Here is a 115,343-nt window from a genome sequence, read left to right on the forward strand (position 1 = left end):
ATTACTTTCTGTAATGGTGGCAGCAGCTTCAGCAGGGTCGCCGCCAAATAAAGTAAATTGACCACTACCCGCTACTTTGACTTCTTTTTTTGCAGTTGGTGTACTGCTGATTTGAGTGCCCGCATCTGCTTCACCAGCATATAATTTTAAGAACTGGTCTTTTAGGCGTCTAAATTCCAATTCTTCAAACAACTCTTGTACTTTCTCAGCATCTGGCGGACAAATTTCATAATCATCTGCATCAAATGTTACCTCGCAATCAGTCTTGATTTCAGCAAGTTGGCGGGATAGTCTACCTAATTCCGCATTTGCTTCAACCTTTTCTTTCATTTTACCTTTTAACTGGTCCGTATTGGCCAGTAGGCCTTCCATAGTGCCAAATTGCTCTAAAAACTTTTTAGCAGTTTTATCTCCAACCCCAGGTAATCCAGGAATGTTATCGCTCGCATCCCCCATCATGCCTAAATAATCTATGACTTGTTCTGGGCGTTCTACTCCAAATCTTTTTTGCACCTCTGGAATTCCCCAAATCTCTATACCATTACCCATACGGGCAGGGCGGTACATAAAGATGTTTTCACTTACTAATTGCCCAAAATCTTTATCTGGAGTCACCATAAACACCTTGTAGCCTTCTTTTTCGGCCTGCTTGGATAGCGTTCCTATTAAATCATCCGCCTCATAACCCTCTAGTTCTACAACAGGTATCTTCATTGCCTTTAAAATGCTTTGTATATAGGGTACGGCAATTTTGATAGCCTCTGGTGTTTCGTCTCTATTCGCTTTATATTCTTCAAACAATTCTGTACGTTCCACACTCCCTCCTTTATCAAAGGCTACGGCCAAATGGTCTGGTTGCTCCCTTCGCATCACATCAAAAAGAGAATTCATAAATCCCATAATGGCACTGGTATCCATGCCTTTGCTATTGATTCTTGGGTTTTTGATTAATGCATAGTAACCACGGAAGATAAGTGCGTAAGCATCTAAAAGAAATAGTCTTTTTTGTTCGGACATCAGAATAGTGTTAAAAGCACGAATTTAAAAATTACTACTGAGATTTAAGTGCTGTCGACTGCTAAAGCATGGAATGGTTGGTGTTAAGCTTTGTAACTAAAGCTTTAAAGTTTGTTAACTGTAAAAACTATTGACCTGTATGTTGTCATGACCGCTTGCATCGTACTTGCGGTACGTGAATCCTGGATGTACGCAATACCCACCTGTTTCTCCATTTTTATTGATAGCCAAGAAACCGATTTGGAAATCTTTACGGTCCTTGTTTTTAGCCATAATTCGTTTTACGCCTTCTTCGCAGGCTTCTTGCGGACTTTTACCTTGCCTCATGAGTTCTACAATTAAAAAACTACCAACAGTCCGTATCACTTCTTCTCCTACACCAGTGGCTGTGGCTCCGCCAACTTCATTGTCTACAAATAAACCAGCACCGATAATTGGACTATCCCCAACTCTTCCGGCCACTTTATAGGCCATTCCACTAGTGGTGCAAGCGCCGGCAATGTCGCCCTTCTTATCAATGGCGAGCATGCCAATGGTGTCATGGTTTTCTATGTTAATTATGGTTTCGTACTTAGAATTTTTCTTCCATTCTTCGTACTGTTTTCGCGTGCTTTCGGTGAGTAGGTCTTCTTTTTTAAATCCTTTTTCGTAAGCGAATTGTTCAGCTCCTTTTCCTGCTAAAATGATATGGGGCGTTTCTTCCATCACCTTGCGAGCAACACTTATAGGATGAGCAATATTTTGTAAGTATACTACGGCTCCGCAATTACTGTCTTTGTCCATAATGCAGGCGTCTAAGGTTACGTTTCCATCGCGGTCTGGTCTTCCGCCTTTGCCTACGGTTTCATTAGTGGGGTCTGCTTCTTCTACCATGACCCCTAGTTCAACAGCGTCTAATGCAGAAGCGTCTGTTTGTAAAACTTCCCACGCTTTAGCCGTGGCATTTTTGAAATTCCAAGTACATATCACGATTGGTTTTACTGGATTTGATACGGTGCTGGATGTTTCTTTTTTTGTTTTTGTATTGTTGCAAGAGGCTAGTAATGGCGCAGAAAGTGCTCCTGCAGTGGTTAGACTGGAATTTTTTAAGAATTTTCTTCGTTTCATGGTGGTTGATTAAATTTAGCTTTCTAAAGATAGAAATATGCTAGTAGAAGTCTGTGCAAATTCGCTTACCTCCGCTCAGAGAGCGATGAATGCAGGAGCAGATAGGATAGAGTTGTGTTCGGAATTAGGGGTAGGAGGTATTACACCATCTTTTGGCTTATTAAAATTGGTAAAGAAATCACTTCAAATACCAGTGCATGTACTTGTTCGTCCAAGAAGTGGTCATTTTACTTATAGTAAAGATGAGTTTAAGGTGTTGCTGGCGGATGTAGAGGTATGTTTGGAATACGGTGCAGATGCAATTGTGATAGGAGTGTTGTCGGCAGATGGTGCAATTGACGTTACTAGGATGAAGCAAATAAAAAAAATATGTGGTGCCAAATCTTTAGTTTTTCATAGAGCGTTTGATTGGGTTCCAAATCCCCAAAAAGCTTTAAAGGTTTTAGAGGATTTGGGGGTTTATGCGGTGTTGACCTCTGGTCAACAAGTTAGCGCAGAAAAAGGCATACCAGTCTTGCAGGAGTGGCAGCAACAATCTAATGTCCAAATTATGGCGGGCGGGGGTATTACAGCAGCAAATGCTACACGTTTTAAAGCTGCAAACTTGGCTGCTATACATTTATCAGGAACAAGCTTTGAACAACAATTAGATATAAGGGGTAAAATTAGCATGAATTCCCTCAAACATTTAGTAGAAAGTCAGGTGTCGGTAACACAAAGCGGTGCTATACAATCGGTGATAAAGGCCGTTAAATAATGTATAAATGATAGAGCTAGCCTATATTAACCAATATATTTGTTAAAAAAGCTATGACACGCTGGATTATATTTTCTATACTTTATTTGGTAATGGGGTTCTATGCATTGCAGGGTATCCGCACTGCCGCTAGACAGCCTTGGGTGCATTACACATTTATAGTAATATCCCTTTTGGTGTTAGGTAATTTTATCTATCAATTTTCAATAGCAGATTCTGGAAGGGTGCTAAGTAGGCCTAAGAGTTATGCATTCGGTTTTCTTTTAGCTATGCTATCTTTTCAATTAATTACCATCATTTTTTTGTTTGGGGAAGATGTATTTAGATTATTAGTAGGTACTTATAATAAGTGGTTTAACGCGAATAAAGCATTTACCATACCAGAAAGGAGAAGATTTTTAAGTCTATTAGGACTTGGTTTGGCTGCCTTACCATTTGGGGCCTTGTTGTATGGAATGTATAAGGGTAAATATAATTACAAGGTACTTTCTTATGATTTGGAGTTCGATGATTTGCCAGAAGCATTTCATAATTATCAAATCACTCAAATTTCGGATATACATAGCGGTAGTTTTGATAATTATGATAAAATTAAATACGGCATAGATTTAATAAATAAGCAACAAAGCGATGTTATTCTTTTTACTGGTGATATGGTAAATAACATGGCAACAGAAATGCTTCCTTGGAAAGATTTGTTTGGAAGTTTAGAGGCAAAAGACGGGAAATTTTCGGTTTTAGGGAACCACGATTATGGTGATTATGTGGAATGGGAGAGTAAGGCAGCTAAGGCAAAGAATTTAGAGGATTTAAAGGGGTTGCAAAAAGAAATGGGCTTTAATCTCTTACTCAATGAAGCCAATTATTTAGAAAAAGACGGCCAGCGTATTGCGCTAATTGGTGTGGAAAATTGGGGAGCTGGTGGTTTTATAAAAATGGGTGACTTGCAGAAGGCTGTAGCGGGTGTTCAAGAGAAAGATTTTAAAATAGTAATGAGTCATGACCCCTCTCACTGGGAGCAAGAAATAATACATGACGACCATCATTACCATTTAACATTAAGTGGGCATACCCATGGAATGCAATTTGGAATAGAAATTCCAGGTTGGTTTAAATGGAGTCCTGTAAAGTGGCGGTATAAGCATTGGGCTGGTATTTACGAAGAAATGGGGCAGTTTATAAATGTGAATAGAGGTTTTGGTTTTCTTGGTTATCCGGGAAGGGTAGGTATATGGCCAGAGATTACAGTTATTCGTTTAAAGAAGAAAGGTTTAACTTGAATTTAACGGTGTTCAAGGCTCAGGGAGATGTACTTAATGTATTACTTTAACAATTTTTCTTACTTTTGATTACAACAAAATCATTTTCCATGTCCAAATTTGGTGAACTTATAGATTTAAATGTACCGGTTCTATTGGATTTTTATGCCGATTGGAATGAGCAGTCTACTTCTATGCATCCAGTGTTGAAGGATGTTGCTGCCGCCTTGGGTGATAAAGGTAAAGTGATTAAGATAGATGTTGAAAAGAATAAAGAACTTTCACAGGCACTTCGTATAAAGGGGTTGCCTACATTAATGATATACAAAAAAGGGGAAATGGTCTGGCGCCAAAGTGGTGAGCAAGATGCAAACACTCTGATAGGAATTCTTAACGAGTATATCTAATTTTCTAAACGTTTTAAAAGTTTTTCGCTTTTTTATGGTAGCTAGATAAACTATCGGTTTTTCTTATGCCCTTTTTAAGCCTACATAAATATATTTAGAGTAATGACTCCACTGCAGCATTAATTTGCTACAGTGGTGCCATCTTCTAATATAAGCGTTGTGTCTACAGGTATGGTGTCTAGTGGCATAGAGTCCATCGGGGTGTCTAAGGTAGTGCTTGATGGCATCTGTGGCTCGCTGTCATCTATAAAATTATCAAACAGTCCAATATATTCCCTTAAAATCAACGACTCTTTTTCTGCAAACTCAGTATCATTGTTGTCTTGTGTAATGAAAACAATTCGTTGATAGCTTTCTAGATTATTTAAGATATCTTCAATTTTCTCGTATTGCTGGTCTTGAGGAATGTTTGCTAGATATTCTAAACGTTCCTGATAAATCTTTTTAAGTTTTTCAAAAGTAGCTCTAGCCTTTTGTTGCTCTCCAACTTTATAATACCCATCCATGAAGGGTTCTACAAATGCGTAAAAGCCAAAATATTCTACGGGCATGTTGGTCATGGTAATATCAATAACCTCTCTGGCACGGTCTATCTTGTTTTCAGCTATAAGTTGTTCGGTTAGCTTGGCAAGATTACTTCTAAAAGAAAGCCCTTGAGATCTAGTCTGTGGATCATGATAAATATCCGAGCTGCCAGAATTGCCCCAATCCCACTTTTTAACAATGTTGTACATCAAATCAGTATCTATTCGCCCTAATTCAAAAGAATTTGGATTTTCCGTTTTAATAGGAACCAATTTGTACACTAAGCCGTCTAATTGTAGATATTCTTTCATCCAAATATATTCAGAAGAATCAAAGCTTCCACCAGAAAAGTATATTGGGCGTTTCCAATCGTTGTTTGCAATAATATCTAACATAAGAATGCGGTTTTTAGGCAATGCACTCTTAGGAAGGTCTATATCTATATAATCAACTATTAGGGCAGAGTCTTTTTCTTTAACAAGACCACTTTCTATAACGTTCTTTTTGTTTACAGGTACTCTGATTTTATTTGTAGGATAATAAACAATATCTAAGTTGCTTTCTGAGAAACCTGTTAAATCTCTACCTTCTTTTTCTAAAAGATATCTAAATTTAGTTTGGGGTTTGTCACTGCCCACCCAATTCATAAAATCTTTAATGCTCCAACGATTTTCTGTAATCCCTTGATAATAAATTGCCTCTCTATTACCAAAACTATATTTGTCATGCGTTAGTTGAGAAGGAATAGGGTCGCTTTCATAAGCTTTCCGCTTCATTTGGTCAATGTACCAATCTGTAGCAAATAAGCTAGTGTTTACTATACGGACATCCGTACGGTACTCCTCAATTTCTTGCGCATACCACAATGGAAAGGTGTCATTATCCCCGATAGTAAATAAAATTGCACCAGCATCTTCTTGGCAAGAGTCTAAGTACGCCTTTGCACTAGATCTGGCAGTGTACCTTCCACTACGGTCATGATCATCCCAGTTTTGATAGGCCATAAGTAATGGTACAGCTGCTAAACATAGCAGGCTAACTAGTGGAGCTGTAATCTTAGGTTGTAGTAACTTTTTTAATTCATCATACAAGCCATATACACCAAAACCTATCCAAATGCAAAAAACAAAGAATGAGCCTACTAAGGAATAATCGCGCTCTCTAGGTTGAAAAATATATGGATTTGTATAAAACTGAATAGCCAATCCTGTAAACAAAAAGAATACAAACAGTGCCCAGAAACTTTTAGGGTCTCTGCTGATTTGGAAAACCATACCTATAATTCCTAACAATAGAGGTAGAAAGAAATAGGTGTTTCTAGCCTTATTATCCAATACCTCGGAAGGTAAATTGTCTTGGCTTCCTAAACGGATACTATCTATAAAGCTAATTCCACTAAGCCACTGTCCATTGTCGTCATACCTGCCTTGCACATCATTTTGTCTACCGACAAAATTCCACATAAAATAGCGCATGTACATGTAGCTCCACTGAAATTCCAAAAGATACGTTAGGTTTTGTCCTAGAGTAGGTGGTTGTACGTCTATGTAATCTGCAAAACTATTTAGAAACTTAATGTATTGCTCGGTATCTATTTCTCCTTCCGCATCTAATTGTTTAAATTGTTTTACGGCATCTCTAAGTTGAATGTCTGCAATGTATTCTGGCTTTATTTTAAAATCTAACCTGCCAAAATAGCGCATATAGTTTTCTGCATTTTGCTCGCTCCATAAACGCGGTAAGAATCCTATATGCTTTTTATTTGGACCAGGAATTGCATCCTTGTAGTGGTTTACAATAATGTATTTGCCAGACTTTTCGTCCTTTTCATATTTAGGTTGGTCGTCTAATTCTTCCCCTGCTGCGGCATAAGCATTAGAATAATAAGAACCATAAAAAGGGCTTTCTGGACTTGGATATTGCTCTCTGTTATAGTATGCTAGTAAGGAACGTGCATCTTCTGGATTGTTCTCATTTACTACTGTTTTGGCATTGGCACGGATAGGAAGCATTAGCCAAGAAGAAAATCCTAAAATCAAAAACATAAAACAAAGAACAATTAAATTGCCTGTGTAATAATTGTTTTTACGGGTATAAGAAAGTCCAAAATAGAATACCGCTATAAAAATGAGTCCCATTATTATGGTGCCAGAATTAAATGGTAGTCCTACCTGATTTACAAAGAAAATTTCGCTCCAGCCAAAAAGTTTTAAAACGTAGGTTAAACTAAATTTATAAACCAACATTAAAATGGCAACCACAGCAATATTCGCAAGTAAAAAGTTCTTAATGGTGGTGTCTTTGTACTTTTTAAAATAATAAAGTAGGCCTATGGAGGGTATGGCTAAAAAGCCCATAAACTGTATTCCAAAAACTAGGCCAACTACAAAACATATTAGCAATAACCATTTGTTGCCACGTGGGTCATCTAAGCGGTCTGTCCATTTAAGCCCTAGCCATAACAACAATGCCATTATTAAACTAGCCATAGCATACACCTCAGTTTCTACAGCATTAAACCAAAAACTATCAGAAAAAGTAAAAGCCAAGGCGCCTACAAATCCGCTACCAAAAATTGCAATTGCTTTATTATTGCTAATTACGGTCTTTTGGCTGCTCATTTTACGAGCCATATTGGTAATAATCCAGAAGGTAAATAATACAGCAAAGGCACTAGAGACCACAGAAACTAAATTTACCATTAAAGCAATTTTAGAATTGTCTCCAAAAGCAAACATAGAGAAGAAAGCTCCAATCATTTGTAATAAAGGAGCTCCTGGCGGGTGGCCAACTTGTAATTTAGCAGAGGTGGTTATGTATTCTCCAGCATCCCAAAAACTACCCGTGGGTTCTACAGTTAAAACATAGGTTATTAAGGCAATAGAAAATGCGGTCCACCCAAAAATGGTGTTCCACTTGTCAAAATTTTTTGCAAACATGTGGTGTGTTCTTTACCAATTGGGGCGAATTTACCAAATTAATAAAACATCTAACTGTATTTTTCTAAAAGCTTTAACAGGCTATTTCAGCAAGAATTAAAATTAATATTTAAAAAAAATGTTTGCTATCCTAAAAGTTTGTATTAAATTTGCACGCTCAAAATGGTACTGGCCTATGGTGTAATTGGCAACACTACTGATTTTGGTTCAGTCATTCTAGGTTCGAGTCCTAGTAGGCCAACAAGAAAATCCCGACCTTTGAGTTGGGATTTTGTTTTTACGCCCCTTTTTGATTACTGTGGAATAATCGTATATTTGCAGGGTTGAAAGGATAAAAAATACATGAGGGGACTAAGGGTCCCCTCTTCTTTTACTTGTAGATTATGTTTAAGGAAAAAGTTAAAGGGTTGTTAGATAGTGCTTTGGAGCAAAGAAAGGACCTTTTCTTATTATCTTTAACTGTTGGTGCAAATAACCACATTAGGGTGGTTTTGGATGGTGATGATGGGGTAAATCTTAAAGATTGCATGGATGTTAGTCGTGCTATTGAGCATAATTTGGACAGGGAAGAAGAAGATTTTTCTTTAGAAGTTACTTCTGCTGGCGCAACTGCACCCTTAACGTTGCCAAGGCAGTATACTAAGAATATTGGTCGTAGTTTAGAGATTAGACAAGGCGATTATAGAATAGAGGGAAAGCTGATAGCAGCAGACTCGGATACCATAACCTTAGCTTGGAAGGCTAGAGAGCCTAAACCGGTGGGTAAAGGAAAGCATACCGTTCAGAAAGAAGAACAGTTTTCAATTTCTGAAATAGACGAAGCAAAAGTTGTTTTAAAATTTTAATTGTAGACCGCAATGGAAAACATGGCGCTTATTGAATCCTTTAGTGAATTTAAGGATGATAAGTTTATAGATAGGGTGACCCTTATGGCAATTTTGGAAGATGTATTCCGTAATGCCTTAAAGAAAAAATTCGGTTCTGATGATAATTTTGATATCATTATAAACCCGGATAAGGGTGACTTGGAGATTTGGAGAAATCGTGTGGTTGTAGAAGACGATGAGGTAGAGGATCCTAATGAAGAAATCTCCTTGACAGAGGCAAGAAAAATCGAGCCAGATTTTGAAGTGGGTGAGGATGTTTCTGAGGAAGTGAAGTTGATGGATTTGGGTAGAAGGGCTATTTTGGCATTGCGTCAAAATCTAATTTCAAAAATTCATGAGCATGATAATACCACCATCTATAAGCAGTTTAAAGATTTAGAAGGTGAGATTTATACGGCAGAAGTGCACCATATTCGTCACAAAGCAATCATTTTGTTAGATGATGAAGGTAATGAGATTATTTTGCCTAAAGACAAACAAATACCTTCAGATTTCTTTAGAAAAGGAGATAACGTACGTGGTGTTATAGATAGTGTAGAGCTTAAGGGTAATAAACCAGCTATTATAATGTCTAGAACAGCACCTAAGTTTTTAGAGCAATTATTTTTTCAAGAGATACCAGAGGTTTTTGATGGTTTAATCACAATTAAAAAAGCGGTACGCATTCCTGGGGAAAAAGCTAAGGTAGCAGTTGATTCCTATGATGATAGGATTGACCCTGTGGGAGCTTGTGTGGGGATGAAGGGTTCTAGAATCCATGGCATTGTAAGAGAGTTAGGTAATGAGAATATTGATGTAATCAATTGGACAAATAATACTCAACTTTTAGTAACAAGAGCTTTAAGCCCAGCAAGAGTTTCTTCTGTTAAATTAAATGAAGAAAAGAAAACAGCTCAAGTTTACCTAAAGCCAGAAGAAGTTTCTAAGGCAATTGGTAGGGGAGGTCATAACATTAGGTTGGCGGGTCAACTTACAGGTTATGAGATAGATGTTTTCCGTGAAGGAGTAGAGGAAGATGTAGAATTGACAGAGTTCTCTGATGAAATTGATACTTGGATTATAGAAGAATTCAAGAAAATTGGTCTAGATACAGCGAGGAGTGTATTGGAGCAAGAAGTTGGCGATTTAGTAAAGCGTACAGATTTAGAAGAAGAGACTGTTGCAGAAGTGGTGCGTATACTAAGGGCTGAGTTTGAAGATTAAAGTATATATTAGCAGCTAATTTTAAGGGAGTATAAAGATTTTTATGGCAGGAAACCCAACAATACGATTAAATAAAGTTCTAAGGGAATTGAACATTTCATTGGATAGGGCCGTTGATTACCTTTCATCTAAAGGGCATGATATAGAGGCGAGACCAACGACCAAGATATCTAGTGAGGTGTATCAAGTGCTGTTGGATGAGTTCCAGACCGATAAGAGCAAGAAGGTGGCTTCTAAAGAAGTTGCTGAAGAAAAGCAAAAGGAAAAAGAGGAGCTTAGAATGCAAATTGAGCGCGAACAGGAAGAGCGCAGAATTGCAAGAGAAAAAAGACAGTCGCAACGCGAGGTTATTAAGGGGCGTGTTGAGCTTTCGGGTCCAAAAACTGTTGGTAAAATAGATTTGGATAAAAAGCCTGGCGCACCTGTGGAGCCTAAAGAAGAGCCTACAAAAGAGGTGGAGCAGCCAAAGCAGGAAGAGGTGGTTAAAACGGAACCTAAAAAGGATGTGGAGCAACCAAAAGTTGAAGTTAAAACTCCAGAGCAACCTAGAAAAGAAGAGCTGCCTAAACCGCAAAAACCAGTAGCTGAAAAAGAAGCCTCAAAACCAGAGGTTAAGCCCGAGCCTAAAAAAGAGGAGCCAAAGGTAGAAGCGGCTAAAACAGAAGAAACTCCTACTCCAGGTTCAGATACCATTAAGACAAAATATCAGAAACTTTCTGGTCCTAAGCTTACGGGTGCTAAAATCGACTTAAGTAAGTTTGAAAAACCTAAGAAGAAAAAGGACGATAAGAAAGACGACAAAAAAGATAACAATAACAATCGCAGAAAGCGTAAGCGTATTGTAAGTAATAAACCTGGCGGTGGTCCTGGTGGTAACAACAATAATAACCGAGGTAGGAATAATAACCGTAAAGGTGGGCAGCGTAACAACAATGCTCCTAAAGTGGAGCCTACAGAGGAAGAAATCCAAAAGCAAGTAAGGGAAACCTTAGAAAAGCTTCAAGGTAAATCTTCTAAAGGTAAAGGCGCTAAATATCGTAGGGAGAAAAGGGATCAGCACCGTCAGCAAACAGAGAAAGATTTACAACAGCAAGAAAAAGAAAGCAAAGTATTAAAGGTAACGGAATTCGTTACTGTTAATGAAGTAGCTACCATGATGGAGGTTTCTCCTATGGAAATAATTTCTGCGTGTATGTCTCTTGGGATGATGGTGACCATGAATCAGCGTTTGGATGCAGAAACCTTAAGTATTGTTGCGGATGAGTTTGGATATGAGGTAGAATTTGTTACGGCGGAGATTGAAGAGGCTATTGAAGAGGTGCAAGATGCAGAAGAGGATTTACAGCCTAGAGCTCCTATTGTAACGGTAATGGGTCACGTAGACCACGGTAAAACTTCTTTGTTAGATTATATTCGTGAAGAGAACGTAATTGCCGGAGAAAGTGGAGGTATTACTCAGCACATTGGGGCGTATGGAGTTACTTTAGAGAGTGGTCAAAAAATAACTTTCCTAGATACTCCAGGTCACGAAGCGTTTACTGCGATGCGTGCTCGTGGAGCTCAGGTTACGGATATTGCTATAATTGTTATTGCTGCGGATGATAGTATCATGCCGCAAACTAAAGAGGCAATAAGCCATGCGCAAGCAGCAGGAGTGCCTATAGTATTCGCAATAAATAAAGTGGATAAGCCTACAGCGAATCCTGATAAAATAAAAGAAGGTCTTGCGCAAATGAACTTGTTGGTAGAAGATTGGGGTGGTAAAATCCAATCTCATGATATTTCTGCCAAAACGGGTCAAGGTGTTAAAGAGCTTTTAGAAAAAGTTTTATTAGAAGCGGAACTGCTAGAATTAAAAGCAAACCCAGATAGGTTAGCTGGTGGTACGGTAGTAGAAGCTTTCTTAGATAAAGGTAGGGGGTACGTTTCTACGATTTTGGTTCAAAATGGTACGCTTTCTATTGGGGACTATGTGCTAGCGGGTACTTGTAGCGGTAAGATTAAAGCAATGCAAGATGAGCGCGGTAAAAACATTAAAAAAGCAGGACCGGCAACTCCAATTTCAATCTTAGGTTTGGATGGAGCGCCACAGGCTGGTGATAAGTTTAATGTTCTTGAGGATGAAAGAGAAGCTAAGCAAATAGCAGCCAAACGTTCGCAATTGCAGCGAGAACAATCGGTTCGTACGCAACGTCATATCACTCTAGATGAAATTGGTAGACGTATAGCGCTAGGAGACTTTAAAGAGTTGAATATAATTCTTAAGGGTGATGTGGATGGTTCTGTTGAGGCATTAACGGATTCCTTCCAAAAACTGTCTACAGATGAGATTCAGGTAAATATCATTCACAAAGGTGTTGGGGCTATAACAGAGTCTGATGTTTTATTAGCGAGTGCTTCTGACGCTATTATTATTGGCTTTAACGTTAGGCCAATGGGTAATGCTAGAATGGTGGCAGATAAAGAAGAGATAGATATTAGAACCTATTCTATTATTTATGATGCTATTAATGACCTTAAAGATGCAATGGAGGGGATGTTATCTCCTGTAATGAAAGAAGAGGTTACGGGTACAGCAGAGATTAGAGAAACGTTCAAAATTTCTAAAGTGGGTACAATTGCAGGTTGTATGGTAACTAGCGGTAAAATCTTTAGAAACTCTCAAATCCGATTAATACGAGATGGAGTTGTGGTGTATACGGGTGAGCTGTCTAGTCTTAAGCGATTTAAAGACGATGTCAAAGAAGTTTCAAAAGGATATGACTGTGGTCTTCAGGTGAAGAATTATAATGATGTTAGAATTGATGATGTCTTAGAAGCTTTCCAAGAAGTGGCAGTTAAAAAGAAATTGTAATTAAGTTTACAACAGTGATAAAAAAAAGGATTAAGCTTAGCTTAATCCTTTTCTATTTTTAAAAGCATTGCATTGGGATATTTTTTGCGTACTTCTAAGAATTTTCTTTCTGCTTCTAATTTGTCTCTATACTTACCTACCCTAACTCGGTAAGTGGGCTCTTGAAATTCAATTTTGGTATACCAGTCTGGGAAGTCGGCATCAACTTCTTGCTTTAGTGCAAAAGCGGCATTTCTATTGCCAAAACCTACTTGTATTTGATAGTAGCCACTATTACTATTGGCTTCTTTATAGGCGTCAATTAATTTGTTGATTTTTGGATCTTGTTCAATGTTTATGGTTCCTATTTGCGTTTGTGAAAAAGAAGAGGTGATGCCAAAAAGGGCTGCTAATACAGAGAAATAAATGTGTTTCTTGCTCATCATTAAAAACTTAGAAGGCAAAAGTAAATGAATCTGGTTAAACATCGTGGCTTTCATTTATTTAGAATTATTATAAATTAGTTATTATAAATACCTTAACATTTAAAAAAACCTGCCTGTGTCGTATTTTTGTCAGCAATTTGGAACACGGTAGACGTAAAGATTTGATCGTCAAATGAAAACATCGTGCCAAATAATTGACAGCAATAAGGTTAATATGAAAAAGGTGTTCAACCGCATTCAATTTTCAAAGGTTTTTAGTTTAGGTTTACTACTGTTGACTCAGTTTGTATCGGTGTCGTTGTCGGCACAAGATGCGCCTGCAGAAGGCAATCTTGGTGGGGATCCAGTGAAAGGTAAGCAATTGTTTAATCAGAATTGTGCGGCATGTCACGCATTGGACCGTAAAATGACGGGACCTGCGTTAGGTAATGTAGAGACAAGATTGGCAGAGGAAGAGGGGCTCGATAAGGAGTGGTTGTATTCATGGATTAAAAATAGTCCAGGGATGATTGCTTCTGGTGATGCGTATGCTAATAAAGTATACAACGAGTATAATAAAGCTGCGATGACGGCTTTCCCAACGTTATCTAATGAGGATATTGATAATATTTTAGCATATACTGCGGCGCCTCCCAAAAAGGCTGATGTACCTGCGGCAAGTGGTGATGCTGTTGCTGCTCCTGCTGCTTCTGGTGGGGTTTCTAATGAGGTGATACTCGGGGCGCTTGCATTGGTGTTTGGTCTGTTGGTGGTGATGTTGTTCTTGGTGAATAAAACATTGCGCAGAATAGCGGAAGCAAATGGTGTGGTGTTGTCTTCTGAAGCTGGAGAAAAGCGTATGCCTATATGGAAGGCTTTTGCTAAAAATCAATTTTTGGTTTTGGTAACGGTTGTTGTGTTGTTGTTAAGTGCAGCTTATTTTGCATATGCATATATGTCTCAGGTGGGTGTTGATCAAGGGTATGCGCCAGTACAGCCAATTCACTACTCGCATAAGATACACGCCGGTGATAATAAAATTGAGTGTAAATATTGTCACTCTTCTGCAAGAGTTTCTAAGCACTCTGGTATCCCTTCGCTTAATGTTTGTATGAACTGTCATAAATCAATATACGAGTATAAGGGTAATCCTGAAGGACCTTCTGCGGAAGATATTGCTAATGGTTATACCAACGAGTTTTATACTGGTGAGATAAAGAAATTGTATAAAGCTGTAGGTTGGGATGAGGAGAATCAGAAATATACAGGTGAGAGTCAGCCGGTAGAATGGGTGAGGATTCACAATTTGCCAGACTTCGCTTATTTTAATCACTCGCAACACGTAGAGGTTGGGAAAATTGAGTGTCAGACATGTCACGGTCCTGTAGAGGAAATGGAGATTATGTATCAGTATTCACCACTTACTATGGGTTGGTGTATTAACTGTCACAGAGAAACTGAAGTTCAGTTGAAGGACAACGGCTATTATGCTAAAATACACGAAGAGTTGTCTAAGAAGTATGGAGTTGAGAAGTTAACGGCTGCTCAAATGGGTGGTCTTGAGTGTGGTAAGTGCCACTATTAATCATAAGAAGTTATTTCGAAATATAAATATGGCATCAAACAAGAAATATTGGAAAAGTGAGGCGGAATTAGATCCGAACAATTCCATTGTTGGGACGCTAAAGCAAAATGAGTTTGCGCAACCTATTCCCGTAGATGATTTTCTTGGGAATAAGGAAACTCTGGAAGAGTCTAGTACTACAAGGAGAGACTTTTTAAAGTATGTTGGTTTTAGTACTGCGGCTGCCACTATGGCTGCTTGCGAGGGTCCGGTGAATAAATCTGTTCCTTATGTGGTATTGCCAGAAAATATTGTACCTGGAGTTCCTAGTTACTATGCGACAACAATTGCTGATGGTTTTGATTTTGCAAGTGTTTTAGTTAAAACTAGAGAAGGTCGTCCAATTAAAATAGCTAATCATGATAAGGCTTCTGTTTTAGGGAGTGCTAATGCTAGGGTTAATGCTTCTGTGTTGAATCTTTACGACAGTAAGCGTATTCAAGGTCCGATGGCAAATGGTGATACTATTTCTTGGGAAGTTTTAGATGCTACAGTTAAAGCCAAATTGAATTCTTTAAAGGGTTCGGGCAAGCAAGTTGCTCTATTGTCGCAAACATATGCTAGTCCTTCTACAGAAAAATTAATTGCGGAATTTTCTGAGCAGTTTGGTGGTGTAAACCATGTTGTTTATGATGCTATAACTGAGGAGGCTGCGCTTGTTGCATTTGATAAAATGTACGGGGAGCGTGCTTTGGCTGATTACGATTTCGAAAAAGCAGATTTGATTGTATCATTTGCTGCTGATTTCTTAGGGGATTGGCAAGGTGGTGGTTATGACGCTGGTTATGCTAAGGGTAGAGTTCCTAAGAATGGAAAAATGTCTAGGCATGTTCAGTTGGAGTCTAATATGACTTTATCAGGGGCTAATGCTGATAAGCGAATAGCTTTAAAGCCTTCGGATGTGAAAGTGGTTTTGGCTAAATTGTATGGAAAGTTAAGTGGTAACAATGTCAGTGGCGGGAATTCTAATGTAGATGGAATTGTTGCTTCTATCGCCTCAGAAATAAATAAAAAAGGAAAGCAAAATACGGTAGTTGTTTGCGGATTAAATGATGTTAATGCTCAATTAATTACGCTTGTAATTAATAAGTTGTTGGCTAGTAAAGCTTTTGATGCTGCTGCGCCTAGATATGTGCGTCAAGGTAATGTATCTAAAGTAAATAAGCTGGTGGCGGACATGAAAGCTGGTAAGGTAGGTATGTTGTTGATAGACGGCGTAAATCCTGCTTACTCTTTGCCTAATGCTCAAGATTTCTTAGATGGTTTAGCAAAAGTGGATGTTTCTGTTGCTTTTGCTTTGAATAATGATGAAACCGCACAGGCTGTAACACATGTTGCTGCTGCTTCTCATTATTTGGAGTCTTGGGGTGACGTGCAGCTTAAGAAAGGTTTTTACAGCTTAACTCAGCCTGTTATAAGAGAATTGTTTGATACGCGTCAGTTGCAAACGAGTCTTTTAAAATGGATGGGCAGAGAAGATAGCTTTTATGATTATATTAAAACGAATTGGTCATCATCAATTTTAGGTGGGGCAAGTTTCAATGCTGCATTGCAAGATGGTGTTTTTGAAATGCCGGTGACGGTGGTTGAAACTCAGAGTGATGCTTCTGTCGTAGATATGTCTGATGATGCCGAGGTTGAGCAAACCTCTGAAAAGGCTAATATTTCTGCTGCCTTGCGTGCTTTAGCTGCTAGTAAGGCAGAAGGGTTGGAGTTGATACTATATCCTAAGACGGGTATGGGTGATGGTAAAATGGCAAACAATCCGTGGTTGCAAGAATTTCCGGATCCAATTTCTAGGGTTAGTTGGGATAATTATGTTACCGTTTCTAAGGCTGATGCTGCTGAATTAGGATTTGAAAATTATAACGTGGCCAACGGTGGTTTAGATGGTAGTTATGCCAATATAACTGTTGATGGTGTTACTGTTAGCAACGTGCCAGTTTTAATTCAGCCAGGACAGGCAAGGGGGACTATAGGACTTTCCTTTGGTTATGGTAGAAAAGCTGGTATGCAAGAGGAAATGATAACGGGTGTTAATGTGTATCCGTTGTATAAAGGTTTCTCAAATGTGCAATCGGCCAGTATTGCTAAAGCTGCAGGTACGCATGAGTTTGCTTGTATTCAGTTGCACAATACATTAATGGGTAGGGGAGATATTATAAAAGAAACTACCTTAAATGAATTCAATACAAAAGAAGCTAGTGAATGGAATCCTATTCCGCACGTTTCTTTAGATCATCAAGAAACATTGGTAACTTCTCCAGAAGTTGACCTTTGGGAAAGTTTTGATCGTTCTGTGGGTCATCACTTTAAGTTATCTATAGACTTAAATGCATGTACGGGTTGTGGTGCATGTGTGATTGCTTGCCATGCGGAAAACAATGTTCCTGTGGTGGGTAAAAAAGAGATGCGTTTATCTAGAGATATGCATTGGTTGCGCATTGATAGATACTATTCTTCTGAAGAAACCTTTGAGGGCGATAATGAGAAGAAAGAAGGCATGGATGGTTTATTCGGAGACAATGGTTCTCTAGGTGGATTTGGGCAGATGGAAGATCCTTCAGCAAATCCTCAAGTAGCATTCCAGCCAGTAATGTGTCAACATTGTAACCACGCGCCTTGTGAAACTGTTTGTCCAGTTGCTGCAACTTCTCATGGTAGACAGGGACAAAACCATATGGCATACAACCGTTGTGTGGGTACAAGATATTGTGCGAATAACTGTCCTTATAAAGTGCGTAGATTTAACTGGTTCTTGTACAATAATAATGATGAGTTTAATTTCCACATGAATAACGATTTGGGTAAAATGGTATTAAACCCAGATGTTGTTGTTCGTTCTAGAGGTGTAATGGAAAAATGTTCTTTCTGTATTCAGCAAACCCAAGCGGTTATTTTGAATGCGAAGAAAGAAGGTAGGCCGGTAGCCAAAGGAGAGTTTAATGATGCTGTAGCTTGCTCTGCTGCATGTAGTAGTGGCGCTATAAAGTTCGGTGATGTAAACGAAGAAGGAAGCTTAATCGCATCGTTGGAAAAAGATAAAAGAGCGTATCATTTGTTAGAACACGTAGGTACTAAACCTAATGTATTCTATCATGTGAAAGTTAGAAATACCAACGAAGCATAACCAAAGAATATAAAACTAAGAAGTAGTTAATATGGCGTCGCATTACGAAGCACCTATTAGAAGACCCTTGGTACTTGGGGATAAGACTTACCACGATGTGTCCGTGGATATCGCCAAGCCAGTAGAAGGTAAGGCCAACAAACAATGGTGGATTGTTTTTTCCATTGCATTAGTGGCTTTTTTGTGGGGTCTTGGATGTATTTTATATACGGTATCTACCGGTATTGGGGTTTGGGGATTAAACAGGACCGTTAACTGGGCTTGGGATATCACTAATTTTGTATGGTGGGTAGGTATTGGTCACGCAGGAACCTTAATTTCTGCAGTACTTTTATTATTTAGACAAAAATGGAGGATGGCGATTAACCGTTCTGCAGAGGCGATGACAATCTTCTCGGTGGTGCAAGCTGGTCTTTTTCCAATTATACACATGGGTAGGCCTTGGTTGGCTTACTGGGTACTCCCTATTCCTAATCAATTTGGTTCATTGTGGGTGAATTTTAATTCTCCTTTATTATGGGATGTATTCGCAATTTCTACCTATTTATCAGTTTCGTTAGTATTCTGGTGGACGGGATTATTGCCAGATTTCGCCATGATTAGGGATAGAGCTGTGAAACCTTTCCAGAAAAAGATTTATGGTTTGTTAAGTTTTGGGTGGACTGGTAGAGCAAAAGATTGGCAACGTTTTGAAGAGGTGTCATTGGTACTTGCTGGTTTGGCAACGCCTCTTGTACTTTCCGTGCACACCATTGTATCTTTTGACTTTGCAACGTCAGTAATACCTGGGTGGCACACTACTATATTTCCGCCTTACTTTGTGGCTGGTGCTATCTTTTCTGGATTTGCAATGGTAAATACACTTCTAATCATTATGCGTAAAGTTTGTAATCTAGAAGCTTATATTACAGTTCAGCATATAGAGTTGATGAATATAGTTATCATGATTACTGGGTCCATTGTAGGTTGTGCATATATTACGGAGCTCTTCATTGCTTGGTATTCTGGTGTAGAATATGAGCAGTATGCCTTCTTGAACAGAGCAACGGGACCTTACGCTTGGGCATACTGGTGTATGATGACTTGTAATGTTTTTTCTCCGCAATTTATGTGGTCTAAAAAACTGCGTACAAGTATCATGTTCTCTTTCTTTATTTCAATTGTGGTAAATATAGGGATGTGGTTCGAGCGTTTTGTGATTATCGTTACTTCATTACATAGGGATTACTTGCCATCTTCTTGGACTATGTTCTCTCCTTCCTTTGTTGATATAGGTATTTTCATAGGGACAATAGGTTTCTTCTTTGTATTGTTCTTGTTGTATTCTAGAACATTTCCAGTAATCGCACAGGCAGAGGTGAAGTCTATCTTAAAAGCTTCTGGTGAGCGTTATAAAAGATTGAGAGAAGAAGGTAAGCCAGCATACGAAATGCCTACAAGAGGAACTGTCATTGCAGAAGAGCCGATAACTGATGATGTTCTTATGGGAGAAGTAGTGCCTGCAGTAGGGGATAAAGTAGGAGTAAATGAGCTGTTAAGCACGATAGGTACTTTTGACCCAACTACGGATACGGCGGACGACTTAAAGAATATTAAAGGTGTAGGTCCAGAGATGGAGCGTTCTTTGAATGAAATAGGTATCTATACTTTTGTTCAAGTGGCAAGAATGACAGAAAGAGAATATGAGTTGCTAGACAGTATCACAGGAAGTTTTCCGGGCAGAGCGCTTAGAGACGATTGGGCTGGACAAGCAAAATTGTTAAACGATAAAAAGCAATAATGGCATCTAAAGTTATACATGCAGTCTACACGGATGATGACATTCTAATGAATGCCGTAAAAAAGGTACGTGCAGAGCATCATCATATAGAGGAAATATATACTCCTTTTCCAGTGCACGGATTAGACAAAGCAATGGGTTTATCCGATACTAGATTAGCTATTACAGCTTTTTTATATGGGTGTTTAGGTTTAACGGTCGCTATCACTATGATGAATTTTATAATGATAGAAGATTGGCCACAAGATATTGGTGGTAAACCTAGTTTTAGTTTCTTAGACAATATGCCGGCTTTTGTGCCAATTATGTTTGAGTTGACAGTATTTTTTGCGGCCCACTTAATGGTAATTACTTTCTATTTAAGAAGCAGAATGTGGCCATTTAAAGAGGCTGAGAATCCAGACAAGAGAACTACCGATGATCATTTCTTAATGGAAATTGGTATACATGGTAACGAGGACGAGTTAAAGGAGTTGTTATTAGATACGGGTGCAATAGAGGTATCTGTGAAAGAAAAGGACGCATAACATGAAGCAGTTAGTAAAAATTATTTTAGGACTAGGTCTTGTAATTAGTGCCTCTTCTTGTTTTGATAAGAATAGCCCCAACTACCAATACATGCCTAATATGTATGAATCAGTTGGTTATGAAACGTATGAGGGGGTGGACAATGGTTTGTTTAAAGATGGTACAGAGGCCTTAACACCGCCAGAGAACACGGTAAATAGAGAGTGGTTGCCATATCAATTTGATAATACTCCAGAAGGTAAAGAGTTAGCTCGCTTACAAGCGAGTCCATTAGATTCTTTGCAGTATGAAGATAATATGGTTAAAGGTGCGGAATTGTATGCTATATATTGCGCCATTTGCCACGGGGTTAAGGGTGATGGTCAAGGTACCTTAGTTAAAAGAGAGAAAATTTTGGGTGTGCCTTCTTATGCAGATGCTGCTAGAAATATTACCGTAGGTAGTACGTATCACACCATGTACTATGGTCTTAATTCCATGGGTTCTTATGCTTCTCAAATGAGTAGTGAAAAAGAACTTTGGCAAGTAGCAGAGTACGTAATAAAATTAAAGGGAGACTTATCTAAATAAGGAAACTAGCATGAGATACACGTTTTCAAATAAGTTAAAAATAGGTTCTATCATCCTAATGGTAGTTGGAGCACTTTGTTTAGGCATTGGCTTTGTTTCTGCCCCTAGTACGGTAGACGAGGCAAAAGAAATGGTAGCTTCGGCCCATGGCGATGGTCATGGAAGTGCACATGGTTCAGCAGCGGAACATACTAATGATACGCACGGTAACGATCACGATGCTGTTAATGCACATGCTAATACAGAAGCGCATGGTGAAGACCATGGAGCAGCTCATGATGAGCATGTTTTTCATCAATTGCAAAATAGACCTTGGTCAGCTTTATATGTGGCAGCATTCTTCTTTTTTATGATTTCTTTAGGAGTGTTGGCTTTTTATGCAATACAAAGAGCAGCTCAAGCAGGCTGGTCACCTATATTGTTTAGAGTCATGGAAGGGATAACTGCATATTTAGCGCCAGGAGGTATCATTGTTTTTGTTATACTAGCAATGTCAGTGATGCATTTTAATCATTTATTTACTTGGGCGGATGAAGAGGTCGTTGCTCATGATGCTTTGATTCAAGGAAAAAGCGGTTATTTAAATCCTACTTTCTTTTTAATAAGGGCTGCAATATTTCTTGCAGGTTGGATTGCGTACCGTTTTTATTCAAAGAAGCTTTCTTTGGCACAGGATGAGGCGGATGATAACAGCAATTTTGTGAAAAATTTCAGATTATCAGCAGGTTTCTTGGTCTTTTATTTGGTCACCGAATCTATGATGTCTTGGGACTGGATAATGAGTTTTGATCCACACTGGTTTAGTACATTATTTGGCTGGTATGTTTTTGCTAGTATGTTTGTTTCTGGTATTACAACAATTGCCTTAATTACTATTTACCTTAAGTCTAAAGGATTATTGGAGCAGGTTAATAATAGTCACATACATGATTTAGCCAAGTTTATGTTTGGTATATCAATTTTCTGGACTTATTTATGGTTTAGTCAATTTATGTTGATTTGGTATGCAAACATTCCGGAAGAGGCTGTTTATTATATTTCTAGGATTGAGCATTACAAATTGCCTTTCTTTGGTATGCTTGCCCTTAATTTTATCTTCCCATTATTAGTATTGATGAATAGTGATTACAAGCGCGTTAACTGGTTTGTAGTTATGGTAGGAATTGTAATTCTATTTGGTCACTATTTAGATGTATTTAATATGGTGATGCCGGCAACCGTTGGCGAGAATTGGCATTTTGGTGTTCCGGAAATAGGTGGTATTCTTTTCTTTGCAGGGTTATTCATATTTATTGTGTTTAATGCTTTAACTAAAGAAGAATTGATGCCTAAACGTAACCCGTTTATAGAAGAGAGTAGACAGTTCCATTATTAATATTGAGAAAGCGAAAGTAGTTTAGAAATGACAACATTATTGATATTGACAGTTTTGGTTTTGGTGGCAATTGCCATTTGGCAGATGACCAAAATCTTTGAATTGTCTCAACTAAGAGCAGATAGTTTAAACGGACAGATAGCTACTGATGAGGATAATAAAAATAACGGATACATGTTATTCGCTTTTTTAATCTTTATCTATGGTATAACTATTTTTAGTTTTGCTAAATATTACAAGATGTTATTACCAGAAGCCGCTTCTGCGCATGGTGGTAATTATGACACGCTAATGTGGGTTTCTTTTGCTATAATCTTTTTCGTTCAAACCATAACACAGGCTTTATTGCACTATTTTGGTTACAAGTATCGTGGACAGAAAGGAAGAAAAGCATTGTTTTTCGCGGACAATGATAAATTAGAATTTATCTGGACAATAATCCCAGTTATTGTGTTGGCAGGACTAATCATTTGGGGTCTGTATTCGTGGACAACAATTATGGATGTTAACGATGAGGATGATCCTTTGGTTGTAGAGTTGTATGCTCAGCAGTTTAATTGGACTGCTAGGTACGCTGGTGATGACAATGTACTTGGAGATGCTAGTGTTAGATTGATAGATATTGATAGAGCAAATGTTTTAGGGATTGATGAAGCGGATCCAAACGGGCAGGATGATATTATTGTTAAAGAATTGCATTTGCCTGTAGGTAGAAAAGTCAATTTTTATATGCGATCCCAAGATGTATTGCATTCGGCTTATATGCCACACTTTAGAGCACAAATGAACTGTGTTCCTGGTATGATTACTAAGTTTTCTTTTACTCCTACTATAACAACAGAAGAGATGAGACAGAATCCAGATGTGGTAGAAAAAGTTAAAAGAACGAATAAGCTTAGAGCAGAGTGGGCTGCTGAAGGTAAACCAAATACAGACCCTTGGGAGTTCGACTATGTTTTGTTGTGTAACAAAATATGTGGTAAATCTCACTACAATATGCAGATGAAAATTATTGTGGAGAGTGAAGAAGATTACAACAAGTGGTTAGCAGAGCAGAAAACCTTTGGTGCGTCCATGGCTCCTGCAGCAGAATAGATTAGGCTATAAAAAGAAAATTATAATAAAATTATCGATTATGTCAGATACAGGACACGGACACGATGATCACGGTCACCATCACAAGGAGACCTTTATAACAAAGTACATATTTAGTATGGACCATAAGATGATTGCTAAGCAATATCTTATCACAGGTCTTATAATGGGGTTCATTGGTATTGCAATGTCTTTATTATTTAGAATGCAGTTGGCTTGGCCTGGAGAATCGTTTCCAGTTTTTGAGGCGGTTCTTGGTAAATGGGCACCGGAAGGAGTTATGGATGCAGACATTTATCTGGCACTAGTAACTATTCATGGTACCATAATGGTATTCTTTGTTTTAACGGCTGGTTTAAGTGGTACTTTTAGTAACCTTCTTATTCCATTGCAAATTGGTGCAAGAGATATGGCTTCTGGATTTTTGAACATGGTTTCTTACTGGTTGTTCTTTTTATCTTCAGTAATCATGGTTATCTCTTTATTTGTTGAGGCAGGACCTGCAGCAGCAGGTTGGACTATTTATCCTCCATTAAGTGCGGTGCCAATGGCACAGCCTGGTTCTGGTATGGGAATGACGCTTTGGTTAGTTTCTATGGCTATCTTTATAGCTTCATCTTTACTGGGTTCTCTTAATTATGTGGTAACGGTAATAAACTTAAGAACAAAGGGTATGTCTATGACTAGATTACCTTTAACCATTTGGGCGTTCTTTGTAACAGCAATCATAGGTATTATTTCATTCCCTGTATTATTATCAGCAGCCTTGTTGTTAATTATGGATAGAAGTTTTGGCACTTCTTTCTTCTTGTCAGACATATTTATTCAGGGAGAAGTTTTGCATTACCAAGGGGGTTCTCCAGTATTGTATGAGCATTTATTTTGGTTCTTGGGTCACCCAGAAGTATACATTGTATTGTTGCCTGCATTGGGTATTACTTCAGAAGTAATGTCTACAAATGCCAGAAAACCAATTTTTGGTTATAGAGCTATGGTAGCTTCAATATTAGCAATAGCCTTTTTGTCTACTATTGTTTGGGGTCACCATATGTTTATCTCTGGTATGAATCCATTCTTAGGCTCTGTATTTACTTTTACAACATTATTGATTGCCATTCCTTCTGCGGTAAAGGCATTTAACTATATAACTACCTTGTGGAAAGGTAACTTGCAAATGAATCCGGGAATGTTGTTTTCAATAGGTTTGGTTTCTACGTTTATTACAGGTGGATTAACAGGAATAATACTAGGGGATAGTACATTAGATATTAATGTTCATGATACCTACTTTGTAGTGGCACACTTTCACCTGGTAATGGGTATTTCTGCACTCTATGGATTATTTGCTGGTGTTTATCACTGGTTCCCAAAAATGTTTCATGGTAGAATGATGAATAAGAACTTAGGCTATGCTCACTTCTGGATTACTGCCGTTTGTGCTTATGGGGTGTTCTTCCCAATGCACTTTGTTGGTATGGCTGGGGTTCCTAGAAGATATTATCAAAATACTGCGTTTCCTATGTTTGATGAGTTAACAAACGTTCAGGTCTTAATGACGGTGTTTGCAATCGTTGCAGCTTTTGCACAACTTATTTTTGTTTACAATTTTATTAGTAGCATATTTTATGGTAAAAAAGGTTCTCAAAATCCTTGGAAATCTAACACTTTAGAATGGACTACTCCTTTAGAGCATATCCATGGTAACTGGCCAGGAGAGATTCCTCATGTATATCGTTGGGCTTATGATTATAGTAAGACGTACGAAAATGGTGAATATATAATTCCTGGACAGGATTTTGTTCCACAAACAATTCCTTTACAGGAAAATGAAGAGGAAATGCACCATTGATCTTAGTTATATTAGATATAAAAAAGCCCGTCAATTAGTTTGACGGGTTTTTTGTTTGGTACAATTTTAGATTCATTGTTACTGTGCGCTTTATTTTGTAATATGCATAGAACTATACACATTAACCATAGAATAGTATGAAAAATTTAAGAGCCTACTCGGTCTGTTTGTTGCTACTAACAAGTTATAGCCTTCTTGCACAAAAGAAGCCAAAAATTAAAGGGAATAGAGTGGTAACAGAGGTTTCAGGCGATTTAGAAGCATTTAATACAATTGAATTGAGAGACGACCTGGAAATCATTTTGAAGAAATCATTTTCCGAAGGGTATAAAATTACCGCAGATGATAATCTAGTCGATATTATAGAAATTGAAGTGCAAGACAGTTCGTTAGTGATATCGTCTTATTACGATATAAAATCAAGTAAAAAATTGGAGATTGAAATCGGTTTTAAAACGTTGAAATCCATTAGTCAAAAGTCTGGCAACATAAAGGTGGTAGATAGGGTAAAAACAGATATCATGTACATCAATTTGTTGGGTAATTCTAAATTAGAATTAAATACCTCTGCTATACAATTGAATACTACTATGGAGGAAAATAGTTTTGCAAAACTAAATGCAGATGTAGACTCTTTAAATGTATTTTTAAGAGGAAAAGCAGATTTGGAATTAGTGACTAATGCTGATGGGGCAAGTGTATCGGTTGCAGATTCTTCAGATTTAGACATAGATGGTAGTGCTTCAGAAGTTAGCTTAACGGTTGTAGGTAATGGTAAATATAAGGGTGAGATGATGGCTATTGCTAATCTAGACTTTGTAGCTAAAGATGATGCGTTTAGTAGAATACATTGCAATACCTTAGTAAATCTAGATTTGAGTGGTAAGTCTAAAACATTTTTGTATGCTAATCCAGAAATAAGTCTCAATAATTTTATGGACACGGCACAACTACTCAAAAAAGACAATTAAAGTATCTTTGTTTTAATGAACGAACATTTAGATCCAACGGCAGAACACTTTTCAAATGAAGAGTTTGATATTGAAAGAGCTTTACGACCGGTAAGCTTTCAGGATTTTACTGGACAGGCTCAGGTATTGGAAAATCTAGAGATTTTTGTTAGAGCAGCTAACCAAAGAGGAGAGGCATTGGATCATACGTTATTTCATGGTCCTCCGGGTCTTGGTAAAACTACTTTAGCGCATATATTGGCTAACGAATTGGGTGTTGGGATTAAGGTAACTTCTGGTCCAGTTTTGGATAAACCAGGAGATTTAGCAGGCTTGTTAACCAATTTAGATGAGCGTGATGTTTTGTTTATAGATGAAATACATAGGTTAAGTCCCATTGTGGAAGAGTATCTATACTCTGCCATGGAAGACTATAAAATAGATATCATGCTAGAGACTGGGCCTAATGCAAGAACGGTTCAGATTAATTTAAGTCCGTTTACCTTAGTTGGAGCTACTACTCGTTCCGGCCTGCTAACGGCTCCCATGCGTGCCCGCTTTGGTATTTCTAGTAGGTTAGAATATTATGATACAGAGTTACTTTCTACTATAGTGGAACGTAGTGCTCATATATTAAATGTGCCAATAACTAATGAGGCAGCTATTGAAATTGCTGGTAGGAGTAGAGGAACTCCAAGAATTTGTAATGCATTATTACGCAGGGTTAGGGATTTTGCTCAAATAAAGGGGAACGGTAAGATAGATATAGAAATTTCTAAATTCAGTTTAAAGGCATTAAATGTAGATGCTTTTGGTTTAGATGAGATGGATAATAAAATTTTATCTACCATTATAGATAAATTTAAAGGAGGGCCAGTAGGGATAACAACCTTAGCTACAGCTGTGGCGGAAAGTGCTGAGACGATTGAAGAGGTTTATGAGCCTTTTTTAATTCAGCAAGGGTTTATTATGAGAACGCCTAGAGGTAGAGAGGTGACTGAGAAGGCTTACCAACATTTAGGAAGAATAAAAGGTGGTGTCCAAGGGGGATTATTCTAGTGGCAAGTAAAGAAAAATATACGCAATTAATAAAAGCCGAAGCTAATCGCCTCGGTTTTTTGTCTTGTGGGATTTCTAAAGCTGGTTTTTTAGAAGAAGAAGCTCCTAGATTAGAAAAATGGCTAAATGCTAATCGGAATGGGCAAATGGGGTATATGGCTAATAATTTTGATAAACGCTTGGATCCAACCAAGCTGGTAGATGGAGCTAAGTCGGTCATCAGTTTATTACTTAATTACTATCCAGAGGAAAAACAGCGTGCAGACACTTACAAGATTTCAAAATATGCCTATGGTCAAGATTATCATTTTGTAATTAAAGACAAGTTAAAATCCTTATTACAATATATTCAAGAAGAAATAGGAGAAGTACAGGGACGAGCTTTTGTAGATTCTGCTCCAGTATTAGACAAAGCCTGGGCGGCAAAAAGTGGTTTAGGGTGGATTGGGAAAAATAGCAATCTAATTACCCAAAAAGTAGGTAGTTTTTATTTTGTTGCAGAACTAATAATAGATTTGGATTTGGTTTATGACGGTCCTACAACGGACCATTGTGGTAGTTGTACAGCTTGTATAGATGCTTGTCCTACCAAGGCTATTATAGAACCATATGTGGTAGATGGCAGCAAATGTATATCTTATCTCACTATAGAACTCAAAGAAAGCATTCCTACAGAATTTCAAAATAGTATGGATAACTGGATGTTTGGTTGTGATGTATGTCAAGACGTCTGTCCATGGAATAGATTTGCTACACCGCATAAAGAAGCTGCTTTTCAGCCAAATGATAAATTGCTTTCTCTATCTGAAGAAGAGTGGAAAGAACTAACTCAAGACGTTTTTCAAGAAGTGTTTAGAAAATCTGCTGTTAAGCGAACTAAATACCAAGGTTTGCTTAGAAACATTAAGTTTCTAGAGGGGTCTGGTAGACTTTCTAATGATTAGCTCTGTGGGCAAATAAATAGTCTCATGCGCTATTGCCACATTGTTACGTTTGTTAGTCAACTCTGATAACAACATGTTAAACGCAATTTTTCCCATACTTAAACTAGGCTGTGCAACTGTAGTTAAAGTAGGGGAAGTTACAGAGGATAGAAACCAATTGCTAAACCCTACAATGCTTATGTCTTCTGGTATTCTAATGCCTTGGTCTCTTAATTCTGCCATGGCACCTACAGCAATCAAATCGGTATTAATAAATATACCATCTATACCTTTTGTAGTATTTAGTAGTTTTTTAATATTCTCTATACCTACTTCAAAAGACATTTCATGGCACGGAAAAACATGTTCTTCTTTAAACTCTAAATTGTTTTCCAACAGGGCTTTTTTATACCCTTCAAATCGGTCAATTGCGTTTTGTGAATGCTGCGGTCCTCTAAAATGCGCAATTTTTTTACATCCTGTTTTAATTAGATGATTGGTAGCTTCAAAAGCTGCTTCTACATCATTAATTAACACTTTAGAGCATTCTACGTTTTTAGATATTTTATCGAACATCACCACAGGTATATCCAACTTCTGCGCAGCTAGCAAATGTTCTACCTCAATAGTCTCATCAGCTAAAGCAATCAAAATACCATCTACTTGTTTATCTATTAAGAACTCAGTTACTTGCTTTTCCTTATTGTATTTTTGGTTGGTATGAAGGGTAATTACCACGTATCCGTGTTTCTCCGCTTCATCTATAATGCCTTTAACTACATTAGAAAAAAACTGATGAACAATTTCTGGTACCACCAAGCCAATGGTCATAGATTGTTGCTTTCTAAGGTTTACCGCAAAAGAATTGGGTTTGTAATTAAGTCTTTCTGCAGCCGCCTTAACTTTTTCAATGGTTTTTTTACTTACATCTGGGTATCCATTTAAAGCTTTAGATACCGTGGTCACTGAGATATCTAAGCTAAGCGCTATCTGTTGTAATGTGGTTCTGCTCATAAGTATTTTATGTTAAAAAAAATATAACGTTATAAAGATACAAATCAGTTTGTACAAAAACGAAAACGTTTTAGTGTTAAATTTTATTAAAATTAAAAAATCATGTTCTATTTTAGCCCTGCGTTGTTTAAAAAATGGCACATATATGTATTGGTCACATAGCCATTTTTTTGCAGTGGTTTAAGTATTTATGAGTCTGTTTTAAAGAGTGGGAGTATTGGTCAAGTCTCCCACTCTTTGTTTTTAGACGTTTCCTCCAGAATAACTTTATATAATTATCAAAAATATTATTTGTCCATGAAAAATAAGGTGCAACTTATTACTTATGTAGATAGATTAGGTGTTAAAAACATCAATGGGTTAGATGAATTACTAAATACTGAGTTAAAGGGTATGTTTGGCGGAGTGCATATTTTACCCTTTTTTAACCCGATAGATGGTGAAGATGCAGGTTTTGATCCAATTAATCATAAACAAATAGACCCTAGATTAGGAGATTGGTCAGATATAAAGCAATTGAGCTCCTCTGTAGAAGTAATGGCAGATTTAATTGTGAATCATATGTCTGCAGATTCTATAGAGTTTCAAGATTACTTAGAAAAAGGAGACGAATCTGAATATGCTTCCCTGTTTTTAACCTATAACTCCGTTTTTCCTAACGGTGCTGCTGAGCAAGAATTAGTATCAATTTATAGACCAAGGCCAGGCTTTCCTTTTAATAAAATGAAATTTAAGGACGGAAGTGAGAAATTGATATGGACAACGTTTACTCCTAAACAAATAGATATAGATGTGTATTCTGAAAAGGGAGAGGCATATTTAGAAGATATATTAACCATATATGAGGAGTCTAATATTAAGATGATTCGCTTAGATGCGGCAGGATATGCCATTAAAAAAGCAGGAACTTCTTGTTTTATGATTCCAGAAACCTTTGCCTTTATTGCAGAACTTACAGAAAAAGCTCATAGAAGAGGTATAGAGGTGCTGGTAGAAATACATTCTTATTTCAAAACACAAATAGAAATAGCTAAAAAGGTAGATTATGTATACGATTTTGCACTGCCTGTTTTAGTTCTAGATACTATCTATAATAAAGATGCGGGAAATTTAAAAAAGTGGTTAGCTATTGCGCCAAGGAATGTTATTACTGTATTAGACACTCACGATGGTATTGGCATTGTAGATGTAGCATCTGAGAATGGTGAGCCTGGTTTGATTCCCGACACCGTGCTAGATGAGATTGTAAAAACGATGCATAAAAAAAGTGAAGGTCGTAGTCTTAAGGCAACTGGAGCAGCAGCATCTAATTTAGATTTATATCAAGTCAATTGTACATATTACGAAGCCTTAGGAAAAGATGATGAAGCCTATCTTTTAGCAAGGGCTATTCAGTTTTTTGTACCAGGAGTACCACAAGTATATTATGTAGGTGTATTTGGCGATGAAAATGATATGGAACTTTTAGCCCAAACTAATGTAGGTAGAGATATCAATAGGCATTACTATACTTTAAAAGAAATTGCGAAGAAAAAAGAAACTAGCCTGTTTAAATCCTTAAGCGCATTGATGAAGCTTAGAAATAGAGTAGAAGCATTTAATGGGGACTTTGCAGTTTTAGATTCTCCCGCAGAAAATTTAAAATTAAAATGGACTAGCGGGGATAACTATATTCAACTAAATGCCAATTTGTCTGCTACAACGTTTGAGATTGAAGGAATTGAAAATGGTAAGACTATAAATTTTAAAATTTAGCGCTCGTTTTAGGTAAAATAGTATATTGTGAAGCTAACTTAGAGTAAACTTCAACTAAACTATTTATATCGATGCTGAAAAATATTAAACCAAGACTGAGTTTCTGGCAAATATTTAACATGAATGTTGGATTTTTGGGAATTCAGTACAGCTTTGGACTTCAACAAAGTGCGATAAACCCTATTTTCTTATTTTTAGGAGCTACAGAAGAACAACTACCAATTTTAAATTTAGCAGGCCCTATTACGGGTCTCATAGTACAGCCAATTATCGGCGCAATTTCTGATAAAACTTGGTCGCCACGTTTTGGTAGAAGAAAACCATTTTTTCTAATAGGAGCTATTTTGGGCAGTATTTGTTTGTTTTTCTTTCCGTTAAGTCCAGCGCTTTGGTTCGCTGTTGGTTTATTGTGGATTTTGGATGTAGGGAACAATATGGCTATGGAGCCTTACCGAGCTTTTGTTGGGGATAAATTGCCAGAGAAACAATTTAGTGTTGGTTATCAAATGCAAAGTCTATTTGTTGGTGCTGGTATCTTGTTGGCAAACGCTTCCATATTTCTATTTCAAGATTGGTTTGGTGGTGGAGAGGAAGTGGCAGGTGAAGTTCCAAAATGGTTGTATTATTCTTTTTTTATTGGGGCATTTTTATCTATAGCTACTATTTTGTGGTCTGTCTTTACAACGCCAGAAATACCTCCTACAGAAGAAGAGATGGTGGAAATAGAAAAACACAGAGCATTGCCTTTTGAAGAGCGTTTATTTGCTCCTTTCAGAGAGATTTGGAAGGCAATTGTGCAAATGCCAAAGTTTCTATGGAAGTTGGCTATAGTATACCTTTTTCAATGGTATGCATTGTTCGTATACTGGCAATTCATCACACCTTTGTTTAGGAAAACAATGGGTATGGATACATCAGAAGCTGCAGCACAAGCTGCTAAGATGAGCACAACGTATAATGTAACAACTGCTTTGGTGGCTCTGGTTTTGGTTCCATTAGCGCTAAAATTTGGCAATAAAAAGGTCTATGCTTTAAGTTTATTAGGCTCCGCTTTAGCATTATTTGCAATCCCTTATATTACAGATTCTTTTTATGTGTTAGCGCCTATGGTATTGTTTGGTATCGGTTGGGCAGCTATGATGGGGATTCCATACAGCATGGTTTCCAAGATTGTGCCACAGGACCGAAGAGGAGTTTATATGGGTATTCTAAATATGATGATTGTAATTCCTATGGGGATACAGACTGTTTCTTTTGGAGCTATATACAAAAATATATTAGGGGGGAGTCCAATAAATGCAATGCTATTTGCAGGCGTTCTTTTTACACTAGCCTTCGTATTTGCTTTACGACTTAAAATGCCCAAAGAAAAACAAGAAGCAAATTTGCAAAACACTTAACATTTAGGTGTTCTAAATTCAACAGATATTAACCAAAAGCGCATAGTTCTCTATTCTAAGAGTTCTTACCTTTACCCACGAAAATCCTAATAAAGGTATGAGTAAAGAAAAACAAAGAAGAGAGGCCTTGGTTTATCATGCCAAGCCGCAACCAGGTAAAATAAAAGTAGTACCAACTAAGCCTTACGCTACGCAAAGAGATTTGGCACTGGCATATTCTCCTGGAGTTGCAGAGCCTTGCTTAGAAATACATAAGAATACGGAAGATGTATATAAGTACACTTCTAAAGGTAATACCGTTGCTGTAATTTCTAACGGTACGGCTGTACTTGGCTTAGGGAATATAGGTCCGGAAGCTTCCAAGCCTGTAATGGAAGGTAAAAGCTTATTATTTAAGATTTTTGCAGATATAGATGGTATAGATATAGAATTAGATACAGAAGATGTAGATAAGTTTATTGAAACCGTAAAAACAATTGCGCCCACTTTTGGAGGCATCAACCTTGAAGATATAAAAGCGCCAGAAGCGTTTGAAATAGAAAGAAGGTTAAAAGAAGAGTTAGACATTCCTGTGATGCATGATGATCAACATGGAACTGCGATAATTTCTGCTGCCGCACTCTTAAATGCCTTAGAGCTTGCGGATAAAAAGTTAGAAGATGTAAAAATTGTGGTTAGTGGAGCTGGTGCAGCAGCTATTTCTTGTACCCGGTTGTACCAAGCATTCGGTGCAAAACTAGAAAATATTGTAATGCTAGATAGTAAGGGTGTTATTCGCAAAGACAGGGATAATCTTACTAGTCAAAAAGCGGAATTTGCTACGAATCGCAAGATAGATACTTTGGATGAAGCTATGGTAGATGCAGATGTGTTTATCGGGCTTTCCATGGCTGGGGTGGTTTCACCAGACATGTTAAAAACCATGGCGGCTAATCCTATTGTTTTTGCCATGGCTAATCCAGACCCAGAAATTGCGTATGACGTAGCTTTGGCCACTAGAGAGGATATTATCATGGCTACAGGTAGGTCTGATCATCCTAACCAAGTAAACAATGTATTGGGTTTTCCGTTTATTTTTAGAGGAGCTTTAGATGTTAGGGCGACAAAAATAAATGAGGAAATGAAAATGGCAGCGGTTGTAGCTTTGGCAGAATTAACCAAAGAGGCAGTGCCAGAGCAAGTAAATATAACCTATGATACTACTAGGCTAACGTTTGGTAAAGAATACATTATCCCTAAACCTTTTGATCCACGGCTAATAGCAAAAATTCCGCCTGCTGTGGCAAAAGCCGCAATGGAAAGTGGGGTGGCACGTTCACCAATTAAAGATTGGGATAAATATGAAGAGGAATTGCTGCAACGTTCTGGCAATGATAATAAAGTGGTGCGTATGCTGCATAACCGTGCTAAAGTAAATCCTAAAAAAATAGTGTTTGCAGAGGCGGAGTTGTTGGATGTTTTAAAGGCGGCTCAAATTGTTTATGAAGAAGGAATAGCGACTCCAATATTATTAGGAAATAGAGAGCGAATTCTAGAATTGAAAGAAGAGCTGGAATTTGATGCAGATGTAAAAATTATCGACCCGCGTGAAGAAGGAGCTAAGCAATTGCGCCAAAAATATGCCCGTAGGTTGTATGAGTTAAGACAACGAAAAGGTGAAACTGAATATAGTGCCAATGTAAACATGGGTAAGCGTAACTATTTTGGTGCTATGATGGTTTTGGAGGGCGAAGCAGATGGTATGTTGTCCGGATATTCCCGAGCGTATCCAAAGGTTTTAAAGCCTGTTTTTGAGGTTATAGGTAGGGCTAGTGGGGTGCAAAAAGCATCTACCGTTAATATTATGATTACTGATAGAGGACCTATGTTTTTGGCAGATACTTCTATCAATATAGATCCATCTGCAGAAGAATTAGCAGAGATTACTAAGATGACAGCTAACGTAGCTTCTACATTTGGGTTTGACCCTGTAATTGCTATGCTATCTTATTCTAACTATGGTAGTAGTAGTCATCCAAAGGCAAAAAAGGTGAACGATGCAGTTAGAATTTTACATGAGAAATATCCAGATTTGGTGGTAGACGGCGAGGTGCAAACAGATTTTGCTTTAAGTAGGGAATTAGGCGATAGTACTTTCCCTTTTTCTAAAATTAGCACCAAAAAGGTAAATACTTTTATTTTTCCTAATCTTGATTCTGCAAACATCACTTACAAACTCCTTAAGCAGTTAAATAATGCTAGCTCTATTGGGCCAATAATGGTCGGTCTTAGAAAAGCAGTTCATATTTTGCAATTAGGAGCAAGCGTGGATGAAATTGTAAATATGACGGCTGTTGCAGTTATAGATGCACAAGAAAGGGAGAAGCGTAAAATGGCAAAAAGCCAAAAATAATCTACTACCTTTACGGCAATACTAACCCAACATTGCTATGTACGCATACTTAAAAGGTAAACTTGTAGAAAAAAATCCAACCTACGCTATCATAGATTGTAATGGCGTAGGTTATTTTTTAAATATATCCTTACATACTTATGGCCTGCTTCCATCAGATGAAAACGTAATGCTATATACGCATTTGCAAGTAAAGGAAGATTCCCATACTTTATTTGGTTTTGCACAAAAGGCAGAGAGGGAAATCTTTTTGCTGTTACTATCTGTAAATGGTATTGGAGCGAGTACGGCAAGGACTATGTTATCATCTCTAGACCCCACACAAGTCAGAGATGCAATTGCTAGCGGTGATGTTGCCACCATACAAGGAGTAAAGGGTATTGGAGCAAAAACCGCCCAACGTGTAATCATAGACCTGAAAGATAAAATCTTAAAGGTGTATGATATGGATGAAGTTTCACTAAAATCAAACAATACAAATAAAGAAGAAGCGTTATCTGCATTAGAGGTTCTTGGATACACAAGAAGACAATCAGAAAAGGTTGTAGAAAAAGTGCTTTCCACAGATGCCTCCCTGAGCGTAGAGGACATTATTAAAAAGGCGCTTAAAAATTTGTAAATAGTTTGAAAAGAGGGGTGTTTCTAGTGCTTAATTCCATTGGTGTTAAGCATTTACTGGTATTGGTGTTTTTGGTGCTTATGGCAACTTCTGCTACAGCTCAAGAACAAGAGCAAGTACAAGATTCTGTGCAAACGGGAGTTGCGCTTGGCAAGATTTTGCTAGAAAATCCAGATAGCATAATTTCTAAATATACCTTTGACCCCAAAATAAATAGGTACGTTTACACGGTAAGTGTAGGCGATTTTAATGTTAATCACCCTATATTTTTAACCCCAGAGCAGTATTACGAGTTGGTCCGCAAGGAAAGCATGAAATCTTATTTTAAAGAGAAGATTGATGCGTATACGGGAAAAAAGGAGGGCTCAGAAGAAGCTAGAAAAAATTTACTGCCTAACTTTTATGTAAATAACAACTTTTTCGAATCCATCTTTGGGGGTAACACTATAGAGGTTATTCCTCAAGGTTCCGTAGCAATGGATTTGGGTGTTATTTGGCAGAAAAACGATAATCCTGCACTTTCTCCCAGAAATAGAACTAATCTTTCGTTTGATTTTGACCAGCGTATTAGTTTGAGTCTTTTAGGAAAGGTTGGGGAGCGTTTGCAGGTGACTGCAAACTATGATACCGAAGCAACATTCGATTTTCAGAATCTTATCAAACTAGATTATACGCCTACAGAAGACGATATTCTAAGAAAAATTGAAATTGGTAATGTTAACATGCCCTTAAATAGCTCCTTAATCACGGGAGCTCAAAGCTTATTCGGGGTCAAAACACAACTGCAGTTTGGGAAAACTACGGTAACGGCTGTTTTTTCTGAACAACGTTCTCAAAACAGTACTGTAGTTGCCCAAGGTGGTGGAACTTTAAATGAATTTGCCTTAACGGCCTTGGATTATGATGAAGATAAACACTTTTTCTTAGCACAATACTTTAGAGATAATTATGACAAGGCGCTATCCAATTACCCTTTCATACAAAGCCAAGTACAGATTACCAGATTAGAAGTATGGGTAACGAATCGTACGCAACAAACTATTAATGTTAGGAATATTGTTGCCTTACAAGATTTAGGTGAGGGGAGAATGGGGCCAGAAGGGCAGGAACGTACTAAAATAGGTAAAGAAGGTACGCCGCCAGCAGGTTTTTTTAATGAAATGGGTAACGGTATTCTACCAGAAAATGGTAATAACGATTTTAACCCTGGTTTGATTAATGAAGGTGGCGCGCTAAATACCGCAATAAGAGATATTGCTACCGTTGAGCAAGGTTTTAATGCGGGAGCACTTGGTGGATACCAGATGTCTCAGGGTGCAGATTATGCCATTTTAGAAAATGCTAGAAAGTTAGAAGTAAATCGTGACTATGTTTTTGACAGTCAATTGGGGTATATCTCCCTTAATCAAAGACTTAGTAATGATGAGGTTTTAGGGGTTGCGTTTCAGTATACCTATCAGGGTGAAGTGTATCAAGTGGGGGAGTTTGCCAATGGCGGGGTAGATGCTACAAGTGTAAGCACTGGGGCTAACCCGATAATTGAAAACAACACCCTTATATTGAAGCTTTTAAAAAGTAATATTACCAATGTAGAGGACCCTATTTGGGATTTAATGATGAAGAACATCTACTCTACAGGTGCTTATCAGTTAAGTGAAGAAGATTTTAAATTAAACATTCTTTATACAGACCCTACTCCTAGAAACTATATAACTCCCGTAGATGCATCCACAGGTTGGCCTAGTGGATTGGAAGACCGTATTTTAATTAACGTCTTTAACTTAGATCGCTTAAATGTTTATAATGACGTGCAGCCCGGTGGTGATGGTTTCTTTGACTATATTCCAGGTATCACTGTAGATACGCAAACGGGCCGTATCATTTTTACTAAAGTAGAACCGTTTGGGGAGTACCTATTTAATCTTTTAGAATCAGGTGTAGAAGATTATGCTAACACCAATACCTATAATGCCAATCAACAGAAGTACGTATTCCGTAATATGTACGCCCAGACAAAAGCGGCGTCCTTGCAAGAGGCAGAGAAAAATAGATTTCAATTAAAAGGTAGGTATAAGTCGCAAGGTAATAATGGTATTCCAATAGGTGCTTTTAATGTGCCACGTGGTTCAGTTAGAGTTACAGCAGGGGGCAGACAATTGCAAGAAGGTATAGATTATACCGTGAATTATGCAGCAGGTACCGTGCAAATTTTAGATCCAAGTTTAGAGGCCTCTAATACACCAATTAATATTTCAGTTGAAAATAATGCCGTATTTGGGCAGCAGACAAGAAGATTCACAGGGGTAAATGTGGAACATAAATTCAATGAGAATTTTGTTTTAGGTGGTACTCTATTAAATCTTAATGAGCGGCCACTTACACAAAAATCTAATTACGGAGTAGAACCTGTAAATAACACTATATACGGATTTAACGGTAATTTTAGTACAGAGGTTCCGTTCCTTACACGCTTGGCTAATAAATTACCTAACATAGATACCGATGTGCCTTCTAATGTCTCGTTGCGAGGTGAAGTTGCTTTCTTAAAGCCTAATTCTCCTAAAAATGCAGACTTTCAAGGAGAAACAACTACGTATTTAGATGATTTTGAAGGAGCACAAGCCCTGATAGATATACGTTCTTCTTTAGGGTGGAGCTTAGCCAGTCCGCCAGTACAATTTACACAAGGCGTTCAAGATTTAGAAACGGGTTTTCAGCGTGCTAAAATGTCTTGGTACACTATTGACCCAATTTTTTATACCAATCAGCGCCCTGCGGGTATTTCTGATAGCGATATATCTTCTAATGCTACTAGACGGGTATTTATTACAGAGGTTTTTCCGGAGTCAGATATCGCACAAGGGCAGACAACCGTTCAAGGAACTTTAGATTTGGTGTACTATCCTAATCAAAAAGGACCTTATAACGCAAATACAGCCTTTGAAGCAGAAGCAGCAGAAGACAAATGGGCAGGTATTATGCGTTCTTTAAGTAGTACTAATTTTGAGCAATCCAACGTGGAATTTGTTCAATTTTGGGTGTTAGATCCTTATGTAGACGGAGAAACCGTGAATGGAAATCAAGGGGAATTAGTATTTAACTTGGGAAACATTTCTGAGGATATTTTAAAGGACGGTAGAAAGCAGTATGAAAACGGATTACCAGGCACTACCAATACAGAAATACCAAGACAAACTGCTTGGGGGCAAGTGCCTTCTACACAAGCTTTAGTTTATGCTTTTGATGCTGATGAAGCGAATAGAACATTACAGGATTTAGGGTACGATGGTTTAACAGATGCTGATGAAGCTGCAATCTATAACGGTCCGGCAAATGACCCTGCTTTGGATAATTATACGTATTACCTAAATAAAGAGGGTGATATTTTAGAGCGATATATCGATTTTAATAATCCTCAAGGAAACTCGCCTGTAGCGGTTTCTAACACTAACAGAGGGTCTACTACTTTGCCAGACGTAGAAGATGTAGATAGAGACTTAACTATGAATACGATTAATAGTTATTTTGAATATCGTATTCCTATTAAACCAAATACCACTATTGATGACCAATACGTAACGGATATTAGAGAAGGGCAAGCTACAGGTACGCGCGTGCCAGATGGTACGCCAAGAAATTACCGTTGGATTCAGTATAAAATTCCATTGAGCGAGTTTACGGATGCCGTAGGCGGAATATCAGATTTCCGTTCCATCAGTTTTATGCGTATGTACCTTACCGGTTTTCAGGACGATGTAGTGCTTCGTTTTGCTACCTTGGATTTGGTAAGAGGCGATTGGCGCTCGTATACCAATACATTACAACCAGGTGTGGATGATATCCCAGCAGATGATGGCACTATTGTAGATGTGAACACCGTAAATATTCAGGAAAACGAAACAAGAGACCCAATTCCATATCGTTTACCGCCTGGGGTTGTACGTGAGCAATTGAATAATAACAATACTATTATTCGTCAAAATGAGCAGTCATTATCCTTCACGGTAGAGAATTTGGAGCCTCAGGACTCCCGTGGGGTATTTAAAAATATCAACATAGATGTTAGGCAGTATGAGCGCATAAAAATGTTCATGCATGCAGAGAAATTATTTAATACGGATTATTCGGATGCTGCTACACCATTGGTGGGCTTTATCAGAATAGGAACAGATTTTTCAGAAAACTTCTATCAAATAGAAAGAGCGTTACAGTTTACACCTTTTGGTACTACAGATGCAGATGGTGTATGGCCAGAAGTAAATGAGATTGATGTAGCCTTGGACGACTTAAATAAAGTTAAATCCCTAAGAATAGCACAACGTGCAGATGGTGTGGCGTTAAATGAACTTCGTTTTTACGAGGTGGTAGACGGAAACGTGGTAGAGGTTGCAGAGTTTTCGCCTAGAACACCCGGCGTTAATAGAATAGGTATTCGTGGTAATCCTTCTTTTGGAAGCATCCGTAGTATGATGGTCGGGGTTAAAAATATAGATGATATCCCAGCTAGAGGAGAAGTTTGGTTTAACGAGCTGCGTTTAGCAGGTCTAGATAATAATGGTGGTTGGGCAGCAATTGCTGCATTAGACGCTAATATGGCAGATTTTGCTAATGTAAGTGCTACAGCAAGTACTAGTACTTCCGGGTTTGGTTCTATAGATCAAATGCCTAATGAGCGTGCTAGAGAAGATGCCATTTCTTATGATGTGGTTACCAATGTAAATGTTGGGCAATTGTTTCCTAAAAAATGGAACTTACAATTACCTGTGAATTTTGGCGTGTCAGAGACCTTGATTACGCCAGAGTTTGATCCTGTTTTTGACGATTTAAAACTAGATGATTTAATAGATGCTGCAGATAGCCCAGAATTGGCGGAGCAAACCAGAGAGCAGGCAGAAGAATACACCAAGCGTAGAAGTATAAACCTAATTGGTGTTCGCAAAAATAGAAGCGAAGAAGCGGATGCTAACTTTTATGATATAGAAAACTTTACTTTTAATTATTCTTACAATAAAACCAATCATCGAGATTTTGAAATAGCAGACTTGCAAGATGAAAATGTTACCACGGGTTTTGTGTACAATCATAACTTTAAGCCTGCGACTATAGCGCCATTGGCTAAAAAGGATTCCATATTAAACGGTAAGTATTGGCAGTGGTTAAAAGAAATGAACTTCAATTTCTTGCCTACTAGTGTTTCTTTAAATGCTAATTACAACAGGTCTTTTAATCAGCAAAGATTTAGAGATGTGTTAGAGCCCGGAGTAGAAGCCTTAGATTTACCGCTGCTACAACAACGTAATTATCTTTTTAATTGGCAGTACGCATTAAATTATAGCATATCTAAATCACTTCGTTTAAACCTAACCGCATCTAACAATAATATTGTTCGTAATTACTTTAATGTAGACGGTGATACGGAATCTGGAGTTAATGAACTCTTAGATTTATGGGATGGCTTTTTTGATATTGGAGAACCCAATAGGCACGCACAACAGATGCAGCTTAATTATGAATTGCCTTTAGATAAAATTCCGTTTCTAGATTTTGTCAATGCTTCGTATACCTATACCAGTAATTTTGATTGGCAACGTGGTGGTGATGCCTTGGCAGAAGTGGCAAGAGAATCTTTAGGGGACCCTAATGCTCAAATTAACACCGTACAAAATGCCAACACCCATAATTTAACTGCCAATTTAACTATGCAACGTTTTTATGACTTCTTAGGATTAAAAAAGCGTGATGGAAAATTGCCCACTGCTATAGCGGTCAGAGGAGAAAAAGGAAAACAGGCTAAGGACTTAAAGCCTAAAAGTAAGACGGGTAAAGGTATGAATGCGCTTATAGATTTTGTAACTATGGTAAAGCGTGTTAATGTAAGTTACAATGAAAATAATGGTAAAGTTTTACCGGGTTATACCCAATCTATTGGTTTTGTAGGAACCGCAAGGCCAAGTTTAGGATTTGTCTTTGGTAGTCAGAGCAATGTTAGATTTGAAGCTGCTCGTAAAGGTTGGCTAACTAATTTTACAGAGTTTAACTCTCAGTATATGCAAAACAGTACCAAGAGTTTAAATATTACAGCTACCGCTAATCCAATGCCAGACCTAACTATAGATTTAACAGCAGACAGGCAAATGACCAATAGTTTGCAAGAGAACTACGTTCCGGATTTATGGAGTCAGGGTCTTAACGGTCTAGTAAACAACATTGGGAATTTTAGTATTTCTACAGTAATGATAGGAACTGCTTTTGGTAAGAGCGATGAATTTGATTCTGAAACGTTTGAAGAGTTTAAGGCTAACAGAAGGGTGATTGCAGACCGTATTGTTAGTGACCGTGGTGCCAATATCAACACGGTGGATGAGGATGGTTTCCCTACCGGATATGGTAAAACCAGTCAAGATGTATTATTGCCTGCATTTTTTGCAGCATATACAGGTCAAGATGCAGAACGTGTTAATTTAGATGCGTTTAGGGAAATTCCAATTCCGAATTGGAATTTAAAGTATACCGGTTTAATGAAAAACAGGTGGTTCAAGAAAAAATTCAAAAGATTTTCGTTGCAACACGGCTATAGAGCAGCATATAGTGTAAATAATTTTCAAACTAATTTAGAGCGTGTACAATTATTAACCGATAATGCACCTACCGTAAATGGCGAAACAGGTAATATATTGCCAGAAAATTTAATTGGTAATGTGGTTTTGACAGATGAGTTTAATCCGTTAATGCGGGTAGATTTTGAAATGAAAAATTCCTTAAGTGTACTTGCAGAGGTGCGCACAGATAGAACACTTTCTTTGAGTTTTGATAATAGTTTGCTTACAGAAATTAATGGTAAAGAATACACCGTTGGTTTAGGGTATCGTTTTAAAGACGTTCAATTTGTAACCAACATTGGGGGCGAGCGTACCCGTCTAAAAGGCGATTTAAATCTTAAAGCAGACCTTTCTGTAAGGGATAACATCACTATAATACGTAATCTAGATATCGATAACAATCAAATTACCTCAGGTCAAGATTTATGGAGTATAAAGTTTACTGCAGATTATGCGCTAAGTAAAAATCTCAATGCCTTATTCTTTTATGACCATTCTTTCTCACAGTTCAAGGTGTCTACCGCATTCCCGCAAACTACCATAAATGCAGGCTTTACCATCAGGTATAACTTTGGTAATTAGAACGATGTGAAAAATAGCATTTAGAATAACTATAAAATTACTTTGTATAGCTACGGAAAACTTTAAATTTGTGTCGACTCTAAAATGGATAAAATGAATATTCCTTCAGAATTAAAGTACACAAAAGACCACGAGTGGGTCAAGATTGATGGTGACACTGCAACCGTAGGTATTACAGATTTTGCGCAAGGCGAATTAGGTGATATTGTTTATGTTGAGGTAGAGACCCTAGACGAGACTTTAGATAAAGATGAAGTCTTTGGAACTGTAGAAGCTGTAAAAACAGTTTCTGACTTGTTTTTGCCACTTTCTGGTGAAATAGTTGCGTTCAACGAAAGCCTTGAAGACGAGCCAGAAAAGGTAAATTCTGATCCATATGGAGAGGGTTGGATGATTAAAGTAAAATTTAACAACCCAGATGAGGTTACACAATTAATGAGTGATGCAGATTACAAGGAACTTGTAGGTGCTTAAGAATAACAAATACACAATTTTAGGAATAAGCTGGTTGGTGTTGGTAACATCTCTCAGCTTATTTTCGTTTTCAACAGATGTAAATACAGGGATAGATATACCCCATTTAGACAAGTTGGTTCACTTTTCTTTCTATTTTGGAGTAGTGCTGCTAGGTTGTCTTAGTTTGTTAGAACAGGGAGCTCAGAATTTAAGTAGAATAGTTAAATATTTAATCATCTTCGCAATTGCATACGGCCTTTTCATAGAAATTTTGCAATATGTAATGCCTTATCATAGGGAGGCAGATATTTTTGACTTTTTGGCTAATAGTTTTGGGGCAATAGTGGCCGGTTTGCTCATTAAAAAGTACCGTTCACTCATTTACCGCATAAAATGAGCCATGAATTTGCCAATATTTTAAATATTTGGTTAAATTAGCCCGTAGGAAAAATCAAAAGAGAATTATGGAACCGAAAAAGAACCCAAAAGCAGATGTAGGTAGGAATAGTGGCCTATACTTTGTCATTGGTCTTGCCCTAGTGATGGCCTTAGTGTATACTGGACTAGAGTGGAAGAAATACGAAGAGACCAACGATTACGATATATCCATGAACGTGGAGGACGATTTGGATGAAGAAGTTCCGATGACGGAGCAGATAAAAACACCACCACCGCCACCACCGCCAGCTGCGCCAGAGGTAATAGAGGTTGTAGAAGATGAAGAAGAGGTAGAAGAAACTGTAATAGAATCTACAGAAACTAGCCAGGAAGAAGAAATCATGGAAGTAGAAGAAGTAGAGGTAGAAGAGGTAGAAGAAGATATTTCTGTTCCTTTTGCGGTAATTGAAGATGTTCCTGTTTTTCCAGGTTGTGAGGGTGCTAGTGATAAAAAAGCTTGTTTTCAAGAGCAAATGCAAAAGCATATCCGTAAAAATTTCCGTTATCCAGAGATTGCTCAAGAAATGGGGATACAAGGTAGAGTTGCGGTAATGTTTACTATACAAAAAGATGGTAGCATCGGTAACATTAGAATGCGTGGGCCAGACAAAAATTTAGAAGCAGAGGCGTTAAGGATTATCAATAAATTACCTAAAATGACACCAGGTAAACAAAGAGGACGCCCTGTAAAAGTACCTTTTAGTATTCCAATTACTTTTAAGTTACAATAACAAACCAACAATAATTTACAAAAACCCTAGCCTATAAGCTAGGGTTTTTTGTTTCTCTTCTTCTTCAGTTAAATTCCTAGCAGTCATAATTTTTATACTAAGATTGCAAAGAAGGCAACTCCACCGTATCTTTGCAGGCCAATTAGAATAATAAGATGAAGTCTGCCGTAGGCACATTGCAAAATATGAACTGGTCCTTGGTTTTTGCTGATTTTAAAGAGATTACCAAGGTAAGGCTTGCGGTGAGTGTTGTTTTTTCTTCCATTGCAGGCTACTTTTTAGGTGCAGAAACAATTAATTTCTTTCATTTGTTATACCTAGCAACAGGAGGTTATTGTATGGTGGGTGCCTCCAACGCTTATAATCAGGTCATAGAAAGAGATTTAGATGCGCTAATGAAGCGTACTAAAAACAGGCCGTTACCTGCAGGGCGTATGTCTGTGAATGTTGCAATGACGATTGCCATTACCCTTACAATTTTGGGTGTTTTCTTATTGTATCAGCTGAATCCTAAGACAGCCTTGTTTGGTGCAATATCTATCTTTTTATATACTAGTGTATACACTCCTTTAAAAACGATTACCCCACTAGCGGTGTTTGTAGGGGCAATACCTGGGGCAATACCATTTATGCTTGGATGGGTTGCCGCTACAAATGAATTTGGAATTGAACCAGGTACTTTATTTATGATACAATTCTTTTGGCAATTTCCACACTTTTGGGCATTGGGTTGGATGCTAGATGAAGATTATAGCAAAGGCGGATTTAAAATGTTGCCAACGGGTAAAAAAGATGCTAGTACCGCATTGCAAATTATACTATATACCATTTGGATGATTGTAATTTCTGTAATTCCTGTATTTGGTTTTACTGGGAGATTATTGTTATCTGTGCCAGCTGCAATTGTTGTTTTCTTAATGGGATTGGTTATGTTGATTTTTGCCTTTAAGCTATACGAGAAAAAAGATAATGTGTCTGCAAGAAAACTAATGCTAGCAAGTGTAAGTTATATTACGTTGATGCAGCTAGTTTATGTTGCAGATAAATTTTTGCAATAAAAAGAAAATTATGGATTTAACACAAGGAACCAATAAGGAGAAGAATGCAAGAGCAAAGAAAATGATGCTTTGGTTTGGTATTGTTAGTCTTATTATGGGTTTTGCAGGTTGGACAAGTGCTTACATAGTTAGTAGTAAGCGTAAAGATTGGTTACAAACTGTAGAGCTGCCGCAATTGTTTTTGGTAAGTACTACTGTAATTGTATTGAGTAGTTTAACTTTTGTATTGGCTAGAATGGCAATGAAGAAGGGGGCAACAAAAATGGTTACAGCATGGCTGTTAGTTACTTTTGGGTTGGGTATTGCCTTTATTGTTTTGCAATTTTTAGGCTTTAATGAAATGATTATGGAGTACGGTTACCGTTTTACGGGACCTACTAGTAATATTAAAATGTCTTACGTATACTTAATAGCTGCTGTGCACATTGTGCACGTGGTGGCTGGTTTGTTAGTGCTCTTGGGGGTTACAATCAATCACTTAAGGGCTAAGTATACACCAGAAGACCATTTAGGTTTAGAGTTGGGTGCTATGTTTTGGCACTTCTTAGATTTTTTGTGGGTTTACTTGGTACTCTTTATGTACTTTGTAAAATAAAAGCCAAAACTTAAAGTTTTACCTATCGGAGACTTTTAGAAAAGTGTAAAAGGTGTATTTTTGCTAAAGTTTTATTAAAACGGAAATTTTATATGGAAACAACGGTAACGACCGGAACGGAAGATAGTGTTTGGGGAGGCGGTAATAAGCCACTAGGTGCTAGCTACGGTAAAATGATGATGTGGTTCTTTATTGTTTCAGATGCGCTTACGTTCTCTGGATTCTTGGCCGCATACGGATTCTCTAGATTTAAATTCATTGAAACCTGGCCTATAGCCGATGAGGTTTTTACGCACGTGCCGTTCTTTCATGGAAATTATCCCATGATTTATGTTGCATTTATGACCTTTATTTTAATCATGTCTTCCGTAACCATGGTGTTAGCGGTAGATGCGGGTCATAAAATGAAGCAAAACAAAGTAATCGTTTACATGTTCTTAACCATCATAGGCGGTGCAATCTTTGTTGGTTCACAGGCGTGGGAATGGGCTACTTTTATTAAAGGAGATTACGGAGCGTTGGAAACTAAAGGGGGTAGAATTCTTCAGTTTGTAGACGCTACCAATGATAATAAGAGAATTGCAATAGGTGATTTTGCTAAAGCGATTCCTGGGGAGCGTGTAACCCATACCAATGATAAAGGTGTTTGGTACGAAGGCGAATCAGAGCTAACTACCTTTTCTTTAACAGAAGTTGTAGAAGGTTTAAAAGCCAATCCTAATGTTTTAATCCGTACGGAGCAAATTAATGAAGAAGGTGAAAAAACCATCTTAAATAGAACAGAGACCTTAGAAAAGGTAAACCAGGCAGTACGCGTTGTAGAGGGTGCTAATCTAATTCGTAACGAATACGGTAGCCGCCTATTTGCAGACTTTTTCTTTTTTATCACTGGTTTTCACGGTTTCCACGTATTCTCCGGTGTAGTACTGAATGTAATTATTTTCTTGAATGTAGTTATCGGTACGTACGAGAGAAGAGGACATTATGAGATGGTAGAGAAAGTAGGTCTTTATTGGCACTTTGTAGATTTAGTTTGGGTATTTGTATTTACCTTCTTCTACTTAGTATAATTAAAATAGAGTTTAAGCAAAGCGATAAAAGCATATTTAATGGGTCACGAACATAAATTAGAAATATTTAGAGGAGCTTTAAAATTTAAGTCTAACGTTCAGAAAATTTGGGGCGTACTTATTTTCCTTTCCATTGTAACAGCAGTAGAAGTAGTTTTAGGTATTTACAAGCCAGACTTTTTAATGGATACCTATGTGCTAGATATGAAATTATTAAATTGGATTTTCATCATCTTAACAATTGTAAAAGCATATTATATTGCTTGGGATTTTATGCACTTAAGAGATGAAAAAAGTGCCTTGCGTAGAGCTATTGTATGGACACCAATTTTCCTAATTTCTTATTTGGTGTTTATTTTGTTGTTTGAGGCGACATATATCTATGATGTATTTAAAAACGGATTCCTGTCTTGGAACTTCTAGTTTTAGGATATTAATAATATAATAAGGGCGGTTTTAAGACCGCCTTTTTTTATTTTTGTACTCTAGTTTTTAACCAGTTTTATGGTGATATAAGATTGGTAATTTGCTGCTTGTTATGAAAAAGACTTTTGTACTTATTGTTTTATTTGTACTGCCTTTAGTGGCGTATTTATTCTTTGCTTCTGGAGTCAATAATTTTGGGCGTTTACCAGTATTACAAGAGAATGTAGAGGATGTTGCTGTAATCGGTGATAGTATTGAATTTAAAAGTAAGATAACTATCCTTGGATTTTTGGGCGTTGATGTTGCTTCTAAAAGCGCAAATGCTTTCAATTTAAATCAAAAAATTTACAAACGGTTTTCAGAGTTTAAGGATTTTCAGTTTGTAATGCTAGTTCCAAAAGGGCAAGAGGCAGCGGTAAATTCCTTAAAAGAAGAGCTTGGTAAGCTTTCTGAGATTGATAAATGGAACTTTGTCTTTGCGGATGCTAAAGAAGTCAAATCAATCTTTAATAGTTTAAATAGCAATTTGAAGTTAGATGAGGATTTAGGGTCCAATTACGTATTTATAGTAGACAAAGATGCTAATCTACGAGGTAGAAAAGACGATGAGGATGAAGGAACTAAATATGGGTATAACGCTACTTCTGTCGCGGAGTTGAATAATAAAATGGAGGATGATGTAAAGATTATCCTTGCAGAATATAGATTAGCACTAAAAAAGAACAATGCCACAAGGAGCAAGTAATAAGAAGAAATACACTTATGTCTGGGTTTCTACCATTGTATTGGTGTTTGGAATCTTTGCTGTGTGCGAGATTACAAAAAGAATAAAAGACGGTACCATTGTAGAAAACGATAGAATGGCGGGTACTGCGATTGAAGAGCCATTAAGTTTCATAGTAAACAACGGCACAAAACGTAAGGTGCCTCCTTTTGCTTTCTATAACCAAGATAGTGTTCTAGTGACAAACAAGGATTATCTAGGTAAAGTGTATGTGGTAGATTTCTTTTTTACTACCTGCCCAACAATTTGCCCCGTAATGACTTCTAATTTGGTGGAAATACAAGATAAATTTGGAGGTCAAGATAATTTTGGAATTGCTTCCTTTAGTATAAATCCAAGATACGATACTCCAGAACGTTTAAGGGCGTATGCAGAAAAGTATGGGATAACAGATAAGGATTGGAATTTTATGACGGGGCAACAAGAGCAGATACATCAATTAGCATCAGAAGGTTTTTATATTATGGCTAATGAAGTGGAAGATGCACCTGGTGGTTTTGAACATAGTGGCATGTTTGCTTTGGTAGATAAAAACGGATACTTGCGCTCTAGAGTAGATGCATTTGGGAATCCTATTATTTACTATCGTGGAACCATTACAGAAAAGCAGGGCGTTAATAAGGAAGGTGAAACCCAGCAAATAACAATGCTAAAAGAAGATATTAATAAATTATTATTAGAGTAATGGAGGATGTAGCAGTTAAGGAAAAGAGAATTAAATTGTGGATTACCATTTTATCCATAGTAATTCCTGTTGTAGTTGCCGTGCTATTTAGGTATCGTATACCTAACGTAGCACCTTTATCCTTTTTACCGCCTATTTATGCAAGTATTAATGGTCTTACAGCAATATTTCTAGTGTGGGCTGTTATAGCTATAAAAAAAGGAAACCAAAAGTTACACCAGAATTTAATGACAAGCTGTATTGTATTTTCATTATTGTTCTTGGTAATGTATGTAGCGTATCATATGACATCAGATTCAACCCCTTTTGGCGGAGTAGGAGCAATCAAATACATTTATCTATTCATACTAGCTACTCATATAATTTTATCCATAGCAATTATTCCACTGGTTTTAATTACATACAGTAAGGCTTACCTACAAGACTTTAGAGCGCATAGGAAATGGGCCAAAATAACATTTCCTATTTGGTTGTATGTAGCAGTAACGGGTGTAGTAGTATATATAATGATAGCTCCTTATTACGTGTAGATGAAGTGGAAAGTTATCATCATATTAGGATTCATATTGCTCTTTGTGCCAGAAGTGGCAGAAGCACAATGTGCCATGTGTAGAGCTGCCTTGGAGAGCGAAACTGATAATAGTCAAGCAGAAGGTATTAACAACGGTATTGTTTACTTAATGGCTATTCCCTACATCTTGGTAGGAGGACTGTTTTTCTTTATTTACAGAAAAATACGCGGAAAATCTGCATAAATTACTACGGAACTGTAACAATTTGGTTGGATTGTAGTCCTATAGAAGTACGGAAACGTATTTCATCAATCAAAAAACCAATCAAATGTTCGATATCGAAAGGTGGCAAGAAATCTTCGATACCCTAAGAAAGAATAAACTTCGTTCTTTCTTAACCGGGATATCCGTGGCCTCTGGCATTTTCATTTTAGTCATTTTATTAGGTTTTGGTCAAGGCATGCGTAATGGCATTGAGCAAGAGTTTAAGCAAGATGCTGCTACCAGTATTTGGGTTTGGCCAGGAACCACCAGCAAAGAGTTTAAAGGAATGAATCCTGGTAGGCGTATTCGTTTGAACAATGAAAATTACGCCAATTCAGTTGCGTTATTTCAAAACGATTTAGAATTTAATAGCCCTCGAATTTTTGTCAATGACGTTGCTGTAAACTACGGCAAAGAATCCCTAGTGTATGGAATTCAGGGAGTAAGTGCTAATTTTCAGTTCATAGAAAACGCCAAAATGGTAGAGGGCCGGTTTATAAATCCGCAAGACGAATCGGAAACCGCTAAGGTGGCGGTAATCGGCAGAAAGATTAGAACAGACGTATTTACAGAAGTACCTTCTCCTCTAGGAGAATATATTGAGCTTTCAGGCATCCCTTTTAAGATTATTGGCGTCTATAAAGAATATGAAGATAGGGAAGAGGAACGGATTTATATTCCTATTTCTGCTGCTCAGAAAGTGTTTAATGGTGGGGACATTGTAAATAATATGGCGTTTACCTTGCCGCCGCAAGAAGATTTTGAAACGGCAGTTAGTGAAGCGATAAGGTTTAAAGCAGGTTTAAAAACGTATCTACAACAAGTACATACCATAGCTCCAGACGATACCAGTGGTATTGATGTTTGGAGCGCGATGGAAGAAGCCAAACGTTATTATGGTTTAACCAATAACATTAAAATATTTTTCTGGTTTGTAGGCGTTTGCACCATCATAGCGGGTGTAGTAGGGGTGAGTAACATAATGCTTATTGTGGTTAAAGAAAGAACCAAAGAAATTGGCATACGTAAAGCACTTGGTGCAAAACCGTGGTCTATAGTTGGTATGATTTTACACGAGGCCATTTTTGTGACGGCAATCTCTGGTTTTGGAGGATTAATTTTTAGCATGGCTTTATTAGAAATAGTTGGCCCACATATAGAGATAGATTACGTTTTAAACCCTTCTGTAAATTTTAACGTAGCCTTTACTACAGTAATTGTTCTTGTATTGGCAGGAACTATTGCAGGCTTTTTTCCTGCGTGGAAAGCTGCCAAAGTACACACTATAGAAGCACTTAGAGACGAATAGCTATGTTGAACAGAGACCGTTGGAAAGAAATTTTAGAGGTTCTAACCAGTAATTGGTTTAGAACACTGCTTACCGCTTTTGGAGTGTTTTGGGGTATTTTTATTTTGATAGTGTTGCTAGCCGCTGGCAAAGGGTTAGAGAATGGTATTAGGAGTGATTTTGGAGATATTGCCACCAATACCATGTTTATGTGGACCAGAAGAACCACCAAGCCTTTTGAAGGTTTGCCAAAAGATAGAAGGTTTGAGTTTAAACGTAGCGATGTTCAAGCCATAAGGGACAATGTGCCTCATCTTCGTTTTATATCACCGCGTAATCAATTAGGTGGTTTTAATGGGGGTGGTAATAATGTGGTTCGTGGATTACAAGCCGGTGCTTATAATGTTTATGGCGATTATCCAGAGATTATAAATCAGGACCCAATGACTGTAACTTCAGGTAGATTTATTAATTATAACGACCTAGAAGAAAATAGAAAGGTGGCTGTAATTGGTCTTGGCGTTAAAAATGATTTGTACAGCAAGGACGAAGAGGTTTTAGGAACCTACATAAAAATTCAGGGCGTGAATTTTATGGTCGTTGGTACGTACAAGAAAAACTCTAGCAATGGAGGGGAAGAAGCACAAAAGGAAATTTTTGTTCCTTTTACCGCTTTTTCTCAGGCATTTAATATGGGCGAGACTGTTGGCTGGATGGCGATTACAGCAGAAGACGGTCATTCTATTTCCGTATTAAAGGAAGACATTATCAGCTTAATGAAGCAAAACCACAAAGTGCATCCAGAAGATAATAGGGCGGTTGGGTATTTTGATTTATACCAACAATATAACCGAGTAGAAAGTCTGTTTGCGGGCATCCGTTGGATAGCGATAATAGTTGGGACATTCGTTTTGCTTTCTGGTATAATTGGCGTGAGCAACATTATGTTAATTGTGGTTAAAGAAAGAACAAAAGAAATTGGTATTCGCCGTGCACTAGGAGAATCGCCTATATCTATAAAAAAGCAAATCTTAATGGAATCTATTTTCTTAACGCTCATTTCTGGGATGACGGGTATCATTTTTGGAGCGTTGGCAATTTACGGCATTAATACACTATTAGACAGCGTGGGCCCAGTAGATATGTTTTTAAATCCAAGTGTCAGCTTACAAGTGGTTACTGGTGCTTTAACGGTATTAGTCGTAGCAGGTTTATTGGCAGGATTTTTACCAGCTAACGCTGCTATAAAAGTAAGACCTATAGAGGCGCTAAGAACAGAATAAATAACAAAAGCAACAATCAAAAAGAAGAATAAAAATGAAAAAATCAGTAACTATAATCATACTAGCGGCCATAGTTTTAGGTTTTTCTGGCGCTATGTATTATTTGTATTCTAAGAATGCGGAAGACCCTGTGGTGTATCAAACAGAGGAGCCTACCAAGCAAACTATTGTCAAAAAAACGGTGGCAACGGGTAGTATTTTGCCCTTAGAAGAAGTGCTTATAAAACCCAATATTTCTGGGGTGATAGAAGAAGTATTTGTAGAAGGAGGTGATTATGTAAAAACGGGCGATTTGCTAGCAAAAATAAAAGTGGTTCCTAATTTAAGTGCAGTAAATGATGCTAGAGATGCAATAGACCGAGCAAAAATAGACTTGGATGACCAAAAAAGAAATTGGGAACGCCAACAGACCCTATTTGATAAAGGAGTTATTTCTAAAACAGATTTAGAACGGGCAGAGGTAAGCTACCATCAAGCTAAACAATCGTATAACGCCGCTACTAAAAGATATGATATTGTAAGAACAGGTACGGCAAGTGGTTATGGTAACCAAGCGAATACCTTAATAAGGTCTACCGTAAACGGAATGGTCTTAGATGTGCCGGTAGAGAAAGGAAACCAAGTGATAGAAAGTAATAATTTTAATGAAGGGACAACCATCGCTGCCATCGCAGATGTAGAAAAAATGATTTTTGAAGGGAAGGTAGATGAGTCAGAAGTTGGTAAAATAAAGGAGAACTTACCTTTAGAAATTACTGTTGGTGCCATAGAAGACCAGGTTTTTAATGCCGTCTTAGATTATATAGCTCCAAAAGGCGTGGAAGAAAATGGAGCGATACAGTTTGAAATTAAAGGGACCTTAACCAAACAAGACACCACATTTATTAGGGCAGGGTTAAGTGCAAATGCCTCTATTATTTTAGCTAAAGCAGATAGTGTGTTGGCGGTTAAGGAAGCGTTAGTGCAATTTGATCAAAAAACCAAGAAACCTTATGTAGAGGTAGCCACAGGCGCGCAGCAATTTGAGCGTAGAGATGTAGAATTAGGTATTAGTGATGGTATACATGTAGAGGTAAAATCTGGTATCCATAAGGGAGATAAGGTAAAGGTGTGGAACAACGTAGAAGATGATATGGGAGCAATGTAAGCTTTAACATAATTTTCACCTTTACCGTGTAACAAAAGATATAATCAGTAGTCAAATAGCATATAGCGAGCCAAATAGCAAATTAACCAATCATGATAGAAATCAAGGACCTTCATAAATCTTACCGTATGGGGAGCAATTCCCTTCACGTTTTAAAAGGAATTAATTTTAATGTTGAAGAGGGGGAGCTCGTTGCCATAATGGGTTCGTCGGGTTCTGGTAAATCCACACTATTGAATATTCTAGGGATGCTAGATGGTGCAGATAGTGGAGAATATCATTTAGATGGTGTGCCTATTAAAGATTTAAATGAAACCAAAGCAGCACAATACCGTAATAAATTCTTGGGCTTCATTTTTCAATCTTTTAACCTTATCAATTATAAAACTGCCGCAGAGAATGTAGCCTTGCCTTTATACTATCAAAAAGTTGCTCGTAAAGAAAGACAACAAAAATCTATTTCTTATTTAGAAAAAGTGGGATTAAAAAACTGGGCGCATCACTTGCCTAGTGAACTTTCTGGAGGGCAAAAACAGCGTGTGGCTATTGCCAGAGCGTTAGCAGCCGAACCCAAGGTGTTATTAGCAGATGAGCCAACGGGAGCTTTGGATAGTAAAACGTCTTATGAAGTGATGGATTTAATCCAAAAAATTAATGACGAAGGCAATACTATACTAGTAGTAACCCATGAGCCAGACATTGCAGAAATGTGCAAACGTGTAGTGCATTTAAAAGATGGTGTTATTGTAGAGGATAAAAAAGTAGAACAAGTTAGAGCCGCGCAGTATGTTTGATAGAGACGTTTGGCAAGAAATTTTTAATACCATTAAAAAGAATAAACTTCGTACTTTTTTAACAGGGTTTTCTGTGGGGTGGGCCATTTTTATTTTGGTGATGCTGTTAGCTTCGGTAAACGGTATGCAAAACGGTTTCTACACGCAATTTAATGATGATGCTAATAACTCAATTTTTGTGCGGTCTGGTACAACAACAAAAGCTTATGGCGGATTTGAAGCTGGAAGACGCATTCAATTTAAGAATGATGATTTAGAGTATATCAAACAAAGTTTTCCTAAAGATATAGAGTATTTAAGTGCAAGGTATTACACCAATGTTACGGCTAGATTCAAAAGTGAAACAGGTTCTTACAGTGTACAAGCAGTGCACCCAGACCATCAGATGATAGAGAAAACCTTAGTGATGTCTGGCCGATATATAAATGAAGCCGATTTTGTAAATAAAGCCAAGGTAGCGGTAATTGGTAGAAAGGTGGCAGAGGATTTGTTTGATAAGGAAGAACCATTAGGGCAATTTGTAGAATTTAATGGACTACCTTTTAGAGTTATTGGTGTGTTTACCGACGAAGGAGATGATAATGCAGAACGAAATATTTACGCTCCCGTAAGTACTTTTCAGCGTATTTATGGTAATACTAATGTCATTAACTCCATTGCACTTACCTACAATCCCAATTACGATATAACAGAAGCCTTAGAGTTTTCTGAACGATTAGAGATTTTATTGAAGCGAAGGTTTAAAATTGCTCCAGAAGACCAAGCGGCTCTTGGAGTTTGGAATTACGCCGAAGCCTTTGATAACGTAAGCAAGTTTACTGCGGTTTTAAGATTTATTGGGATTGGAGTTGGCGTTTTAATTTTAATTGCGGGTATCGTAGGTATTGGTAATATTATGGTATTTACCATAAAAGAACGTACTAAAGAAATAGGAATCCGTAAAGCATTGGGCGCAAGACCTAGTCAGATAGTGAATCTTGTAATTTTAGAATCCGTTTTTATCACTACTATTTCTGGTTTTGTAGGCTTATTGTTTGCATCACTTATTCTTGCATTAGTTGGGCCTAATATACAGTCGCCAGCATTTACCAACCCAAGTGTAAGCACAGGAACGGTGGTTACGGCTACTATCATCTTGATTATTGCTGGCGTATTAGCGGGTCTTTTGCCTGCTATGAAAGCAGCCAAAGTAAAACCAATTGTAGCATTAACAGATAAGTAATATGTGGTTGTTCGATAGAGATTTATGGTCAGAGATTTTCCATACCTTAGGAAAGAACATGTTTCGCACGTTCTTAACTATGTTGGGTGTCATCTTCGCAATGATAATTCTTATCTTATTACTAGGGTCTGCCAATGGTATGAGTAATGGTTTTGATAAGATTTTTGCTGGTACAGCTTCAAACAGTTTGTTTGTTTGGGGGCAATCTACCTCTGAGCCTTATAAAGGATTTGAGCGTGGTAGGCGAATACGATTTAAAATTGAAGATGCAGAGATTTTAAAGAAAAACATTCCAGCCATAGAAACCCTAGCACCTAGAATTGAATTAGGTAGTCATAGGGGTATAGTTACCGTATATAGAAATGGTAGAACAAGTGGCTCTGCTGTCTATGGAGATTATCCGCAGATAGATGAGATTACCAAAAAGAAATTGGTAGCGGGCCGTTTCTTAAATAACAATGATATCAAACAGTCCAAAAAAGTATGTGTCATAGGAGAAGAAACATACGAGCTACTTTTTGATAAAGGAGAAGAAGCTATCGGCCAGGAGCTGCGTATCAACGGAGTATTCTTTTCTATAGTTGGTATTTACAAACCTAATGATAACATCAATATAGATGGTGAGAATACTGTTTTTATTCCGTTTACCACGTTCCAAAAAGCGTTTGGTTCTGGGGATAGAATGGGTTGGATGGCCATATCTGTAGAACCCAATACCAAAGTTTCTTTTGTTGAAAGTCAGATAAAAACCTTGCTAAAAAACAAGTACGATATTTCTCCTGAAGATGAGCGTGCCATTGGTAGTTTTGATATGTCAGAAATATTTAACAACATAACTGCTTTTACAATGGTACTGCAAGGATTTTCATTTTTTGTGGGAATATTTACCTTACTAGCGGGGGTTATAGCAATTAGTAACATTTTGCTTATTACCATTAAAGAGCGTACTAAAGAAATTGGTGTCCGTAGGGCTATGGGAGCTACTCCTAAGATAGTAAAGAGACAAATACTTTTAGAAGCAATTGTATTAACAGCCTTTGCGGGCCTTATTGGCTTTTCTATTTCTATAGGTATTTTATCTGGTTTAGATGCCGCATTTGGCTCTGGAGAGGAGTTTCCGTTTGTAAATCCCATGATAAGCATACCTCAATTTTTAGTTTCATTTTTCCTACTGGTAGGTCTTAGTGTATTAATAGGTTTAATACCAGCAAATAGAGCGCTTAAAATAAGACCAATAGAGGCTTTAAGAGAAGAATAATCAAATAACAAAATAACTAATCAAATACAAATCATAGCACAATGAACAAATATTTAAAATACGGACTAATTGCAATTGGCGTTTTAGTCATTTTAGGTGCAATAACTGTTTTCTTAAAAAAGAACAGCAAGCCGTCGCAATTATTTAAAACGGAGACCGTAGAAAAGCAAGATATTGTTAATAAGGTCATTGTAACAGGTAAAGTAATACCAGAAGATGAAATAGAGATTAAACCACAGATTTCTGGTATTATAGAAAAAGTGTATTTGGAAGAAGGCGTGAAAGTAAAAGCAGGAGAACTTATTGCTGTAATTAAAGTGGTTCCAAATGAACAATCTGTAAATCAAGCAAGGGGTAGGGTTAACAATGCAAAAGTAGCATTAACCAATGCGCAAACAGATTTTAATAGAAACAAAGCACTTTTTGATAAAGGAGTGGTATCTGCCCAAGATTTTCAGAATATTCAGTTAGCTTTTGATCAAGCTAAATTGGAATTAGAAAATGCACAGAACGATTATCAAATTATATTAAGAGGTTCCGCTGGCGGCTCTTCTAGTGCAAACACCAATATCCGCGCAACGGTAGATGGTACTATTCTAGAAATTCCTGTAGAAGAAGGAGACCAAGTGATACAGAGTAACAATTTTAATGACGGTACTACTATTGCCACTATCGCAGATATGAACAAAATGATTTTTGAGGGCGAAGTGGACGAAGCTGAAGTAGGCAAATTACACGTTGGTATGCCCTTAGAAATTAGTTTGGGAGCCCTAGAATCTTCTAAGTTTACAGCCAAATTAAAGTTCATTGCACCCAAAGGAGTAGAAGAAGAAGGAGCCGTACAATTTAAAATTGAAGGCGATTTAGAAGTTAGTGATAGCACCCAAGTACGTGCAGGTTACAGTGCAAATGCCTCTATAGTTTTAGATCAAAAGAAAGATGTATTGGCAATTAAAGAAGCCTTACTTCAATTTGATAAAGAAACCGAAAAACCATACGTAGAAGTAGAAACTGGTGAAAACCAATACGAACGTAAAGAGATAGAAATTGGTGTGAGTGATGGTATTCATGTAGAAGTGGTTTCGGGTCTGGAAGAAGGTGATAAAGTGAAGGTTTGGAATAAGCTAGAAAAGAAATCTGACGATAAATAATAGGCATCAATCAACCTTTATAATCAAACAAAATCAAAAAACGAATGAAATTTAAAATAGCAATATTCACATTAATCAGCGCTATTAGTTTGTGCAATGCGCAGGTAAAAAAATGGACCTTAGAAGAATGCGTTACCTACGCAGTAGAGCATAACATAAGTGTTGCACAGTTTAATCTAGATTTGGAAAGTGTAAAATTAGACAAATCAGATGCGTTAGGTGCTTTTATACCAAGCTTAAACGGGCAAGCTTCTGTTTCTGGTAATACGGGTTTAATATTAGATCCAACCACTAATAATTTAGTTTCCGGTACTATTATGTCTTCTAGTATGAATTTGACCTCTTCAGTAACGTTGTTTGATGGGTTGAGAAACTTTAAAAACCTACAGCGAGCTAAATTAAATGCCATTGCGGGGCAATATCGTCTAGATGATTTGGTAGATGATATTAGACTTAATGTAGCTAATGCCTATTTGCAAATATTATCTAATAAAGAGGCCTTAAAAGTTGCCAAAGCACAATTAGCGGTCACAGAGCAAGATTTGAATAGGACTAAAGAGTTGGTAGACGCAGGCGTTGTGCCAAAAGGCGATTTGCTAGAATTGGAAGCTACCGTTGCCTCCCAACAACAACAAATAGTTAATAATGAAGGATTGGTATTGATATCTAAAATTAATTTGGCGCAATTTTTACAAATTACAGATTATGATAGCTTTGATATTGCAGACGATTCTTTTGAGGTGCCGCCAACGAGTATTTTAGATAATTCTGCTAAAACTATTTTTGATAAGGCATTAACCTTTAGGAATGACATACAACTTTCTCAGGCTAATGTGGATTTAGCAGCAAAGGATGTTGAGATTGCTAAAGGAGCTTATATGCCAACCCTAGGGGCTTTCTTTAACTACAATACAAGATATTCTGATCAAAATAGAAATCCATTCACAGGAGAAGATTTAAATTTTATTGATCAGTTGTGGTTGAATGATGGTATTTCTTACGGAGCACAATTAAACGTTCCCATATTTAATGGCTGGAGTACTAGAAATAACGTAACCAGAGCAAAAATTGCTTTAGATAGAACTAAGTTGCAGTACGAGGCTGATAAACTAGCTCTAGAAGCAACAATACAACAGAGTTATGTTGACGTTAAAACTTTTGGTAAAGCATATGAAGCCGCACAGAAAACATTAGAAGCTAGGCGTATAGCTTATGATTATGCTAAAGATAGATTTGAAGTAGGCTTAATGAATAGTTTTGACTTTAGCCAAGCACAGTCTCGTGTGGATGATGCAGAAGCTAACGTAATTAGAACCAAATATGATTACATATTTAGAATTAAAATACTAGAATTCTATTTTGGTTTACCAATACAATTGAACTAGGTATCTTTGTAGCCATTATGGCTAGGATACTAAATTTAGAAACAGCAACAACCAATTGTTCCGTAAGTATTGGGGTAAACGGAGAATTAGTTTCTTTGGTAGAAGAAAATACAGCTAATTATTCCCACGCAGAACAATTGCATCTTTTTATAAAAGAAGCCTTAAAAAAGGCTTCTTTGTCATTTTTAGATATAGATGCCATTGCGGTGAGTAAAGGGCCAGGTTCTTATACTGGTTTGCGTATTGGAGTGTCTGCAGCTAAGGGTTTAAGCTTTTCCTTGGATAAACCGCTTATTGCTGTGCCTACCTTAGAAAGTTTAGCTCATCAAATAGAAATTCCTACTGGGGATTTCATCGTACCTGTTTTAGACGCTAGGCGTATGGAAGTTTATTCCTGTGTTTTTGATGTAAATTATAAAGAGATACGCGCTACGGATGCAGAAATAATTACAGAAGAATCGTTTGCCGATTATGCAACTAAAGGAAATGTGCATTTGGTGGGTAATGGTGCAGAAAAATGCATGGAGCAGCTCGGTACTGATAAATTTAGCTATCACACAGAAAAAGTGCCATCTGCAGCACAAATGGCACACTTATCTTTTATTAAATACAAACAACAACAGTTTGAAGATGTTGCGTATTTTGAACCTTACTATCTTAAGGATTTTGTGTTACAAACCAAAAAGAAAAAAGCTTAATCTTCTATTTCCTGACTGTGAATGACACGTTGCGGAAAAGGTATCTCTATACCAGCCTCATCAAACTTAAGTTTAGATTGTTCTATAAGATTAAATTTGGCGCCCCAGAAATTTTCATTCTTAGCCCACCAGCGTAAAGAAAGATTTACAGAGCTATCTGCTAATTCTGCTACGTAAACCTCTGGTTTAGGTTCTTTAAGAATTCGTTCGTCATCCGCACAAAGTTCTAGTAAAATATCCTTTGCTTTTTTAATATTGGAACCATAGCCAATCCCAACCGTATAATTGTCCCTACGAATAGGTTCTGCGCTGTAGTTTACAATATTTCCGTTTGCCAATTGACCATTAGGTACAATTGCCAATTGATTACCAAAGGTATTGAGCTTAGTATTGAAAATAGAAATTTCTTTCACGGAACCATCTACGCCTTGTGCAGAAATCCAATCACCTATCTTAAAGGGTTTAAAAAGCAAGATGAGTACACCGCCAGCAAAATTGGAAAGTGAGCCTTGTAATGCCAAACCAATGGCCAAACCTGCTGCTCCAATTATAGCAATTAGGGAAGAAGTTTTTACTCCTAACTGAGTCACTACAAGTACAAATAGCAGAACTTTTAAGACAATGCTTATGAAGCTCTGCAAAAAGCTTTCTAAAGTAGGGTCGTAATCCTTTTTATCAAAGAATTTGCGCACCATTTTATTGATAAGGCGTACAAACCATAAGCCTACAACTAAAAGTAGTATTGCGAGTATTATATTCGGAACGAGTTTCCATACCCAATCTATAGCTTTAGATATGTGTTCCTCATAATTTTGAAATTGTTCTAACATAGCTTTCATTTTAGAGCACAACCTAACTAATAAGCATAAACATTTCAAATATTAACAATTAAAACTGGGTTAAAGTTTAGTCCCCTTTTAAAGTTGTTTTAACACTGCCGAAGCTGTGTTTACAGGTAATTTACAGCTTCCTTCTATACAAACATAGGCCATGGTTTCTCCTGGAACATATCTGTTTTCTAATAAGGGCAATTTGCTGTTTCCATTTGCAGCGCCAACTAAAATACTATTTGGGATGTAATGGCTGGCTAGTTCTGCTCCTATGCTTTTGTAATTTTCTCCTAGTAAGGCAATTTCATAAAAATTATGATTGTTGTACTGCACCAAATGAAGCCAATTCGCAAAGGTTTGAGCATCTGTCATAAAATTATCTTGTACTTGTGCTACCATGCGTTCTACAATTTCTCCATAAGGCTCATCCGGATAAATTTTGTGTAGTTTGATGAGGTTGTTAGCCATGATAGAATTAGAAGACGATATCACATTGTCATTTATTTCTATTGAGCGTCTTATCAATTTTTGGTCATTGTCTGATGTGTAAAAGAACAACCCACTCTTATCATCTATAAAATGAAGTAAAGTATAACCCATCAGTTTTTGAGCGTGCTTTAGCCATTTTTCATCAAAAGTAACCTCATACAATCCAATAAAACCTTCTATTACGGTAGCATAATCTTCTAAAAATGCATTGATGTTGCTTTTCCCAGCTTTATGATTTCTATACAAAGAACCATCATCATTCATCATTTCTGCGGTAATAAAATCCGCATTGGCCAGTGCTAATTTAAGATAGGATTCGTCTTGTAAATAGCGATAGGCATCGGTAAGACCTTTTAGCATTAAGCCGTTCCAAGAGGTAAGAATTTTATCGTCCAATCTTGGTTTTTCTCGCTTATCTCGCTCTTGTTTTAAAATAACAATACTTTCAGAAATAGTTTGATGTAAATCCTCCTGCGTAATACCCAACTCTTTTGCAACTTCATCATCTTTTTTATCCCGTATCAACACGTAATTTTCGTCTTCCCACAATCCATAAGAATTGATATTGTAGTATTGTTTAAATGTTTCAAATTTATCGCCCAATAATTGCTTTAATTCAGTTTCTGTCCACACATAAAATGCGCCTTCTTCTAATTCTCCGTCCTTATTATGGCTGTCTGCGTCTAAAGAAGAATAGAAACCACCATTAGAATCACTTAATTCACTCCTAACAAATGCTATAGACTTCTCTACAGTTTCTTTGTACAGCGGATTTTTAGTGACTGCGTAAGCTTTGCTGTAAAGGCTTATTAATTGTCCGTTGTCATAAAGCATTTTCTCAAAGTGGGGTACATGCCACTTAGTATCTACGGCATAGCGAGAAAAACCACCATCAATTGGGTCAAATATTCCCCCATAGGCCATTCTGGTTAATGTGGTATTTACATATTCTAAAATGCTGTCATTTTTTTGTTGCACACCATAATGCAATAAAAAATCTAAATTATTGGGCATCATAAATTTAGGAGCGCGTTTGTAGCCACCTAAAAAAGTGTCAAAATAGGTGCTCCATTTTTGTACGGCCAATTGTAGTTCATCGTCTTTAAAACTAACTTCGCTATTTTTACTTTCCACCAGATTAATAGCTTTAATCCCTTTTTCTAAATTGGTTGCAAACTCCTCTACTTTAGCAGGTTCATTTTTGTATAATTCTACTAGACTTTCCAAGGACTTGGTCCAATTTTCTTTTGGTAGGTAAGTAGCGCCCCAAAACGGACGGCCATCTGGCAGTGCAACGATATTCAATGGCCACCCACCATTACCCGTCATCATTTGTAGGGCATCCATGTATATCTGGTCTACATCTGGGCGTTCTTCACGGTCTATTTTTATATTAACAAAGTTCTGGTTCATGTAGGCTGCAATAGAATCGTTTTCAAAAACTTCATCTTCCATTACATGACACCAATGGCAAGCCGCATAGCCAATACTAATTAACAATGGTTTATTTTCTTTTTGAGCTCGTTCTAAAACCTCTGGTTTCCAAGCTTCCCAATTTACTGGATTATGAGCGTGTTGCAATAAATACGGACTAGTTTCTTCTATTAGAGCATTGGTGTATTTATGTTTCATAGCTTCTTGGTTGTTTTTGCACCCTATTAGCAAGATTATGGTTAGTAGTGCAAGCTGTAGTTTTTTCATTCAGTTTCGGTTTAAAACAAAAAAAGCGCCGTAATAGGCGCTAATTTATTCGGTAAATTTAATTAATTCACTTCAAAAGTGATTTTAACATTCACACGGAATTCATCTATTTTTCCATCTTTTACCGTCGCATTCTGTTCATTTACGTAAACAGAACGTATGTTTTTTACGGATTTAGAAGCCTGCTCCACGGCATTTTTGGTGGCATCCTCCCAACTTTTGTTAGAGTTTGCCAATACTTCAATTACTTTTAAAACTGCCATAATAGTTACTGTTTTTAAATTTCTTTAAGATAAGAAATTCTTTACAAAATATGGGGAATTTTAAAGTTAACCGTTAAGCGCAACTACCTCTTCCACACGGTCACCAAGCATATTTTTAAGCATGGTTTCTATGCCATTTTTAAGTGTAAAGGTAGAAGATGGGCATCCGCTACAAGCACCTTGTAAAATAACATTAACCTTTTTAGTGTCTGGTTCGTAAGATTGAAAGAGAATATTACCGCCGTCACTTGCTACAGCTGGCTTTACATATTCTTCCAAGATATCTATAATTGCCTTGGAGGTATCATCATACTCCACCTCTGGTTGCGATTCTACTTTGTTAGAAGCTTTGGTTTGTGAAAGAGCATTTTCTGAAACTGCTGCTTTGCCCTCAGTAAAATAAGTTCGGATAAACTCACGCAATTCCATAGTAACATCATTCCATTCAGCTACATCAAACTTTGTAATCGAAACATAATTTTGATCCAAAAACACCTCTTTTACAAACGGAAAATGAAACAATTGTGTAGCCAGTTCAGATTCTTTGGCTTCATCAATATTTTTGAATTCAAAAATAGAAGGGACAATAGGTTTGTTTAGGACAAACTTCATCACAGCCGGATTAGGAGTTACCTCTGCATACACAGAAACAGGAGTGGTATCTTTTGTTTCTTCCATTACAATTGGCTCGCCCGCGTTTAAGTATTCTACTAGGTTCTGAGCTACTTCGTCCTTAACATCATTCCATTGTACAATATCAAAACGTTCTAGTGCAATGAAATTACCAGAAACATATACCGTTTTAATAAACGGAAGATGAAAAAGCTGTTGTGCTAAGGGGCTAGATTTAGCCTCGTCTATATTTTTAAATTCGTAATTGTTCTTTACTAAAAAATGATTTGCCTCAAACTTTAAAATGGCAGGATTGTTAGTCTCTACCACCGTGATATTATATTCTTTCATGGCTAAAATTTTGACAAAAATACAAAGTATTTATGGGGAACAACGCATATAATAATACTACTTTTGATGCGTTATAGTAGTTGTTTTTAGTTAACATAGAGCAACACATAGCCCCATACCAATGAAAAAGCTCCTTTTACTTATTCTTTTGATTGCACTTGTGCCTACAAGTAAGGCCCAAGAGGGTATTCCGGTTTATTTTGATTATTTAGCAGATAACTATTATCTAGTCTACCCTTCAATGGTAGGGATTGGAGAGGGGGGTAAGATAAGGTTAACTGCCCGCAAACAGTGGTTTAATGTGGATGAAGCACCAAGTTTGCAAACCCTTAATGCAAATTTTAGAGTAGGTAACAGAAGTGGTGTAGGGTTTATACTTTTTAATGATGCCAATGGGTATCACTCTCAAACAGGATTTAAAGGTACTTATGCGCATCATTTGCAATTAGCAGGTGATTTTAGAACATTAAATCAATTGTCTTTTGGTTTAAGTGCCGGAGCTATTTTAAGTAGCTTAGATGAAACTGAATTTAGATCTGTTGTTCCAGATCCAGAAGTGAGTGGTGTTAAGAATACAGTAAGCTATTTTAATGTAGATTTAGGTGTTTCTTATAACTATTTAGAATTTTATGCCCATGCAGCAATACTAAACCTTTTGGGTTCTGGTAGGGATTTGTATACGTTAGCAGAGTTTGATAATCTTAGAAGATATCTAATCTCTGCGGGGTATGTTTTTGGTAAAGGTGAGTTTAGAATAGAACCATCTGTCTTATTTCAACTAACAGATTTTACCAAGGAAAAAACTGTTGATATTAATGCGAAGGTGTATAAAGATTTGAATCCGACCACGACACTTTGGGCCGGTCTTTCTTATAGGAGAAGTTTTGATGGAGCACAATTTCAACAAGATGGTACGTTTGGAGAACAACGGTTGCAGTTGTTCACCCCTATAGTTGGGGTGAATCTTAACCGATTTATGTTTTCTTATAATTATTCTTACCAATCGGGTGATATCCGTTTTGATAATGGTGGATTTCATCAAATTACCTTAGGCTACGATTTTGGTGAGCAGCGTAAAGACAGATACGATTGCCATTGCCCTGCGGCTAATTAAAAAAGAAGACAGCATTACTGCTGCCTTTCTTTTTGCTGAACACTTATTTTTCCCACCTAAAATGCTTTTTAGCGGCTTGTTTTTTAATGGCGTTAAGCATGGCATTTTCTAGTTCACCACCTTTATTGGCCTGTTTGGCTATGTAGATTTCTCGTTTCCCATTCAATTTTTGTATTTCGGATTGCAATTTTTCTCGTTCTGCCTTTCGTTTTTTTAAAATAGTGTTAATCTCTTCGTCAGTTTTACCTCTTAATTCATTAGGTAAGGCGTCTTCTTCCAGCTCAGATACCGACACAGCTTTATCTTCTACAGCATCCACTAAGTCCCAAGAAGAATTCTTATACATTTTACTGCTTTTGCTAACAGCTCTATTTACAGCTACCTCTGCCTCTACCTCATAGGCATTGCTGTCTTGTTCTCGTTGCTTTTGTAGTTTGGCATTGCCTAGACTACCGTATGCTACATACGTTTGGTTAAGCTTACTATTTAACCTCATTATTTGGTTATCATAGGGAGTGTGTACATAAATCTGTTCTGCGTTATGGTCAATTGCCATGTAGTCGCCTCCAGTACGTATAGCACCGTCTTTCCACTGTGTAGCAATTCCTTGTGCATAGTTACCGCAGAAAATGGTGTTTACTACCACGTCTTTTTCTTTGGCTTGGCTTGCCGCATCTTTGTAATTTAAGCCGCCTTGGGTAAAAGGTTCATTACCTGCAATAAAAATAAGTTTTAAATCATCTTGATTTTTACCCCAATCTAACTGTTTTAAAGATGTGTTGATTACCGTTCCGCAATATTCTTCACCACTATTGGTGCTTAGTGAGAATAATTTTTCTGAAATATCATCTAAATCAGAACTAAAAGGTAAAACCTGCCTTAAATAGCCTTCCCTAGAAGAAAGATTGTCATTACCGTACTCGTAAAGCGCTATCTGTAATTCTGGCCGCTGGTCATTGCCACACTTAGCATAAGAGAATTCGTTTACAATATCCCATAACTGTGCTTTGGCTTGGTTAATGAGCCCGTCCATACTATTACTTGTATCTAAAAGCAACGCAATTTTTACAAACTGCTTTTCAGGTTCAGGGTGTACAAGTACACCTGCTTGGGCGGTTTCTAATGCTTCATTGGTAGGAGTGTTAAAATTGCAACTATAAACATTTAATAAGCAAAAGCTAGCCATGGTAGTGCTTAATAAAAATCGTGTTTTTCTCATGATGATTTCTTTTTTAGTTGCTCCAAAACTATAGGGAGTTTTATTTTAGAAAAATCGATAATTAGGTTCTGGTGTTGCGGAATGAGTGTCTAGGCTTTTTAATTGAGTAAAGTGGTTGTAACTAAGTTAAATGGGGCCGTTTATTGCTAAAAGTCATTTTTTATATCACCCTAAATAGCCTAAGTTTACTGGGATAATTATGTTATGCAGTATCGTTATTACATTGTGTCGTTTTTACTTTTTGTGGTTGCTAATTCTTTTAGTCAAAGTACACAATTGGATTCCGGTTTGTTTAAGCTGAGCGGGGAAGTACGAGCAGGGAACACTGGTAAACCTATAGCAGGTGTAAATGTGAGTACGGATGCAGGAGCTTATACGACCACAAATGCTTTCGGGACTTTTGTTATCAACGCTAGAATAGGAGAGGAGCTTATTTTTAGTGGTGCTGATATTGTCACCGTAAGGCATAGAATTACCTCTAAAGAAGAAGTAATTTTAGAAGTAGTGGATTATGATGAAGACAGGAGTGGCCGTGGAATGTCTAGTCAAGAAGAATACCAACGTTATTTGGATTCTGCACAATACTACAAAAAGAAGGATATAGAAAAGAGTTTAGATTTTATTGCTAAATCTATTGCTAGTCCAACGATTAGCCCTACCAAATCACAATTAAACACAAGTCTTACGTTGTTGGGAGAAGTATATTTATACCACCAACAGTATGATTTGGCTGTGGCCAACCTACAAGATGCCTTAAAAGCCAAAAAAACTATTAAATCTGCACTGTTGTTGTCAGAGGCTTTAGTGCTTGCTACAGATTATAAAGCTGCACTTACAGAGCTTAAAAAATTAGAAAAAATTAAGCGGATGGTACCCTACCAGCACATAGCGTATCTGGAGTTGCAGGCAGATGCACATAAAGGATTGGGAGATACGCGCAAAGCTTTAGAGTTTTATGAAGAAAGTTTACGGGTTGCAGAGCAAAACCAAGTAAGTCCTAAAGTAACGGACCTTACCAGTAAAATTGCGGATGCTTATGCTGCAAAGGATAGAAAAATAGAAGCCGAAGGATATTATAATAATTCGCTAAAGCTTTCCAAACAACAAGCGCCACAACGAGCAATTCAAGAGAACGAGAAGGTGGCAGATTTTTACAATAAAAGCAACAGGTTTACAGACGAGATTCAGCTTAGAAAAGAAAGCTTAAATCAGCTAAATGCCTTACCTAAAAAGCGGGTAGCTAAAGAAAAAAATGCAGCGGCGTCAGATTCCATTACTAGGCAGCGAATTAATTACAAAATAGCAAATGCCTATATAGCTCAAGATAAGCTAGAAGAGGCCATACCTTATTTGCAGAAAAGTATTGTTGAGGCGGATTCTGAGGACGATTTAATTGTACAAAAAGATGCTACACGTAAACTATCAGAAGTGTATGAATACAAAGGCGATTTCAGCAAGGCGTACCAGACCTATCAATCTTACGTAACCTTAGTAGATACTTTATATATTAGAAAAGAACAAGAACTGTCTAGATTGTCCAGATTAAATAGGGATATTGTAAACAAGCAGAATAGAATCTCTTCTTTAGAGCAAGAGCGAGAATTAGCACAGAGTAAATACAATTTAGCCTTGACGGAGCAGCAGTTGTTCCAAACAAGAACCAATTGGCAAAAATGGCTCATTTACTCCTTAGTGGCGGGCTTAGCCTTATTGGGCTTAATTGCATTTTTATACTATCGTAGTAACGAAAAACAAAAACTAGCCAACAACCTATTAGCTTTAAAATCGCTAAGAACTCAAATGAACCCTCATTTTATTTTTAATGCCCTAAATTCTGTCAACAATTATATTGCTAAGAGTGATGAGCGTAGTGCTAATAGATATTTGAGCGATTTTTCTAAGTTGATGCGTACCGTATTAGAAAATTCTGAAGAAGATTTTATTCCATTTGCAAAAGAGTTAGAACTGCTGCAACTGTATGTTAAGTTGGAGCATGCACGTTTCCCAGATAAGTTCGATTATGATATCGTAATTGGGGAAGAAGTAGTGATAAATCAATTCGAAATTCCTCCAATGTTAATACAACCCTATGTGGAGAATGCGGTTTGGCATGGATTAAGATATAAAAAGGAAAAAGGCTTTTTAAGAATTGAAATTCAGCAACCAAGCCAAGACGAATTAGAGGTAACCATTTTGGACAATGGTATTGGTAGAAAGCAATCTGCCATGCTCAAGACGCAGCATCAGAAAAAACAAAAATCTAAGGGCATGGGTAACATTAAAAAACGTGTAGCGATTTTAAATGATATGTATAAAAATAAAGTAGATGTTACTGTGGCCAATTTGTATGATGATGAAACAGGTACAAAGGTAATTTTACGTTTAAAAAAGGATTAATGAAATTAACAGCCATACTAGTAGAAGACGAAGCCAATAGTAGAGAAATATTAGGCAATTATTTAGCAAAATATTGTCCAGATGTTGCCTTGGTAGGAGAGGCGGCTACCATCAAAGAAGGAGTCGCTATTATTAAAGAAAAGCAACCGGACTTAGTGTTCTTAGATGTAGAAATGCCCTTTGGTAATGCGTTCGATTTGTTGGAGCAGTTGCCAGACCGCAATTTTGAGACAGTTTTTGTCACTGCCTACAATCATTATGCATTAGATGCTTTGAACAATCATGCTGCATATTATTTAATGAAGCCTATAGATATAGACGAATTGGTTAAAGCCGTAGAGTATGTGGTTGCAATAAAAACTAAAGAAAATGCTTTGGATGGTCAATTGCTGCAAGGCGGTTTTGCTAAAACAGAAGGTAAAATTACTATTCCGCAACAAGATGGTTTTCAGGTACTAGAGGTGTCAGATATATATTTTTGCAAGGCAGACGATAATTACACAGAAATTTATCTAGAAGAACGGAAGATAGTGGTCAGTAAAACGCTTAAGTATTTTGAAGAAGCATTGAGCGAATTTCCGTTTGTGAGAATTCATAAATCGTTTTTGGTGCACTTAAATCAAATTGTAAAATATAAGAAGGGTAAGGGGGGCAGTGTTGTTTTAACAAATGGTAAAGAACTTTCTGTTTCGGCCTCTAAAAAATCAGAACTATTAGCACACTTTAAATAATCTTTTATGTTGATAAAAACCGTAAACGGACATACGCCAGAATGGGGAGCAGATTGCTTTATTGCAGAAAATGCAACCATTGTAGGGCAAGTAACCATGGGTAACCAATGTAGCGTATGGTTTAATGCAGTGCTGCGTGGTGATGTTCATTTTATTAAACTAGGCAACAAGGTTAATATACAAGATGGCGCCGTTGTGCATTGTACCTACCAAAAATCTCCCACAACAATTGGTAATAATGTATCTATTGGGCATAATGCCATAGTACATGGCTGTACCATAAAGGATAATGTTTTGGTTGGTATGGGGGCTATAATTATGGACGATTGTGTTATTGAAAGTAACAGTATTATAGCAGCAGGTGCAGTGGTTACCAAGGGTACACATGTTGCCTCTGGTACTGTTTATGCTGGTATGCCTGCTAAAAAGATTAAAGAGGTAAGTCCGGAACTAAGTGCGGGAGAAATAGATAGGATAGCAAATAACTATGTAACCTACAGCAGTTGGTTTAAGTAAGTTACCTTGGCTATAAGGTTGGATTTCCTATTTTTGCGCAACTTAAAACCGTAAAGCAATGAACGCATATATATTTCCAGGACAAGGAGCACAATTTGTGGGTATGGGGTTAGACCTGTATGAAAAGTATCCTGTAGCACAAGAAATGTTCGAGAAAGCCAATTCTATTCTTGGTTTTTCTATGACAGATATTATGTTCCAAGGAACAGCAGAAGAACTCAAAGAAACTAAAGTTACGCAACCGGCTATCTTTTTGCATTCTGTAATTCTTTCCAAAGTAATGGGAGAGAGTTTTAAGCCAGATATGGTAGCAGGTCACTCTTTAGGAGAATTTTCTGCTCTTGTCGCTAATGGAACATTGCATTTTGAAGATGCACTTAAGCTAGTTTCTCAACGCGCAATGGCGATGCAAAAAGCATGCGAATTGCAGCCAAGTACTATGGCTGCCGTTTTAGGGTTAGAAGACAAAGTGGTAGAAGATATCTGTAGCGAAATGGAAGGTATAGTAGTGCCAGCCAACTACAACTGTCCTGGGCAATTGGTCATCTCTGGAGAAATAAAGGCTATAGAAGCTACCTGCGAAAAAATGAAAGAAGCAGGCGCACGTAGAGCGTTGGTTTTACCTGTTGGTGGGGCCTTTCATTCTCCTTTAATGGAACCGGCAAGAGAAGAACTTGCAGCAGCCATAGAGCAAACACAATTTAACGAGCCAGTGTGTCCGGTATACCAAAATGTAACTACTACAGCAGTAACGGATTCTAAAGAAATAAAAGAGAATTTAATAGCACAATTAACGGCACCAGTAAAATGGACGCAAAGTGTGGAGCAAATGCTAGCAGATGGGGCAACTAAATTTACAGAAGTAGGCCCTGGAAAGGTGTTGCAAGGCTTGGTGAAAAAGATTAATAGAGAGGTAGTTGCAGAAGGGGTAATACTTACATAAAAACCGCTATAAAAAGCAGTTTATCTAAGAAACATAGATTTTAGCTGTCTTTTAACTTAAGTCTATGTTTTTTTGGTAATATTGGGTCCCCCAAAAGAAATACGAAACACTATTATATTCTTGATATTCAGAATGAAAATGAAATCATGTAAAGCAGTATGCAATTATATGTCTTTTAGCTTAGGGGTAGCAAAACAAATTAAATCTCTTTTTTTGTTTTTATTGATGAGTGGAATTGCTTTAGGGCAAGTGCAAGTATCTATTGATGCTACAATTCCTAATGCGTTTGAAAATGGATCGGGTAATGGTGAGTTTACCATTGTATTAGAAAATGCTTCGCCACCAATACTTTTACCTAGTGTTTATCAAGTCAATTTAAATATATCAGGTACTGCTGATAATGACGTTGATTATGAAGAAATTCAAACTTTTGTCAACATCATTGTCCCAATTTTGCAGACAAGGGGTGAAGCGACCATTGTCATAGAGCCAAAAGAAGATTTCTTTTATGAAGATACTGAAAATGTAATTTTAGAAATTCTAGAATCGCCTCAATATGATATTGTGCCAGGAAAAGAAAGTGCTTCCGTTGCAATATTAGATGATGATTTTCCAGGTATTTTAGTGAACGGTATCAATGCTAGTGCCGGCCCTGTTCTTGGAACTACTACAGAAGACGGAAGTCAGGACGTAACTTTTTTAGTTACATTAGACAGTGAACCTACTGATGATGTAATCATCCAATTTGATGATTATTTGGATGGAGAAATTAGTGGTGAAAATAGTATTGTAATAACACCGTTAGAGTGGCAAACCGGAGTACCATTTACTGTAGAAGGAGTAGACGATAATATTGATGATGGGGATGTAATAACTACTATAATTGCTAATAATGTCACCTCTTTAGATGCAAACTATAATGCATTTACGGGGACTGATGTGCCGCAATTGGAAATTACAAACATAGACAATGATACTGCTGGTTTTACATTGTCACCTTTAAGTAATGATACGGAAGAAGATGGTACTGAAGCTAGGTTTACTATTGTTTTAAATACTGAACCTATAAATAATGATGTGGTTTTTGAGTTGACAACTATATCAGACGAAATCGAGATTTTTAATGAAGCTCCTGTTTTCACCTCAATGAACTGGAACACGCCTCAGACAATTATTTTGACAGGTCAGGATGATGATATTGTAGATGGTAATCAAATTTTTACTATTGTAGTTGCAGTAGAGTCAACTACTAATGATGTCAATTATTTAGCATTACCAGATCAACAGGTACAAGGTTTAAATATTGATAATGATTTTGCTGGATACACAGTGACTCCAACAATTTTAAGTACAGAAGAATCTGGGACTCAAGATAGTTTTACCATAGTTTTAGACGCAAGACCGGAGAATGAAGTGGCGTTTTCTTTGAATGTTACTTCTAATGAAGATGAAATTTCATTAAGTGATTCTAGTGTAGTTTTTAATAACACAAATTGGAATCAACCTAGAACTATCAATGTAACCGGGTTAGATGATACTGTTGTAGACGGTAATCAAAGTTTTGAAGTTAGTATTGACATAGATGCCGCAAATACTGATCCGCAATTTTTAGGTTTGTCAGAGACAGTTGTAATCGGTGAAAATTTGGACAACGATGTTGCTGGTTTTGTAGTTAATCCTAATGCTGTTAGTACCTCGGAAACTGGTTCCACTGCCGTTATTAGTGTTGTACTGACAGCTCAGCCCTTAACAGATGTTATATTTACCGTGAACTCGTCTGATGAGGATGAAGCCTCAGTGTCCCCTGGAAGTTTAATTTTTACTGATTTAAATTGGGATGAAGAGCAAGAAATTATAGTAAAAGGTGAGGATGATGAGGCTATAGATGGTAACCAGAACTTTCAAATAAGAATTGCTATAGATGATGCAAGTTCTGATGTAGAGTTTAGAAGTTTAAATGATTTTCTTGTTAATGGAATTAATAATGATAATGATGTAGATTGTGCTGAAGGTATAGAGCCTCCTGTGGTAGATAATAACCTTTCTACTGTTATATGCGATGAGGAATCATTCGATTTGGATAATTTTATTTCCAATTCTGCACCAAGCGGGTTCAATTTAACATGGAGTAATGATAGCAATCCATATAATACAGGTGCACATATAAGTAGTGTAGTAGAAGAGTCTGCCGTATATTATGGTTTTTATTACAATAATGGAGGTACGCCCATAATTACTGATGATGACTGTGCTACAGCTGCGATAGTAATCAATTTAGATTTTAGAGATGCTCCGGAAATAGAGAGCATAAATGGAGTTACGGTTTGTGAAGGTGAAAGTGATGTTGCTATTTCAGTTACGGCAACAACAGGAGCCCAAATTAATTGGTATCAGAACCTTAATGACAATTCTCCGCTTGCACAAGGAACCAGCTTTTCTGTCCCTGCAATAAACCAAACTACGAGCTTTTATGCAGAAGCTGCTCTTTCTGGTTGTGTTTCAGAAAGGGTAGAAGTTGTTGTAGAGGTAATTCCTGCGCCCATGCCAGGCACTCAAGTAATTAATAGTGTGTGTATAGAAGCAGGTCCAGACAATACTACGCTATTAAATTTAGAAGAAGTACTAGAGGGTGAAGGAACAGGTAACTGGAGTTTTGTATCTGGGCCATCAGCTGTCAGTATTTCAGATGATATTGTAGACTTTGATGGGTTAGAAGAAGGGGATTATATTTTTAGTTATACTACTACTGGTGCCATACCTCCTTGTGTTGATAGAGCAATACAATACACACTTTTGGCAGTAAATTGTTTTGAAGACACCGATGGAGACGGACTGTCCGATGGTGAAGAAACCAATTTAGGCACGAACCCTACCAATGCAGACACGGATGGAGATACGATAAACGATGGCCAAGAAGTACTGACAGATAATACCAATCCTTTAGACGATTGTGATTCAATAGGAGGAGTTCCATTGCCAGATGGCGATTGTGATATGGACGGATTAAGCAATGGCGAGGAGTTAGAGCTAGGTTCTGACCCTTATGACTCATGTGATCCAAACCTAGATAGTGAAGCATGTGGCGCTGACCCGGTAGATATTGCAATTACCAAAACGGTGAATGTATCTAGCCCACTATCAGGACGAGAAATCACCTTTACCATCACGGCTACCAATATAGTACCAGAAACTACAGCCATAAATGTAGAGGTGGTAGATGTATTGAGCAACCCTACGTATTTTGAGGTAGAAAGTGTTCGTTCAGAAGTTGCAGGGGAGGCTGTAGGAGAGTACGATATCCTTAGCGGTATATGGCGCATACCAGAATTACTAGGAGAAAGCACGGCAGTACTTACCATTACAGGTAGGGTATTGGTAAATGAACGAGTATCCTTTACCAATACCGCTAGTCTAAGACGTGTATCGCCAAGAGATAACAATTCAGAGAACGACAGTGCCACGGTGAGCATTAGTGTGCAATTGAGTGACTGTGTAGCCTCAGGAACCATTTGTAATCAGTTTTCTCCCAACGGAGATGGTGTAAATGATGTTTTAGTATTGGTAAATGCAACAGACTATCCAAACAGCTACTTGCAAATATTTAATAGATACGGTACGTCGGTGTATGAAAAGCGCGGCTACGATAATAGCTGGGATGGTACAGGGGATAATGGAGAATTGCCCAAAGGGACGTATTTTTACGTTTTAGATTTGGGCGACGGTTCTGATGTTACCAAAGGATGGATTCAAATCATAAGATAAGCGTAGGGCATTAGATGATTCACAAACAACGCATGCTGGCCTTTGTATTGGCCATAGTCAATATTAGTATTTCATGGGCTCAGAAAGAGCCTCAGTACACCCAATATATGTACAATGTGGGTAGTTTTAACCCGGCCTATGTAGGTTCTGTGGAGCATCTAGATTTTTCTTTGCTTTACCGCGCACAGTGGATAGAGGTACCTGGCGCTCCCACAACAGGGCGTTTTGGAGTCAATTACCCGTTTGAGAATAAAAAAATGGGCTTAGGTTTCAATGTGGTTAACGATGAGCTAGGTCCTTTAAACCAGACCTATGTAGATATCGCCTATTCGTATCAGGTAAATTTAAATGATGCTGCGCGATTGTCATTCGGTGTAGATGTAGGCGGTTCTTTTTTAAATATCGATTATACAAAGGGGAACTTTGAGAATCCGGCAGACCCATCTGCCGTAGGAGGTCAGTTCAATGGTTTTTACCCTACTATAGGTGCAGGTTTGTTTTTGTATGATGAAGATTGGTATGTAGGGGCCTCTGTACCTAACTTTCTAACCAATGGAATTTACAACGATGAGATAGGAAGTGTGGTAGAAGACAAGATACAATACAACCTTATAGGGGGGTATGTTTTTGAGTTGTCAGAAGAGGTGTTGTTTAAGCCTGCATTGTTATTCAATTACTTAGAGGGTGCCCCCATTAACCTGAATCTATCGGCTAATTTTCAATTTGCAGAGTTGGTAACACTAGGCGCATCATATAGAATAGATAATGCCATGAGTGGTTTGGCTGGAATACAAATCTCTAACAGTATCTTTTTTGGATATTCTTACGATTACAATACCAATGGCTTTGGGCAGTACAATAATGGTTCTCATGAGGCAATACTTAAGTTTTACTTAGGTAGAGAAGGTAGAGACCGTAGCGGTAGCAGTAAGAACAAGCGTTTTAAAGGTAAGCCCAAACAAATAGATTCTCCACGATTTTTTTAAATGGAAAATAAGCATATGTTGAGCAGAAGTATAGTTTTAATTTTGATGCTGGTATTAGCTACGGTCCATGGTCAGCAACGTGTCTCTAAAGGGGATGGGCATTTTTTTGCTTATGCGTATGACGAAGCAATAGTGGCGTATGAGAAAGATATCAAGAAAGGGTTAGTTTTATCTTCGGAGCAGAAATTGAATTTGGCAGATTGTTATTTTATGACTGGTGGGTATAAAAATGCCAATGAGTTATATCTGCAATTATTTGATTATGATGTAGATTTAGGTAGCAAACGGATAAATAGACTGTTTAGAAGTTTAGAGGAAACAGGAGATGTCGCAAAGGTTAGAGATTTGATATATAATGATTCTTTAAAATTGTCTAATCAGTTGATAGAGAACATGGATTTTAACAATCGATTACTTGCCAAGAATGTTCTACAATCAAATTTGGATTTCAATGTATTTTTAGCTGAAATTAGTTCCAATGAAAATGAATTTTCTCCAAGTTTTTATATAGAGGAATTATTATATACAACTTCTAAATCTATAGGGAATTCTGTGAAAAATAAAGAAGGTTATCTTAATATTTATTCAAGTAGTATAGTAGACGATGGTAACGCTAGAAGTCCTAAGCTTTTTAGTAAAATTCAAAACACAGATTTTCATGAGGCAACACCCTTTTATTCAGAAAAGCTAAATAGTATTTTTTATGTGCTCTCTAATACCTTTGAAGGCGAATTGGAATTCAATGAACAAGGAAAGAATGCTTTAGCTATTGGAATGCAACGCATTGATGGAGAATTTAGGTATTTGTGGCGTGATTTAAGTACGTCTTTCTACTATCCGTTTTACGATGAGCGCAATGGTAGACTGTACTTTGCGGCGGATTTTGGGGATGGTTACGGAGGTACAGACCTGTATTATGTGACCACCAATAATGGGCAAGTGATGTCTGCACCAGTAAACTTAGGTCCCCGTATCAATACCCTGGGTAATGAGGTGGCTCCGTACATCTTTGAAGGGACACTCTACTTTTCTTCCGATATTTTTTATGGTTTAGGCGGTATGGATGTGTACAAATCCGAACTACGAGAAGAGGACCAGTTTAGCATTCCTGTAAATTTAGGCACTGCGATTAACAGTGAAAAAGACGATTTTGGATTTATCATTCGTAATCACGGGGATGGATTGTTAGGGTACTTTTCTTCCAATAGAGAAGGCGGTCGTGGGGGAGATGATATCTATGGTTTTATGGTAGATGAAAAGCCAGGATTAAAAACCCTAGTGCTCTCAGGAACGGTACAAAAAGACCATAGAGGCAATGGTGTGTCTGCAGCATCGGTAGCGGTGTTAGATGGCAAGGGCGAAGTGCTAAAAGCCACTACTACCGACCAAGATGGGAATTACCATATAGAAATTCCATGGCAAGAAGAAGTAGTGGTAGAAGTATTTAAAAAGCGCTACAGTACGTTTTACAAAAAGTACGATGCCAGTGCTTTGGAAGCATTGCAAAAGACTCCCTTTAATCCCATTATCGCGGAATACGATGAGTGGGTAGAAGAAACAGAGGGGCAGAAAGTACTAAAACTGCGTAAGTTCTACTTTCAGAAAGGCAGTAGTACTATTACCCCGGCAATAGCAAAAGAATTGGATAAGGTAGTAGAAGCAGTAGGTTATTTTCCGCAGATGCAATTGCGCATAGAAACCCATACAGACAGTAGAGGGGGTAGTGCTACCAATTTTAGAATCACGCAAGCCCGTTCCAACGCGCTAAAGAAGTATTTAATACAGCAGGGGGTTCCGGCGTCTAACATTTTATACGCAGTAGGTTACGGAGAACAGAAAATCTTGAACGACTGTACCAATGGCAAGTTCTGTTTAGAGATGCTGCACCAACAAAACCAACGTTCGCTTTTTGTAGTGCTCAATGACAATATCTTGTTCGATTAATGCGCTAATACGCAATCCTCACAAGACTTTACCTTACCATAATACGTCTCACGGTATTTGTGAAGGGTACGAGTGGGAAATCCTAAAACGTACCTTTTAATGTAGGTTACCTTAGCAGAAAACATCCCCATTTTTGGATTGTATCGTCTTTCGTTTTTTGTCGTTCTCTTAATATAAACTAATCGCATAATTGGAATTTATGACTGACAAAGGTTTAAAACAAGCTAAGGAAAGTCAAGTTTAAACTGTTAATACTGTGGTAATCCTAGTTAAAACCTAAGGGTGTAACAATAGTAAATAGCAAAAAAACTTAAAAACACCATGCCTAAATAACTTAAGAAACGTAATCCGTAACTTGGCTTGTGTGCTTTAGGTATGTCTTTAGATGTAACAGCTTTTAAGTTCATCCATCCTAAAATAGGAGCAAAAACAAAAGAAACAAAGGTAGCTACTGTTACTAACTTGCCCATATCCGCTTTATAAAGATAAATGACTAGCCAGTTGGCGATAGCTAAGAGTAATATTAACCAAGTAAAATTGTTTTTTAGTTTTATCACGGAAGAAGAAGGATATAACTTTTGAACGATATCTAAACCAACTCTTGCAACCGCGTCGTGTGCTGTCATACAAGTGCTAAACATAGTAGCAAAGGCAGAAATCGCTATAAAAAAATAAGCCCACTGTCCAATATGGGCTGTAAATATGGTCACTAACTGGTCTGAAAATACTACGGCGCTACCACTAAGTTCAGTATTTGTGCCATAAAGAGTCAACCAACCAATAACTAAAAAGAATATCGCCAATAATCCCGTTATCCAATAACCAACTTTAAATTCCCTAAGTGCTTCTGAAACGGATGGTGGATTATCCATGCTATTTAGTTTTTCAACACTCCACATGCTTACCCAACCTGCAGCTTCCACGGCAGTGGGCATCCACCCAACCAAACCTATTAAAAATAATATTCCAACTTCATCAAATAATTCGGGTGATGAAAAATTGGGAACAGGAGTTGTAGGACCTTTGTAAAGTACTAAGAATGTTGTAGCGAGTAGTACTACAAATAAAATGGAGACTACAATTTTAAGAGCGTTCTCTAAAAAACGATATCTGCCAACAATCAGTAAAATACTTATTAAAATAAAAAGTACTAACGCAGCCCAATTTAAACTCCATTCCAAAGCCAACAGATTTACCATCAAACCTGCAGTAACCACATATAATGCCGCTAAAATAGTCAGCATACTTACTAAGGTTATTAAGGCATAGATGTATAAATAGGGTTTGCCTAAGCGTAAATATCCTTCAATAAGCGTTTTTCTTGTTGCATTGGTGTAGCGTACTCCAAACTCAAAGAACGGATACTTAAGTACATTAGCAAGAATGATTGGCACAACCATAATCCAGCCGTATTGAGCTCCAGCTTTTGTAGATAATACCAGATGAGACGTGCCAATAGCCATACTGGCAAATAGAATTCCAGGTCCTAAACTTTTTAAAAGGATTTCACAGAAAAATAGTGCGGTTATTTTGAGTTGGTGACTCTAAAATACACTTTTTACCCTTGGCTAAGAAATACTATATTTAGTGTCTTTGTACGATAGAATTAAAATGAAAATTTTAAAACGAATAATGATTTGGCTATTAGCTGGTATTGGAGTTTTGGTGATTGGTTACCTTTTAGGACCACAAGTGCAACGACCTAATTTAAAAATGAAGTGGCCAAAAGTAAGTAGAGATTTAATAAAGTTAGAAAAATCTTTAAAAGCTAGAGAGGCCAAGGTATTGAACATTAGACCTGATAACCACGCTAGAATTATTTGGGCAGATAGTATTCCTAAAAAGACCAAATACAGCTTAGTGTATTTACACGGTTGGTCTGCAAGCCAAGAAGAAGGGGACCCAATACATAGGCAAACGGCATACAATTATGGCATGAATTTATTTTTGCCTCGTTTAGCAGGGCACGGTTTGGAAGAAGAAGAGGCTATGTTAGAATTAACAGCAGATAAAATTTTAGCATCTGCAAAAGAAGCTGTCGCTATTGCAGCGCAATTAGGAGAAAAAGTAATAGTAATGGGTACATCTACTGGGGGTACATTAGGATTACAACTTGCAACGGAAAATAAAAATATAGTTGCTCTACTCTTATATTCTCCCAATATTGAAATCTATGATTCGTCCTCTAAATTGCTTTCTATGCCTTGGGGTTTACAGTTGGCAAAGCTTGTAAAGGGCGGTGATTATCATGAATTTGATACTGATATTGAATTGAAAAATCAATATTGGACTACAAAATATCGTTTAGAAGCTTTGACTCATTTACAAGTTCTGGTTGATGAAACTATGACTCCAGAGACCTTTTCTAAAGTAGAGCAACCCTTATTTTTAGGGTATTATTATAAGGATGAAGAACACCAAGATAATGTAGTTTCTGTACCCGCCATGCAAAACATGTTTAAAATGCTAGGTACTACTACCGATAAAAAAAGAGAAATAGCTTTTCCTAATGCCGGTGATCATGTTATGACTTCCCATATCACGTCCAAAGATATAGAAAGCGTACAACTAGAAACTAATAAATTCATAGAAGAAGTGTTGGGTATTGAGCCAAGAAGTATTAAGTAACGCTATACTTAGTATGTCTTTTTATCTTGCTTATCGGCCCAATTTTTAAAAACAGGCCACGCATCATTGCGCAACAATTGCTTAAAAGGGATGCTTCTTTGGTCCATGGCTAAATCTAGTTCATCATAAATAAACTGGTCATCAAAATCAATAGCTTTTGCATCTGCTTTTGTACAACCGTAAAATACAGCTTTTGGTCTTGCCCAGTAGATGGCGCCTAAACACATAGGGCAAGGTTCGCAAGAAGTATAAATTATGCAGTCGGTGAGTTGAAAACTACCAAGTTTTTCACACGCTTCCCGTATAACAACCATTTCTGCATGGGCCGTAGGGTCATTGGTAGAGGTGACTCTATTATGGCCTTCTGCAATAATTTCATTGTTTTTTACCACCACAGCGCCGAAAGGACCGCCAGCATTACTGTTCATTCCTTTAGCAGCCATTTCTATGGCACGTTTCATAAAATAAGCATCGTTCTTTTGCATTTTCACTATCATTTAGATTCTTAGCAAAAATAGATAAAAGCTAGGGGTGGGCTATCTAATTAGAGCAAGAATCTCTCAGTAATTTTGGACTTAAACACTGTAACCACATCTTCTAGCACATATATTTTTAATAACTAAATGGTGAATTAGAATAAGATAGTTCTATAGCCAGTGGGTTAATTTACCCAATCAAAATAGGTGGTGTTAATAGCCTCTTTTTCGGTGTGTATGTAGGCGATAAAAGCTTCTGCTACGGGAGATAGTTTTTTCTTTTTTAGGCACACTAAGTTCCACTCCGTGGTTATAGGTAGTCCCTTAAAAGGAATCACAGATATTTGACCTGTTTCTACCGCATTCTTAATGCCAATCATGGGCATAATGCTGTAACCCAAACCAGCAATTACGGCTTGTTTCAGAGCTTCGTTAGAAGTGAGTTCTATTTTCTTTTTTACTAATAGGTCTTGTTGTTTTATAAATTTTTCCATGGCATTACGGGTGGCAGAACCGTACTCTCTAAATAAGAGAGGACCATCTTCAAAAATTCTTTTTTTAGCTATTTTCTGTTGTTGCAATCGTTGCGTACCCCCAACAAGAAAGAGTTCGTTTTTTAAAAGTGGTATGGTCTCTAATTCTAAATGCTCTGGTAATACAGATACCAACGCAAAGTCTACCTTATTTTGTTCTAAATCTTCTACTACTCTTAATTTGTTAGTTACATCCATTTTAAATTCGATTGCTGGATGTGCATTTACAAATCCGGATAAATAGTAAGGCATTACATACTTTCCAGTAGACACTACTGCAATGGATAAATTGCCCGCCAATTTGCCATGGTACATGTCAATTTTTTGATTTATTCTATCGTATTTATCTAAAATTTCTTGCGCCTCTTGCGCTATTTCTAGCCCAAATGGGGTTACGTATAGTTTTCTGCCAACTACTTCTGTTAATGGAATAGAGAATTGTTCTTGCAATTTTTTTAGCTGAATGGATACGGCAGGTTGAGTAAGATGTAAAACCTCTGAAGCCTTGGTAATACTAGATTGTTTAACTACTTCCACAAAAATTTGAAGCTGATGAAAAGTAAAATGCATTTATAATAGTTAATGAATGTTATAATAAATATAAATAAAAATTAATGAAATGCATCGTGCATATTTGCAAACAAAAAATATGCGAGTAGTTAAATCATTTAAACCAGAAACAGGGATGCGCCATACCCTAGGTTCAAAAAGTAAAAGTAGAAATGGATGGTCTTTCCTTTTCCTCAATACGTATGCTTTAGCAGTATTGGTTTTAGCTTTCCTTATACAAAGTCCAATGCAACCTTTCTTAGTTAAAGGGGCATTACTACTCTTATTGATTTCAATTTTTAAAACTATTTAATAACTAAATCATGGTACAAACAAAAACCGAAATTCAATTGGTAGACGGAACGTTTACAGTATCAGAAGCTACAGATTTACTAGTGGCTTTATTAGAAGAGAAAATCAACTTTCACAAATTACATCGGCTTTCGTTGGGTGAGCGTTATCCTGATAGTGACACGGATTATGATGATAACCGAATTCACCAGTTGATGCAAGAGCGAACACGTGTAAAGAAGTTATACCAAGAAATAGACAACCCTTCTGCAAAAATTAAAATAGAAGGCATCTTAAACATTTCTTTAGAGGATTAGATTTAAACAGACAACGCGGTAAATGGACTTACATCTACTATTTGATAATTTGACGAACCCTGCACTTTTATTTTTTGTTTTAGGAATTACGGCGGCACAGCTTAAAAGTGACTTAGAAATTCCGAAAAATTCTTCTAAATTTATTTCTCTTTATTTGTTATTAGCTATCGGGTTTAAAGGAGGTCAAGAGCTTGCACATAGTGTCTTTACGGTAGAAATTGTGTATGCTATTGTAGCAGGATTATTACTTGCTTTACTAGTGCCTTTGTATACCTTTTTTGTGCTAAGACTTAGATTTACAGTGGAAAATGCAGGCGCCATTGCAGCAGCCTACGGTTCTGTAAGTGCAGTCACTTTTGTTACTGCTGTAAGTTTTCTGGAGCTAGAAGGTATAAACTTTGGTGGCCATATGGTGGCCGTTATGGCATTAATGGAAGCACCCTCCATTATTATAGGAGTGCTATTAATGCGGTTGTATTCTAATGGCAGAAAATCTAAATCAGAATTTATTTCGCTTTTTAAACATGCCTTAACCAATGGCAGTGTTTTGTTGATTCTTGGGAGTTTGTGTATTGGTTTTATTGCGAGCGACATCCAAGCCGAGGGTATAAAACCCTTTACCACAGATATTTTTAAAGGGTTCTTAGCGGTGTTTTTATTGGATATGGGTATTACTAGTGGTAAAAAGATTGGAGCTTTGGTTAAAAAAGGGTGGTTTGCATTAACGTTCTCCATTCTTATTCCTATAATTAACGGCGTGCTAATAGCTAAATTATCTGGCTTGTTTTTAACCGAAATAGGAGACCGATTTTTGCTGACGATTTTGGCTGCAAGTGCATCTTATATTGCTGTCCCAGCGGCCATGCGTATAGCAGCGCCAAAAGCCAATCCCAGTTTATATTTGCCAATGGCATTAGCCATAACTTTTCCATTTAATATTACTCTAGGAATGCCTTTATACATGTGTGTTATTACGTGGTAGTATTACTTGTAGTAGGTATTTTATAAACCCTGTAAACAATAAAGTTGCGCAGGGTTTATACTTTTGGGAGTAAAGCTAAAGTTTCTTTAATGAAATTTGTTTTACCGAGGACATAGGCACCACGGTCGTTTTTAAATTGAGCAGCAAGGTTTATTTTAAGAGCCTCGTAGGCTTTTGCTCTGGTAAGATTAGCAATTAAGTAATCTCTAAATTTTAATTGTTCCCACATTGCATTATGTATTGGACACATATGAATATGAAAAATTTGCGATTTTTTTCCATCTAAATGATAGCCTTTTCCAAAGCTAGAGTAAGCGGCAATCCCTTCTCTTTCTGGTACAACAAAATGTGTGTAGCCTAACATCGTAAATTCTGCTATTAAATGCTCATCAAACAAAAGTGCTTCTGGTATTTCAATTATAATATCAATGTAAGGTTTGGATTTGATGGTTGGGATAGATGAGCTGCCAAAATGTTCTATGCGTAACAGTTTTGAGCTTCCTATTTTTGATAGTAGTAATTCTTTTTCTTCTTGAAACCGTTGTTTCCACAAAGGGTTATGCTCTTCTAAAGCGATTGGGAAAAGGGTGTTCCATTCGTCTTTGGTTAAATCGAGCAGTGTTTTTTTCATGAGGATTTGATGCTTATTGTTATAATAGCTGGCAAAATTTAACTTTATCGCAATAAAAAACCCTTCAAAATCAGAAGATTAAGAAGGGTTTCTGTACTCGAGGCGGGACTTGAACCCGCACGGGCAAGATGCCCACAGGATTTTAAGTCCGGCGTGTCTACCAATTCCACCACTCGAGCAGGACTTAATTAAAAATACACTTTTAAAGTGATTTTTGAGCGAAAAACGGGATTCGAACCCGCGACCTCCACCTTGGCAAGGTGATGCTCTACCAACTGAGCTATTTTCGCGTTTTTAAAGAACGTCATCGTTTTTCCCGATGCGGATGCAAATTTAAAACAATTATTTAAAAGACAAAGCTATTTTTTAAGAAGTTGCAGATTTCTTTTTGCTTAACAATCTTTTTATCTCATTTAACTTCATCAAAGCTTCTACGGGTGTAAGTGTATCTATGTCTAAATGAAGTATTTCCTCTTTAATTTCTTCCAAAAGTGGGTCGTCTAAATTAAAAAAGCTTAGTTGCATTTTTTCTTCTTCTTGTTGCAACTTTCCAGAAATTTCTTCACTAGAATGCGACTTTTCTAGTTTTTTAAGGATTTTGTTAGCCTTGTTCAGTACCTGTTGCGGCATGCCAGCCATCTTTGCTACATGTATTCCAAAACTATGTTCACTACCTCCAGGGACTAATTTGCGTAAAAAAAGCACATTGTCTTTGAGTTCTTTTACGGCTACATTGTAATTTTTAATTCGGGTGAAGGTATTGGTCATTTCATTGAGCTCATGGTAATGTGTTGCAAATAGTGTTTTTGCTTTTGCAGGATGCTCATGCAGATATTCTGTAATGGCCCATGCAATAGAAATACCGTCATAAGTGCTGGTTCCTCTACCTATCTCATCCAAGAGAATTAAGCTGTTTTCAGAAAGATTGTTAAGAATAGATGCTGTTTCGTTCATTTCTACCATAAAAGTAGATTCGCCCATAGAAATATTATCACTAGCTCCAACACGTGTAAAAATTTTGTCTACTACACCAATTTCTGCACTGCTTGCAGGGACAAAACTGCCCATTTGCGCTAACAAAACTATAAGAGCTGTTTGTCTTAGAATAGCGGACTTACCACTCATATTAGGTCCGGTAATCATGATAATTTGTTGTGCTTCTCTATTTAAGAAAACATCATTGGTAATGTAACTTTCGCCTAGTGGTAACTGTTTTTCTATTACGGGATGTCTCCCTTCTTTAATATCCAGAATGGCGTTGGTAGTTATGGTTGGTTTCTGGTAATTGTTTTCTACAGAAAGTTGCGCAAAACCACACAAACAGTCTAACTTACCAATTAAATAGCCATTTTGTTGCACTTGGGGAATGTATTCTTGCATCCATACCAAGAGTTGTTCAAACAGTTGCTGTTCCAAACTTAAGATGCGTTCTTCTGCGCCTAGAATTTTAGCTTCGTATTCCTTTAATTCTTCGGTTATATAGCGCTCTGCATTTACTAATGTTTGCTTGCGAACCCAATTCTCTGGGACTTTGTTTTTATGCGTATTTCTAACTTCTATATAATAACCAAAAACATTGTTAGAAGCTATTTTTAAACTTGTAATGCCGGTTGCCTCGCTCTCTCTTTGGAGCATTTGGTCTAGGTAATCTTTGCTAGAAAATGCAATGTTCCGTAGCTCATCCAATTCGCTAGAATACCCGGTTGCAATCGTTTGCCCTTTTGCTAATAGCACTGGAGCTTCTTCATGCACCATTTCTTTTATTTTGTTTCGGAGCGCGGCACAATCGTGCAATTGCTCACCTAATTGCTGTAATGCTAAAGTTTCAGCTTCTGTACAAAGTTGTTTTAAGGGAAAAATAGCCTCGAGTGAGTTTTTAAGTTGGATAACCTCCTTGGGATTTATTTTTCCCGTGGCTACTTTAGAAATTAAGCGTTCTAAATCCCCCATCTGTTTGATCCAATGTCTAGATTTATCTAGATGCGGAGCATTTTCCTTTAAAAATTCTACAACAGATAAACGATCTTCTATCTTGTCCTTGTCTTTTAAGGGTAGTGCAAGCCATCTTTTTAGCAGACGCCCTCCCATAGGAGATATAGTTTTATCTATAACAGAAAGTAGCGTGGTAGCATTGGGATTATGGCTACCATATAATTCTAAATTACGAATGGTAAAACGGTCCATCCAAACAAATTCCTCGTCCGCAATACGCTGTAATTTAGTTATATGTTGTAGCTGTCTGTGTTGTGTTTCTGATAGATAATGTAAAATAGCTCCAGCAGCAATGGTGCCACAGCTTAAGTGTGCTACACCAAAACCTTGTAGAGAATTGGTTTTAAAATGACTATTAAGCTTTTCTTGCGTAAAATCTTCTTGAAAAACCCAATCTTCTAGTAAGAAACTATGGTGTTGGTGGCCAAAATGCTGCGGAAACTCTAACTTTTGTTTTTTAGAAATTAGAACTTCATTCGGCGCAAAATTCTGTAACAGCTTATCAATCTGGCTATTGTTTCCTTCGGCAACTAAAAATTCACCAGTAGAGATATCTAAAAAAGAAACTCCTAATTTGTTTCTCCCAAAATGTACAGCAGCTAAAAAATTGTTGCTTTTGGCGTTTAAAATATCATCATTTAGTGCTACACCGGGAGTAACTAACTCGGTAACACCGCGTTTAACAATGGTTTTGGTTTGCTTAGGGTCTTCTAATTGATCACAGATAGCAACCCGTTCCCCTGCTTTTACCAATTTGGGTAAATAGGTATTTAAAGAGTGATGAGGAAAGCCAGCAAGTTCTGTTTGGTCCCCACCATTGTTTCTATGGGTTAAAACAATACCTAGAATTTGCGCAGCTTTAACGGCATCTTCCCCAAAAGTTTCATAAAAATCCCCAACCCTAAAAAGTAACATAGCATCTGGATGCTTTGTTTTAATAGCATTGTACTGCTGCATCAACGGAGTTACCTTCTTTGTCTTCTTTCCTGCCAAAATTGAGCTTCTTTATTTCTTTTTTCGAAAATATAAAGATGCCAAGGTTTCTTTCAATTTTGTTGATATTTACAGCTCAAAAGTGAATAATTAAATGCGAAAGTTAGCCAACGACGAATTAGATAGGAAAAATGTAGCGGAATTTAAGGCTGCAGAGAAATTACCCGTTTCTCTAATATTGGACAACATCAGAAGTTTAAATAATATTGGATCTGTATTCCGCACTGCCGATGCTTTCTTAATTAAAAAAATTTACCTGTGCGGTATTACTGCTAAACCTCCGCATAAAGACATACAAAAAACAGCTTTGGGCGCTACAGATAGCGTGGCTTGGGAATACGTAGAAGATACGTCAGAGTTGGTACAGCGTTTACAAAAAGAAAAGGTGCATGTGGCGGCGCTTGAGCAAGCAGAAAATGCTACAATGCTCCACACATTCACCCCAGTGATTGACCAAGAATATGCCTTGGTGTTTGGTAATGAAGTTAAAGGGGTGTCTCAACAGGTGGTTACTGCTAGTGATACGGTTCTAGAAATACCTCAATTTGGCACCAAACACTCTTTAAATATTGCGGTAAGTACAGGAGTTGTTGTTTGGGATTTTTGGAATAAACTAATGGGCTAAAACAAAAAAACCTCGGTGAAACCGAGGCATAACATATAGTTTGAGTTAGTTAGTTTCTGACAAAGCAGGTCGCTAATAAAGTAAAACCATTTCTTAAATCCAAATGTTTTCTTAAATAATCGTAAGCTGTTTTTCTAGTAGTTTGGCTTCAATGGCATCTAAAATATATTCATAATCATGTCTGTTTGCCACAAAATCAAGATCTTGCATATCTATAATTAATGCATTTTGTTCCGGATAACTTTTTAGAAAATCCATATAACTTTTGTTAATGGTTTCTAGATAATCCGGCTTAATATCCTGTTCATATGCACGCCCTCGTTTTTTAATTTGCTGCAATAAACGCTCTGTATTTTGGTACAGATACACGTAAACATCTGGTTTGCGTACTTCTTTATACATAACGTTAAAGACCCTGCGGTACAACTCGAACTCATCTTTTTGTAAGGTGACTTTTGCAAAAATGAGCGATTTAAAAATGTCGTAATCACTCACCATAAATTGTTTAAATAAATCAAACTGACTTGTGTCGTCCATAAATTGCTGGTAGCGGTCTGCCAAAAAAGACATTTCTAAAGCAAAAGCATACCTGCTTTGGTCTTTGTAAAATTTGGGCAAAAAAGGGTTGTCTGCAAAACGTTCTAAAACAAGTTTAGCATTAAACTCATCTGCAATCATATGGGTTAAGGTGGTTTTTCCTGCGCCAATATTTCCTTCTATAGATATAAATTGTACCTGAGAAAAAAGGTGGGCTCTATCTCTAAACAATCTTAAATGCTTTTTTTCTAGGGGGGGTTTATCGCGTAGCTCCATAAAAAGGTTGCGCGTATCTTTCTTAAGAATAGGGTGATAAAATTGAGGCGCTACATCTGCCAAAGGTTTCAATACAAAGCTACGGTCTTGCATACGGGGATGTGGAACCTCTAAATCGTCCTCTACAATAATAGCTTCTTCATAATAAATAAGATCAAGATCTATGGGTCTATCAGTATAGCCTTCATTTAGTTTTCTTTCTCTACCTAACTCTTTCTCTAATTGCAATAACTGGGCTAGTACCTGTTTGGCACTAAATTTTGTGTTAACAGAAATACAAGCATTGTAGAATGGAGCGCCATCAAAACCTACAGCCTCGTTTTCATAAATAGAAGAAGTTTTTAGCACATTGCCAATACGTCTGCCTAGCTCAAATACTGCTCTTTGCAGATTTAGATAGCGGTTGCCAACATTGCTTCCTAAAGAGATATATGCGGTTTTTTCGTTGCTCATACTTAGAAAGGAACAAAGTAAATAAAAGATGTGCACAATGGTTATCTTTGGAGCATAAATAAATTTAAATGAAATTTTTAAGAAACCTTTTGGCGGCTATAATTGGTTGTCTAATAGCCTTTGGGATATTGTTCTTTATGTTTTTTCTTTTAACTGCACTGTTAGGTAGCGCAGGTGATGAAGTTGTGGTAAAAGAAAATTCCGTTTTACAAATAAGCTTTACAGAGCCTATTTATGACTACCAAGGCGGTAATGCAGATGATCCATTTGCTGCTTTATTTGAACAGGGACAAGGTTTGGATAAAATACTACACGCTATATCTGTTGCTAAGAATGATGATAAAATAAAAGGAATAAGCCTTACCCAAGGTTTTTTAATGTCTGGTTTGGCACAAACGCAAGAAATACGAAATGCCCTGCAAGACTTTAAAACTGAGGGTAAATTTGTATATGCATATGCGGATTACTACGGACAGCAAGATTATTATTTGGCAAGTGTTGCAGATAAAGTTTTCGTAAATCCCCAGGGTTTAATGGACTTTAAAGGTTTAGCATCAGAAGTATTGTATTACAAAAAACTACAAGAAAAAACAGGCCTGAAAATGGAAGTTATTCGCCATGGCAAATATAAAAGTGCTGTAGAACCATTTTTAGCAGATGAAATGTCAGCAGAGAATAGAACGCAACTTAAAGAACTATTAACTTCTGTTTGGGATGCTATGTTGGTAGATATAGCAGACTCTAGAAAATTGTCTGTATCAGAATTAAATACTATTGCAGATACGTTAGGGGGTAGAACAGCAAAAATGGCTGTAGCTAATGGCTTGTTAGATGGTGTGCTTTATTTGGATGAATATGAAAATACTATAAAAGAAACCCTTGGTATTGCAAAAGATAAGAAGGTTAATTACGTGGAACTGGGAGATTATATTAAGAGTGCTAATAACAAGAATAAACCTAAAGGCAGTAATAAAATTGCGGTGATTTATGCGCAAGGTGAAATAATGTACGGTGATGGCTCTAAGGAGATTATTGGGCAAGGCAATATGCAAGAAGCACTTAAAAAGGTAAGAGAAGATGACGCTATTAAGGCAGTAGTAATGCGCGTTAACTCCCCTGGCGGTAGTTCTCTGGTTTCTGATATGATTTGGAGAGAAGTAGAACTAACTAAAGCTAAAAAACCAGTAGTAGTTTCTTTTGGCAATGTAGCGGCCTCTGGCGGATATTACATTGCTGCCGGTGCTAATAAAATTTTTGCAGAACCTACAACAATAACGGGTTCAATAGGGGTGTTTGGAACCATACCTAATATTCATGAGTTCACCAATGAAATTGGGATAAATGCTGAGCAAGTAGGGACGAATGCAAATTCTGTGGACTACTCGGTTTTTGAACCGATGACGGAGCAATTTAGGAATCAGGTTTTAGAAAGTATAGAAGAAACCTATGATACGTTTTTGGACCGTGTAGCAACAGGGCGTGGCATGAGTAAAGATGAAGTAAATGACATTGCGCAGGGTAGAGTTTGGAGCGGAATAGATGCTCAAAAAATTGGGTTGGTAGACGAATTAGGGAATTTGGAAGATGCTATTGCAGCTGCAGCAGAATTAGCAGAATTAAAAGAATTTGGCATTAAAAAATATCCAAAGTTTAAATCGGAATTTGAACAAATGATGGAGGGATTAAGCGGCGCAAAGGTTAAACTTGGGGAGCAAATTATTAAAGAAGAATTAGGAGCTGACAATTATATGCGTTTAAAAGAAATTAAAGCTTTTACAGAAAAAAGAGGTATACAAGCTAGGTTGCCTTACGATTTAAATATAAAATAACAGCACTTGACGATAAAAGACCATAAACTCGCATTTAAAATATACTTGTATTTAGGGGCGTTATTTATCACCTCTTTGGTGGTAAGTAATCTAATTTTTCAAAAGTTTTTTTATTGGAGGCCTTTTGGAGATGTTTCCATTTTTGGTGCGCCTTTGTTTGAGATTTCTGTTGGTATATTGCCTTATCCTATTACCTTTTTGATAACAGATTTAATTTCAGAAATTTTTGGACAAAAGAAGGCAAACCAAATTGTAACGGCAGGTATTTTTGCTTCTTTGTTTTCCATGCTAATTATAATGGTGGCCAATTACGTACCTGCAATCCCAACTAGTCCAATTGGGGATGCTACATTTACTAGTGTTTTTGGTCTTTCTCCTTTAGGCGTATTAGCCTCTATGCTGGCTTATCTATTTGCGCAGTATATAGATATTTCTATTTACCACTTTTGGAAAAAAATTACCAAAGGAAAATACTTATGGGTACGGAATAACTTTTCCACTTTTGCCTCACAATTTATAGACACCTTTACCGTTGTGGCATTGCTTTGTATTTTTGAAGTTTTGCCCTGGTCCAAGTTTTATGGACTGGTAATTAGTGGTTTTCTCTTTAAAGTTTGCATTGCAGTTTTAGATACACCTCTGTTATATTTCTTTGTTTATCTCTTTAGAAAAAGATTTAACTTAAAAATAGGAGAGGAAATTATTTTGGATAAAGCCTAAGCGCTTATTTTGATAAAAACTTGTATTATGAAGAAAAAACTGCTTAAAATAGTAGGGATTTTTTTATTGGTGATTATTGGCTTGGCCATAGCATTGCCTTTTTTTCTTGAGGGGAAAATAGCAACCATCATCAAGAATAAGGTGAACCAAAACATGAATGCTACCTTAGATTTTGAAGAGGCTAATCTAAGCCTAATCAAGAGCTTTCCAAATGCACACGTTAACCTTAAAGGTATTTCTCTTGTTAATAAAGCGCCATTTGAGGGGGACACCCTTTTTGCCTCAGAAAGCTTAGCCTTAAACATGTCTATAAAAGAATTGTTTAAAGGAGCTGGAGAACCAATAGGCATAAAAAGTATCTTGATAGACGGAGCAAGACTCCATATTAAAGTTGATAAAGAAGGGAATGCAAATTACGATGTTGCGCTACCAGAAGAGCCTGGGACTGCGGAGGAGGAATCCGGTGCTAATAATGAGTTCAGCTTTGACTTGCAAGAGTATGCTATTTCTAATTCCGATATAATTTATGACGATTTTGCCACCGGAATGCATATGGTTATTAATGAAATGAATCATAAAGGAACGGGTGATTTTTCTTTGGCTAAATCCGAGTTAGATACCCATACAGATGCTTTGGTTTCTTTTGAAATGGATAGTACCAAGTATTTAAATAAAAACAAGGTAGCTCTAGATGCCTTGTTAGCAATGGACTTGGAAAATAGTAGATATACCTTTTTAGATAACAAAGCCTTGGTAAACCAATTGCCATTGGTTTTTGATGGTTTTGTGCAAGTAAATGAAGCTAACCAAGAAATAGATATTTCGTTTAAAACGCCATCATCAGACTTCAAGAATTTTTTAGCAGTGATACCGGAAGCATATTCTAAGAATATAGAAAATGTAAAAACTACGGGAACTTTTGAGGTTTCTGGTAGGTTTTACGGCATTGTAGATGATACCCATATTCCAAAATTTAATATCGACCTAAAGTCGGATAACGCCTCTTTTAAATATCCAGATTTGCCAAAAGCGGTAACTAATGTATTTATAGATACTAAGATTAATAATGAAACTGGTATTACAGAAGACACCTATGTTAATTTAGATAGGCTTAGTTTTAAAATAGATCAAGATGTATTTAATGTAAATGCTAAGATTAGAGATTTGCTAGGCAATACCAGAGTAAATGCGCATATGGATGGTAAAATGAATTTGGCTAACCTTTCTAAGGCGTATCCGTTGCCAGTAGATTACGGATTATCTGGTATGTTAAATGCGGACGTTACCACAGCATTTGACATGGCTTCTTTAGAGCAAAAAAAATATGCCAATACTAAAACTAATGGTACAGCAAGCCTAACGGGATTTAATTATGCTTCTCCTGAGTTAAAGAATCCGGTAAATATAGAGCGTGCAGAAATGACTTTTAATCCCACAACGGTCACTCTAAATTCGTTTAAGGGAAAAACAGGGAGTACAGATTTTAATGCTACAGGTGCTATAAATAATTTGTTAGGTTATCTTTTTAATGATGAAAATATAGAGGGTAATTTTAAACTAAGTTCTAACAATTTTGCGGTAAATGATTTTATGGTAGAGGAAGCGGTGACTACAGATGATTCCGCTAAGGATATACCTGCTGAAACTACGGAACGTGTAAAAATCCCATCGTTTTTAGACTGTACAATAGATGCTACTGCTGCAAATGTGTTGTATGATGATATTAAATTGAAAGATGTGTCTGGCAGATTGCTTATTAAAGACGAAACTGCTACACTGCAAAACTTAACCTCGTCTTTGTTTGATGGTAAGGTGGGGCTAAACGGAAATGTGTCTACAAAAGGTGCAATCTCTACGTTTGAAATGGCCCTAGATATGAACCAGATACAGATAGGGGAGTCCTTTAAAATGTTAGATATGTTTAAGGTGTTGGCTCCAGTTGCGAATGCTTTACAGGGAACGTTGAATACAGACATTAAATTAAGTGGTAATTTAAAAGATGATATGACTCTTAATTTAGCTACCTTGTCTGGCGATATGTTGGCGCAGTTATTGTCTACTGATATTAATGCAGAGCGTGCTCCATTGCTAACAGCACTTAGTAACAAGTTGAGCTTTATTAATTTAGATAAACTAGATTTAAAAGGGCTTAAAACAAAATTGTCTTTTGAAAATGGTACCGTTAGTGTGACGCCTTTTGATATTAAGATAAATGATGAAATAGCTGTAAACGTTGTGGGTAGTCATTCTTTTGATAAGCAATTGGCATACAATGCTACATTAAATGTGCCTGCCAAATATTTAGGGTCCGATGTAAATAATTTAATTGCCAAAATAGATGATAAAAGCTTAGAAGGCTTAACTATACCTGTAAAAGCTACTATTGGTGGTAACTATACTAGCCCATCTGTGAACACAGATTTAACTTCTGGAGTAAAACAACTTACAGCGCAACTAGTAGAGATACAAAAACAAAAACTTCTAAACCAAGGTAAAGACAAAGCAAAGAATTTGCTTGGAGACTTATTAAATAAAAATCAGACAGCAGACTCTGCCCAAGTAGATACTACTAAAGCAAGTACAGGTAATGCCGTTAAAGATGCCCTCGGTGGTCTTTTAAATAACAAAAAGAAGACGGATACTACAACTGTTAAAAAAGATACAATAGTTAAAGAAGATAAAGTTAAGGATGCTGCTAAGAGTATTCTTGGCGGCTTATTAGGTAAAAAGAAAAAGGATAGCACTAATTAGTGCTATCCTATTTTAGTTCCATTAGCTACATGTTGCTGTGGTGCTAATAAGGTAACTTCTTTGTTATTGCCTACGGCCCCCATTACTAAACATTCACTCATAATAGTTGCAATTTGTTTTGGAGGAAAATTGATTACGGCAATTACTTGTTGTCCAATTAAATTTTCAGGTTGGTACAAATCGGTTATTTGTGCAGAAGTTTTGCGTGTACCTATTTCTTCCCCAAAATCTATAATCATTTTGTAGGCAGGATTTCTTGCCTCTTTAAAAATTTCGGCCTGTACAATGGTGCCAACACGCATATCGACTTTAGAAAATTCTTCCCAGGTTAAGGTATGGTCTGTCATCGTATTTCTAATTTATATCTATGCCTACATAAAGGCCTTCGTTACTTCTTATGTTAAAAACAGTTTGGTCTTCAAAAATTAGATACTGCCCTTTAATACCTTTTAATTTGCCAGTGTAAGTAGGAGTTTTTATGAGATTAAGACTTTTTACTTTCTCAGGGTAAGTTAATACTGGAAATTCTAGTTCTGTCTCTTTATTCGTAGCTATGTAATAGGCTTGTGCTTCTTCTGGTATGTAATTTTTTAGTTTTTCGCGCCAAGCCACTAAATCTACATCCTCAATGTCGTTTTTAAGCATCTTTTGCCAGCTGGTCTTATCGCTCACATATGCTTTAAGTGCTACTTCTGTAATACCCGCCAAATAACGATTGGGAGTTTCTACAATTGCAATAGCCTCATGAGCACCTTGGTCAATCCAACGGGTGGGAACCTGACTTTTACGCGTAACACCAACCTTTACATTACTGCTGTTTGCTAAATACACAATATGTGGTTGTAATTGCATTCGTTTTTCATAGTCCAAATCGCGCTCCTCTTGGTTTAAATGGGCTTTACTTAATTCGGGTTTCATAATCCAATCTGCCGCTTGGGGTACTTCAAAAAAACAACTGCGGCAAAAACCTTGGCGGTAAATAGGTTTGTCTAAACCGCAATTAAGACACTGGTATTTTATAAAGCTTATCTTTAAATGTTTATCGAGTACTTGATTCATGTGGATAAAATCGTTTTCCATCACTAAAAAATATTGGATGGGCGATTTATATTCGGTCTTCATCTTGCGTAATACGCCTTCGTAAATCATGTATCGGTATTTATTTGAACAAATTTGAAATAAAGGTTATTTTAGCTGATAACCCATAAAAGAAGGGTTAAAGATACCGAAAATGCCAATACCATTATTCAATTCCATAGCCTCTTGGCTGCTCAAAAAAAGATACCATCAGATAGAATTGTTTTTAAAATATCCTATTGATGTTCAACAAGAAGTGTTGAGGTATTTAATCACCTTTGCTAAAGGTACAGAATTTGGCAAGATGCATGGATTTGATAGCATTAAAACCTATGAAGACTTTGTAGCACGAGTACCAATTGTAGATTATGAGGAAGTAGCTGGTATGATAGAACGTACAAGGAGAGGAGAGCAGAATGTATTTTGGCCAACCAGCATAAAATGGTTTGCAAAAAGCAGTGGAACTACGAATGCAAAGAGTAAATTTATTCCTGTAAGTACAGAGGCCTTAGAGAATTGCCACTACAAGTCTAGTAAAGATTTGCTGTGCTTGTACTTAAATAACAATGAAAATTCTCAATTATTTACGGGTAAAAGCTTACGGTTAGGTGGTAGCAAAGAGTTGTATGAGGATAACGGAAGCTTTTTTGGAGATTTATCTGCAATTTTAATAGATAATATGCCTTTATGGGCAGAATATAGTAGCACGCCAAGTAACAAAGTTTCTTTAATGAGCGAGTGGGAGCATAAGATGACCGCTATTATTGAGGAGAGTATAAAAGAGAATGTAACCAGTTTGGCTGGTGTCCCCTCTTGGATGTTGGTGTTATTGAATAATGTATTGGAACGAACTGGTAAAACGCACTTATTCGAAATTTGGGAGAATCTAGAGGTGTATTTTCATGGAGGGGTTAGTTTTGCACCTTACCGGGAACAGTATAAAAAGCTGCTGCCCAGATCCCGTTTTAATTATTACGAAACCTATAACGCATCAGAAGGTTTTTTTGGAATACAAGATAGGAACAACTCTCATGAGTTGTTGTTGATGTTAGATTATGGTATTTTCTATGAGTTTATTCCTATACATCAAAATGGCCAATTAGAACCATGTGCCATACCGTTGTGGGAAGTGAAAATAGGAGTCAATTATGCTGTTGTAATCACTACCAATGCTGGCCTTTGGCGTTATAAAATAGGAGACACGGTTAGGTTTACCAGTACTGCGCCGTATCGTATTAAAATTACAGGGCGTACTAAGCATCATATTAATGTCTTTGGGGAAGAGCTCATTATTGAGAATACAGAAGAAGCGCTAAAAAGTGTATGCGAAAAAACAGGGGCGCAAATTAAAGACTATACTGCCGCTCCTGTGTTTATGAAGGATAAAGAAAAAGGTGCTCATGAGTGGGTTATAGAATTCAGAAAACCTCCAGAACAACTAGATTACTTTGTAGAACTATTAGATAATGCGTTAAAAGCTTTGAATTCTGATTACGAAGCAAAACGATACAATAACATGACCTTAAATCCGCCCAAGGTACATATGGCTAGAGCTAATTTGTTTTACGATTGGCTAAAAAGCAAAAATAAATTAGGTGGGCAACATAAAATTCCGCGTTTGTCTAATAGTAGGGAGTATCTGGAAGAACTTTTACAATTAAACGTTATTACTGCGGTGATAAAAGAATAACAATTACTACAACGTTTTCGTTGTTTGTGCTCGGTTTATCGAATAAAATCTAAACTATAGCCAATATATTGGTGGTATTCTCGTTTAGATACCAACTTTAAACAGACTAAACAAAAAACTACCCGTTACTATGGCAGAAAAACTTATTGTATTATCAGACATGTGGGGAGTCAAAAAAGGGTTGTGGATAACCTCTTATTTTGGCTACTTACAACAGTATTATGACATTGAATTTTATGATATTCAGCAATTAGGCAACATAGAAATTCCGGTATTAACTGGTGAAAATATTCACAAAGCTTTTGTAAATGGCGGATTAGATACGGCAATAGCGCATTTGGCAAGTAAAGTGACGGAGCCTTGCCATATTTTAGCTTTTAGTGCAGGTGGTACTATAGCATGGAAGGCGGCTTTGCAGGGTATGCCTATGAAATCGCTTACAGCAATTTCTGCAACTCGTTTACGTTTTGAAACCGAAAAGCCAAAGTGTAAGGATGTGCAATTAATTTATGGCGAAAATGATACGTATAAACCAAATGCACAATGGGCTAAAGAAATTGGTTTGGAATTACAAATTGTAGAGAATTTTGGTCACGAGTTGTATTCTGATGAAAAGTTTATCGGTGATATCTGTATGGATTTATTAAATAAAGTAACCCAAAAAGCAGTATAGGGCTTTATGTACATGGAAATAAAAAAAGCGGCTTAATAGCCGCTTTTTTAGTTTTGTCATAGATGCTTAGGATACTGCTTTGAGTTTTTTTATGGTTTCATAAGAAAGCTTTTCTTCTGCATATGCTTTAGATACCTTTAAGGTTTTATCCTCGCTACTTGGTAAGTTAAACATGGCATCTGTAAATATTGCTTCGCACAAAGAACGAAGTCCTCTAGCACCTAATTTATATTCTATAGCTTTATCTACAATATAGCTTAAAGCTTGTTCTGTTATTTCGAACTCTATGTCATCCATGGCAAACAATTTTTCATATTGTTTAATGATGGCATTTTTAGGCTCTGTAAGTATAGCTCTTAGGGTTTTCTTATCTAGCGGGTTCATATGTGTCAATACCGGTAAACGCCCAATAATTTCGGGAATTAAACCAAAATCCTTTAAATCTTTGGGGATAATGTACTGTAAAATGTTTTCGCTATCTAAGTTATCTTCTGCTTTAGAAGCACTATAGCCAACTGCTTGCATGTTTAAGCGCTTGGTAATTATCCGTTCTATACCATCAAAAGCACCCCCAGCTATAAACAAGATGTTCTCTGTGTTTACTTCTATAAATTTCTGATCAGGATGTTTACGTCCTCCTTTTGGTGGTACGTTTACAACTGTGCCTTCCAACAATTTTAATAGCCCTTGTTGTACGCCTTCTCCAGATACGTCTCTAGTAATAGAAGGATTGTCGCTCTTACGAGCAATTTTATCAATCTCATCTATAAAAACTATACCACGTTCTGCTTTTTCTAAATTATAGTCAGCAGCTTGTAGTAAACGTGTTAAAATACTTTCTACATCTTCCCCAACATAACCAGCTTCTGTTAAAACAGTAGCGTCTACAATGGCTAGAGGTACATTCAGCATTTTAGCAATAGTTTTAGCCATTAGGGTTTTACCTGTACCTGTTTGGCCAACCATAACAATGTTACTCTTTTGTATCTCTACTCCGTCGTCTGTACTTTTAGGTTGCAATAATCTTTTATAGTGATTGTAAACCGCTACAGACATTACCTTTTTGGTGCGTTCTTGACCTATAATAAAAGTATCTAAAAACTCTTTTATTTCTAGCGGTTTTTTTAGCACTAATTCTGCAGATAAATCATTGCTTTTTGCTTGCTTAGATTCTTCTGCTACTATACTATGAGCTTGCTCTATACAACGGTCACAGATGTGTGCGTCTAAGCCTGCAATTAAAAGATTGGTTTCTGGCTTTTTTCTACCACAAAATGAACATTCTAAATTCTCCTTCGCCATTTTTATTAAATGCTTGAATATAGTTTAACGGGAAAACCGTAGTAAAATTTTTACTTTTCGATGAAATCCCTATTAATGGTTGTCGGTGTTAGGCCTTTTCCCTTACTAAGATTTCGTCAATCATTCCGTATTCCTTGGCTTGGTCTGCTTTCATCCAGTAATCTCTATCACTATCTTCAAACACCTTATCAAAGGTTTGGCCAGAATGGTTGGCAATGATTTGATATAATTCGTCTTTAATTTTTAACACTTCTTTTGCTGCAATTTCAATATCACTTGCTTGTCCTTGTGCTCCAGAAAGTGGTTGGTGAATCATAATTCTTGAGTGTGGAAGTGCACTTCTTTTACCGTTTTCTCCTGCGCAAAGCAGTACAGCGCCCATGGAGGCGGCTATACCTGTACATATTGTGGCTACGTTTGGTTTAATAAATTGCATGGTATCATAGATGCCAAGACCAGCGTAAACGCCACCACCTGGAGAGTTAATGTAGATAGAAATATCCTTAGATGCGTCTGTGCTTTCTAAGAATAACAATTGCGCCTGTACAATGTTTGCAACTTGGTCGTTGATACCAGTTCCTAAAAAGATGATGCGGTCCATCATCAATCTAGAAAACACATCAAAAACAGCAATGTTTAATTGTCTTTCCTCAATAATATTTGGGGTAAGGTTTACTGGGTACATGCTGCTCATGATTTTATCATAATACATGCTGTTGACCCCGTGGTGCTTAGTAGCGTATTTTTCAAATTCTTTTCCGTAATCCATAGGAAGTAAATCGCTTATTTTTTTAAACAAAAAAAGGTTCTGAAATATAAAATTCCAGAACCGTAAAGATACAATTATTTAAATCGCTATCCGTAAACCTCTTTTACAAACTTCTCGTAGCTTATCTCTTTCTCTTTAAGATTAGCTTTTTCTTTGTAAAGATCTAACAGTTTTTGGCTCATTAACTGCTCGGAAAGCCTTTTAACTTCGTCTTGGTTGCCCAACACTCTAGTTGCAATATTCTCTAATTCTTCTTCTTGTGGGTCTAAGTGACCGTATTGTGCCATCTGAGATTTGATAAAGCCTTTAGCAAATTCTTTAAGCTCATCAAACTGTACTTGCAGGTCATTATCTTTGATAAGTTTACCTTCTATCAATTGATAACGCAAACCTTGCTCAGATTTTTCATATTCTTTGGCAGCTTCTTCCGCAGAAATCTCTTTTTCACCACTTAGCTGAATCCATTTTTTTAAGAATTCTGTAGGTAGTTCAAACTTAGTTTCTTCTATAAGCTTCTCAGTTACATCATTTAGTAACTTTTGGTCTGCCTGCTGGGCAAATTGTTTCTCAGAATCTTCTTTGATTTTGTTCTTCATTTCTTCTTCTGAAGTAACATTATTTTCTCCAAAAAGTTTATCGAACAGTTCTTGGTTTAATTCTGCAGGTTCTCTCTCGTTAATTTCTTCTATGGTAAAAGTTAAATCAATTTTCAAATCTTTAACCTCTTCATTAGAAAGACCTGTTGCAGAAGCTAACATGTAATCCTCCTCAAATAGACCTTTAGTGTTTAAAGTAACAACATCACCAACTTTTTTACCTACAAAGGCATCTTTGGCTTTTTTACTCTTTAATTTATCTATTTCTACCGTGGTAGTCTTGCTAATTTCTTTTTCTTCGTTGGTAAATGTACCTGTTACTTCATCTGTTTTAGATGCTTCCTCTTTAGATACAATTTTACCGTATTGTTTTTGGATACGCTCTACTTGCTCATCTATCATTTTTTGATCAGCAACTATTTTGTATTGCGTTATGGCCTTTTTTGTTTTTAAGTTGACATCAAAATCAGGCGCAAGACCTAATTCGAACTCAAAATCAAAACTCTCATTATCCCAGTTAAAATCCTCTTGTTGTTTTGGTAATGGGTTACCTAAAACATCTAATTTTTCTTCAGTTAAAAATTTATTCAAATTGTCTTGTAGCAACTTGTTTACTTCATCTACCAACACCGCTTTTCCGTATTGTTTTTTGATCAAACCCATAGGAACTTGACCTTTTCTAAAACCCGGTATATTAGCTTGTTTTCTATAATTCTTTAAAATTTCGTTCACCTTATCTTCATAGTCTTCTTTGGTGATCGCAACCTTTACTACAGCATTTAAATTGTCTATCTGCTCTTTTGAAATATTCATTTAGCTATTCTATTTTATAGATGGCTGGCAAAAGTAGTACATTTTGTTTGGTTCAACAAGTTTTTAAGGAATTGCAAATCAGGTAACAAGATTATTTTTTCTGGTCTTCTTTTAATATGGAAAATAGGAAGGATTGCAACAAGGATAAAAGCAAGCTAAAAAGTAGTGCCATCCATATGCTACTTACACTAAAGCCATCTATAAAATAATCTGCTATTAAGATAATAAGTGCATTAATGATTAGTAAAAACAACCCAAGGGTTACTATAGTTATGGGTAAGGTTAAAATTACCAGTATAGGCTTCACTAAAAAGTTAAGCAGGCCAAGTACTATGGCTACTATAACGGCAGTTAAATAACTTACTACTTCTACGCCTGGTAGTACGTGTGCTAGTATGAATACCGCTACTGCAGTAAGAAGAATACGAAGAATTGTTCTCATGATAAAAGTATTTATATAAAAAAAGCATCGCTATTGCGATGCTTTAATGTACTAAATTAAGTTGGATTAGTTGATATAAAGACCTGTGTAATCTAAAGGATTAACAGCAGGTAAATTAGATCCGTATTTTTCATTTATTACACGAATAAATTCGTTAGCTAGTATGGCATAACCTCTTGGAGAAGGGTGCACGCCGTCTAAAGAAAATCCACCACCTGTACCAAAATCTGCAGTTACTTTACTACCGTCTTTTAAAGTAATTCCTGTAGTTCTTAAGGTGGTTAATAAAGCGTTGGCATCTACAAAGGCAATATCAAATTGCTCTGCAATTGTCTTAATAACATCATTAAAAGCCATCATTGCGGTATTAGCCTCTTCTTGCTCTTCTGGGGTAAGCACCCACTTGTCTGCTAATGGAATAGCCACGCCATTAATAGAAGTAGGGTTGTTGGGGTCTGCAAGAGAACCAATAAAGGAGCTTGCAGGTAATACTACCAAATCTTCTTCAGTGGCTTGTCTCATATTTACCAAAGCTGGATTAAAACTTGTTAAATCAGTCAAATTTTCATCAAGAATCACAACGGCGTTACCTTCGCCTGCAGCAAAAGAGATAGTTCTTTGAGCCAATTCTTCTGCAGAAATTAACCCAGCTTGTTGCAATTGGGCTAATCCGCCATTGTATTGTGCGTAAGCACCATTTAGCAAAGCGGCAGTTGCTTCATCTAAAGGAACCGGGTTGTGTGGTACTGTTGTTAAATAAGGGATTGTGGTTACATCCGGGATGTTGGCAATTACACCCTTGGCGCCATTTGCAGTCATGGTACCTAATATGCCTTGTAGCACACTGCCTAGAACTCTTGGGTCTGTAATGTCGTTGGAGCCATAGGTAGATGGGTCTAAATTACCCAATTGGTTTTGTCCATCCCCACCAGCTGCTACGTAGCTAAGTACGTCATTGTTGCCAATCCATAAAGAGAAAAAGGTAGGTTGTTGTGCTGCTGCATCACCTAAAATGGTAGCATTTGGTTCAGATGCGAAACGTGCAAAATAAGGGTTGGCCAACCCTAGAGCAACACCTTGAGGGTTACCATAACCTTCTGCTAATAAATGAAAACTTTTAGCGCCTGGAACGCCCATATTATTGAATGGTCCAGGAAGTGTATTTGTGATTTCGGTAGTTCCTTGTCCAGATACAGGTACTGGTGAAGGTCTTGATTTGGGGTCATCTGGGCTCAAACTGGCAAAGGATAGAATAAGTCTATTGCTGGCAATAGGATTTCCAGCTAAAGTCATTCCTCCTAAATCATCATTCATAAAAGGAATAGAAAACTCGCCACCGCCTGCTAAAGAAAATTGTGTAGCTAACATGTTAGGCATGGAAGCCTCTTGTCCCATTCTAAATAAAGCTCCGTCAGAAAAACCTGCGGTTAATGAGTTGCCTACGGCAACGTAAGTAGAAAAATCTGCAGAACCACTAGTGTAATTAACGGGTTCTGGTTCGGGGGTTGTTGTTTCTGTCGTAACATCGTCCTCCTCACACGAAATAAAAAGTAGCCCCATTACTGGTAAAAGGGCGAAAAACTTCTTCATATGTTCAAAATTTGAGTTAGTTTAAGTTGAATTTTATGTTAAAAAAGCAATAACTCAAATCTATATGAAATTTATTGCACCCGCAATTTTTTAGGTAAAAAAATTATGCATGCATAATAAAAACTATGAATATTTAACGATTTAGAAATTCAATTGCGTAATTAAAGAAGTCTTTTGGGTTTTCTGCATGTAACCAATGTCCTGCATTATCTACTGTTTTAATAGTAGCCTTAGGGAAGTGTGTTTTGATAACGGCATAGTCGTTAGGTAAAATGTATTCAGACTTACTTCCTCTTAAAAATAGGGAGGCACCATCAAAACTATCCGTGGAATTAATGTTTTCTCCAATTTCTTCCATACGGTCTTGTAACACTTTAAAATTGAATCTAAAACCTAACTTGCCTTTTTCTACCCAGTATAAATTCTTAAGTAAAAACTGTCTAATGCCCCAGTCTTTTAAACTTTCTGCCAACGCATTGTCTGCTTCTTTTCTGCTTTTTAGCTCATCAAAATTTAAAGTTTTTAATCCGTTGATGATGTACTGGTGGTGTGGGGGGTAAAATTTAGGTGCAATATCTGCAACAATTAACTCCGCAACCTTTTCTGGATGGGTTACGGCAAATTGCATGGCTGTTTTGCCGCCCATGGAATGCCCAATTAGACTAGCACTGCTAATGTTATGGTGATTCATGTAGCGTTCAATATCTTCTGCTAGGGCTTGGTAGTGAAACTCATCTGAATGAAAACTTTTTCCGTGATTGCGTTGATCTATTAAATGTACTAGAAAACCCTCTTCTGCAAACTGGCTACCTAAGGTTTTCCAGTTGTCAGACATGCCTAAGAAACCATGTAAAATAAGTAGAGGTTTTCCTTCGCCTAAGATATTAGAATGTAGTATCTCCATTATTTCAATCGTTCTAAATACATATTTATAACATTTTCTAATCCCAAATACAAGGACTCGCATATAAGAGCATGGCCTATGGATACCTCAAGCAAGCCTGGAACTTCTTGTTTAAAGAATTTTATGTTGTCTAAAGATAAGTCGTGCCCAGCGTTTAACCCCAAACCAACTTCTTGTGCATTTAAAGCAGCTTCTATAAATGGCTTAACTCCGTTCTTATTGCCTTGTGCGTAGGCTACAGCATAACTTTCAGTATACAATTCAATACGGTCGGTTCCTGTTGCTACAGCGCCCTCTACCATTTTTGGGTCTGGGTCTACAAAAATGGAGGTTCTTATGTCTTTTGCTTTAAAAGTTTGTATTACTTCACTTAAAAAATCTTTGTGTTTAATAGTGTCCCAACCAGCATTAGAGGTGATGGCGTCCTCAGCGTCTGGTACCAGCGTAACCTGTGTGGGTTGTACTTGTAGTACAAGGTCTATAAATTTTTGCACAGGATTACCTTCTATATTGTATTCTGTGCTTACAATACCTTTTAATTCTATGGCGTCTTGATATTTAATGTGGCGTTCATCTGGTCTGGGATGTATGGTAATACCTTGCGCTCCAAAGCCTTCTATGTCTTGTGCAGCTGTTATTAAATTGGGCATATTGCCACCTCTCGCATTACGTAGGGTAGCCAACTTGTTTATGTTCACGCTTAGTTTTGTCATTAGCATATCAATTTTAGTGTCAAAAATACAAAATGGGCACGCCTTTTGCGCTCTTTAAATTTGTAGTTTTGTTGTAGAATCAAGGTTATGCATATTCAAGATAAATTAAATAGCACCTTACCCACTTTTGGTATTACAGATACTTTGAATGAGGTAATTACTTTTTTTGAGGATACCATGTACTCCCATATTGCAGTTATGGATAATGGAGTGTATTTGGGAATGCTCTCGGAAAATGACCAAGATTGTTTTGAGGAGGGTAAAACCATTGAAGATTTTAGATTTCAATTAGAGACTTTCCAAGTAACTAGAGAAACCTTGTGGTTAGATGTACTAGAAGTATTTTCTAGAAATGAAGCTAATTTGGTGCCGGTTTTGGATGATGCGCATCGCTTTGTGGGGTATTATGATTTAAATGATGTTGTTGACTTGTTTATAGGAACACCATTCTTTACAGAGCCAGGAGGAATACTGGTGGTTTCTAAAGGAATACGTGATTACTCTATGAGTGAAATAGCTCAAATAGTGGAAACTAACAACGGTAAATTGTTAGGAGCTTTTATTACGGAAAGTGAGAATGATTTGGTACAAGTGACATTGAAAATTGCAAATGCTAATCTTAACGAAGTAATCCAAACCTTTAGAAGGTACAGTTATAATATCTTATTTGGTAATAATGATGACCAGTTTTTAGAAGATTTAAAACAAAGGTCAGATTATTTAGACAAATACTTAAACGTTTAGCATGAAGGTAGCCATTTATGGTCAAGTGCTGTTAGAAGAGGATATTCCTCATGTGGTTTCTTTATTAGAAGCTTTAAAGCAAATAGGTGCACAGTTTTCCATAGAAAAAAAGTTTGCCAAAAAACTACAAACTGCTTTGGTAGTGTATGAGCATGGATTATTTGACCAGAAATCTGGTTTAGATAAGACTTTTGATATGTTTGTAAGTTTTGGGGGTGATGGTACCATGCTGCGAGCTGTAACTTATGTACAAGATTTAGGTATACCTGTGGTTGGTGTTAATACGGGCAGGTTAGGATTTTTGTCTACCTTTAAAAAAGAAGAGGTGACCAAGGTAGTAACTGAGTTTCTAGAAGGCAACTACACCATAGAAGAGCGTAGTTTGGTGGCCTTGGATTCCGCTTCTAATATCAATGCTTTTGGGGATTTAGACTTTGCTTTAAATGAAATAACAGTAAGTAGAAAGGATACAACTTCTATGATTACTGTAGAAACGTTTTTAGATGGGGAGTATCTTACATCTTATTGGGCAGATGGATTAATAGTGTCTACGCCAACAGGTTCTACAGGCTACAGTCTTAGTTGTGGCGGTCCTGTAATAGCACCTTCTGCCAAATCCTTGGTACTAACACCTATTGCGCCCCATAATTTAAACGCTCGGCCATTTGTAATTGCAGATCATACCTCTATCAGATTGCGGGTAAGTGGTAGAGAAGAAAATCACTTACTATCTTTAGACTCTAGAATCGCAACTATTCCTAACGGTACAGAAATCATTATTCGTAAAGCAAATTTTACGGTTAAAATGATTGAGTATAAGGCAGAAAGTTTTCTTAAAACACTGCGCAACAAATTGCTTTGGGGAGAAGACAAGCGCAATTAGAGGCAATAAAAAATAGCTAAATCTGTTTTACAAAAGGAACAGTATGAGGTTTAGAAACATATAGCATAAACAGAATGCTATATTTGCAAGCCGTTTTATTAAAAATTAATTTGGTAATAACGGCAACCCGATTTAAAAAGTAATAAGGGTAAGAAAATGAAAAGAATTTTCATCTTAATGGGTATGGTTATGGCTATGAGTATCCATGCACAAACATACGAGGTTGGTTTGTTTGCGGGGGGTGCTAATGCCATTACAGATATAGGTAGAACTAACTACGTATTGCCTTCTGGTGTAGCCTTTGGTGGCATCTTTAAATGGAACAAACGTAAAAGATGGGCCTATCGAGGTAGTATTATACATGGTAAAGTGGTAATGGATGATGCTAATAGCAATATGGCCTCCAGAGAGCAACGAGGGTACAGGGTTGAAAATGCCATTACAGAATATTCTGCAGGTATAGAATTTAACTTTGTAGAATATAACTTACACAAGCTAGGGCCTGCCTTTACACCTTATTTATATACAGGTGTAACTTACTTTAGATACGATTTTAACTACATAGATGCGCAACAAGTTCAGGATATTAATCAAAAAGATGGTAGTTTCGCAGTTCCAATGACTGTTGGAGCCAAATTGCGATTAAATCAATTTCTAATCCTTGGAGCAGAAATAGGGGCGCGATACACCTTCACAGACAACTTGGATGCCAGTAATCCTTACAATTCAAATTTTGATGAATTTAAGTTTGGTAATTTTTTAAGTGATGATTGGTATGTGTTTTCAGGGTTAACATTAACTTATACCTTTGGTAGAAAGCCATGCCAAGATTGTTTTGAGTAGTTAAATGAACAACCTAGACCAAATAGATAAAAATAAATTACCCAAGCATATTGCCATTATTATGGATGGCAATGGTCGTTGGGCTAAACAGCGGGGCAAATTACGTGTTTTTGGTCATGAGAACGGAGTGAATGCTGTCCGCAAAACAGTGGAGCACTGCGCCAAGCTAGATGTACAGTGCCTTACCCTCTATGCTTTTTCCACAGAAAACTGGAAAAGACCAAAGCTAGAGGTGCAAACTCTCATGAAAATTTTAATTGGTTCTCTTAGAAAAGAGTTAAAAACTTTTAAGGATAACAATATAAAGCTCAATGCTATAGGTAATTTAGAAGCTTTACCTCAAAAAGCAAGGAAAGAGCTGCAAGATGTTATTGAGTTAACCGCTAAAAACACTGGGCTTACCCTGACTTTGGCATTAAGCTATGGAGCTCGGGAAGAACTAAATAATGCCGTCAAATGTATCGCATCCAAAGTTAAAAATAATATAATTTCAGAGGATGATATTGACGAGCAACTCATAAATACACATCTTTACACGCATGACCTGCCAGATGTGGACCTCATGATTCGTACAAGTGGAGAGCATCGGATTAGTAATTTCTTACTTTGGCAGATTGCATATGCCGAATTATATTTTATTGACGTATTTTGGCCAGATTTTAATGAAGAGCATTTGGTAAATGCGATAATAAATTACCAAAATAGAGAACGAAGATTTGGAAAAACTAGCGAACAACTTAATTAAATTGCTTAAGGTACCATCACTAAGCACAGTATTAATTCCTATTTTATTATTTGCTCAAGCCATTTTGGCGCAAGCGCCCACCCTAGAGAACAGTAAAGAGTATATTCTTGAGGGTATAGAGGTAACGGGCCTGCAAAGTTATAATGAGCAAACGGTTAAAACTTATACAGGGCTGCGCGTAGGCCAACCCATAAAAGTGCCAGGAGAAGAGTTGAGTTCTGTAATTAAGAAATTATGGAGTTTGGAGTTATTTAGTGATATTGCTTTTTATCACTACGTGGAAGATGATAAGGTCTTCTTGCAATTGCGTATAAAGGAAAGGCCAACCTTGTCTAACGTTACTTTTTATGGTATTAAAAAGCGTAAGGTAGAAGGTATTGTTAATGATACAGACCTTAAAAAAGGTAAAAAAATTACGGAAAGCTTAATTGCTAACACTAAAGGATACCTAGAAAATAAATATAAAAAGCAAGGATATTTAAACACTAAAGTTACCATAGCTACGGCTAAAGACACTGTGGGAGCCAACACGGAAAACATGGTGGTAAATATCAAAAAAGGCGAAAAAGTAAAAATTAATAAAATTGTATTTGAGGGCAATGAACAATTGTCTGACAAGCGATTGAAGAAAGCATTAAAAAAGACGAAGCAGAAAAAGTTTTATCGTTTCTGGAAAAAGTCTAAATATATAGAAGACGATTACAAAGAAGATTTATCCAATTTAATAGACACCTATGCAGAACGGGGTTACCGAGATGCTCGTGTACTGTCAGATACTTTTGTTAAGGTAGATGAGAATAATATTGCTTTAAAGATTAATGTAGAAGAGGGCAATAAATATTATTTTGGCGATATTGATTTTGTTGGGAACACTGTGTATTCAGATCGTATATTAGGTCAAGTATTGGGGATTAAGAAAGGAGACACTTATAACGGTGTGTTACTTAAAAAACGAATTGCAGACGATTCAAAACCAGATGGTGAAGACTTAACCAATTTGTATCAAAACAATGGTTATCTGTTTTCTTCTATTAATCCTGTAGAAATTTCTGCTGTCAACGATACCATAGATTTCGAAATTAGAATTATAGAAGGTAAAGAGACTTTTTTAAACAGGGTAACAGTTAATGGTAATGATAAAACCAATGACCATGTCATCTTTAGAGAGCTACGTACACGACCAGGTCAAAAATATAGTAAGGACAATATTGTTAGAACGGTAAGAGAACTAGGGCAACTTGGTTTTTTCGATGCGGAACAGATTGCGCCAGACATTCAAAATCCAGATCCTAATGCCGGTACGGTAGATATAAACTATAATTTAGTAGAGGCAGGGTCTAGCCAAATAGAATTACAAGGTGGTTTTGGTGGCGGTGGTTTCATTGGAACATTAGGTTTGTCCTTTAATAACTTCTCTATTCAAAACTTATTTAATAAAGAAGCGTACAAGCCAGTGCCTATGGGAGACGGACAGTCTTTTGCCTTACGTTTACAAGGTAGTAGAACATTTAGAGTATATAGTTTGAGCTTTGCAGAACCATGGTTAAATGGTAGAAAGCCAGTACGTTTTAATCTTAGCTTTTCTAGAACACAGCAATTCTTGGCAAACTTTAGCAATACAGGCCGTATAGAGGTAGACAAGGATAGAACATTCTCTATTACCGGGGTTTCTGCTGGTTTGGCAAAACGTGTACAATGGCCAGATGATTTCTTTACTGTAAGCCATTCGTTAGGATATCAGCATTACGATTTTAAAAATTACAATACAGGTTTATTTAACTTTGGTAACGGTACTTCAAACTCTGTAAGTTACACCTTCGGTCTATCTAGAAGTTCTCAAGGGCCTAGTAGAATTTTCCCGATGACGGGTTCTAATTTTGAACTTACCGCTAAATTTACTCCACCGTATTCATTGATAGGTGGTAAGGATTTTAAAGCGTTAAGAGATAGAGCAGACGAGCTTACGGATACAGCCTTAGAGCGAGAGTTGACAACGCAAGAGATAAGTGAATTAGAAAATATAGAAGAAGAACGCTTTAAGTGGCTTGAATTTTATAAAATAAAATTTAAAGGGGATTGGTACACTAACCTAGTTGGTAAATTAGTATTACGCACCAATGCAGAGTTTGGATTCTTGGGTAATTACAATAGTGATATAGGAGATGTACCTTTTGAGCGTTTCTTTGTAGGGGGTGATGGTTTAGGTAACTTTACTTTAGATGGTAGAGATGTGGTACAATTAAGAGGTTATGAGAATAGTTCCTTAGCGTTCACTTCTTTCAATCCAATTCGTAGAACATCAGACAGAGAAGGTGGTACTATCTATAATAAGTATTCTTTAGAATTACGTTATCCGTTAACCCTTAAACCATCAGCATCTATTTATGTGCAATCTTTTTTAGAAGCAGGTAATGCCTTCAACAATTTTCAAGACTTTAATCCGTTTCAGTTAAAGAGATCAGCTGGGGTGGGGCTTCGTATATTTATGCCGGCATTTGGACTATTGGGGATTGATTTTGCACATGGTTTTGACGATGACAACATCAACCCAGGGGTTAAAAGTGGTTGGCAAACCCACTTCATTATTGGTCAGCAATTTTAATCAGTATAGAAATATCTAAACATTTTATTTTTCTAATTAACTCATAATAAGTTATTTGGTATTTTTGGCACGATATTTTCTATGTAAAATTCGGATTCAAACAATGAAGACAAAAACGCTCTTAGTAATTGCATTCCTTTCCATGGTAACTGTAGCTATGGCACAACGTGCTGTAGGGGTTAGAATCGGTTATGTAGATATGGAATATATCTTGGAAAATGTAGAGGAATACCGAGAAGCAACAGAACAGTTGAATGCCAAAGCAGACAAATGGAAGAAAGAAATTGAGCTTAAACTGAGTACTGTTGAGCAAATGAAGAAAGATTTAGCAGCCGAGAAGGTATTGCTAACGGATGAGCTCGTTGCAGAAAGAGAGGAAGAAATACAGGTGTTAGAAGCAGAAGTGCTAGACTACCAACAAAATAGATTTGGACCTCAAGGCGATTTAATTTTGCAAAAGCAATTGCTAATACAGCCCATACAGGACCAAGTGTTTGTAGAGGTGCAAAAAATAGGTCAGAATAAAAGATATGATTTTATTTTTGATAAATCTGCAGATGTTGTAATGTTGTATTCCGAAAAAAGGCACGATATCAGCGACTTGGTATTGCGAGAGATTGCAAGAACAAGAAAAGTTAGTGCCAGTAAAAAGGATCAGAAGCTTAAGAACCGATTAAAAGAGTTCCAAGCAGAAGAAGCTGAGGCGGATGAAGAGATAAGTGAAGCTTTAAAAGATAGGCAAGATAAAGCGGCACAATTGAAAGAAGATAATGCCAAGGCTGCAGAGGCACGTAGAGCTGAGCAATTAAAGCTTAGGGAGGAGCGTAAAAAAGCCTACGAAGAACGTAGAAAAAAATTGTTAGAGGAGAGAGAGGCTAAAAGAAAGGCTAAAGAAGAGGAAAGAAAAAAGTTAGAAGAAGAAAAGAAAACAGAAAAGGATTCAACTAGTAATTAAACTGAACACTAGAATTTATACTCAAATTAAAGCTATTTAAAATTATGAAAAATGTAAAAAAGATTGTTGTTGCGTTGGTGTTGATGGTGGCGACAACAGGTTTTGTAAATGCTCAAAGTAAGGTTGCACATATTGATGTTAATAAGTTGCTTTCTGAAATGCCAGAAATGAAAAAAGCACAAGCTGAACTTAAACAAGTGCAAGAAACCTATAGAGCAGATTTAGAAAGCTCAATGACAGAATTAAGAAACAAGTACACACAATATTCTAATGAGGCTGCTTCTAAAACTAAAGAAGAGAATGACAAAAGAGCGGTAGAATTACAAGGGTACGAAAAGAATATTCAAGAAGCAGAAGCTGCAGCTATGCAAGAAATGCAAAAAAAGCAAGCAGAGTTATTTGCTCCAATCTCAGAGAAAGCTAAGGTAGCTATAGAAAAAGTAGCAGCTGCTCAAGGTTTTGATTACGTTATAGATGCTTCTCAAGGGAGCGGATTAATCGTAGCGAAAGGTAAAGATTTATTACCAGCTGTAAAGCAAGAATTAGGTTTCTAATACAGTTTTTAAAAGTTAAAAAAACCATCGGGTTTAGGTATTCCTAAATTGCGATGGTTTTTTATTTTTGGTCTATGGATAACACACCTATTGGAGTTTTTGATTCGGGTATTGGAGGTACTTCTATTTGGAAAGAATTGGTAGACTTAATGCCGCTAGAATCTACTGTTTTTTTAGCAGATAGTGCTAACGCTCCCTACGGTGAAAAATCTAAAGAACAGATTCTAGAGCTCAGTATAAAGAATACAGAATTGTTAGTGAAAAATGGAGCAAAGCTTATTGTAGTAGCTTGTAATACGGCAACAACAAACGCTATTGCGGAGTTGCGTAGCACGTTTGATGTTCCTTTTATAGGCATAGAACCTGCTATTAAGCCAGCTGCGCTTAAAACCAAAACCGGTGTGGTTGGTGTTTTGGCCACAAAAGGTACGCTATCTAGTAGTTTGTTTCATAGTACTACCAAAATACATGCTTCAGGAATTAAGGTGATAGAGCAGGTAGGTACGGGTTTGGTAGATTTGATAGAGGGTGGTAAACTACATTCCTCAAAAATGAAAACAGTATTGGCATCTTACATAAAACCTATGTTAGTACAAGGAATGGATTGCTTGGTATTGGGCTGTACGCACTATCCGTATCTAATTCCTGTGCTTAAAGAACTTATGCCACCAGATGTTACAATTCTAGATTCTGGTTTAGCTGTTGCTAAACAAACTAAAACGGTTTTAGCAAAAAACAATCTTTTAGCTCCAGAATCTGCTACAATAAGTCATTATCTATATAGCAATGGAGATGATAAGCTTTTAAAAGAATTTGTGCAGCATAGCGATGCTGAGGTTTCCTTTTTAAACTTTTAATTAGCTTCTAGTATAGGTTCGGTAGGTAAACGCGTATTGATGCCTATCATCCTTATCATGAAACTTCTCTTGCTCTAACTGCCAAGAGTCCTTGTCAAATTCAGGGAAAAAAGCATCTGCTTCTACTTCTGCGTGTACACGAGTCAATTCAATTTTTGTAGCATAGGGTAAGGCTAATGCGTAAATTTCGCCCCCACCAATAATAAAAGCGTCTTCTGTAGGCGCAATTAAACTAAGCGCTTCTTCTATGGAATGGACAATAGTGCACGGAAACTTAGGTTTATAATTTTTATCTCTTGTAATAACAATGTGCTCTCTATTGGGTAAAGGACTAGGAAAACTTTCTAGTGTTTTTCTACCCATAATTATCTTGTGTCCTGTGGTTAAGGCTTTAAAACGCTTAAAATCATCTGGTAAATGCCAAGGTAAATCGTTGTCTTTGCCTAAAGCATTGTTTTCTGCAGCCGCAGCTATAAGAATTAACTGATTCATTCTTTTTTTTTATTGATTTGGGATAGTGGAAAATCGGTTTCTATTTCCTTTTGTATTTCTGCTATTCGTTTTTTTTGCTTTGCTACAAGTTTTTCGCGTTGTTTTCTTTCCCAATCTGTACCCATAAATTTTTGGGTTACAAATACGTTAAAAATATGTATTACAAACAAAAATGCCCAAGCTGTAATAGCCCATACAAACCAGTTGTATGTATCACCATATTTTAAAATTTTATTGATTAGAACAAGAAAAACACTACCAATCAAAAAAATGACAAAATGAGTAAATAAATTTTTCTTTTGTCTTATTCTTTTTTGCGCATGTTCCAAGAGCTCATGTTGCTCTAGTTCAATATCACTTTTTGGCTTCTTTCTAGAAAACATGTTTCGTTATCTTTATAAACAAATATACTTTAAATGTAACGCAATTGGTTATGGAACTCTCCCAAATAAGAAAGCAATTTCCGGTTTTTAAACGAGGTATTTATGCAAACACAGCCGCTACAGGACCAATGTTTGAGGATTTGTATGATTGGCGCCAAGACAAAGATTTAGATTTATTTTTAAAGGCAAGCAGCTATTACAATAGTTCTGTAAAAATTGTAGAAGAAACAAGAATGTCCTTAAAACGATTTTTTAATTGTGAAGACAAGGATGTAGCGTTAATTCCCAATTTTAGCTGGGGTATAAATAGTTTACTAAGCGCTTTAAATACCAAACAACATATACTTTGTTTAGAAGACGATTATCCGTCTTTAATATGGCCGTTACAAGGTTCAGAGCATCGGTTAACTGCTATGCCAATTACCGCTACTATAGAAGAAGATATTATCAACACGGTTAAGCAAAAAGAAATTACACTTTTGGCAGTAAGTATAACCCAATGGTTAAGTGGATTGTTATTACAACCCAGTTTCTTTGCTGGTTTAAAAGCGATTTATCCAGAACTAATTATTGTGGTAGATGCTACACAGTATTGTGGTATGTTTCCTTTAGATTTTAAGGCCTCTAAAATAGACGTAGTTATTGCAAGTGGTTACAAATGGATGCTTGGTGGGTATGGTAATGGGTTTATGCTTTTTAGTGATGCGGTTAAACTACAGCTAAACCCTACCATGGTTGGTTTTGGGTCAGTTAGTGGAGATAGTTCCAAGAAAAACAAAATACCTTTTTACAAGCATTTTGAGCCGGGGCATCTAGATGCATTGAGCTTTGGTAGTCTAGGGCAAGGGATACAACTAATGGAAGAATTGGGAGTAAGCGCAATTTATGAGCAAAATAGTAAACTCTCCGCTTACGCCAAAGAAACGTTTACGGCCTTGGGAGCATTAGATGAATTAGTGGCAGAAAGAAGAACGCATAGCACAATTTTTAGACTAAAAGGAGGGGAAACATTATTTAATGCCTTAGCGGGCCATGATATAGCTGTTGCCTTACGGGAAGGTTATGTAAGAGTTAGTTTTCACTTTTATAACACCAGAACGGATGTAGATGCTATTGCAGGGGTAATTAGCAAAAGTTAAAAATTTTTATTAGTGACAAAATTTTCCTACTTTTTTAGGTAAAGTCAAGAATTGGTCAAGCTTATTTTATCAAAATGATAAATCGGTTCTAACCTGTTGACAATTAAGACTTTTATGAGTTGTTTTGTGTCTTAGTTTAATTGAAAATTAGTTGTCATGGCAATCAAAAAACAGTATTTAAAAAGCAAGCCAATTTGTAAGGTTACCTTCACGGTGCCTGCAAAAGATGCAGAAAATGTAGCCGTTGTAGGCGATTTTAATAATTGGAATCCCAAAGGGAGTACACTT

At 37.0% G+C, this 115,343-nt stretch carries 97 protein-coding genes and 3 tRNA genes (2 of these 100 running past the window's edge); 71 read left to right on the forward strand and 29 right to left on the reverse strand.

All coding sequences use genetic code 11. The annotated features are described in order from the left end of the window. Both polA and FBT53_RS01785 read right to left on the reverse strand, forming a co-directional pair. On the reverse strand, positions 1 to 1,017 hold the beginning of the coding sequence (polA, locus tag FBT53_RS01780) for a DNA polymerase I (RefSeq protein ID WP_136949457.1). It extends 1,818 nt beyond the left edge of the window; 1,017 of the gene's 2,835 nt are visible here — the first part of the coding sequence; the start codon lies at positions 1,015 to 1,017; its stop codon lies beyond the left edge, outside the window. Between the two features lie 114 nt (positions 1,018 to 1,131). Next, a complete protein-coding gene (locus tag FBT53_RS01785; protein WP_136949458.1) occupies positions 1,132 to 2,124 on the reverse strand; it encodes an isoaspartyl peptidase/L-asparaginase family protein in 993 nt (330 codons plus the stop codon). A gap of 37 nt (positions 2,125 to 2,161) precedes the next feature. Here FBT53_RS01785 and FBT53_RS01790 point away from each other — a divergent pair, with 37 nt between their 5' ends. From FBT53_RS01790 to FBT53_RS01800, 3 genes are all read left to right on the forward strand, one after another. After that, complete coding sequence (locus tag FBT53_RS01790) at positions 2,162 to 2,881, forward strand: copper homeostasis protein CutC (protein ID WP_136949459.1); 720 nt, start codon at positions 2,162 to 2,164, stop codon at positions 2,879 to 2,881. A gap of 53 nt (positions 2,882 to 2,934) precedes the next feature. Continuing rightward, complete coding sequence (locus FBT53_RS01795) at positions 2,935 to 4,161, forward strand: metallophosphoesterase (protein WP_136949460.1); 1,227 nt, start codon at positions 2,935 to 2,937, stop codon at positions 4,159 to 4,161. 89 nt (positions 4,162 to 4,250) lie between these two features. Then, positions 4,251 to 4,547 carry a co-chaperone YbbN gene (locus FBT53_RS01800; RefSeq protein WP_136949461.1) on the forward strand — a complete coding sequence of 99 codons (297 nt, stop codon included), beginning with the start codon at positions 4,251 to 4,253 and terminating at the stop codon, positions 4,545 to 4,547. A 119-nt stretch (positions 4,548 to 4,666) separates the two neighbouring features. Here FBT53_RS01800 and FBT53_RS01805 read toward each other — a convergent pair whose 3' ends face one another. Continuing rightward, complete coding sequence (locus FBT53_RS01805; RefSeq protein WP_136949462.1) at positions 4,667 to 8,011, reverse strand: DUF2723 domain-containing protein; 3,345 nt, start codon at positions 8,009 to 8,011, stop codon at positions 4,667 to 4,669. 169 nt (positions 8,012 to 8,180) lie between these two features. Between FBT53_RS01805 and FBT53_RS01810 the strand changes: the two genes are divergently transcribed. The 4 genes from FBT53_RS01810 to infB all read left to right on the forward strand — a co-directional run bounded on the left by FBT53_RS01810 (position 8,181) and on the right by infB (position 12,955). Beyond that, positions 8,181 to 8,252, forward strand: a tRNA-Gln gene (locus tag FBT53_RS01810). A 142-nt stretch (positions 8,253 to 8,394) separates the two neighbouring features. Then, complete coding sequence (gene rimP / locus FBT53_RS01815; protein WP_136949463.1) at positions 8,395 to 8,856, forward strand: ribosome assembly cofactor RimP; 462 nt, start codon at positions 8,395 to 8,397, stop codon at positions 8,854 to 8,856. Between the two features lie 12 nt (positions 8,857 to 8,868). Beyond that, the gene (gene nusA, locus FBT53_RS01820; RefSeq protein WP_136949464.1) at positions 8,869 to 10,101 is read left to right on the forward strand and encodes a transcription termination factor NusA; all 1,233 of its coding nucleotides are present in this window, start codon (positions 8,869 to 8,871) and stop codon (positions 10,099 to 10,101) included. Between the two features lie 43 nt (positions 10,102 to 10,144). After that, positions 10,145 to 12,955 (forward strand): translation initiation factor IF-2, encoded by a 2,811-nt coding sequence (gene infB, locus FBT53_RS01825; RefSeq protein ID WP_136949465.1) that lies wholly within the window; start codon positions 10,145 to 10,147, stop codon positions 12,953 to 12,955. A 41-nt stretch (positions 12,956 to 12,996) separates the two neighbouring features. On the opposite strand, the gene FBT53_RS01830 is transcribed toward infB, so the two are convergent. Continuing rightward, the gene (locus FBT53_RS01830) at positions 12,997 to 13,377 is read right to left on the reverse strand and encodes an SPOR domain-containing protein (protein ID WP_136949635.1); all 381 of its coding nucleotides are present in this window, start codon (positions 13,375 to 13,377) and stop codon (positions 12,997 to 12,999) included. Between the two features lie 217 nt (positions 13,378 to 13,594). Between FBT53_RS01830 and FBT53_RS01835 the strand changes: the two genes are divergently transcribed. From FBT53_RS01835 to queG, 11 genes are all read left to right on the forward strand, one after another. After that, positions 13,595 to 14,944, forward strand: a complete 1,350-nt coding sequence (locus FBT53_RS01835; RefSeq protein ID WP_136949466.1) for a cytochrome c3 family protein — start codon at positions 13,595 to 13,597, stop codon at positions 14,942 to 14,944. A gap of 28 nt (positions 14,945 to 14,972) precedes the next feature. Then, complete coding sequence (locus tag FBT53_RS01840) at positions 14,973 to 18,113, forward strand: TAT-variant-translocated molybdopterin oxidoreductase (RefSeq protein ID WP_136949467.1); 3,141 nt, start codon at positions 14,973 to 14,975, stop codon at positions 18,111 to 18,113. Between the two features lie 31 nt (positions 18,114 to 18,144). Beyond that, the gene (gene nrfD, locus FBT53_RS01845) at positions 18,145 to 19,893 is read left to right on the forward strand and encodes an NrfD/PsrC family molybdoenzyme membrane anchor subunit (RefSeq protein WP_136949468.1); all 1,749 of its coding nucleotides are present in this window, start codon (positions 18,145 to 18,147) and stop codon (positions 19,891 to 19,893) included. Further along, positions 19,893 to 20,420 carry a DUF3341 domain-containing protein gene (locus tag FBT53_RS01850; RefSeq protein ID WP_136949469.1) on the forward strand — a complete coding sequence of 176 codons (528 nt, stop codon included), beginning with the start codon at positions 19,893 to 19,895 and terminating at the stop codon, positions 20,418 to 20,420. The genes nrfD and FBT53_RS01850 overlap by 1 nt, the downstream gene beginning before the upstream one ends. Before the next feature lies 1 nt (position 20,421). After that, positions 20,422 to 20,991, forward strand: a complete 570-nt coding sequence (locus FBT53_RS01855) for a cytochrome c (RefSeq protein WP_136949470.1) — start codon at positions 20,422 to 20,424, stop codon at positions 20,989 to 20,991. 10 nt (positions 20,992 to 21,001) lie between these two features. Then, entirely contained in the window at positions 21,002 to 22,366 is a 1,365-nt protein-coding gene (locus FBT53_RS01860; RefSeq protein ID WP_169630302.1) for a quinol:cytochrome C oxidoreductase, read from the forward strand. Positions 22,367 to 22,393: 27 nt separating this feature from the next. Beyond that, complete coding sequence (locus FBT53_RS01865; RefSeq protein ID WP_136949471.1) at positions 22,394 to 23,461, forward strand: cytochrome c oxidase subunit II; 1,068 nt, start codon at positions 22,394 to 22,396, stop codon at positions 23,459 to 23,461. A gap of 40 nt (positions 23,462 to 23,501) precedes the next feature. After that, positions 23,502 to 25,310, forward strand: a complete 1,809-nt coding sequence (locus FBT53_RS01870) for a cbb3-type cytochrome c oxidase subunit I (RefSeq protein ID WP_136949472.1) — start codon at positions 23,502 to 23,504, stop codon at positions 25,308 to 25,310. A gap of 137 nt (positions 25,311 to 25,447) precedes the next feature. Continuing rightward, positions 25,448 to 26,281: a GIN domain-containing protein gene (locus tag FBT53_RS01875; RefSeq protein WP_136949473.1), complete on the forward strand. Its 834-nt coding sequence runs from the start codon at positions 25,448 to 25,450 to the stop codon at positions 26,279 to 26,281. 15 nt (positions 26,282 to 26,296) lie between these two features. Then, complete coding sequence (ruvB, locus tag FBT53_RS01880; RefSeq protein ID WP_136949474.1) at positions 26,297 to 27,319, forward strand: Holliday junction branch migration DNA helicase RuvB; 1,023 nt, start codon at positions 26,297 to 26,299, stop codon at positions 27,317 to 27,319. After that, positions 27,319 to 28,263 carry a tRNA epoxyqueuosine(34) reductase QueG gene (gene queG, locus FBT53_RS01885; RefSeq protein ID WP_136949475.1) on the forward strand — a complete coding sequence of 315 codons (945 nt, stop codon included), beginning with the start codon at positions 27,319 to 27,321 and terminating at the stop codon, positions 28,261 to 28,263. The genes ruvB and queG overlap by 1 nt, the downstream gene beginning before the upstream one ends. Here the strand turns inward: queG and FBT53_RS01890 are convergent. Continuing rightward, positions 28,231 to 29,256 carry a LacI family DNA-binding transcriptional regulator gene (locus tag FBT53_RS01890; protein WP_136949476.1) on the reverse strand — a complete coding sequence of 342 codons (1,026 nt, stop codon included), beginning with the start codon at positions 29,254 to 29,256 and terminating at the stop codon, positions 28,231 to 28,233. The two genes, queG and FBT53_RS01890, sit on opposite strands and share 33 nt — an antisense overlap. Positions 29,257 to 29,553: 297 nt before the next feature. Between FBT53_RS01890 and gtfA the strand changes: the two genes are divergently transcribed. The 25 genes from gtfA (at position 29,554) to tsaB (ending at position 59,848) form a co-directional block, all read left to right on the forward strand. After that, positions 29,554 to 31,011: a sucrose phosphorylase gene (gtfA, locus tag FBT53_RS01895; RefSeq protein WP_136949477.1), complete on the forward strand. Its 1,458-nt coding sequence runs from the start codon at positions 29,554 to 29,556 to the stop codon at positions 31,009 to 31,011. Positions 31,012 to 31,082: 71 nt separating this feature from the next. Next, positions 31,083 to 32,411, forward strand: a complete 1,329-nt coding sequence (locus FBT53_RS01900) for an MFS transporter (RefSeq protein ID WP_370323657.1) — start codon at positions 31,083 to 31,085, stop codon at positions 32,409 to 32,411. A gap of 97 nt (positions 32,412 to 32,508) precedes the next feature. Further along, on the forward strand, positions 32,509 to 34,803 hold the full coding sequence (locus FBT53_RS01905) for an NADP-dependent malic enzyme (RefSeq protein WP_136949478.1): 2,295 nt from the start codon (positions 32,509 to 32,511) through the stop codon (positions 34,801 to 34,803). 37 nt (positions 34,804 to 34,840) lie between these two features. Further along, entirely contained in the window at positions 34,841 to 35,422 is a 582-nt protein-coding gene (gene ruvA / locus FBT53_RS01910) for a Holliday junction branch migration protein RuvA (protein WP_136949479.1), read from the forward strand. Positions 35,423 to 35,427: 5 nt separating this feature from the next. Next, positions 35,428 to 42,603 (forward strand): cell surface protein SprA, encoded by a 7,176-nt coding sequence (gene sprA, locus FBT53_RS01915; RefSeq protein WP_370323658.1) that lies wholly within the window; start codon positions 35,428 to 35,430, stop codon positions 42,601 to 42,603. A 93-nt stretch (positions 42,604 to 42,696) separates the two neighbouring features. Continuing rightward, on the forward strand, positions 42,697 to 43,077 hold the full coding sequence (gene gcvH / locus FBT53_RS01920; protein ID WP_136949480.1) for a glycine cleavage system protein GcvH: 381 nt from the start codon (positions 42,697 to 42,699) through the stop codon (positions 43,075 to 43,077). Beyond that, entirely contained in the window at positions 43,070 to 43,456 is a 387-nt protein-coding gene (locus tag FBT53_RS01925) for a VanZ family protein (protein WP_136949481.1), read from the forward strand. The genes gcvH and FBT53_RS01925 overlap by 8 nt, the downstream gene beginning before the upstream one ends. A 67-nt stretch (positions 43,457 to 43,523) precedes the next feature. Beyond that, on the forward strand, positions 43,524 to 44,228 hold the full coding sequence (locus tag FBT53_RS01930) for an energy transducer TonB (protein ID WP_136949482.1): 705 nt from the start codon (positions 43,524 to 43,526) through the stop codon (positions 44,226 to 44,228). A 155-nt stretch (positions 44,229 to 44,383) separates the two neighbouring features. Continuing rightward, positions 44,384 to 45,286, forward strand: a complete 903-nt coding sequence (gene cyoE / locus FBT53_RS01935) for a heme o synthase (protein WP_136949483.1) — start codon at positions 44,384 to 44,386, stop codon at positions 45,284 to 45,286. A gap of 10 nt (positions 45,287 to 45,296) precedes the next feature. Next, entirely contained in the window at positions 45,297 to 45,881 is a 585-nt protein-coding gene (locus FBT53_RS01940) for a cytochrome c oxidase subunit 3 (RefSeq protein ID WP_136949484.1), read from the forward strand. Positions 45,882 to 45,973: 92 nt separating this feature from the next. After that, on the forward strand, positions 45,974 to 46,951 hold the full coding sequence (locus FBT53_RS01945) for a cytochrome c oxidase subunit 3 (protein WP_136949485.1): 978 nt from the start codon (positions 45,974 to 45,976) through the stop codon (positions 46,949 to 46,951). Positions 46,952 to 46,990: 39 nt separating this feature from the next. Continuing rightward, positions 46,991 to 47,374 carry a cytochrome C oxidase subunit IV family protein gene (locus tag FBT53_RS01950; protein WP_136949486.1) on the forward strand — a complete coding sequence of 128 codons (384 nt, stop codon included), beginning with the start codon at positions 46,991 to 46,993 and terminating at the stop codon, positions 47,372 to 47,374. Between the two features lie 115 nt (positions 47,375 to 47,489). Beyond that, positions 47,490 to 48,122 (forward strand): hypothetical protein, encoded by a 633-nt coding sequence (locus tag FBT53_RS01955; protein WP_136949487.1) that lies wholly within the window; start codon positions 47,490 to 47,492, stop codon positions 48,120 to 48,122. After that, a complete protein-coding gene (locus FBT53_RS01960) occupies positions 48,103 to 48,846 on the forward strand; it encodes an SCO family protein (protein WP_136949488.1) in 744 nt (247 codons plus the stop codon). The genes FBT53_RS01955 and FBT53_RS01960 overlap by 20 nt, the downstream gene beginning before the upstream one ends. Further along, positions 48,846 to 49,376, forward strand: coding sequence for a DUF420 domain-containing protein (locus tag FBT53_RS01965; RefSeq protein WP_136949489.1), 531 nt, complete (start codon positions 48,846 to 48,848; stop codon positions 49,374 to 49,376). Before FBT53_RS01960 ends, FBT53_RS01965 begins: the two co-directional genes overlap by 1 nt. Next, positions 49,377 to 49,601 (forward strand): hypothetical protein, encoded by a 225-nt coding sequence (locus tag FBT53_RS01970; RefSeq protein WP_136949490.1) that lies wholly within the window; start codon positions 49,377 to 49,379, stop codon positions 49,599 to 49,601. An 85-nt stretch (positions 49,602 to 49,686) separates the two neighbouring features. Further along, a complete protein-coding gene (locus tag FBT53_RS01975; RefSeq protein WP_136949491.1) occupies positions 49,687 to 50,931 on the forward strand; it encodes an ABC transporter permease in 1,245 nt (414 codons plus the stop codon). A 2-nt stretch (positions 50,932 to 50,933) separates the two neighbouring features. Beyond that, positions 50,934 to 52,193, forward strand: coding sequence for an ABC transporter permease (locus FBT53_RS01980; RefSeq protein ID WP_136949492.1), 1,260 nt, complete (start codon positions 50,934 to 50,936; stop codon positions 52,191 to 52,193). A 34-nt stretch (positions 52,194 to 52,227) separates the two neighbouring features. Then, a complete protein-coding gene (locus tag FBT53_RS01985; protein ID WP_136949493.1) occupies positions 52,228 to 53,340 on the forward strand; it encodes an efflux RND transporter periplasmic adaptor subunit in 1,113 nt (370 codons plus the stop codon). 92 nt (positions 53,341 to 53,432) lie between these two features. Beyond that, positions 53,433 to 54,134 carry an ABC transporter ATP-binding protein gene (locus FBT53_RS01990; protein WP_136949494.1) on the forward strand — a complete coding sequence of 234 codons (702 nt, stop codon included), beginning with the start codon at positions 53,433 to 53,435 and terminating at the stop codon, positions 54,132 to 54,134. After that, a complete protein-coding gene (locus FBT53_RS01995; protein ID WP_136949495.1) occupies positions 54,127 to 55,356 on the forward strand; it encodes an ABC transporter permease in 1,230 nt (409 codons plus the stop codon). Before FBT53_RS01990 ends, FBT53_RS01995 begins: the two co-directional genes overlap by 8 nt. Position 55,357: 1 nt before the next feature. Next, entirely contained in the window at positions 55,358 to 56,614 is a 1,257-nt protein-coding gene (locus FBT53_RS02000; protein ID WP_136949496.1) for an ABC transporter permease, read from the forward strand. A 41-nt stretch (positions 56,615 to 56,655) separates the two neighbouring features. After that, on the forward strand, positions 56,656 to 57,765 hold the full coding sequence (locus FBT53_RS02005; RefSeq protein ID WP_136949497.1) for an efflux RND transporter periplasmic adaptor subunit: 1,110 nt from the start codon (positions 56,656 to 56,658) through the stop codon (positions 57,763 to 57,765). 44 nt (positions 57,766 to 57,809) lie between these two features. Next, a complete protein-coding gene (locus FBT53_RS02010; protein ID WP_136949498.1) occupies positions 57,810 to 59,150 on the forward strand; it encodes a TolC family protein in 1,341 nt (446 codons plus the stop codon). Positions 59,151 to 59,167: 17 nt separating this feature from the next. After that, complete coding sequence (gene tsaB / locus FBT53_RS02015; protein ID WP_136949499.1) at positions 59,168 to 59,848, forward strand: tRNA (adenosine(37)-N6)-threonylcarbamoyltransferase complex dimerization subunit type 1 TsaB; 681 nt, start codon at positions 59,168 to 59,170, stop codon at positions 59,846 to 59,848. Here tsaB and FBT53_RS02020 read toward each other — a convergent pair. The 4 genes from FBT53_RS02020 to FBT53_RS02035 form a co-directional block, all read right to left on the reverse strand. After that, positions 59,845 to 60,678, reverse strand: coding sequence for a mechanosensitive ion channel family protein (locus FBT53_RS02020; protein WP_136949500.1), 834 nt, complete (start codon positions 60,676 to 60,678; stop codon positions 59,845 to 59,847). The two genes, tsaB and FBT53_RS02020, sit on opposite strands and share 4 nt — an antisense overlap. 87 nt (positions 60,679 to 60,765) lie before the next feature. Continuing rightward, positions 60,766 to 62,868 carry a thioredoxin domain-containing protein gene (locus tag FBT53_RS02025; protein ID WP_136949501.1) on the reverse strand — a complete coding sequence of 701 codons (2,103 nt, stop codon included), beginning with the start codon at positions 62,866 to 62,868 and terminating at the stop codon, positions 60,766 to 60,768. A 62-nt stretch (positions 62,869 to 62,930) separates the two neighbouring features. After that, complete coding sequence (locus FBT53_RS02030; protein WP_136949502.1) at positions 62,931 to 63,131, reverse strand: dodecin family protein; 201 nt, start codon at positions 63,129 to 63,131, stop codon at positions 62,931 to 62,933. Positions 63,132 to 63,197: 66 nt separating this feature from the next. Then, positions 63,198 to 64,094 carry a NifU family protein gene (locus tag FBT53_RS02035; RefSeq protein ID WP_136949503.1) on the reverse strand — a complete coding sequence of 299 codons (897 nt, stop codon included), beginning with the start codon at positions 64,092 to 64,094 and terminating at the stop codon, positions 63,198 to 63,200. Positions 64,095 to 64,215: 121 nt separating this feature from the next. On the opposite strand from FBT53_RS02035, the gene FBT53_RS02040 reads away from it, so the two are divergent. Continuing rightward, a complete protein-coding gene (locus tag FBT53_RS02040; protein WP_136949504.1) occupies positions 64,216 to 65,208 on the forward strand; it encodes a type IX secretion system membrane protein PorP/SprF in 993 nt (330 codons plus the stop codon). A 43-nt stretch (positions 65,209 to 65,251) separates the two neighbouring features. Here the strand turns inward: FBT53_RS02040 and FBT53_RS02045 are convergent, their stop codons facing one another. Then, positions 65,252 to 66,427 carry a VWA domain-containing protein gene (locus FBT53_RS02045; RefSeq protein WP_136949505.1) on the reverse strand — a complete coding sequence of 392 codons (1,176 nt, stop codon included), beginning with the start codon at positions 66,425 to 66,427 and terminating at the stop codon, positions 65,252 to 65,254. Between the two features lie 204 nt (positions 66,428 to 66,631). On the opposite strand from FBT53_RS02045, the gene FBT53_RS02050 reads away from it, so the two are divergent. The 7 genes from FBT53_RS02050 (at position 66,632) to FBT53_RS02080 (ending at position 77,706) form a co-directional block, all read left to right on the forward strand. Then, positions 66,632 to 68,824 carry a histidine kinase gene (locus tag FBT53_RS02050; RefSeq protein WP_136949506.1) on the forward strand — a complete coding sequence of 731 codons (2,193 nt, stop codon included), beginning with the start codon at positions 66,632 to 66,634 and terminating at the stop codon, positions 68,822 to 68,824. Then, entirely contained in the window at positions 68,824 to 69,555 is a 732-nt protein-coding gene (locus FBT53_RS02055; protein WP_136949507.1) for a LytTR family DNA-binding domain-containing protein, read from the forward strand. The genes FBT53_RS02050 and FBT53_RS02055 overlap by 1 nt, the downstream gene beginning before the upstream one ends. A gap of 6 nt (positions 69,556 to 69,561) precedes the next feature. Continuing rightward, positions 69,562 to 70,071 (forward strand): gamma carbonic anhydrase family protein, encoded by a 510-nt coding sequence (locus FBT53_RS02060; protein WP_136949508.1) that lies wholly within the window; start codon positions 69,562 to 69,564, stop codon positions 70,069 to 70,071. Positions 70,072 to 70,129: 58 nt separating this feature from the next. After that, positions 70,130 to 71,014, forward strand: coding sequence for an ACP S-malonyltransferase (gene fabD / locus FBT53_RS02065; RefSeq protein WP_136949509.1), 885 nt, complete (start codon positions 70,130 to 70,132; stop codon positions 71,012 to 71,014). A 168-nt stretch (positions 71,015 to 71,182) separates the two neighbouring features. Then, positions 71,183 to 74,776, forward strand: coding sequence for a gliding motility-associated C-terminal domain-containing protein (locus FBT53_RS02070; protein ID WP_169630303.1), 3,594 nt, complete (start codon positions 71,183 to 71,185; stop codon positions 74,774 to 74,776). Positions 74,777 to 74,790: 14 nt separating this feature from the next. Further along, positions 74,791 to 75,762: a type IX secretion system membrane protein PorP/SprF gene (locus tag FBT53_RS02075; protein ID WP_136949511.1), complete on the forward strand. Its 972-nt coding sequence runs from the start codon at positions 74,791 to 74,793 to the stop codon at positions 75,760 to 75,762. Beyond that, positions 75,763 to 77,706, forward strand: coding sequence for an OmpA family protein (locus FBT53_RS02080; protein ID WP_240729744.1), 1,944 nt, complete (start codon positions 75,763 to 75,765; stop codon positions 77,704 to 77,706). It begins immediately after the preceding gene. A gap of 269 nt (positions 77,707 to 77,975) precedes the next feature. On the opposite strand, the gene FBT53_RS02090 is transcribed toward FBT53_RS02080, so the two are convergent. Continuing rightward, on the reverse strand, positions 77,976 to 79,169 hold the full coding sequence (locus FBT53_RS02090) for an NRAMP family divalent metal transporter (protein WP_136949513.1): 1,194 nt from the start codon (positions 79,167 to 79,169) through the stop codon (positions 77,976 to 77,978). A gap of 169 nt (positions 79,170 to 79,338) precedes the next feature. On the opposite strand from FBT53_RS02090, the gene FBT53_RS02095 reads away from it, so the two are divergent. Beyond that, complete coding sequence (locus FBT53_RS02095; RefSeq protein WP_240729745.1) at positions 79,339 to 80,334, forward strand: alpha/beta hydrolase; 996 nt, start codon at positions 79,339 to 79,341, stop codon at positions 80,332 to 80,334. Between the two features lie 8 nt (positions 80,335 to 80,342). Here FBT53_RS02095 and FBT53_RS02100 read toward each other — a convergent pair whose 3' ends face one another. Both FBT53_RS02100 and FBT53_RS02105 read right to left on the reverse strand, forming a co-directional pair. Then, positions 80,343 to 80,819, reverse strand: a complete 477-nt coding sequence (locus tag FBT53_RS02100) for a nucleoside deaminase (protein WP_136949515.1) — start codon at positions 80,817 to 80,819, stop codon at positions 80,343 to 80,345. 176 nt (positions 80,820 to 80,995) lie between these two features. Next, a complete protein-coding gene (locus FBT53_RS02105) occupies positions 80,996 to 81,913 on the reverse strand; it encodes a LysR family transcriptional regulator (RefSeq protein WP_136949516.1) in 918 nt (305 codons plus the stop codon). 79 nt (positions 81,914 to 81,992) lie between these two features. Between FBT53_RS02105 and FBT53_RS02110 the strand changes: the two genes are divergently transcribed. From FBT53_RS02110 to FBT53_RS02120, 3 genes are read left to right on the forward strand one after another with little or no spacing between them, the layout of a single operon-like run. Then, entirely contained in the window at positions 81,993 to 82,205 is a 213-nt protein-coding gene (locus FBT53_RS02110) for a hypothetical protein (protein WP_136949517.1), read from the forward strand. A 10-nt stretch (positions 82,206 to 82,215) separates the two neighbouring features. Continuing rightward, on the forward strand, positions 82,216 to 82,500 hold the full coding sequence (locus tag FBT53_RS02115; protein ID WP_136949518.1) for a hypothetical protein: 285 nt from the start codon (positions 82,216 to 82,218) through the stop codon (positions 82,498 to 82,500). Between the two features lie 22 nt (positions 82,501 to 82,522). Next, on the forward strand, positions 82,523 to 83,482 hold the full coding sequence (locus tag FBT53_RS02120; RefSeq protein WP_136949519.1) for a sodium-dependent bicarbonate transport family permease: 960 nt from the start codon (positions 82,523 to 82,525) through the stop codon (positions 83,480 to 83,482). Between the two features lie 55 nt (positions 83,483 to 83,537). Here FBT53_RS02120 and FBT53_RS02125 read toward each other — a convergent pair whose 3' ends face one another. The 4 genes from FBT53_RS02125 to mutS all read right to left on the reverse strand — a co-directional run bounded on the left by FBT53_RS02125 (position 83,538) and on the right by mutS (position 87,062). Then, positions 83,538 to 84,113 carry a GrpB family protein gene (locus tag FBT53_RS02125; protein ID WP_136949520.1) on the reverse strand — a complete coding sequence of 192 codons (576 nt, stop codon included), beginning with the start codon at positions 84,111 to 84,113 and terminating at the stop codon, positions 83,538 to 83,540. Positions 84,114 to 84,207: 94 nt separating this feature from the next. Further along, positions 84,208 to 84,292, reverse strand: a tRNA-Leu gene (locus FBT53_RS02130). Between the two features lie 38 nt (positions 84,293 to 84,330). Next, positions 84,331 to 84,403, reverse strand: a tRNA-Gly gene (locus tag FBT53_RS02135). A gap of 76 nt (positions 84,404 to 84,479) precedes the next feature. Then, on the reverse strand, positions 84,480 to 87,062 hold the full coding sequence (mutS, locus tag FBT53_RS02140; protein WP_136949640.1) for a DNA mismatch repair protein MutS: 2,583 nt from the start codon (positions 87,060 to 87,062) through the stop codon (positions 84,480 to 84,482). Positions 87,063 to 87,192: 130 nt separating this feature from the next. Here mutS and FBT53_RS02145 point away from each other — a divergent pair, with 130 nt between their 5' ends. Next, a complete protein-coding gene (locus FBT53_RS02145; RefSeq protein WP_136949521.1) occupies positions 87,193 to 87,723 on the forward strand; it encodes an RNA methyltransferase in 531 nt (176 codons plus the stop codon). A gap of 111 nt (positions 87,724 to 87,834) precedes the next feature. Here FBT53_RS02145 and folK read toward each other — a convergent pair whose 3' ends face one another. Then, a complete protein-coding gene (gene folK / locus FBT53_RS02150; RefSeq protein ID WP_136949522.1) occupies positions 87,835 to 88,989 on the reverse strand; it encodes a 2-amino-4-hydroxy-6-hydroxymethyldihydropteridine diphosphokinase in 1,155 nt (384 codons plus the stop codon). A 68-nt stretch (positions 88,990 to 89,057) separates the two neighbouring features. Here folK and sppA point away from each other — a divergent pair, with 68 nt between their 5' ends. The 3 genes from sppA to FBT53_RS02165 are packed head-to-tail and all read left to right on the forward strand — an operon-like array spanning position 89,058 to position 94,289. Continuing rightward, entirely contained in the window at positions 89,058 to 90,818 is a 1,761-nt protein-coding gene (gene sppA, locus FBT53_RS02155) for a signal peptide peptidase SppA (RefSeq protein ID WP_136949523.1), read from the forward strand. Between the two features lie 6 nt (positions 90,819 to 90,824). Continuing rightward, positions 90,825 to 91,538 (forward strand): queuosine precursor transporter, encoded by a 714-nt coding sequence (locus tag FBT53_RS02160; RefSeq protein WP_136949524.1) that lies wholly within the window; start codon positions 90,825 to 90,827, stop codon positions 91,536 to 91,538. Between the two features lie 27 nt (positions 91,539 to 91,565). Beyond that, on the forward strand, positions 91,566 to 94,289 hold the full coding sequence (locus tag FBT53_RS02165; RefSeq protein WP_136949525.1) for an AsmA-like C-terminal region-containing protein: 2,724 nt from the start codon (positions 91,566 to 91,568) through the stop codon (positions 94,287 to 94,289). A 2-nt stretch (positions 94,290 to 94,291) separates the two neighbouring features. Here the strand turns inward: FBT53_RS02165 and FBT53_RS02170 are convergent, their stop codons facing one another. Then, on the reverse strand, positions 94,292 to 94,636 hold the full coding sequence (locus FBT53_RS02170) for a tRNA-binding protein (protein ID WP_136949526.1): 345 nt from the start codon (positions 94,634 to 94,636) through the stop codon (positions 94,292 to 94,294). Positions 94,637 to 94,643: 7 nt separating this feature from the next. After that, positions 94,644 to 95,438: a DUF2797 domain-containing protein gene (locus FBT53_RS02175; protein WP_136949527.1), complete on the reverse strand. Its 795-nt coding sequence runs from the start codon at positions 95,436 to 95,438 to the stop codon at positions 94,644 to 94,646. Between the two features lie 82 nt (positions 95,439 to 95,520). Between FBT53_RS02175 and FBT53_RS02180 the strand changes: the two genes are divergently transcribed. Together FBT53_RS02180 and FBT53_RS02185 are read left to right on the forward strand one after the other, a co-directional pair. Next, complete coding sequence (locus FBT53_RS02180; protein WP_136949528.1) at positions 95,521 to 97,056, forward strand: GH3 auxin-responsive promoter family protein; 1,536 nt, start codon at positions 95,521 to 95,523, stop codon at positions 97,054 to 97,056. Positions 97,057 to 97,186: 130 nt separating this feature from the next. Then, positions 97,187 to 97,729, forward strand: coding sequence for a hypothetical protein (locus tag FBT53_RS02185; RefSeq protein ID WP_136949529.1), 543 nt, complete (start codon positions 97,187 to 97,189; stop codon positions 97,727 to 97,729). Positions 97,730 to 97,795: 66 nt separating this feature from the next. Here FBT53_RS02185 and clpX read toward each other — a convergent pair whose 3' ends face one another. The 7 genes from clpX to FBT53_RS02220 all read right to left on the reverse strand — a co-directional run bounded on the left by clpX (position 97,796) and on the right by FBT53_RS02220 (position 104,858). Continuing rightward, a complete protein-coding gene (gene clpX / locus FBT53_RS02190; RefSeq protein WP_136949530.1) occupies positions 97,796 to 99,031 on the reverse strand; it encodes an ATP-dependent Clp protease ATP-binding subunit ClpX in 1,236 nt (411 codons plus the stop codon). An 88-nt stretch (positions 99,032 to 99,119) separates the two neighbouring features. After that, complete coding sequence (gene clpP / locus FBT53_RS02195; RefSeq protein ID WP_136949641.1) at positions 99,120 to 99,800, reverse strand: ATP-dependent Clp endopeptidase proteolytic subunit ClpP; 681 nt, start codon at positions 99,798 to 99,800, stop codon at positions 99,120 to 99,122. Between the two features lie 86 nt (positions 99,801 to 99,886). Beyond that, positions 99,887 to 101,209, reverse strand: coding sequence for a trigger factor (gene tig, locus FBT53_RS02200; RefSeq protein WP_136949531.1), 1,323 nt, complete (start codon positions 101,207 to 101,209; stop codon positions 99,887 to 99,889). A 91-nt stretch (positions 101,210 to 101,300) separates the two neighbouring features. Beyond that, positions 101,301 to 101,651: a phage holin family protein gene (locus tag FBT53_RS02205; RefSeq protein ID WP_136949532.1), complete on the reverse strand. Its 351-nt coding sequence runs from the start codon at positions 101,649 to 101,651 to the stop codon at positions 101,301 to 101,303. 66 nt (positions 101,652 to 101,717) lie between these two features. Then, positions 101,718 to 103,241 carry an SGNH/GDSL hydrolase family protein gene (locus FBT53_RS02210; protein ID WP_136949533.1) on the reverse strand — a complete coding sequence of 508 codons (1,524 nt, stop codon included), beginning with the start codon at positions 103,239 to 103,241 and terminating at the stop codon, positions 101,718 to 101,720. A 133-nt stretch (positions 103,242 to 103,374) separates the two neighbouring features. Further along, positions 103,375 to 104,145: an alpha/beta fold hydrolase gene (locus tag FBT53_RS02215; RefSeq protein WP_136949534.1), complete on the reverse strand. Its 771-nt coding sequence runs from the start codon at positions 104,143 to 104,145 to the stop codon at positions 103,375 to 103,377. Continuing rightward, positions 104,145 to 104,858, reverse strand: a complete 714-nt coding sequence (locus FBT53_RS02220) for a pyridoxine 5'-phosphate synthase (protein WP_136949535.1) — start codon at positions 104,856 to 104,858, stop codon at positions 104,145 to 104,147. The genes FBT53_RS02215 and FBT53_RS02220 overlap by 1 nt, the downstream gene beginning before the upstream one ends. 87 nt (positions 104,859 to 104,945) lie before the next feature. Between FBT53_RS02220 and FBT53_RS02225 the strand changes: the two genes are divergently transcribed. The 8 genes from FBT53_RS02225 to murI all read left to right on the forward strand — a co-directional run bounded on the left by FBT53_RS02225 (position 104,946) and on the right by murI (position 113,041). Beyond that, positions 104,946 to 105,602 (forward strand): CBS domain-containing protein, encoded by a 657-nt coding sequence (locus FBT53_RS02225; protein ID WP_136949536.1) that lies wholly within the window; start codon positions 104,946 to 104,948, stop codon positions 105,600 to 105,602. A gap of 1 nt (position 105,603) precedes the next feature. Next, positions 105,604 to 106,485, forward strand: a complete 882-nt coding sequence (locus FBT53_RS02230) for an NAD kinase (RefSeq protein WP_136949537.1) — start codon at positions 105,604 to 105,606, stop codon at positions 106,483 to 106,485. 156 nt (positions 106,486 to 106,641) lie between these two features. Continuing rightward, on the forward strand, positions 106,642 to 107,328 hold the full coding sequence (locus FBT53_RS02235; RefSeq protein ID WP_136949538.1) for a DUF6089 family protein: 687 nt from the start codon (positions 106,642 to 106,644) through the stop codon (positions 107,326 to 107,328). A 4-nt stretch (positions 107,329 to 107,332) separates the two neighbouring features. Next, entirely contained in the window at positions 107,333 to 108,073 is a 741-nt protein-coding gene (locus tag FBT53_RS02240) for an isoprenyl transferase (protein ID WP_136949539.1), read from the forward strand. Continuing rightward, positions 108,045 to 110,675 carry an outer membrane protein assembly factor BamA gene (gene bamA, locus FBT53_RS02245; RefSeq protein ID WP_136949540.1) on the forward strand — a complete coding sequence of 877 codons (2,631 nt, stop codon included), beginning with the start codon at positions 108,045 to 108,047 and terminating at the stop codon, positions 110,673 to 110,675. Before FBT53_RS02240 ends, bamA begins: the two co-directional genes overlap by 29 nt. Before the next feature lie 103 nt (positions 110,676 to 110,778). Further along, positions 110,779 to 111,630 (forward strand): OmpH family outer membrane protein, encoded by an 852-nt coding sequence (locus tag FBT53_RS02250; RefSeq protein ID WP_136949541.1) that lies wholly within the window; start codon positions 110,779 to 110,781, stop codon positions 111,628 to 111,630. A gap of 44 nt (positions 111,631 to 111,674) precedes the next feature. Continuing rightward, a complete protein-coding gene (locus FBT53_RS02255; protein ID WP_136949542.1) occupies positions 111,675 to 112,184 on the forward strand; it encodes an OmpH family outer membrane protein in 510 nt (169 codons plus the stop codon). Positions 112,185 to 112,258: 74 nt separating this feature from the next. Beyond that, positions 112,259 to 113,041 (forward strand): glutamate racemase, encoded by a 783-nt coding sequence (gene murI / locus FBT53_RS02260; RefSeq protein ID WP_136949543.1) that lies wholly within the window; start codon positions 112,259 to 112,261, stop codon positions 113,039 to 113,041. Here murI and FBT53_RS02265 read toward each other — a convergent pair whose 3' ends face one another. Next, positions 113,042 to 113,533, reverse strand: coding sequence for a dihydrofolate reductase (locus FBT53_RS02265; protein ID WP_136949544.1), 492 nt, complete (start codon positions 113,531 to 113,533; stop codon positions 113,042 to 113,044). Further along, a complete protein-coding gene (locus FBT53_RS02270; RefSeq protein WP_136949545.1) occupies positions 113,530 to 113,916 on the reverse strand; it encodes a 2TM domain-containing protein in 387 nt (128 codons plus the stop codon). Before FBT53_RS02270 ends, FBT53_RS02265 begins: the two co-directional genes overlap by 4 nt. Positions 113,917 to 113,966: 50 nt before the next feature. Between FBT53_RS02270 and FBT53_RS02275 the strand changes: the two genes are divergently transcribed. Together FBT53_RS02275 and FBT53_RS02280 are read left to right on the forward strand one after the other, a co-directional pair. Beyond that, positions 113,967 to 115,055: an aminotransferase class V-fold PLP-dependent enzyme gene (locus FBT53_RS02275; RefSeq protein WP_136949546.1), complete on the forward strand. Its 1,089-nt coding sequence runs from the start codon at positions 113,967 to 113,969 to the stop codon at positions 115,053 to 115,055. A 156-nt stretch (positions 115,056 to 115,211) separates the two neighbouring features. Next, a protein-coding gene (locus tag FBT53_RS02280; RefSeq protein WP_136949547.1) for an isoamylase early set domain-containing protein crosses the window boundary here: on the forward strand, positions 115,212 to 115,343 show its 5' portion. The gene runs 165 nt beyond the window's last position; only the first 132 of its 297 coding nucleotides appear in the window; it begins with the start codon at positions 115,212 to 115,214; its stop codon lies off the right edge, out of view.

It is taken from the genome of Flavobacterium sp. ASW18X (assembly GCF_005144745.1).
Taxonomy (GTDB): Bacteria; Bacteroidota; Bacteroidia; order Flavobacteriales; family Flavobacteriaceae; genus Croceivirga.

Excerpts from the sequence above, each read along its gene's own strand:
- FBT53_RS01795 (WP_136949460.1), top strand. The coding sequence starts at position 2,935 with ATGACACGCTGGATTATATTTTCTATACTTTATTTGGTAATGGGGTTC.
- mutS (WP_136949640.1), bottom strand. The coding sequence starts at position 87,062 with ATGCAGCAGTACAATGCTATTAAAACAAAGCATCCAGATGCTATGTTA.
- FBT53_RS02255 (WP_136949542.1), top strand. The coding sequence starts at position 111,675 with ATGAAAAATGTAAAAAAGATTGTTGTTGCGTTGGTGTTGATGGTGGCG.
- FBT53_RS02205 (WP_136949532.1), bottom strand. The coding sequence starts at position 101,651 with ATGAGAACAATTCTTCGTATTCTTCTTACTGCAGTAGCGGTATTCATA.
- FBT53_RS02020 (WP_136949500.1), bottom strand. The coding sequence starts at position 60,678 with ATGTTAGAACAATTTCAAAATTATGAGGAACACATATCTAAAGCTATA.
- FBT53_RS02265 (WP_136949544.1), bottom strand. The coding sequence starts at position 113,533 with ATGAATCAGTTAATTCTTATAGCTGCGGCTGCAGAAAACAATGCTTTA.
- FBT53_RS02045 (WP_136949505.1), bottom strand. The coding sequence starts at position 66,427 with ATGAGAAAAACACGATTTTTATTAAGCACTACCATGGCTAGCTTTTGC.
- clpX (WP_136949530.1), bottom strand. The coding sequence starts at position 99,031 with ATGGCGAAGGAGAATTTAGAATGTTCATTTTGTGGTAGAAAAAAGCCA.
- FBT53_RS01940 (WP_136949484.1), top strand. The coding sequence starts at position 45,297 with ATGGATTTAACACAAGGAACCAATAAGGAGAAGAATGCAAGAGCAAAG.
- FBT53_RS02055 (WP_136949507.1), top strand. The coding sequence starts at position 68,824 with ATGAAATTAACAGCCATACTAGTAGAAGACGAAGCCAATAGTAGAGAA.
- FBT53_RS02185 (WP_136949529.1), top strand. The coding sequence starts at position 97,187 with ATGGCAGAAAAACTTATTGTATTATCAGACATGTGGGGAGTCAAAAAA.
- nusA (WP_136949464.1), top strand. The coding sequence starts at position 8,869 with ATGGAAAACATGGCGCTTATTGAATCCTTTAGTGAATTTAAGGATGAT.
- FBT53_RS02235 (WP_136949538.1), top strand. The coding sequence starts at position 106,642 with ATGAAAAGAATTTTCATCTTAATGGGTATGGTTATGGCTATGAGTATC.
- FBT53_RS01855 (WP_136949470.1), top strand. The coding sequence starts at position 20,422 with ATGAAGCAGTTAGTAAAAATTATTTTAGGACTAGGTCTTGTAATTAGT.
- FBT53_RS02170 (WP_136949526.1), bottom strand. The coding sequence starts at position 94,636 with ATGACAGACCATACCTTAACCTGGGAAGAATTTTCTAAAGTCGATATG.
- FBT53_RS01785 (WP_136949458.1), bottom strand. The coding sequence starts at position 2,124 with ATGAAACGAAGAAAATTCTTAAAAAATTCCAGTCTAACCACTGCAGGA.
- FBT53_RS01890 (WP_136949476.1), bottom strand. The coding sequence starts at position 29,256 with ATGAGCAGAACCACATTACAACAGATAGCGCTTAGCTTAGATATCTCA.
- FBT53_RS02275 (WP_136949546.1), top strand. The coding sequence starts at position 113,967 with ATGGAACTCTCCCAAATAAGAAAGCAATTTCCGGTTTTTAAACGAGGT.
- tsaB (WP_136949499.1), top strand. The coding sequence starts at position 59,168 with ATGGCTAGGATACTAAATTTAGAAACAGCAACAACCAATTGTTCCGTA.
- FBT53_RS01980 (WP_136949492.1), top strand. The coding sequence starts at position 50,934 with ATGTTGAACAGAGACCGTTGGAAAGAAATTTTAGAGGTTCTAACCAGT.
- FBT53_RS01850 (WP_136949469.1), top strand. The coding sequence starts at position 19,893 with ATGGCATCTAAAGTTATACATGCAGTCTACACGGATGATGACATTCTA.
- FBT53_RS01800 (WP_136949461.1), top strand. The coding sequence starts at position 4,251 with ATGTCCAAATTTGGTGAACTTATAGATTTAAATGTACCGGTTCTATTG.
- FBT53_RS02225 (WP_136949536.1), top strand. The coding sequence starts at position 104,946 with ATGCATATTCAAGATAAATTAAATAGCACCTTACCCACTTTTGGTATT.
- gcvH (WP_136949480.1), top strand. The coding sequence starts at position 42,697 with ATGAATATTCCTTCAGAATTAAAGTACACAAAAGACCACGAGTGGGTC.
- FBT53_RS02080 (WP_240729744.1), top strand. The coding sequence starts at position 75,763 with ATGGAAAATAAGCATATGTTGAGCAGAAGTATAGTTTTAATTTTGATG.
- tig (WP_136949531.1), bottom strand. The coding sequence starts at position 101,209 with ATGAATATTTCAAAAGAGCAGATAGACAATTTAAATGCTGTAGTAAAG.
- FBT53_RS02145 (WP_136949521.1), top strand. The coding sequence starts at position 87,193 with ATGCGAAAGTTAGCCAACGACGAATTAGATAGGAAAAATGTAGCGGAA.
- FBT53_RS02095 (WP_240729745.1), top strand. The coding sequence starts at position 79,339 with ATGATTTGGCTATTAGCTGGTATTGGAGTTTTGGTGATTGGTTACCTT.
- FBT53_RS02125 (WP_136949520.1), bottom strand. The coding sequence starts at position 84,113 with ATGAAAAAAACACTGCTCGATTTAACCAAAGACGAATGGAACACCCTT.
- FBT53_RS02215 (WP_136949534.1), bottom strand. The coding sequence starts at position 104,145 with ATGGAGATACTACATTCTAATATCTTAGGCGAAGGAAAACCTCTACTT.
- FBT53_RS02210 (WP_136949533.1), bottom strand. The coding sequence starts at position 103,241 with ATGAAGAAGTTTTTCGCCCTTTTACCAGTAATGGGGCTACTTTTTATT.
- FBT53_RS01835 (WP_136949466.1), top strand. The coding sequence starts at position 13,595 with ATGAAAAAGGTGTTCAACCGCATTCAATTTTCAAAGGTTTTTAGTTTA.
- FBT53_RS02270 (WP_136949545.1), bottom strand. The coding sequence starts at position 113,916 with ATGTTTTCTAGAAAGAAGCCAAAAAGTGATATTGAACTAGAGCAACAT.
- FBT53_RS01975 (WP_136949491.1), top strand. The coding sequence starts at position 49,687 with ATGTTCGATATCGAAAGGTGGCAAGAAATCTTCGATACCCTAAGAAAG.
- nrfD (WP_136949468.1), top strand. The coding sequence starts at position 18,145 with ATGGCGTCGCATTACGAAGCACCTATTAGAAGACCCTTGGTACTTGGG.
- FBT53_RS01950 (WP_136949486.1), top strand. The coding sequence starts at position 46,991 with ATGGGTCACGAACATAAATTAGAAATATTTAGAGGAGCTTTAAAATTT.
- FBT53_RS02075 (WP_136949511.1), top strand. The coding sequence starts at position 74,791 with ATGATTCACAAACAACGCATGCTGGCCTTTGTATTGGCCATAGTCAAT.
- ruvB (WP_136949474.1), top strand. The coding sequence starts at position 26,297 with ATGAACGAACATTTAGATCCAACGGCAGAACACTTTTCAAATGAAGAG.
- FBT53_RS01945 (WP_136949485.1), top strand. The coding sequence starts at position 45,974 with ATGGAAACAACGGTAACGACCGGAACGGAAGATAGTGTTTGGGGAGGC.
- FBT53_RS02010 (WP_136949498.1), top strand. The coding sequence starts at position 57,810 with ATGAAATTTAAAATAGCAATATTCACATTAATCAGCGCTATTAGTTTG.
- FBT53_RS02240 (WP_136949539.1), top strand. The coding sequence starts at position 107,333 with ATGAACAACCTAGACCAAATAGATAAAAATAAATTACCCAAGCATATT.
- fabD (WP_136949509.1), top strand. The coding sequence starts at position 70,130 with ATGAACGCATATATATTTCCAGGACAAGGAGCACAATTTGTGGGTATG.
- gtfA (WP_136949477.1), top strand. The coding sequence starts at position 29,554 with ATGAAAAATAAGGTGCAACTTATTACTTATGTAGATAGATTAGGTGTT.
- FBT53_RS02030 (WP_136949502.1), bottom strand. The coding sequence starts at position 63,131 with ATGGCAGTTTTAAAAGTAATTGAAGTATTGGCAAACTCTAACAAAAGT.
- FBT53_RS02040 (WP_136949504.1), top strand. The coding sequence starts at position 64,216 with ATGAAAAAGCTCCTTTTACTTATTCTTTTGATTGCACTTGTGCCTACA.
- FBT53_RS01930 (WP_136949482.1), top strand. The coding sequence starts at position 43,524 with ATGGAACCGAAAAAGAACCCAAAAGCAGATGTAGGTAGGAATAGTGGC.
- FBT53_RS02120 (WP_136949519.1), top strand. The coding sequence starts at position 82,523 with ATGGACTTACATCTACTATTTGATAATTTGACGAACCCTGCACTTTTA.
- FBT53_RS02070 (WP_169630303.1), top strand. The coding sequence starts at position 71,183 with ATGTCTTTTAGCTTAGGGGTAGCAAAACAAATTAAATCTCTTTTTTTG.
- FBT53_RS01790 (WP_136949459.1), top strand. The coding sequence starts at position 2,162 with ATGCTAGTAGAAGTCTGTGCAAATTCGCTTACCTCCGCTCAGAGAGCG.
- FBT53_RS02250 (WP_136949541.1), top strand. The coding sequence starts at position 110,779 with ATGAAGACAAAAACGCTCTTAGTAATTGCATTCCTTTCCATGGTAACT.
- FBT53_RS01805 (WP_136949462.1), bottom strand. The coding sequence starts at position 8,011 with ATGTTTGCAAAAAATTTTGACAAGTGGAACACCATTTTTGGGTGGACC.
- FBT53_RS01900 (WP_370323657.1), top strand. The coding sequence starts at position 31,083 with ATGCTGAAAAATATTAAACCAAGACTGAGTTTCTGGCAAATATTTAAC.
- rimP (WP_136949463.1), top strand. The coding sequence starts at position 8,395 with ATGTTTAAGGAAAAAGTTAAAGGGTTGTTAGATAGTGCTTTGGAGCAA.
- FBT53_RS01860 (WP_169630302.1), top strand. The coding sequence starts at position 21,002 with ATGAGATACACGTTTTCAAATAAGTTAAAAATAGGTTCTATCATCCTA.
- folK (WP_136949522.1), bottom strand. The coding sequence starts at position 88,989 with ATGAGCAACGAAAAAACCGCATATATCTCTTTAGGAAGCAATGTTGGC.
- FBT53_RS01875 (WP_136949473.1), top strand. The coding sequence starts at position 25,448 with ATGAAAAATTTAAGAGCCTACTCGGTCTGTTTGTTGCTACTAACAAGT.
- FBT53_RS02000 (WP_136949496.1), top strand. The coding sequence starts at position 55,358 with ATGTGGTTGTTCGATAGAGATTTATGGTCAGAGATTTTCCATACCTTA.
- FBT53_RS01970 (WP_136949490.1), top strand. The coding sequence starts at position 49,377 with ATGAAGTGGAAAGTTATCATCATATTAGGATTCATATTGCTCTTTGTG.
- FBT53_RS02105 (WP_136949516.1), bottom strand. The coding sequence starts at position 81,913 with ATGCATTTTACTTTTCATCAGCTTCAAATTTTTGTGGAAGTAGTTAAA.
- infB (WP_136949465.1), top strand. The coding sequence starts at position 10,145 with ATGGCAGGAAACCCAACAATACGATTAAATAAAGTTCTAAGGGAATTG.
- FBT53_RS01965 (WP_136949489.1), top strand. The coding sequence starts at position 48,846 with ATGGAGGATGTAGCAGTTAAGGAAAAGAGAATTAAATTGTGGATTACC.
- FBT53_RS01865 (WP_136949471.1), top strand. The coding sequence starts at position 22,394 with ATGACAACATTATTGATATTGACAGTTTTGGTTTTGGTGGCAATTGCC.
- murI (WP_136949543.1), top strand. The coding sequence starts at position 112,259 with ATGGATAACACACCTATTGGAGTTTTTGATTCGGGTATTGGAGGTACT.
- FBT53_RS02100 (WP_136949515.1), bottom strand. The coding sequence starts at position 80,819 with ATGCAAAAGAACGATGCTTATTTTATGAAACGTGCCATAGAAATGGCT.
- FBT53_RS02175 (WP_136949527.1), bottom strand. The coding sequence starts at position 95,438 with ATGATTTACGAAGGCGTATTACGCAAGATGAAGACCGAATATAAATCG.
- FBT53_RS02220 (WP_136949535.1), bottom strand. The coding sequence starts at position 104,858 with ATGACAAAACTAAGCGTGAACATAAACAAGTTGGCTACCCTACGTAAT.
- FBT53_RS01985 (WP_136949493.1), top strand. The coding sequence starts at position 52,228 with ATGAAAAAATCAGTAACTATAATCATACTAGCGGCCATAGTTTTAGGT.
- FBT53_RS02165 (WP_136949525.1), top strand. The coding sequence starts at position 91,566 with ATGAAGAAAAAACTGCTTAAAATAGTAGGGATTTTTTTATTGGTGATT.
- FBT53_RS02050 (WP_136949506.1), top strand. The coding sequence starts at position 66,632 with ATGCAGTATCGTTATTACATTGTGTCGTTTTTACTTTTTGTGGTTGCT.
- FBT53_RS02090 (WP_136949513.1), bottom strand. The coding sequence starts at position 79,169 with ATGGCTATTGGCACGTCTCATCTGGTATTATCTACAAAAGCTGGAGCT.
- FBT53_RS02005 (WP_136949497.1), top strand. The coding sequence starts at position 56,656 with ATGAACAAATATTTAAAATACGGACTAATTGCAATTGGCGTTTTAGTC.
- FBT53_RS02060 (WP_136949508.1), top strand. The coding sequence starts at position 69,562 with ATGTTGATAAAAACCGTAAACGGACATACGCCAGAATGGGGAGCAGAT.
- FBT53_RS02180 (WP_136949528.1), top strand. The coding sequence starts at position 95,521 with ATGCCAATACCATTATTCAATTCCATAGCCTCTTGGCTGCTCAAAAAA.
- FBT53_RS01995 (WP_136949495.1), top strand. The coding sequence starts at position 54,127 with ATGTTTGATAGAGACGTTTGGCAAGAAATTTTTAATACCATTAAAAAG.
- FBT53_RS01990 (WP_136949494.1), top strand. The coding sequence starts at position 53,433 with ATGATAGAAATCAAGGACCTTCATAAATCTTACCGTATGGGGAGCAAT.
- FBT53_RS02035 (WP_136949503.1), bottom strand. The coding sequence starts at position 64,094 with ATGAAAGAATATAATATCACGGTGGTAGAGACTAACAATCCTGCCATT.
- FBT53_RS02110 (WP_136949517.1), top strand. The coding sequence starts at position 81,993 with ATGCGAGTAGTTAAATCATTTAAACCAGAAACAGGGATGCGCCATACC.
- FBT53_RS01840 (WP_136949467.1), top strand. The coding sequence starts at position 14,973 with ATGGCATCAAACAAGAAATATTGGAAAAGTGAGGCGGAATTAGATCCG.
- FBT53_RS01960 (WP_136949488.1), top strand. The coding sequence starts at position 48,103 with ATGCCACAAGGAGCAAGTAATAAGAAGAAATACACTTATGTCTGGGTT.
- FBT53_RS01870 (WP_136949472.1), top strand. The coding sequence starts at position 23,502 with ATGTCAGATACAGGACACGGACACGATGATCACGGTCACCATCACAAG.
- FBT53_RS01955 (WP_136949487.1), top strand. The coding sequence starts at position 47,490 with ATGAAAAAGACTTTTGTACTTATTGTTTTATTTGTACTGCCTTTAGTG.
- FBT53_RS02025 (WP_136949501.1), bottom strand. The coding sequence starts at position 62,868 with ATGAAAAAACTACAGCTTGCACTACTAACCATAATCTTGCTAATAGGG.
- clpP (WP_136949641.1), bottom strand. The coding sequence starts at position 99,800 with ATGGATTACGGAAAAGAATTTGAAAAATACGCTACTAAGCACCACGGG.
- ruvA (WP_136949479.1), top strand. The coding sequence starts at position 34,841 with ATGTACGCATACTTAAAAGGTAAACTTGTAGAAAAAAATCCAACCTAC.
- FBT53_RS01905 (WP_136949478.1), top strand. The coding sequence starts at position 32,509 with ATGAGTAAAGAAAAACAAAGAAGAGAGGCCTTGGTTTATCATGCCAAG.
- cyoE (WP_136949483.1), top strand. The coding sequence starts at position 44,384 with ATGAAGTCTGCCGTAGGCACATTGCAAAATATGAACTGGTCCTTGGTT.
- sppA (WP_136949523.1), top strand. The coding sequence starts at position 89,058 with ATGAAATTTTTAAGAAACCTTTTGGCGGCTATAATTGGTTGTCTAATA.
- FBT53_RS02115 (WP_136949518.1), top strand. The coding sequence starts at position 82,216 with ATGGTACAAACAAAAACCGAAATTCAATTGGTAGACGGAACGTTTACA.
- FBT53_RS01830 (WP_136949635.1), bottom strand. The coding sequence starts at position 13,377 with ATGAGCAAGAAACACATTTATTTCTCTGTATTAGCAGCCCTTTTTGGC.
- FBT53_RS02230 (WP_136949537.1), top strand. The coding sequence starts at position 105,604 with ATGAAGGTAGCCATTTATGGTCAAGTGCTGTTAGAAGAGGATATTCCT.